The organism is Nocardia blacklockiae (assembly GCF_015477355.1).
In the GTDB taxonomy this organism is placed as follows: domain Bacteria; phylum Actinomycetota; class Actinomycetes; order Mycobacteriales; family Mycobacteriaceae; genus Nocardia; species Nocardia blacklockiae.
On sequence record NZ_JADLRJ010000002.1, the window covers coordinates 1 to 115,343 of the forward strand.

Below are 115,343 nucleotides of genomic sequence, written 5' to 3' on the forward strand. Positions count from 1 at the left end.
GCCCTGCGCCGGCTCACCGCCGACCTCACCGCCGGCCTGCTGGACCCCGCCGATGCCGCACGGATACTGCTCGTCTACGGCGACCGCGACCGCCTCGTCCCGCCCGACCACGGACCACGTCTGCACCACCTGGTCCCCACCGCCCACTACGCCACCGTCACCCACAGCTCGCATTTCCCCCACATCGACCGGCCCGCCGCCACCACGCGGCTGATCCAGGCATTCCTCACCGACACCGGCCCATAACGCGCAACGCCCCCGACACGAACAGAGAACCGGCCACGGGAAATTTCCGCGCGCGGCACAGGACGGCGAACGAAAATCCCCCCTCGCGCGGCCCGAGCGATCCCGCGATAACACCCCGGCGATCCCCGGGCCGGCGCGGAAGGGATACCGGCCCGGCCGGCACGCCACCGGCAATTATGGTGTGACACAGAACCATTCGGCAGGACTGTGCACCCTCACAAAAGGCAGTGACCGAAATGCCTGGTGTGACCGGCGGATCTAGGCTCGGCACGAGAGTAACTCGGGGGTTCCCGGCGCACGGCCGCGAGCCCGGCAGCGCGGGGCGGAGCCGACATGTTGACGAACGAAACCAACGCCGACGCAGCGGTACGCGACGAACGCTACCGAGGCTATTCCCCGGCCGACCGGGCACAGCCCTACGCCCGGTTCTTCGCCGAACGCACGCTGCCCGCACCCGGGCTCGTGGCCGCCGCCTACGCCCGCCCCGCGACCCCGGCGCGGCTGATCCCGGAGTTCGACGAACTCACCGACGACCTCAGCCCGGCCGGGGCCCTCGCGGTCGAAACCGGATACGGACACACCGCTGCGGGCGCGGTCTGGGTGGCGGTGCTCACCGTGATGCCGGGCGGGACCGCGCCCATGTGGGACTGGTGGTTCGGCTGGCACCTCAACGAGCCCGCACGCTTCAAACTCTGGCACCCCGAGGCCCACCTGTACGCCGGCGCCGCCCGCAACCTGTCCGACGAACCGATCCCCGACCGGGACAAATACCTCGGCAACACCGTCTACGTCGACGAATACTTCGGCACCAAGATCCAGCAGCTGGCCCTCACCTTCCACGACCCCCTCGCGCACGGATTCACCGTCCCCGACGAGCACACGATCATCCTCGCCCGTATCGGCAGCGCCGTGGCCCCACTGGATCTGGGGTGGCTCGCCCACCAGGTGCGTCCCATCCCCGGAGGCTGCGAGATCCGCAGCCGCATCTACCTCAAACTCTTCGGCCCCCGCCACCCCGACGTCGGACAAGCCGCCCGCGCGGTCGCCCGCGGCCTGTGCATCGATCCCGCCGACCTCGCGCTCGAACTCGACCTGGCACGCGAGCTACTCCTGCACTGCGGGCAGGAAATGAACCACCTCGCCAGCATCCTGCCCGACCTGCACCGCGAATTCGCCACACCCACGCCTGCCTGACCAATATTGCACTCCTATTTCCCCGCCGACGCCGGTGCGTATTCCCGCGTCCCGCGGCATCGGTAGAAGTGGCGGGCAGGCCGACGATGGGAGACCGCACAGTCAAGCCGGATTTGCGTGCTTTGTCATCTAGTCCGTGCGGACTGCCAGAAGTACGCTTTCCGGCATGTCGTACGACCTGACCCGGCTCGGCAACAACCGATTCGAGCACCTCGTGCAAGCGCTCTGCCTGGCCCATCTCGGACCTGGCGTCAGCATCTTCGGCACTGGGCCCGATGGCGGGCGCGAAGCGACTTTCGATGGTGAGATCAACATGGAAGGGAAAGGTCGGTGGAACGGCTACGGTGTCATCCAGGCGAAGTACAAAGAGAAGCTGACGAATACCGAGGAGGACCAGAAGTGGTTCCTCTCACAGCTGACAGACGAGCTGCGCAAGTGGGTCGACCCGAAGAATAAGCGTTCCAGGAACAAGCCCCGCTACTTCATTATCGCAACCAATGTCGCGGTGACTCCCGTCGCCGAAACAGGCGGCTTGGACCGCGTGAGGCGTATCTTCGAGTATTTTCGTGATCTCACCGAAGAAGTGGGGAGATCCGTCCGCAAGGTCGGGCTGCCCGAATTCGAGGACTACGCGGTATGGCATGCGGAGCATCTTCAACGCCTCCTGGAGGGCAGCACCGAAGTGCGCCACTGCTACGCAGATCTCATTCTGCCGGGCGATGTGATTTCGCGGCTGTATGAACAAGTCACCGAGGCGGACAGGCGTTTGGCACACGCTTGGATCCGCCATGTCGCGGGAGCACTCCAACGGGACACCAGGGTCGAACTCGGCGAGTCGGGCGACCAGACGAATTCGCCGCTTTCCCTGGCCGAAGTCGCGGTAGATCTCCCCTCCGCGTTCCGGACCGAGCCCGGACACGAGGCGCCGGCCTTGCGAACACTGGTAGAACGGGCTGATCAAGTTATGGCACCCGGCCTCACGCCTGCTGTCCGGGACCGCGTCGTCGTGCTCGGCGGGCCGGGCTCTGGCAAGTCCACTCTGTCACGGCTGCTGTGTCAGCTGTATCGGGTGACCCTCGTCCAGGAGGCGGCGCGCGGCAAAGTCACGCCACAGGTAGCCGAACTCGCCAACCAGATCCGGAAACGCCTGGACGTTGCCGACATGCCTACACCTACCTTGCATCGACTGCCCGTGCGCGTCGTTCTGAGCGCGTTCGCCGACGAGGTCAGCAAGCCCGGTAACCTCACTTTGTTACAGCATATTGTCAACATCATCAACGACCGCAGCTCTGATTCGATCACGATTCCGGAAATACAGCGCCTCTTGTCTGCCTGGCCGTTGCTCGTGGTGCTCGACGGCATGGACGAAGTAGCGTCCGCAGACAACCGTGCAGAGGTATCTGAAAGAATCTCGGATTTCCTGAACGAAATGGCTGCGCTGGGCGCCGATGTCTTCACTGTCTGCACCTCGCGGCCGATCGGCTTCGATCGAGACCCAGCCCTAAATTATCAGGAACTCTATCTGCTTCCATTGGACCGAGACCACGCGCTGGGCTACGCTGCGCGATTGCTGAAATCCCGATTCGCCGACGACCCCGATCGCCAAGACCAGACACTCCAACGGCTGCACGGCGCGTCTCGACGCGCAGACACCGCGAGGCTGATGACGTCGCCGCTGCAGGTGACGATTTTGAGCCTCCTACTCGAACAGCGCAGGCAGGCCCCGGCAAGCCGTTACGCGCTGTTCAAAAGCTACTACGACGTCATCTACGCCCGCGAGGTCGCGAAGCCCAACGACATGGGTAACGTCCTGGAACGCTATCGTCCGCAACTCGATCAGCTTCACAGGCAATGCGGACTGACGATACACGTCAACGCCGAGCACGCGGGTGCAGCCGAGTCCGTTCTTCCGGTGAACGCGCTGGAGGCAATTGCGCGCAGCATCCTGGTGTCCGATGGATACCGCGACACGGAAATCGACGCACTCGTCACGCAAATCCTTCACCTGGCACAACAGCGACTGGTACTTCTCGTACCGCGACTCGATGGCGTGGCGTTCGAGGTTCGAAGCCTTGCCGAGTTCTTCGCTGCCCAGTACCTGATGGACGGTGAGGATTCAGCAGATAAACTAGAGCTTCTCGCCCCTTCAGCTCATTGGCGGCACACGTGGCTTCTTTCAGCCGGCTTCGTCTTCTCGGAGAGGCGCAGCCTGCGCGATGCGGTCCTGCGGAGGTTGGATGTCGTCGACCGCGCGAGCGCGGTGAACCGTCTGGTCATGCCGGGCGCCGCGCTGGCCCTGGACGCTCTGCAGGATGGGTTCGCGGCCAACGCGCCGAAATTCGAGAAGTCCTTGCTCATCGCCGCCATGCGGCTGATCAGAGGGCCGATCGGCTCCCATGTCACAGCGTTGGCGGAGGCTCTCACGCCACTGATGGACTCCTCGGACGAGCTCGAGTCGACGGTCTGGAGCGAATTGGAAATGATGCTGGCGGACAATAAGCCGGCGGCCAGAACCTTCTTGGCAGGACTCGCCGCGCACGGCTCCGATTCCATCGCTCACAAAGCGACCACCATACTCGCGACCCACACTCGCGAATCGAATGTTTCCGCAACAATGGACGAATCGTCGGTGTTGGCGGCTTTCATCGAGTTCGGACTGGCCGATTCCGAGGGCGCAGCTCGTATGTTGCTCGACACAGTCTGCCACCGCAGCACGATCGGGGACGAGAGCGACACTGTGCTGATCCGAGGCAGGGAAATCCTTGTCGAGACGCACGCGAACAATGACAAGGAAAGGTCACTGCTCCGCGAGACCCTCGCCGCGATAATCGCACGAGACCGCGTCGGTCACAATCTCTTGTCCGAGGGCTGGCAATCTCGTCATCCGGCTTCGACGGCAGCGGTCCGGACGCGACCGGGCGAGGGCGAAGATCTCTCCGGGGACCGACGGTGACCCCTGCACAGATCGATGCCGGATCGAGGTGACGGTGTCGGCTCCGATCGCCGGCACCGTCGATTAGGGTCGCGAGCGGTCCGGGCGGGGGCCCTCGTCGCTCGAGCGCGCTCTCGGCCGCCGCAGCTCGGGTATCTCGCCTGCGCGGTGCGCGGGTTTCTGCGCGATGGACCGGTGTGGCCGGGTGCTCACGTGGCGCACCGTCGTGAATGAGATCCGCTGGGGGATGCGGCATTCGGTCGCGCGCCGCCTGCCCGCGGGCACCTCGGAAAGGTTTCGCCGGCGTACACAGTGCGCGATGAACGCGACGGGCGGTGCCATACGGGCCTGGGCCGGCCTCGCGGCGGATGTTTGTGGGATGACACCACGCGGTGCGCCCGGCGCTGGCACCGCGCACAGAGGACTCCCGCCTGTCCTGGATATCGACCGTATGAGGTCTTCGCGAGTCCTTGCGACCGGTGGGTACATGTGCGTACCCTCCCTCGGGTACACAGATGTACCCAACGTTTCCGGTGGCAGCGTGTTGCCTTCCCCGGGCCGGGCACGCTGCCGGTTCGACGCCGGTGCTGCGGTGCGGGTGCGCGAGTCCGAGGTCCTCGGCGGGCTGCGGAGCTGCGGTGGGTGCGGGCGCGTCGGCTGTGACCGGTCGGCGGGCCGGGGTGCGGCGGAAAGGGATTCGGTGACGGTCGACGACGACGCGACGGAACCTGCCGGGCACGACGGCGCGGGGGTGTTCACTTCGGCGGGCGAGGACGTGTGGAGTGTGTCGCGGCGGATCGTGGCGCATCTGGTCGAGCGGGTCGTGCCGTGTGGAGCGCTGCCGGGCGAGGCGTTGCGCGGTGAGGTGTCGACGGTGATCCGGTTGTGTCTGCAGCTGGCGGTGCGCTCGTTCGACGGCCGGGAGTCGCCGGGCACGCTGGTGCGGCTGGAGCAGGCGGCGGCGCGGTGGGCGCGTGAGGGTATCGCGCTGGAGGTGATTCAGCAGGCGTTGCACGAGGGGTTCCGGGTCGCCGCGGGATTCTTGCGGACTCGCGCGAGTGCGGCGACCGGTACGGGCGGGGATCTGATGCTGGGTCAGTCGGCCGTTCTCGAACGGCTCACCGTGACCTTCACCCGGGCGTATGTCCGGGAGCTGCAGTCGGTGCTGACCGGTGAGCACACTCCCGAGCGGATCGTGACCCGGGCGCTGCTCGGCGGGCAGGTGGACTCGACCATGGCGCGGCAGTGCGGGGTCGATGTCGCCGAGGTGTATCACGTGGTGGCGGTGGCGATCCCGCCGCATCCGGAGGAGCAGGTGCCCGGGGTGGACGGCGCGGTCGTGGCTCGCCGCAAATTGCGGCGGGTGGAGGCCGAGCTGACGGCGCGCTGTGGTGATGCGGCGTTGTCGCTGCTGAGTGTGTCCGGTGGCACCGTGCTGGTTCCGGTGACGGTGATGCCGGAGACCGAGCTGTGCGGGCTGGTGGAGTCGTTGTCGGTGGCCGCGCAGGTGCCGATCACCGCGACGACGCTGTGCGCGCCTGCCGGGGAGATTCCCGCGGTCGCGCACGAAACCCACGAGGTACTCGACACCATTCACAATCTGCGGCGGGCCCCGCGGATGTATCTGTTCGCCGAGGTCGCTCTCGAGCATCAGATCACGCGGCCGGGGCCCGCGCTGGATTCGTTGCGGGCGGTGCTCGAGCCGCTCGAGTCGCATCCGGAGTTGTTGCAGACCCTGGCGTGCCATCTGGCCCACAACCGCAACCGGCAGCAGACCGCGCGTGCGATGCACCTGCACACCAATACCGTCGACTACCGGCTCAGACGCGTCGCGCAGCTGACCGGGATCGACCTGTCCGATCCCACCGGCCTGTGGCGGCTGTGCTCGGCGCTGGTCGCCTGCCACTACACCGGCGAGGACACCGGGACCCGGTGTGTGTTCCCGGTGGTGCCGTTCGGCCCGGCCGGCCTCGTCTAGGCGGTGCGGAGGGTCGGCCGGGAGAGGGTGAGGTGGTCGGCCGAAGCCGGGGGCCCAGCGGCGCCCATCCCATGTGGTCGCGCACGCGGGCCAGACTCTCGGCGACGGCGTCGGCGTCGACGTAGCCGGCGTGGCGGGCGGAGTCGATCATGCGAGCCCGCCGGTGAGGCCGGACCGGCCGGTGGCGGCGAGCCGGTGGAGGCGACGTCGCCGGAGGGTCCCGGCCATCCCCGGTCATCGATCGCGAACAATCCAGCGCCGACAACAAATACGCCGTACAGACACCCGAATGCGTTCCGACGGGTCAGTTTTCGGCGCGGGCCCTCCCTGCACAACGGGTACCTCTGCGCACCCGAGCACGGTACGAGGATGCACCCGGGGCAAGAGGCAGGCGCACCCGGTACGGCAGGCCTCCTGTGCGGCATACCAGCGTCCGGCCGACGATGCTGTGTCATTCCACAAAGGTCGTCCTGGGGCGACAGTGATGCTCAACGATCGTTGTAATCATGGCGCGATGTCGAGAACAGTGAAGTTCGCGGGTGTGCCGGTGGACGGCCGGCCCGGGGCAGGCCCCGGCCGGTGCGTGCGAGCGGCCCGGTCCGCGCGGACCCCGGCGTGGCGTGTCGCCGTGGCCGTGGTGACGATCCTGGGGGCCGTGGGCTCGGCCCCGTCCGAGGCGGCGGCCGAGCCGGTGCCCACCGAGGGGGCCGGCGGCTTCTACGCCGCGCCCGAGCCGGGCGCGGACGCGCGGGCGGGAGCGGTGATCCGGACCGAGCCGATGACGGTCGGGGCCGCCGGCGCGCCGATCGCGCTGGATGCCCGGCGCATCCTGTACTGGAGTACCGATCCGCACGGCGGCACCGTCGCGGTGAGCGGCCTGTTGTTCCAGAGTCACAGCGGATGGCCCGGCGGCGGCGCCCGCCCGGTGGTGGCGATCGGGCCGGGCACGGTCGGGCAGGGTGACCAGTGCGCGCCGTCGAAGTTCCTGTCGAATCTGGCCGACCCCGCGACGCCGGGCGCGGTGATGGCCCAGTACGAGGTGCGGCTGGCGCTGGAGCTGACCGGCCGGGGAATCAACGTCGTCATGACCGACTACCAGGGGATGGGCACCGCGGGGGTGCACCCGTATGTCAACCGCGTCGCCCAGGGCGCGGCGGTTCTGGACGCGGTCCGCGCGGCGACACGGATGCCCGCCACCGGGTCGGGGCCCGACAGCCGGATCGGGGTGTGGGGGTATTCCCAGGGCGGCGGCGCCGCCGCGGCGGCGATGGAGATGGCCGCCTCCTACGCACCCGAGTTGCAGGTGGTGGCCGGTTACGGTGGCGCGGTGCCGGCGGATCTGCGCGACACCCTGGCCAGGATCGACGGCTCGGTGCTCAGCGGCGCGGTGGGCTACGCGCTCAACGGATTCCGCGCGGTCTACCCCGACATCGCGGACCTGATCGAGGAATACACCAACGACTACGGTAAGTCCATGCTGGCCACGGTCGCCGGGCAATGCCTGTTCCAGACCGCCGCGCAGTACGGGATGCATCGCTCCTCGGAGTTCACCTCCACCGGCGAGACGCTGGTCGAGATCGTCAACCGCACACCGCAGGCGCGGCGGGTCATCGACGAGAACCGGCTGGGAGCAGTGGCTCCATCGGGGACGTTCTGGCTCGACAGCGCCACCTCCGACGACATCGTGCCCTACCCGCAGGCGGAAGCGCTGGCGCGGTCGTGGTGCGGGCTGGGCGGGCACGTCCGCTTCGTCCCGCAAGCGATTCCCGATGTGCTGCCGCGCAGCGGGGTCGGGCACCTGGCGCCCCAGCACGTGCAATGGGCCGCGGCCCAGCAGTGGCTGACCGAGATGCTCGCTGGCAGGACCGACACCGGCACCTGCGGGTAGCCCGCCGCGATCGCCGCACCTGCCGGGTGCGGGCAGTGCCCGCACCCGGCACCGCGCCGGGTCCGGCCCGCTACGATGGCCGTCCATGGGGGCACCCGATCCACGACCTGGGCGTGCGGCCCGAGATCGGCGCAGGGTGCTGGCCGACGCGGCGCTGCGGGTCCTGTCGACGCATGGCCCGGGCCGGTTCACCCATCGCAGTGTCGACGAGGCGGCCGGATTGCCCCGGGGCTCGGTCAACTACTACGCGCCCACCCGTGCCCGGTTGTGGGAGCTGGCCCTGACCGAGTTGTTCGAGCAGGACTTCGACCTCGCCGTGCGGTGGTTCGGCCCGCCGGCGCCCGGGACGGTCCGCGGCAGCGACGAGATCGCGGACACGATGACGAAGTTCGTCACGGCCATGACGACCGGGCCGGCCAAGGCCCGTGCCGTCGCCCGCCACCACCTGCTCGGACAGGCGCAGCACGACGCGAGCCTGCGTGAGGCCTTCGACCTGGCGCGCGAGAGCTTCATGGACCTCGCCACGGCCTCGGTCCGGGCGGTGCACCCGCACGCCCGCCCCGCGGACGTGGAAGCCGTGGTCACACTGCTCGACGGCCTCATGACCCGGCAGGTGATCATCGGCCGGCACGCCTTGCCCGAACCGATGATCCGCCAGATCGTGGACACACTGGTCCACGCACAGCCACCGGACTGACAGCCCACCAGCATCACGCGGTCGAGCACATCCCCGGATGCGGACGCGAACGCTGTCGCGCCCCTGGCTACATCGGTGAATCCGGACGGCGCTGATCGGTAACCCGGACGGCACCCTCGACCAGCACGATGTCGCATCGATGGAACCTGGCGTCGTGATTCAGCGTGACATCCAGCGTGTGTACTCCCATTCGACGCAATCTGTCGCCGAAACCCGGCGTTTAGGGCGCCCGGGCAGGCTCTGCGGTCCGTGGGGTAGCTCCACCGCGCCTGTCGCGTCGTCAGCGGCTTCCGCCGACGGCTCCATCGTCTGCTGCTGGCTTGGCGGCCCGACCTCAGTTCAGGTGCCTGGCGAAGACCCGCACGGCGAGGTGCTCGCGGTCAACGACACCGGCTACCAGATCTTCCGCCACTGCGACGGCACCCACACCACCAGCGACATCGCCCACCACCGACACCGACACCGGCGCCCCGGCCGGTGACGTCGCCCGCGACGTCACCATCTTCGTCGAACGCCTCACCACGGCAGGACTTTTGAACCCGTGACCGAGACCGGCAGCAACCACCGCACGTCCGGCTGAAACACCTCGGGCACAGCGAGTTCCACCGCACAGCCCGACGCAGGACCGGAGCCGGCCACACGCGGGCCGACATACCCGGCATGTGTGCGACGGCATCGCGTGCGCCCGATCCGGCCGACGTGCGAAGCAGGCACTTGCTCGAGACCAGAGGCCGAAGCGTGTTCGCCCAGCTCATCGGCACTGCGTCAAGCGGGAGCCGTTTCTCGCCACCGCGCTACGGATGAATTGCCCGGAATCTGTACCGATCGCGCTGCGCAGAAGTCTACGAATCACGGAAAGCTGGAAAGCCAGAAAGCTGGATTTCCGGAACTACTGATTGCTAGCATGCGAGCACGGAGCATTTAGATCCATTGGATGTTCTGGAACCACGCACACACGCGCAAACGCGAACGCGGCCACTGCGGGAACAGTGACCGCGTCGGCAGTCAGAGCAGGCTATGCAGCAGGATCGCTACCACAACCCATCTGACCAGCAGGTGTGCGATGCGGTAGGGGATCTCGGCGGTGATCTTGAGTACCTCCGCCGAGGTTCTCCGCGCAGCACTCCTTCCTTTTTCCGGTGCATTCTCACCCCCTTTATCCGAGGTCGTGCCTGTCCGTGAGCGCAGGCGCTCAGGAACAGATTCGGCTGGGGACGTGCGCGGTCGCCATGCTCCGGCGTCCGGCAGGGTCAGACTATGCGAAAAGCAGCTGATTGCGACCAATCCGATGCTGCTTTCTCGCGCTTATGCGTGTCGTGTCGGCGTGTCGCGATATTCGCGTCACTACAACTTGTCCGGACCGGACACCAGTGCGCCGCCGAGCGTCACTGTTCTGCCCGAGTCGGGATTTCGATGTCGGGTTCACCGCGGAGGTGTCAGCAGGACCGTGCTCGATCCGGGCCGATGGACAACAGCAGGGTCGGCAGCCGCGGACCGGTGTCTCGCGAGCACAGCAGCTGGTAGAGGGCTTTGAAGAACGCGCGTTGTGCCTTCTTCAGCGCTCCGGCGTCGGCGGGCAGTCCTTCCAGCAGTTTCGGTACCGCGTACACGCTCGCGGTGAGCCCGTCGAGGGTCCGGTTCTCGGTCAGCCGTTCGGTCAGCATCCGCACTCCGTCGCGGGTCGGCTCGTCGAGTTGCGCCCATGCGGCGGTATTGAACTCGGTGCGGATGATCGTGCGGTCCTCGGCGGGTAGGGCGCGGCCGAAGTTGACCGCGTCCGCCAGGCATGACTGCAACTGCGCCAGGAGGGAGGAGTCGTCGGAAAGTGCTGCGTGCGTGTCGGATTCGAGCTGCTGGCGCACTAGCCGTTCCACTTGCTCTGGGTTGGCGTCGGTGATGTCGGCTGCCGAGGACAGCAGCCGGAACGACACCGGCCGCGCGCTTCGTTCCACTGGTCCCGCGGATGCGCGATACCCTGTCAACAACTCGCGAAGGCTGACCCCCAGGCGAATCGTGGATGCTGACCCCGGGTCAAGTTTCGGGAGGGTGGTTTCCAGCGATCATCGCAACACTGTGAACGGTTCGGAGGCTAGCAGTGAGCCGAAGATCTCGGCGGGTGTGCGGTCGTTGAGGACGGCTCGGGGCCGATGGTTGAGTTCGTTCTCGACGCGGGCCAGGACAGCCGAGGTATGGCGTGCGAGATCGGTGGCTTTGGGAAAATACTGGCGCAGAAGCCCGTTCGTGTTCTCGTTGCTGCCGCGCTGCCACGGCTTGCCGGGATCGCAGAAGTAGATGGCCGAGCCGAGCGCGGCGCTGATCTCGGCGTGGCGGGCCATTTCCCATCCCTGGTCCCAGGTGATCGACTTTCGCAGGTCCGTCGGCAGCTGGTGAAGAGTTTCGATGAGGCCGTCGTGCAGGGCCGCGGCGTCGAGGCGGGGCATGTGGATGAGCTTGACGTAGCGGCTGTGCCGTTCGACCAGGGTTCCGATCGCGGAGCGATTCGACCGTCCGGTGATCAGGTCACCTTCCCAGTGCCCGGGTTCGCTGCGATCAGCCGGCGGGAACGGCCGGTGCTTGATCGAGAGCATCGGCTCGATGTACCGGCGCCGACGGCGGTCGAGGCGCACTTGGGCACGGCGGTGGTCGCGACCTGTCCGCAGTGGCGAGGGCTGCGCTCGACGGACGAGCAGGCTGTGCGGGCGGTAGATCTCGCGGTAGATGCTCTCCGCCGCCAGGTGCCGCTCCCGATGACCAGGGAACCGAGCGCGTAGCCGTCGACTGATTTGCGCTGGGCTCCAACGCTTCTGGAGCAGATCTCGCACGAAGACCAGCAGTTCCGGATCGGCGGCCAGGCGCGTCGGCCGCGGCCGGCTGCGACGCATCACCGCGCGGCGGTGCGCCTCGAATGGCCGATACTGGCCTCCCTCGCGAGTGTTGCGACGCAGTTCGCGGGAGACGGTCGACGGTGCTCGGCCCAGCGCAGCGGCGATCGCGCGGATCGTCTCACCGGCGCGGCGGCGGTCGGCGATCTCGATCCGCTCGTCCTCGGACAAGAACCGCGCCGAGATCACTCGGCAGGCCACAGGATCCAGCGGCGGCACGAAACGGCTGACAGTGCCGTCCTTGCGGTAGAGCTTGTAGCCATTGCGCCAGTTGCGGCTCGTGGACCGGCTGATCCCGACTTCGCGACGTGCCGCGGCAGTAGTCCAGCCCCGGGCCAGCAAACCGAAGAACTGCTGCCGCTTCAATGACTGCGGCCGCGATCCCGGCCCCTTCTTCACCCGCCGCGATGACACCCATGACCTCCTCGGAATCCAAGATCATGTTGCAACGATCGGTGGAGACCAAGAATTCGCTAAGGGGTCAGTCTTCAGAAGTTGCCGACATACCCGTTGATGTGGCTCCCATGCGGGCGGGAGCCAGCTCCCTCGCCTGCCCAAACCCACCTGTTCGACGTCACGACGTCGAACGCCCTGAGACCTCAGTCTGTGGAATCGATGCCGGGCCTGCTGGTGGTGAGGTCGGGATTGCAGGTCCGGAAGGTCTCGTGGGAACCGACGAGAGGTCGGGCAGTCCTGCTGCTGTGAGTGCGGCGTATTTGAAGGCGCGCGCCGCCACGCTGAACCGGTGAACGACGGGGGCGGAGCGTCGCGACCACGCAGGGGCGGCGCCGTCGCCCCACCACAGGACATCGGCGCCCTGGTCGTGCAGGGCCGTGGTCATGTAGGCGTGAGCCCTCGGATCGCGAGCGCACAGGGCCGCCGACAGCGCGAGGGTATGCGGGCGTCGGTTGTGCGGGCGTCGGCTCGTGTCCGGGATGTCGTAGAGGCCACGGATCTCCGCCCCGAGGATGCGCAGGGCACGCGCGTCGGGGGTCGCCACCAGGACGGTGACCTGCCAGCCGGCGATCGCTCGATCGAACAGCCACCCTCCGGTAGAGGCCACGGCGTCGGCGACGTCGGCCGCCACGATATCGAGCCGGTACGCGGCGCGTACCCGGCAGCGGGATGCGCGGTCACCGCGCCCGCCGGGCGCGTCCTGCCGGGGACGAGGCGTAGACATGGCCGCTCACCGACGTCCATCTCCGTCACCATCCCGCAGCCGAGCCCGCGAGACCCGGACAGCTCACCGGGTATCGAGACAGCCGGAGGCCGGGCACCGGGCGTTCGGCGGCGCGGCGGGCCTGGGCCCGGTGCGTGAGCGCGGAAGAACTCCCGACGGAAAGGGTGCTGGTGGCGTGGGCGGAGCCGAGAGGTGGCCTGACCGTTCGGCCAAGCTCGGCGGCATGGACCCTGCGGATCGTCGGCCGAGCGACCTGCCAACAACATGGCCAAGCTCCACCACTGGGCAACGACCGCAGCAAAATATCGATTTCCCAATGGCGCACCGAGCAAGCACTCACTTCTACCCCGGTAGACAACCCAATCGGCCACCTTCGCCTGGAGCAAGGAATAGCGCGCGTGGCGAATAGCACCGCCCACCAGTAATCACCGTAACCGTGCACGCACGCAACAAGCGACATGACCTCTCGCTGAAACAGTGGGTCCCCGGCGACGCCATCCGGCTCCCCACCGCTGCGGAAGCCCAACGGCTGCAATGGTGACCGCCGCCGCGAACCGGCCCGACGGCCGAGCCTCGGCACGCCATCGCGCTCGACAGGCAGCCAGTGGCCTTGGCGCACGGCCGTATCGCGATAGTTCCGAAGCTCGACAGCTGTCCGCGCGGTGCAGGCCACATCCTCACGACCGTCGTCGGCTCGGGCAGCGCCCGACTCCGTGCAGGGAAGCAGGGCCTAACAAGCTGAGGCATAGCGGCATACGTGGCACCGAACCTTCAGCGTCCGACCCGACGCTCACACACGGGCCCGCTTGCCGCCGCACGTCACCTCGCCCTCGGCGTGCAGCCCGGGGCCGGTGCACCGCCTACTCGGTAGCCAGCGGGTTTTGGCCTCGCGCAGTGACATGCTGTTGGCTTCGCGACGTTGTCACCCGCGATACCCGCCTTCGAACATCGACAACGGGCGCACCGGGGCGTGGTGGTCACGCGGGTCACCGTGTCGCTCGGGTTCAGCGACGTTCCAGCCCCGGACGGCGAAGCCGTAGTTTCCCCATTCACTGCCGGTATCGCCCGGCCGGACGGTGTCGAGGCGGGCACAGTCGGCGAGAATCTAGAGCCATTGCCGATCTCACCGACCCGACCTGGTAACGCCGCCGGAACAGGCCCATGCCTTTGTCATCCAACCCGGCGGTGGCGGTGGGTTCTTGATCCAGGCGAGGCGCCGCAGGATCTTCTCTAAGGGCAGGTGAAGGTCTGCGGCGAGGTCGCGCATGGTGTGCAGCATGGTGGCGCTGTCGAGGTCGTGGGCGATGAGGATTTCGTCGAGCACCATCGCGCTGAACACCTGCCGGCGAGTCAGCGCGATCTCGGGCAGCCAGCTGACCAGCCACCGATCCCCGTCCAACCCCGCGGCCACTCTGGCCGCGAAGGCGGGGGAATTGACGCTGGTGATCCGCATCGGGGTCGTTTCCAGCGCGGTCAGATACTTCGATGCCGGTGCCTGGTGGGTGTCGAGCCATTCCCGCACACTGTCCGGGCGTCGTCGGCATGCGCGCGCGGGCTGTGGCCGTGCGGCGGTCGGGCCGGGTTGTGGCCGTTGGTCGTCGGCGGGTGTGGTGCGCGTGCGAAGGGTGTTTTTCAGGCGGGCCAGTCCGGCGTCGAGGTCGTAGGTGTAGGCGGTGACGCGTTCGGTGAGGAGGCTGTCGAGGTCGTGGAAGGCTTGGGTGATCGGGACCGATTTCGTGTGCTGGGCAACGGGTTCGGCGTTCATGCCCATCGTTCGTCTCCTTCTGCCGGGCCGAGGACGTGTACGTCGGCGTCGAACGTGATTTCCGACGGGCCGGTGCCGGTGTTCATCATCGCCTCGATCTTCTTTCGCGCTCTGCTCTTGTGGGAGCGGACGGTACGGACCGGGATGGTGGTGATCTCGGCGACCTCGTGGTCGGACAGCCCGAGGTGCCACACCATCAACGCGATCTGGTATTCGCTGGCGGTCAAGGTCAGGGTCAACGCGTGCAGGAACCGGCGTAGCTCACGCTCCTGCAGCACCCGCTCGACCGGGTCGGTGGTGTCGGTCGGGGCGCGGTGCACCGGCACGTCGGCGTCGGTGTAGACCCCGACCGGCATCGCCGGGCCCGCACGGCGGCGGCTGTCGGTGACCCGCCGCGCCGCGATGGTCATGATCAGCCGCCACGCGCCCGCCTCATCCGCGTTCGCGAAGTCGCGGTCGAACTGATCCCACACCGCGGTGAAGACCTGCTGCACAATGTCGTCAGCCGCCGCGGCGTTCCCGCCGAGCGCCTTGTACGCGTAGCGGTACACGCGCGGCGCGAACACCACGAACAGGTTCTGGATCGCGCTGTCACGGCCGTCCACACCATCGCCACCTCCGAAGACCTCGGTCATTACGTGTGCTTCTCCCCCACGGTCAGAGCACCGGTCTCCGCGAGATTCGGTGCGTCGCGGGCGGCGACCTCCACCACCAGCACCGACACCGACCCGCCGCGGCAACGGCGCGCGGCCAGCACTCGGCTGCCACCCGGTGCTTCCCGCAGGATCCGGCGAGTAGTGCGGTGTCCCAACCATTCCCGCACACACGCCAGCAGCTGGCGCGACCACGCCAGGACAGCAACGACGGCCGGACACCCGACCGCCGGCTCGGCCAGCACTTGCCAGCCTACGAACAATGTCATGCCAAGTATTCGCCGGAACACCCCGCGAGATTGAGAAGCGCGGTGCGTCGCACACCGACACGCCGCAAACCCATCCATCGCCGCAGGTCGGGAACTACTCCCGCACAGTCGCTTTCACCCCAAATGTCCGATCGACCACAACCGCCCGACGGACGGCAGCCCGGTCCGGACACCGCAGTTGCTCATCGCGATCTCTCGAGCCAGCCTTTTGCGATCGAGCGTCCAAAGGACGCACGTCGCTCCCGACAGTCCAGCACCCGCACGAGGGTCCCATCGCACGGCACTGTCTCCGCGCGACACTTCTACCGTCGAGCGAAATCGAGACGCCGATCGAGTTCGTCTCTGGTACGCGACCGATGAGCGCCGGACCGGACCAGGTGCTGTGCAGGTGTGAAGCACAGGGGGCTGCGCGGCGAGGCCGGATCGCACAGCGACAAGGACGATGGTGCCATCCCGGCATCATGGGGTGACGAATTGTCCACTGGGGCATCTGCTCCCGACGCCAACTACCGCAGAACACCGATTACGGGCCACGACGGAGATCTGCATGACACAACCTCATCCACGCGCCACCGACGCTCACATGACCAGTATCGGCCGACCACACAACCCCGACAGTGACACTCGCCAGAACCGCGTCGCGCGCTGGCGGCGATGGCTTCCCGTCCTCAATAACGGCCAGCCGCAATTCGATCCCGCCGCGACCGCGGTCGCCAACGGTCGTTCGCCGGATCGGCCCGACACAGTGGCCGTGCTGATCGACGCCGAGAACGTGCCCGCGCACCGCATCGGCACAGTGCTCGCCGCCGCATCCGGGTTCGGCACAGCCCGGATCCGGCGCGCCTACGGCGACTGGAGCCGCCCGAGCCTCGCCTCGTGGCGAAACCCGATGACCGCCTACGCGATCCGCCCCATCCACCAACCGAGCCACATCAGCGGCAAGAACGCCGCCGACATCGCCCTGGCCATCGACGCCATCGACCTGCTCCACAGCCACGGCATCCACACGTTCGTGCTCGTGTCCAGTGATTCCGACTTCACCGGACTCGCGCTGCGACTGCGCGAATCCGGCTGCCACGTCTATGGATTCGGAGAACCCAAGACACCCAAACCGTTCACCGCCGCCTGCACCCGCTTCGCCTACCTCGACACCCCGACAACCCGGACTGCACCCACCTCATCGCCACCCGCACCAGCCACGCCTCAACCCGACACACGAGCAGCGCGTACTCCCCCGCCGCCGAAGGCGACCAAGAAGAATCCTCTCGCCCTGGACGCGGAGCTGTGTAATCGGCTGCGGCAGATCGTGCGCGAGGCGGCCGACAGCGACGGCTGGACCAACCAAGCCACCCTCGCCTCGAAAGCCGCCGCACGCATCCCCGGATTCGACACCAAAGACTACGGATACCCGAAATTCGGCAAGTTCGTCGTCGCCTGCGGCCTGTTCGATATCTGCAAACGCAGTCCCGGCCCCGGAAAACCGAAAGTCACCTACCTGCGCAACAAGCCCCAATGAACCTCCGAGCCAGCGTGACCGGTTCCTGAGCACCACCAGCCCCGCCACGCCCAATGAGTTCGACCGATGGCGACTGCCAGTGACCACTGACCTCGGCGACGCGCTGCAGGGGCGACCAAATCGCCGCCCGTTGGGCGCCCGACAGGCCTCGCAGATGCGATTCAGTGGTGCGCGGAGTGCTCCGCGCGCAGGGTGGTGAGGAATCTGGTCGCCTGGCGGCGGCTGGTGAGTGTGATGAGCTGGTCGTAGGTGCCGTGTTCGGCGAGCAACTGGTGCACGCGGGGGCGCATATTTGTGCGGTAGCCCCAGATGTAGCGCAGAAAGCTCCAGGTGATGTGGTCGTAAACACCGTCGGCGTGCTGGCCGCCGCGGTAGCGCAGACGGCGTTGCAGGATGCCGGCCGAACAGGTGAGTGCGGGGATGTCGAGGAAAATCACGGTATCGGCGCGGGCAAGGCGGATCGGCAGGGTACTGGCGTGGTTGCCCTCGATCAGCCACCGCGGCGCGGCGACCAGCTCGCGCTGGCGCTGCGCGAAGTCATCCTTGGGCAGCGGGTTCCATTCGCTGTCGTAGTAGACACTGTCGAGATGGGTGAGGGGAAGTTGCAGCAGGCCTGCGAGCTGATTGGCGAGATAGGTCTTGCCCGAGCCACCGCAGCCGAGGATGGCGATCCTGTCCATGGCTGGCGACCTTAGCGGCGCGGTGTCAGGCAGGCCTGGAATCACTGCCGTGAACCGACCATGAGGGGCGGTGACTTACGGCTGGCCCCGAGCCCGAGTACACACCCTCGTGCCGAACGCGACGACCCAGGCAAGCTATGCCTGATCCCTGCGTTCCGAGCCCGGCAGCGTATTCAAGACTCTGATGATTTCATCGACGAACTCGGGTGAAAGTACCAGCCCGCCCTCGCCCTGCTGGACGAATCCGACCGCCCGTTTGACTCCAAACCGCGCAAGCGCCTTCTCAAGTTCATGAAGCCGAATAGCGGTGGAAGGTTCCTCCGGCGCCGCCGAAGAATCAGAGTTTCCATTGGAACCGTTCATTGACGTTCCCGTCATTGTTATGTGCTCCGAACTAAACCGAAGCATTGACGATCGGAATAGATGCCTGCATCCCATCGCACGCTAAATAACCCAAACTCTCCTCCCGAAAATCTAACTAGCGCTCGTTCGGGCGTCAATTCACATTTTGTGAAAATTCCGGATGGGTGTTCCGCAGCAAGCGCGAAGGCGCACAAAGACCTGCATGCAAACCAACCGAGGGTCGCCCATACTGGCGGTAGCGATCATCGGAAGACCTATACAGTGTGGGACGTGGGTGTCAACAACTCGCGACGAAGAGTGACCCCGCAGGGAACCACCAAATCGCTGCGGGGTCAGTCTTCAGAAGTTGACGACACACACCGAACACCGCCTCCGCCGGGCCCCGATAGAACTGTCCTGCGCCGGTGCCATGGACGCCAACTGGGTTGGCGGGCAACTGATTCACAAGCACTCCCCTTGCTCCTCACCATTGATGTGTCTGTGCACGAACGATGCATCTGGACGTCGCGGCCGCGTACTCCCGTGCGGTTGTGCGACATGCGTGTGCGGTAATACGCCCAGCTGAACCCGCCCTGCCCCGCATACACTCGGCTGACCACACGACGATCTGGGCCGGGAATCGCGGACGAGGACGGGCGGCGATGGGCAACACAGCAGGGCAGCGCCGGCGTTGCCAGGGGTGTGGCGGCCCGCTGGCGCGCGACAACACCACCAGCCGATGCGCGGCCTGCACGGGCAGCGCCCGCAACTACCTGCACCGGCCACCGCCGCTGCCGCCGGGATTCTGGGATGACGCGACGGTGCGTGCCGCGCTGGCCGACCGGCACATGGGCCGAGTCATCGCCGCGTACCGCCGTCATCGCGGTCACCGCGTTCCGGTACGCCAAGCCGACGTCGCCGCCTGGGCCGGGTTGAGCCAAGCCCGGCTCAGCCGCCTCGAAACCGGCCCCGCGACACAACGACTCGACGACCTCGTGTTCTGGGCACGGCTGCTCGATGTCCCGCCCCATCTGCTGTGGTTCCAGCTGCCCGGCATCCCGCACCCGGTTCTGGAACCGAGCCCCGAACCTGTCATCCCCGCCCGCGGTGGCCGCTACCGGTTGCTGCGCTTCGACGACCATCTGCCACCGGACGAGGCCGACCTCGCGGCGATGGAAACCTTCCGTGACGCCGACCGCACCTACGGCGGCGGCCGCCTGTATGCCGAAGTGCTCGACTACTGGAACACCCGGCTCTCACCGCGGCTGTTCAGCGGCGACGACGACCCCACCCCGAAAGTGTTCGCCGCCGCCGCCGGAATCGTCGAGATGGCCGGATGGATGGCCCACGACGCCGGCCGGGACAACCGGGCAGAACGGCAGTTCCGGCGCGCGTTGGATTTGTCGAAACTCGGCGGCGACCGCCAACTCACCGTCCACATCCATGCCAGCCGCGCGCATCTGGCCTTGCACGATCGCCGGCCCGCCGACGCGATTCGCCACGCCTACGACGCCGAGATGGCACTGTCCAAAGCGCCGTCCAACCCCGAACTCACCGCCCGGGTGCTCGCGATGCAGGCCCGCGGGCTCGCCGCGCTCGGCGAAGCACGACAGGCCCGCCGGCTCCTCGACCGCGCTGAACAGACCCTCGACACCGCGATGCCCGCCGTGCTGTCGCCCTGGATCAGTAGGTTCGATCTCGGCTCGCTCGCCAGTGAAGCCGCCCGCAGCCTCCGCCACCTCGGCGCCCTCACCGCCGCCGCGCGCGCCGCACAGCGCATCATCGACCTGCGCCCACCCGACCGTGGCCGCAGCCGCGCCCTCGGCCAGCTCACCCTCGCTGCCATCCTCACCGACCAGGACCATCCCGACCACGCCTGCGCCATCGCCCGTGATGTTCTCACCCGCACCGGTGAACTGGCCTCCTACCCGGTCGTGCACCACTTCACCGATCTGCGCACCCGGCTCGAGCGTTTCCGCAGCCCGACGGTCACCGAATTCCTCGACAGTCTCGACCAAGCCCTGCGCACCAAGACCTGGATCCCCGCCCCGACCAACCACGGCGCACGCGTACGTGATCGGTGATGTCATTGAACTCTGTGCACCAACCACTGTGGGAACGCGACCCCGACGCCTACCGCGCGCACCTCGCCGAAGGCAACGCCAGCCAGCCACGCAAACGCGTCGGCGCCGACGGCCTGATCTTCGACGAGCACGGACGCATCCTGCTCGTGGACCCCAACTACAAACCCGACTGGGACCTGCCCGGCGGCATGGCTGAGAACAACGAACCACCCGACCACGCACTGCGACGTGAACTCCGCGAAGAACTCGGACTACAACCGGTCTCCGGCCTCACCCTGCTCTGCGTCGACTGGGTCTCTCCGCACGGAGTCTGGGACGACTCGCTGATGTTCATCTTCGACGTCGGGCCGCTGACCCCCACACAGATCAACAACCTGCGGCTTGCCGACGACGAGCTCGACGCATTCGACTTCTGCACCCCCGATCAGGCAGCACACCGCCTGCGGCCATACGTGTGGGACCGCGTCACCGCCGCCCTCGACGCCCGCAACACTGGCCACGTCGCCTACCTCCACGACGGACGAACCCTCCACCGGCCCGACACCACACGCTGACAGCCCATCAGTGAAATCGCAGGGGCACACCGAAGGACCCGGCTTTCCGCGCGACACCAGCGATGAAGAGAACCCACCATTGTCGTGAAAGGCATCGTTCTCGCGGGCGGCACAGGAAGCCGCCCTACGCCGCTGACTCGCATCACGCATGATCGGTCGACGGTCTCGATGTTCATGCGGCGTAGCGGCGGGTGGCGGCCGCGCGGTCGAGCCGGTCGAGGGTGAGCAGGTCGTCAATGAGGTTCCGATCGGTGACATGCCGGTCGATGACCTCGCGCAGAAGCTCGTCACCGTATTCGGAGAGGTGCACCCCGTCGCTCCACACGCTGGGCGAACCGGCGGTCGGGGCGGTGGGCTGCCATCCGAGGCAGGTAGCCGCGTAGACGACAGGCTCCCATACGTCGATGAAGTGGGCGTTCGCGTCGTCGGCAGCGCGGCGGGCGCACCGGTTATAGGCGTGCAGGTCGGTGTTGGCGGCGGCGACGTCGATGCCGGGTTCCCAGCCCATCGGTGGTTCCCCGACCACGATGACGCGCCGGGATCGGCTGGTGAGGAGGTCGAGGGCGGCGCGGAGGTTGGTGTCGTATTCCTCGATGCCCACGGCTTCATCGAGCCGGCCTTGGTGGTGACGCCAGACGTCGTTGATGCCGACACCGAGGACGGCGAGGTCCCATCGCCCGCCTGCGTCGACCGCCGCGCGGAGGTTGGCGAGGACGTGCCGGGAGGTCGCGCCGCCTTCGCCGCGGTTGTCGGAGGTAAGGCTGAGCCACGGGTAGCGCGCTTGCCAGGTGGTGGTCAGGGCGTGGACGTAGCCGCGGTGGCGCCATTCGGTGACCTCGACCTGTTCTCCGATCGCGGGCAGGTCGGCTTGGGTCGACAGGCGGGGGTGGTGGGCTTCGTAGTGCTCCATCAGACTGGTGCCGAACCAGCCGATGCGCAGTTCACGACGGGGGTGGCCGGGGTCGAGCGGGCCGGGGTGGCGGGCGGTGACGCGGGCGGGCACGCCGACGGCGGTGACGTTGGGCGGCAGCGAGGCGGTCACGACGGCGTTGGCGCCGATGCGTGTGTTCTGGCCGATGGTGATTCCGGCGGTGATGCTGACCTTGTTCGACACGACCGCGCCGGGTTCGATGGTGATCGGCGCGGCCTCGAATCCGCTGGCCCAGGGCGTGTTCGGCTGGCCGGCGGTGAGGGTGTCGGGGGTGCGGGCGCGGTGGTTGTGGTCGTGGATGTCGACCATGTTGGAGATGCCGGTGCCGCGGCCGATGCTGATGCGGGTCATGGCGGACAGGACGACGTTTTCGCCGATCGCGACGTCGTCGCCGATGATGATGTGTCCGCCGGTGTTGGCTTGCAGGGTGGTGCCGCGGCGGATGGTGACCCGGTCGCCGAGGGTGATGGTGGCACCGGGGTCGATGACGAAGTCGACGTCGGCGGCGAGGTCGCAGTCGGTGCCGATGCGCACCGCGTCGCCGTGGTGGTCGCGGAGCCGGTCGATGAGGGTGCTCGTGGCGGTGTCGGTCACGGTGGTCATGATCCCTTGTCGTGGTGGTCGGGTGTGGCTATCGGCGGGTGCTGGCGTGGGGTGGGGTGATCAGGTAGTCGCCGATCACGAGGGCGTCCAGGCCGAGGCTGGCGCCGGTGCGCAAGGCGTCGGCCGGGGTTTCGACGATCGGTTCGCCGGGACCGATGAAGCTGGTGTTGAGGACGACACCGATGCCGGTCTCGGCTTCGAATGCCTCGAGCAGGCGCGCGTAGGCCGGTTGCACGTCGGGGTCGACGCGGTGCGGGCGGGTGGTGCCGTCGGCGTGGACGACCGCCGGAATCTGTTGGCGAGCACGGGTTGTGGTGTCGTGGGCGACGATCATGAATTCTGCCGGAGCGTTCGGCGTGGTCGTCCACGGCCCGAGGTCGAGCATGCTCGGCGCGAGCGGCCGCCACAGTCCGCGGCGCTTGATATCGCGGTTGACGCGGTCGCGCGCGGCGACCGCGCGAGGGTCGGCGAGGATGCTGCGGGCTCCGAGTGCGCGGGGCCCGGCTTCGGCGCGGCCCTGGTGCCAGCCGATGATCTTGCCGTCGGCCAGCAGCCGCGCGGCCGCGGCGGCGATCTCGGGTGGGGTGGTGTAGTCGGCGCCGGCGGAGTGCAGGGCGGTCTCGATGGCGCGGTTGGTGTAGGCCGGGCCGAGCAGGGCATGGGTTTGGCGAGGTCCGGGCACGGTGTGGTCCCCGCGCCGGTTCGGAATGCGCGGCGGCCGGGAGGAGGAGGCCGCTGGATTCCACTCAGACCCGCGCATGGTTCCTGCACGCTCAGGCCGAACTCGCGCGCTAACGCCCCGGCCGGTGCAGGTCGTGAGCTACGGTGGCTATCCGAACTCGGCGGTCCACGCGAGGCGATCAGAATCGCGACGAGTTGCGTGCGCAACACAGATCTGGCCGCGGCGGGCAGTCTGTGTCCATGGGGAAATCAACGCTGCTTGTCGATGTCCTGGGGTTCCCGCACCGCTGTGTGCGGTGTGGGCGTGAGCAAAACTGGGTATGGGCGGTCCAAGCGCGGGCGCTCGGACGAGATGGAATGGTCGAAGCGGTCGCGACCGATCAGGAGCTGCCCGTCCACATCGCGCGTAGTGTGCTGATGGCCGCCGGGCACCCCGACATGGCGGCGCTGCTGGGGCAACGGTGTGAACGTGGGCGCAGTTTCAATCCGAACATCTGCGCGAACTGCGGGCACCAGGAGCGCTGGCACGCTTTCGAAACCGTTGTGGTCTCCGGATTTCACGCTCCTCGCGTCCGGGTCGCCAGCGCGTCTCATCCCGTCCCCGAGTGGCGCCAACTGATGCAGTCGCTGCGCAACTACGAATGCTGGTACGTCGGCCGGTGATAGGCCTGCGCCAGGACATGATGGGGCTACCCCACTGGGGCACAACAATCCACGGGAAGGCGCCTGTCGGCGCGGTGGGCGGATGGTGACAACCTCCGGTGGGTGCTCGATGGCATCCTGAGGTCGTGGCTGAGGAGTCCGATCCGGCGGGTGCCGGACAGCAGGCGTCCGGGTCGGATGCTGCGGCCGCGACACGGTCGCCGTTGCTGGGCCCGGACCTGCTGTATCGGCGGGCTTGCTCGCAGCCAGACGGTGCGGCGGGTTTCTACAATCGCAATGTTCGTGTGACCGTCGGTGAGCGAGCGGTCAATGTGCGGGTCCCCGTCGATGGTGCCGACATGATGGATTACCGCCAGTGGCCCGAGGCGGAGTTTCTGGCGGTCGTCGCCTCGCACGTGACCACGGTTCCCGCCCTGCATTGGGTGTCGGTGTCCCCGGCGTACCAGATTCACGGGTCATCGACGGCGAGGTGCTCGACAAGGTTGCACCGCGCGGACACCCGCTGCCGGTTCATGTTCCCGCCGATGTCGCGCGATTGTTCGGGCAGCTGCGCGCCATCCGCCGCGAGGCGCTGCCACCGACCCCGGGCGGGCTCGATGACGATCCGCAGCGATTCGCCCGCCGGGTGTGGAGTGCGTCGCGCCGGGCGTATGGGGACCATGCCCGCGCTCACGACCGGCTGTTGCGGCGGTTGCAGATTCCGCGCGATCCCTTCGAGCCGTTGGACGGGTTGTGGGATGGGTTGCAGCAAAGGCGGTTCCGGCTCGCGCATGGTGATCTGCACCGCAAGAACATGATCATCCGTGATGGGGAGACGGTCTTTCTGGATTGGGAGCTGGCGCTCTACGGTGATCCGCTCTACGACGTCGCGGTCCATCTGCACAAGATGAGCTACCTGGCCGCGGAGCGGGAACGATTCGTCTCGGCGTGGACGGTCGCCGAACCGGGCGCCGCGCATCGCGGGTGGGAACACGATGTGGAGATCTACCTCGTCCATGAGCGGATCAAATCGGCTGTCCTCGACGCTGTCCGCTACGCCAAGATCATCGCCGAAGGTCGTTGTTCCCGGAGGATGAGCGTCTGCTGGTGCGGAAGCTGACACGGAAATTGCAGGCCGCGGCGCCGGTGTGGGGTTTGCCCGTGTCGATCGACGAAGCCGGCGTCGACGCGGCGCTGCAGGACTGAGTCCGATCGCGGTCGTGACCGGGGCGCGAGGGTGAAGGGTTGCTCGGCCGGAGGGGCTGAGTGTGGGTGCGGTGGGTGATAAGTTGCCGGTCATGCCCAGCGCGCAAGAGAAGACGGTCGGCTTGGTTCTGGTCACGTATCAGAGTGCGGAGGATCTACCCGGCTTCCTGGAAACGCTGCCTTCGGCGGTGGAACCGTATGCGCTGGAGGTGATCGGGGTCGACAACGTGTCGACCGACGGCGGCGCCGATATCGTCGAGGAATTCGGCGGCCGGGTGATCCGCAACAGCCGCAATGTCGGTTTGGCGGCGGCGATCAATCAGGGCGCGGCCGCGACCGATGCGGAGTGGATCCTCGTCGCCAATCCCGACACCCAGTTGTCGGCGGGTTCGATTGCGGCGCTGGTTGATTCGGCCGCCGCCGATGACCAGATCGGGATGATCGGCCCACGGATCGCCCGCCTGGACGGGGAACCGTATCCGAGCGGGCGGCGGTTCCCGTCGCTGGCGGTCGGTATCGCGCACGCGCTGCTGGGCGGGATCTGGCCGTCGAACCCGGCGACCCGACGCTACTTCGGCACGCCGGTGACCACGCTCGGGGACGTGGACTGGATCTCCGGGTGCTGCATGCTTTTTCGGCGCGAGGCCTTCGATGCGGTGGGCGGGTTCGACGACCGGTACTTCCTGTATTTCGAGGAAACGAAGATGGCCCTCGATATGCATCGGGGCGGGTGGCGTGTCGTGCTCGACCCCAGCGTCGAGATCCGCCACCGCGAGGGCGGCAGCATGCGGTCTGCGCCGTTCCGCAAGGTCCGCACCCATCACCGCTCCGCGCTTCGGTTCTACTGCGACTACCACCAGGGCTCGCCGTGGATCGTGTTCGCGCCGCTCGTCGCGGCCGGCCTCGTCGTGCGCGGCGCGGTGGCGATCGTGCGGACCGCCATCGCGCAACGCTTGACCCGCGGCTAGCCGAAGGGCTGATCAGCGAGCTCGATACCGGTGGTGAGGTCGGCGAGCAGTTTGTGCACGATCTTGTTGCCGGTGCGGGAGCTGGGCATGCATTGGGCGCAGTCGTCGCTGATCGCGCGCCCGGCGGAGACCGCGACCACCTCCAGTAGCCGCGACCCTTTGATGTCGCCGAGGGTGTATCCGGTGGCCGCGAAGCGTGGTTCGGCTTTCAGATCGCATGGGGTGAGATGCCCGTAGGGGCCGATGGTGGGCCGGAAGTAGCGGCCCAGGCATTCGCTGGTGCGGGATCGGTCCGGTGTGACGCCGTTGGCCAGGGCGGCCAGTTCGTCACCGATGTCGACGCGAGTGGGCGCGCCCGGGCGGGTGCGTAGCGTGCGGATCTGGCTGGCGACCGCGGCGTTCTGGTCGGCGGTGAGGGCGTCGGTGACATCGACTTCGTCTTTACGCAGGTCGAGCCAGTCCGCGCCGATGGTGTCGGCGTAGTCGGTCATGGCCAGGATCTGGTCGTAGTTGAACGGCTGGATGACGAACCCGATCCCGACCTCGGGAAGGTGATCGCGTCGCTCGCGACGCAGGGCAGTCAAGTTCGCGGTGACCCGGTCCAGGGCGCGCTGGGCGGGCCGGGTGCCCGCGATCCGGTCGTAGACCTCGGGGTCGGGGGAGTGGATGCTGAACCGGATCCGGTGACAGCGCAGCAGCGCGTCGAACAGCGCGCCGCCGGGCCGGATACTGAATCCCGTGGTGTAGGTGTGGATTTCGAAGCCGAGATCGGCGGCACGATGCAGAATGACCGGGAGGTCGGGATTGATCAGGGCCTCGCCGCCGCCGGAGACGACCAGCCGCCGCACGCCCCCGTCACGCAGCTCGCCGAGCAGCCGCAGCCAGTCCTCGACGTCCATCAACCCGCCGGTGTCGAGCTGGCGGGTCGCGTAGGTGAGGGCCTGCTGGTCCGACCACAGGCACATGCTGCACCGGTAGTTGCAGGTGCCGCGGGTGGGGTGGATCTCCATCGTGTCGCCCAGCACCGGCCGATGTTCCAGTATCGCGGCGGGCACCTCGGGGCGGCGGCGCCACTCGGCCACGGTCGTCGCGGCGAACGCCCACCGCATCCGGTGCGGATAGAACCATGAGCCCGTCAACGCCGCGACCTGACCACTGGAGCGGGCGAACCGATACGCCGCCACGACGGCCTCAAGATCGCCGCCGAGATCGGCGGCGAGGTCAGCGGCCGGGGTGTGCGGGGCGGCGAGGTGGCAAGCCAGCGCCCGGCGCACCGCCGGATCGGCGGGGGCGTGATCGGTGACCGCGGTGGACAACGCGGCCAGGCCGGGATCAGCGTGCAGATAGTGCTGGGCGGCCTCGACGACGGTTGCGATGCTCACAGCGACACCGCCTCAGCGTGGGCCGAAACATGCTGCACGGCTCGCCATTCCGCGGCGCTCAACAGGGTGACTTGAGAGCGAGTCCGGTCGAAGACCAGCACCGTTCCACTCGGGTGCCGCACCACCCGGTGGATGTCGGGTGCGGCGCGCAGGCTCGCGGCTACAGCGCCGGGATCGGCGGGATTGTCCATGAGCCAGTGCTCGTCGACGCTCGAGATCGGGACCAGCTCTACCTCCGCCGCCGTCCCTTCCGCGCGCCCGATCAGAGTGTCGGTGGTGCCGGAGTCCGCGCGAGGGCCGAGCTGGAACTTGTGCTGCGCCTCGACCGCGCGCGGCAGCTGCCGGGCCGTGCCGCCGGCCAGCAGCATCTCCGCGTGCGCCAGCAGCGGCGAAACACCCTGCGGGTGAACCGATCCCAGCACGGCGTTGCCGACCATCTCCCTGCCCCAGGTGGCGGCCTGGAGCCGGAACTCGCCGTCGGGGCGGATGTTGGCGAGAGTGTCTTTGACCTGCTCGGACAGTTGCTGCAGGGTGATCATGCGCGACGGGTTCACCGTGAGCGTGCGCTGCCCGGTCGCCGGCCAGCAGGAATTGAATGTCAGATACAGGCCTGCGGCCGCCAGCCGCGCATGATGGCGATCCACCAGATCCTGCACACCCCGGAACTCGTTGTCGGCCAACGCCAGCCGTGGGTAGTGCGCGCGGGCCTGCCCGGAAAAACTCGGCGCGCACAGGTGATGCTGGGCCGCGAGCCCGGTCTCGGCCAGATAGTCCGACAGGTCGATCACCTGCCGCCAATTGCGCTGGTGCACAACGGTGATCACGGTGACCGGCTTTCCGGTCTCGTGCAGGCGCGCCAGGCCGTCGAGCACTTTCGGCAGGTTCTTGCCCCGCGCACTGCCGTGCAGGTCGTTCGTGATGCCATCCACGCTGGTACAAATCCGCGACAGATTCGACGCCGCCAGCCACGACACCAGCTCGTCGGTGACCTTCGTGGCGTTCGTGATCAGCGTGGCCGCGCACCGCTCCAGCAGGTGCGTGGTGTCCAGCACCGCGCGCAGGGATTCGTGCAGGGTGATCTCACCGCCGGTGAGGACCACCTCCAGCACCCCCGCCTGCTCGGCGGCTTCCAACGCCGACACGATCGCGGGCACCGGGAGCTGGCGGGTCTTCCAGACCTCTCCGGGATGGCAGTACAGGCAGCGCAGGTTGCATTCGTTCACCGCGTCGACAACCAGCCGCAACAGCCGGCCGACAGGTTCGGGCTCGTTCATGGTGTCGTTCCCGCTCTCTTCATTGTTGTGTTGTGCCACTAAGTAATTCGTCCCGAATCCGGAGTGAGGTGACCGGCTTCCACGAGCACCTGGTACGCCGCCCGCTTGGCCGGGCAGTCCTCGCGGGCACACGACCGGTGCCGCTGCATGTCGCGGTGCGCGTCCTGCACCGACGGCGGCCTCTCCGATGCGTCGTGGCAGCGGTCGATGACCGGCAGAATCTGCGCCGGCGCCTCACGAAGCGACCGCTGGTTCTCGCGGTCCGCGCACAGCACCAGCGCCGCCGCGGCCACGAAGATCGCACCGCACACCCCGGCCACCAGCCCGGCCGTCGTGGGGCTCATGACCGGCGCCTGCACAGTTCGGCGTGCCCGCAGACCGTGATCGCGTAGCGCTCCCGGTCATGCGGCGACGCCACGACCAGGCCTCGCGCCGCAAGCCGGGCCGCCGCCCGCCACGTCGCCCAGGTCGTCGACGACGCCCCCGCCGCGATCTTCCGCCGCGTCAACGTGCCGCCGAGATCGAGCACCGCGAGGACCGCAGACTCCACCGCAATCCGCGACTCTGTACCCCGGGCCCGTATTGGGTTGCCGCGCATCACGTCCCTTTCATCAGGTACACCGTTGCGGCCCACAGGCAGGGAGCCGGAAGAGACAGTCCACGACGGGCCATCGGCGTGTAGTTCGTCCTGCCCAGCGGCGCTTGAGCCGCTGCTCGGTTTCGTCATACAACCTCCCGGAACCAACTGCCCGTGCGTCATGTGTCGAGCGCGTGCATCCTTTGCACCACAACGACATTCGGCGTACCAGTCGCTCGTGGTGGGCACGCGCGGGGTACGTGTGAACCGGATTCAGCTCGACGGCGAATTCCGGTCGCAGCGCCACCGCCCTGACCAGTAGAAGTTTTCGTGCTTGACTGATGGCGGGTCAGTGGTCTCGACCAGGCTGTTAAGAACTGTTAAGTCGACGGAGGGCGGCCGCACTGCCAGGCTGCGCTCAGGTCTCAGGCAGGTGGTGTCATCGTGGTAGTCGAGCGCCGAACCATTCTGGCGACATCCATGGGATTCAACAGATCCCGCGATCCGTGGGAGCCCTCTCCGATTTTCCGGTACGCCTTCGAACTGGCGGGTGACCCGGCAACGCCGCGCGTGTGTTTCCTGTCCACAGGCACCGGCGACAGGCAGGCCAGCATCGACGCTTTCTACAGGGCGTTTGCCGACCAGCAGGTCGCGGCGACCCATCTGGCGCTGTTCGACAAACCGTCGGTCCCGGACATCCGAGAGCATTTGCTCGGCCAGGATGTCGTCTGGGTCGACCGCGGCAGCGTGGTGAACCTGCTCGCGGTGTGGCGGGCCCACGGCGTGGACGAGGTCCTGCGTGAGTGCTGGGACAGCGGTGTGGTGCTGGGGGGTGAGTCGGCGGGGTCGCTGTGTTGGGGAATCGGCGGCACGACCGACTCCTTCGGCGAAGTCCGGGCGATCACCGACGGTCTGGGTTTGCTGCCATATGCGAACGCAGTGCACTACCAGGATCGCCGCGCGCTGTTCCAGCGATGCGTGGCCGAGCAGCAGCTGCCCGACGGGTACGCCACCGACGCGGGCGCGGGCCTACATTTCTCCGGCACCGAGGTCGTCGCCGCAGTGAGCGACCGCCGCAACGCGGGCGCGTACCGGGTGACGCGCCAGCCCGACGGCACCGCACGCGAGGAGGCCCTGGAGGTCACCCGGTTGAAGAGGTAGGCGTCAGCTGCTGGATGCGGTTGATGACCGCGCCGACATCGTCGCGGCCGCGCCAGCGCCACAGGATCGGCAGCGCTCGCTGGAGCTCGCTCAGCGCGGACACCGACCCGACACGCTGAATGGCATCGAGAACCCCGAGCGCGGTCTCCGCCGCTTCGGTGGGCTGACCGGCATTGGCGTAGGCGCGGGCGAGCTTCGCGCGCGTGATGGTGGCGGTGCGCAGCGACGACCCCGTCAGGGCCTCCAACCGGGGCTGGAGAATCGGCACGACCGACGCGCCGCGACCCAGGTAGATGTCGCAGGTGGTCTTGAAGATCACGGCCAGGTGATCATCAACGACACTGCGCTGTCCCAGAATGATGTCCGCGGGCCGAGCGGGCTGGGACAGCAGACGCATCGCCTGATCGAGCGCTCGGCTACTGGAGTCGCGATCACCGCACAGCGCGAATCCGAACGCCGCCTGTTTGGCGGCCAGGCCCCGGATTCGTGGTGAGGCGCCGGGCATGTCCTCCACGACAGTGGCGTTGTCGACTGCCTGACGCCCGTTATGGGCCGTGGAAATCGACAGCATGGAACGGCGAACGTAGCCGTAGGCGGCGATCTCCTGCCAACCCGCGGCGTGGCCCCACTGGGAGGCTCGATCGATCCAGTACATCGCCTGGCGCAGGTTGCCCGATTCCTCGGCCAGCCAGCTGAGCGATTCGGCGTAGCGGGCCTGCATCCGGAAGATCCTGCTACGCAGTGTGCGGTCGGCTCGGCGGCGCAGGACCTCGAGCAGGGCGACTCGTCCGGTCATCTCGTCGATGACCCGGTGTGGCGGGAGAATCCTTGCTGCGGTTTGGAATCCGGCGTAAGCGTTATCGAACGTGGTCAGGGTAGCGTCATCCGCTCCGATCGCAGGGATGGCTCGGTCCAGCTGCGCGAACAGTGCACTCGTGGTGATTCCGAGCCCGAGCGAGGTCAGCAGGTCACGACGTGACAGCAGCATCGGGATACCTCCGGGCAACTCCACCGTCAGCATATCGGCGGCCGCCGCGGGTGTGGCAGGGGCGTCGAGGGTGGGAGTGTGCCGGGTGAGTGCCGTGATGACGCCATCGGTGCAGTAGATGTCGTCGAGCTGTTGGGCCAGCCAGGGGTGGATGGTTCGCCGGCCGGTCTCGATCTGGGAGAGAAGCGCTTCGGTGCAACCGGCGCGGCGCGCCACGGCCGCGAGGGTGAGGTGGCGCGTTCTACGCAGGTCTCGCAGTACCGCTCCGATCTGAGCGTTGCCCGGCATTGCGGCCGCCCTCCGCCGACTTAACAGTTCTTAACAGCCTGGTCGAGACCACTGACCCGCCATCAGTCAAGCACGAAAACTTCTACTGGTCAGGACGGTGGCGCTACGACCCGAATTCGCCGTCGAGCTGAGTCCGGTGCGCACGTACCCGCACGTGCCCACCACGAGCCACCGGTGACGCCGAAAGGCGTTGTGGTGCAAAGGATGCACGCGCTCGACACATGACGCACGGCAGTCGGTGCGGGACTCGGTGGCCGCGAAGCTGTCCGTCCAGAAGGCTGCCGTGTTCGGCGGCGAGCTCGGGTCGTAGCGCTACCGCGACAGCTGGGAACCGGTCAACGTCGTCGACCTGTGCGGCACTCGAGGACACTGAGGGAGGAAACAATTGCAGCACAACGCTATACATGAGCAGAAGGCCGTTCACGACGCCGCTGCCGCACCCACGCCGAATGCTCGCCCTGGCGCGGGCAGGTTCATCACGCTCGAAGGCGGGGACGGCGCGGGGAAGTCGTCGCTGGCGATCGTGCTGGCCGATATGGAGTACCGGCTGGCGGTGTCCGTGCTCAAGCGCGGTGACCGTGGCCACGGTCTAGTGTTCGTTTCGCGCAGGCAGATATCGCAGACGTCGGTGTATTCACGTGAGCTGATGCAGCTGCTGGCCAGGATGCTGTGGGAAAGCGGTGACGATCCGGCGCTGCCGGACACGTTCTGGGCACGCTTGCAGGCGAGTTGGTTCACTGCGCATTCGGCCACAGTGATCGGCCCGCTGTTGGATGCGGGTTTCGATGTGATCACCGACGGCTGGCTGGGCAAGGTCTCCGCCAATCTGCTGACCCAAGGCCGACACAGCGCGGCCGACCTCGAAGTACTGTTCGCGCCGGTCCGCATGCCCGACGTCACGGTGTTGCTGGGGGTGGATCCGGCCGCTGCGTGGGCGCGCAGGTGCTCGCTCCGACCATCGGAGGTGGATATGCACGCTGGCGCCGACCTGACCGGTGCGGCCCGCGCGAGTTTTATTGACTACCAAAGCCGCATACTGACGACGCTGGACCGGCTCGCCGTCGAACAGGGATGGGCCGTGCTGCCGGTGGGTGCCGAGGAAGCCCTCGAGCAGACGGCGCACCGGCTGTCGATGCTGGTCGCTGATTTCCGGCAGCAGCCATATGATGTGCGGATCGCGACGGCCGAAGCGGGCCGGTGAGCGCCGAATATCCGCCGGTCCAGAAGGGCAGCCCGCTACCGTTGTATACCGACACCGGAACGTGGCGGGCCGCACTCAGCACGGCCTCGCAGCCCTGGTCGGCGGTGAATCCTCCCTGGGTTACCGAGCCATGCTGCGGCGGACTCGTTTTCGCGCCGACGGGCGCTGCACGAGGCGCATGGTGACGACCCCGGACAGCATGTGGTGCGCGCGATCGGTGGCCAGATACGCGGGCACACACCGCACATAGTGGCGAGTGGATAGCCGTCGGATCGCCGCGGCGACCTCACTGCCGGCGCGGACGATCGAGGCCAGTTCGTCGACGGTGCGGGCACCGTCGACGTCATCGAGTTCATCCAACACCGTTTGTTGAGGCACGGTGAGTCTCGCCTGGACGTCCTGACCGGCGAGTACGGCCCGGCCGTTGCGGCTGATTATCCACGCCGGCTGTTGCTCTGCGAACCCGTTGTCGGCGAGCCGCCTCACGGTCGTCTCGATGCCCCGGGCCGTGCGCCCGATCGTCGTCGCCAGTTCTTCGATGCTGCGTGCGCCAGGAGCAGCGCACAACGCGCGAATCAGGCGGTACTCGAGTTCGGGCAGTTCTGGAGGCCCGGCCTGGGAAACGTACGCGTTCACCGGCTGGCTCCATATGCCGCGAACTTCATCCGCACACGTGACTTTTCGATGTCGCGGTTTTCTTTCGCGGGCATCGGGTCGCGCTCACATTGCACAGTCTTCTCCTGATGGGTGGACAATTTCGATCCCCTGGCACAGGCACGAGGATCGGTAGTTCGGGCAAGTCCTTCGGGTGGCGCGGTTGTCCGGGCCGGGGCCTGGGCGGTGCAGCGCCGCGGCCCGGACATGGCCGGTTACGGTGTGGCGTATCCGATCAGTGCGCCGATTCCGGCGCCGATCGGGACGGTGACCAGCGCGCCGACGCCGCCGAGGAAGAACCCGATCACCGCGCCGATCCCGGTGCCGATGAGTGCGCCGACACCCGCGTTGTGCTGTTTGCGGGCGATCGTGTCGGAGGCCTCGTTGATCGTCTGCGCGGCCGGTGCGCTTGTCGATTGCGGTGTGAGGGTGAGGGTTCGGCCGTCCTCGGCGATCGCGGCAGCGACAGCGACGAGTCCCGAGCTGGTCGGCAGGCCGAGCGGGATCGTGTCGACGATCGTGCCCGCGGCATCGATTACCGCGACCGACGCGGCATCGGCGGCAGGGGCGAACCTGCCGCCATCGAGCGTGGTGACCGCGCCGCCGTCGGCGGAGGACGCGACGGTGTAGCCGACGCGGTGGTCGACCGCGCGGACGCTGCTCGTCGCTGCGGCTGTGGTGGCGGGTGCCGGTTGGGCATCGGCTGCCGTAGCGGCGGCGGTGAGTGCGGCCGCGGCTAACGCTGCGGCGGTGAACGTCTCGAGTTTCATTGCTTCTCCTCTGTCAGGTCGGCACGGGAGTGGCCGACATTTCCGCCGATTCCTTCGGCGGGGTTCTGGGGGCCGGGGCTGTCGTGGAGACACCTCGTCGCGGCGGCGGCGGACTCACCTCACCGTGCGGCGCCGATCATGGGTTTGCGGCCGATCGCAGCGAGCAGGACCAATCTGGTGTCCGGCAAGCCGGGGCGCAGCCACCGCTGCACCGTCGCCACGCCGGGTTCGAACAAGTCGAAGCCAGCGAGGAATTCTTCGGTCTGCGCAGCGGATCGGAAACAGACTTGGGCCGGAGTGCCGACGGTGTTGGTGAGCACCTGAAGTATCTCCGGGGAGGACTCATTCGAGCCGTGCGTGATCGCCAGGTAACTGCCCGGTGCCATCCGATCGCGGAGGGCGGCGACGATCCCGGCGGGGTCCTCGTCGTCCATCACGTAATGGAGCACACCGGTGAGCGTGATCGCCACCGGCTTGTCGAGATCGATGAAGGCATGGCCGCTGAGCCGGTCGAGGATGTCGTGGGGACGGCGAATGTCTCCCAGCATCGTCGCGACGTCGGGGGGATCGGCCAGCAGCGCCTCGCAATGGGCGACCACGAGCGGGTCGTAGTCGACGTACACCACTCGCGACGACGGCTCGATTCCGTGAGCCACCTCGTGCACGTTGGGCTCGGTCGGCAGTCCTGAACCGAGATCGATGAATTGCCGGACACCGGCGTCGGCGGCCATCTCCACCGCCTTGCGCAGGAAGCCCCGAGCGAACCAGACCAGCGTTTTGATTTCCGGTGCGCGCGCGAGCATTTCGTGCGCCATGGCGCGGTCGACCTCGTAATTGTCCTTCCCGTTCAACAGGTAGTCGTACAGCCGGGCGGAGTTCAGCTGACCGGGATCGAACGGGGCGGGTGTCCGATGGTATTCCGGCGCAGGCCCTTCCGTTCCATTGGCCACGGGTGCAGCCGTGACCGACCGGCACTCGAGTTCCGATCTGCTCAGCATGTTCACGTCGCGCCGGTCAGCCGGTCGAGGATCACGAAGCCTGTCCCGCTGGGCGGCCGTGGGATCGGAGGCGCGCCGTGTGAGCGTCGGCGCGGCTGCCGGCGGTCACCGGTCAGCATGCCGGTCACCAGCGTGTCGTAGGCATGCTCGACGTCTGCCAGCACTGGACCGAGCGGGCACATCCCGTGGCTGGGTGGCCAATTACGGAGAACCGTTGCGGTCATGGCCAGTCGGTCGATCAGCTCCCCGGCGGTCACGATCCGGGGGAAGTCGTCATCGACCAGGACCGCCGCGTCGGCGCGGTTGCCCAGCCGTCGGCTCACCTCGTCATCGATCGCTCGCGTAAGGACTCGGCTCCACCCGACTGCCGCTGACGGAGGTTTCCATCCGTGCTGGTGACCGACATGATCCGCGTCTGCCTCGGCGAGCTCGCGCGCGTCCACCGCGGCGATTTCGCGCAGGTCTCCTGCGGCCAGGTGAGCGCCCCACAGTAGGCCGAGCAGTTGCGTGGCGTACTCGAGCGCATCCGTCATCTCCGCATCTCTGCTGGCCAGCACCGCGTGCAACCGGCCAGCCTGCGGCACCAGTCCGGTGGTGTCGTGTGCGGGGCTGTGGTCCTCGGTTGTCGTCACCGATCCTGATCCTCCTGTGGTATCGAAAGTGGTTGTGTCTCTGTGGTTTCGGCCTGACTCGCTGCCGCCGGTGGTGCTGTGTGGTTCGGTGAGTTGCTTGCCCATCCACCGCCGGAAGGCGGCATGGTCGGCCCGGACCGATGTGCGTGCGCGGTGTCGGCTGCCTTCTCGAGCCCGAGCTGTCACGAGATCAGCGCCCCGGACAGGATCCGGTCGATGGCGGCGTCGGTGGCCAGTTCCGCCCGGGCTTCGCGATTGAGCCGGTAAAAGCTCAGCAAATGGAAAAGCAGGGCCGGGTCCAGGCCGTAGCCGGGGGGCTCTACGTCGATGGAGAAGGTCAGCTTGCGCAGTAGCCGGTCGAGCGGGCGGCGGCCGCCGGTGACCGTGACCGAGGTGCCGACTTTCGACAGGACCCTGATCTTGCGGCGCTCGCCCAGGTCCAGCAGCGCCTGAACGGCGGCGATGTCGTCCCAGGCCAGGAATTGCGTAACGGTTCCCGCGCGCTGGACGACGCCGTCAGGGGTCAAGGCGAGGAAGAACTCGCCTCGAACGACGAAGTGAACGACGGCGACACACCCCGCGATGACGATGATCGGCTCGACACTGGTGAGCAGCGCGAGGCCCGCGCGGAGCGGGTTATCGCTCAGGGCGGCATAGTGGGTGCGGGCGCCGACGACGATCGCGAGAATCACCGCGGCGATCAGCAGCCAGCTCCCCATCAGCGGTCGCACCCAGGGCCGCAGGTCGCTGCGCAACCCGATCGTGGCGCCCCCGGCAGCGGCGTCGGCGCGTGTCAGCGCTGGCCGTCGTGGCGTGCGGTGCCCGGCCACGGCCGCACCAATCGGTGCTCGCAGCCACTTCAGCACCCGGCGCCGGGGCCGGATCGCGGTCGTGGCGTCGACGGCGCGGATTCGGGTGGTGCGGGGCAATGTTCGGCGGCGCACCAGCATGTGCGGGACGAGGCCCGCGACGGACAACGCCGCCATCGGCATCACGGCGATCCCGAACACCACCGCTGTGGTGTCGCCGCGAGCGGTGTAATCGAGGGTGAACGGGATATAGAGCGCTCCCAAGAGCCCGGCGCCGACCATCGCCAAGACGAGCTTCCGCGGCGGGCGCGGCGGTCCCCATTCCCCGGGCCACGCCAGCAACGGAACATCTCGCCGGGCCGCGGGCCGCCGCGAGGGCGTCATAGCGCGGTGATCGCGGTGATGAGCGTGAGGTCATCACCGCGACGGGTCGTCACGAGCTGAGCGAAATTTTCCTGGTCAGTGCCGGCCGCGGGCTGATGCGGGCCGAGAGGCGGCTGCTGTTGGGTGAGCAGTACGTGCCATCGCTGCTCAGGTCCGTGGCCGGGGCCGACGGCGGGCCGGATCCGGACACAGTAGCGAGTCCCAGTGGGGAGACGGTCGATCCCGGCCTGGATGAGGTCGCCGGTGAGTGGACGCCGGGCTCCGTCGCGGCCGGTCGTCGTCGCTGCCTCGGCGACGACGGCGGTGGCCGCGCGGCCGGATCGGTCGACGTAGTAGGCGTGCTCGAAGGCGAGGATGGCGTCGGGACCGCTGCCGGAACCGCCGGGCCCGGTGCCGGACACCTCGTCGCCGACCGGCCGTTGTAGGCATCCGTCCGCGGCAAACAGTGACGGAATCGCCACCGGCCCAGGGGTTCCGGTGTCAGCGGCCCGATCGGCACCGACGCCGGACGCGGGAGCAGCGACCGGGGGTGGCTGGAGGGTGTCCGTGAGGCGGGTCGCGGCACCGGCGGCCACCGCCACCATGACGACCGCCAGCACGCCGCAGCGCCCACGGCGCGACATCCGGATACGGCGATACCTCACCCGGCCCTCCTTTTCGGGCCGAGCGCCGGGAAAATCTGCCTCTGCCGACGTGTCGTCGCCTCGGCGGGAACGGATATCGGGGAGCCAGTGCCGCCAGGACCCCACCGGTCCCGGGTCGGACGGAGCTGGGAGAAGCTGTTCACTCAGCATGAGCCCACGCCCCGACCCAGCCGACCGCCCGCTCATCGCTGGTCTCCTGACTTCCACACCGTGACGCGCACCTGCGGCGCGTGGTGACGGACGGCCTCCGCGATCCGGTCGGCATCGAGCCACGCTCCGACGATCACGGTGCCGACCGCCAGCGGCCCCTCACTCGCGGCGGGCCCCGTCGCGATCCGCTGGAAAACGATGTGTGACAGCGGAATACGCCGCCGACATTGGACCCTCACTGCCTCGATCTCGCCCCACCGCACACCAGCAGGCCGGTGCTGAAACACCGTGCTGGCGGTCAGGATGCCGGCGCTGTCCACACGCAGCGCGAGCCGTGTCGACTGCATCGGCGCGAACAGGATCACGACAACGACGATCACCACGCCAGCGAAGGGGAATCGGTCAGGAATGTCCGGAACCGCGATCGCCGCGGCGGCAGAGGCCACCAGTAGACCAGCAAGTATCACTCGCATCGGGCTGCACCGGAATCGTGCCTCGTAGTCATTCACCAGCGCGAACCCCCACCGTCATGGCCTCCCCGCCGGTCGCTCCGCACTCGTGTCGACGGCACGACATCACCAGGAAGGCAGAAGGATTCAGACTTTCGGCACGACTTGCGGGGCCTCAGAGCTCCGACGGTTTCGATTGCGACTCTCCTCGACATTGTCGATATACACTGTGCGACAACACCTTTCGTGCAGATGCGGTCTTTCATGCCTGTTCGCTCCTGAGTGTCGGGCTGGACAGGGTGTGCCGGGCGATCTGCGTGGTGATCTGTGTGGTGAACCAGTTCGAGAAGGCGGTGTAGTCGGCGCGGGTGCTGATCCAGGTCGGATGGCCGGGCGGACCGAGGGCCAGGCGGGCGTCGGCGTCGAGGAGGATCCGGGGCCGGGCCAGGTCGACGAAGCCCAGCAGGAGCGCGACGGTGAGGGTGAGGGGGTCGTGCTGTTTGCTGGTGCGGCCGTCGAAGCGTTCGGCCCACCGGTCGAGATGGACCGCGAGCACCGTCGCCCAGAGCGTGCCCGCCGCGATCAGGAGCTGGTAGACAGGGTGACCGGGGTAGATCGCGATCTCGTCGCGGAAGGTCACATCGGAGAGCACGAGCGTCAGGTCCGCGGCCGTGGCCACGACGAAACGCGCCGCGGCCGGGTCGAGGCGGAAGTTGTGCTCGGCTCGGGTGGGGTCGCGGTAGCGGACCGCACCGCCCATCTGGGTGATGACCAGCCGCTCACCGAGTTCGGGGAAGCCGAGCAGGACATGGGCGAGGTTGGTGAGCGGCCCGCACCCGACCCACCGCACCAGGCCGCCCGCCGCCGCGCACACCGCGCGTACCGCGCCCAGCAGGTCGCGGGACTGCGCTGGGATGTCGGGTGGCGTGAGGCCGTCGACGACCCAGTAGCGAGTGTTGTCCAGGTCGGCGCCCGCGACGACCTGGACGTCCGGGCGGCCGAGCAGATCGAGCAGCCATCGCGCGAATCTCGCGCGCTCTCCGCCGATTTCGTCGCTGGTGACCACCAGGACGAGCTCCGGCAGCAGCGCGGCGCACAGCAGCGTGAAGGCGTCGTCCGGATCGCCGCCGATATCGAGATCCAGGATGATCGGCGCACGGGCGAGTAGCGCCAGTTCCCCCTCGGCGGCTCGAAGCCGTGGAGCAATCGCTGCGAGTTCCGTGTAGCGGGCGGCGAATTCCAAATTGTGTGTCGGCTCGGTCGAAGTGGTTGTCGCCGAGGCTGTTCGAGTGTTCATCTCTCCGTCCGATGTGGCTCCGGGTGCGTAGCTTCGGAGCCACATCACTTGGTCAGCCGGCCCGCTTGTGGTGGTGGCCGGGCGGTGGGTCAGGTGGTGGTGGAGCTGTCGTCCCAGTGGGCAAGGAGCCGGTACGGGCGGGTGTAGTCGCTGTCGAAGACCGCGGCGCCGGGCAGCGCGGGAATGTCGAAGGCGGCGACCAGCTCCCGCGTGCCGTCGGCGAGGGTCCTGAGGCTGTCGATCAGGGCGCGCTGTGTCTCGTGCGCCTGTTCGCCGATCGACAGCGCGTTCGCGGTGTACCAGCCGCCGCGTTTCCAGATGCGGTCCAGCGCGTAGGCGTCGGCTGCCGCCCGGATCATGGCGGCGGCGGTGTCGTTGGTGACCGTGTCGGCGGCGATGAGCAGTGCGGTGGCCGCGAGCCGTTCGCCGGTCGCGGTGGCCAGTTCTATGGCGGCGTTGTCCGCGCCCCAGATCGGCCCGGCCGCGGAGAAGTTGCTGCGGTGCATTCCGGTGGCGATCAGGTGCTCGCGGGTGCGCAGCCGCTCGATGTGCGGGGTCAGCTGCGCGGGTGTGCCGGGTAGCCGGAGATCGGTCAGGTCGAATCCGGTTTTGCCGGCGGTCACTTGCATGATCTGGTTCTCGCCCTCGGCGGTGATGATGCCGTCGCAGTTGGCGATCCAGTCCGCGATGTAGTTGAGGCGCAGCGCGCCCTGCGCGCCGCACCGGCGGCGGCAGGTGACCAGCACCTGGTAGGCGGTCTCGGACAATAATGGCTTGGCGACCATCGAATACAGGCCGGACCAGCCCGGCTTCCCGCGCATCTGGCGCAGCTGGCGGCCGAGGACGCTGCAGGCGTACACCGCGGCCAGACCCGCGGCCAGTTCGTACTGCACCGGGTCGCGGTCGATCATCCGCATCGTGCTCGGCTGGCGCTGGCTGGCGTAGTTGACCAGACCGGTCAGCGCGGCGCGGGCACTGGCGACCGCCGCGCAGGCCAGGTCCAGGCGGCCGTCGCCGAGCACGCTGATCGTCCGGGAGAACCGCTGCCCCCACGGCAGATCGCAGTCGAGATGCCCGCCACTGTCGATGCGGGCCCAGTCCCCGGCCAGCAATGCCTCCGCGGGAAGCGGGCAGTCGCGGAACACCACCATCGCGTGGTCCATCGGCGCACCGGTTTTGTCGGGCAGGGCCACCGCCTCCACACCCGGCGCCAGGCGGCCCTCGGCGTCACGCAGCCGCAGCAGGAACGCGAACACGCCCTCGTCCCGCCCGCCGATGCGCAGTCGCGCCGTCACCACCGCGATCTTGCTGACGGCGGGGTCTGCCGCGTTCGGCATGAACTTCATCGCGAGGATGTCGGTGGTGTTGAGCCGGAAGCCTCCGGTCGTGGAATCCCAGGTCGCGGTCGTCTGCTGGTTCGCGCCGTTGGTGCCACCGAGCTCGGTCAGCATCAGCAGCCCGACCGCGGCGCCGGTGTCGAGGTCGGCGAGGCATCGCTGCTGATAGTCCGACCCGGTGCCGAGCGAGCGGAGCGCGCCGAGCGCCAGGTCGAAATGACCGGACAGCACCGGCAGCAAGTTCGGTGCGGCGATGGCCGCCCACTCGCACAGCAACCCGGTGTCGATGTCTCGCGCGGACCCGCCGAGCTCGGCGATCACCTGGCGCAGCATCACCGGCCCCAGCTCGGCTTCCTGGGCGTAGGTGAGCCCGCTCATCGGCAGGTCCCCCAGTGCGAGCACCGCGGCGCGCACCCGTGCATAGTGCGTGTCGTCGTGTCCGGCGAGCACCGCGCGCAGCGCGGCGACGGTCTCAGGATCCGCACCAGGTATCTCGATCGGATCGCTGGGTGTGATCTGGGTGGTCATGGCTGGGCCCCTTCCGGGTGTACCGCCGGTGACGCAGTCCTCGCGCGGGGTGTGCCGAGGTGCGTATCACCGGATTGTTCTGCGCTGTAACGTCTTTCGGATATGGGCGGGGTGACCGCAGGGGTGGTTGCGCCGGGGGGTGGCGCGCTGTCGGCTGGGGGTGTCAGCGGAGGAGGCCGACCTCCCGCAGGATGTCGTTGCTGTCGCTGACCCAGTACTTGTCGAGCGCCCAGAGAACTGCGAAAGCCAGTGCGGGATGCCATTTTTCGCAGATGTCCGCGAGGGCGTCCCAGTTCTCGCCCCACCGTTCCGCGTGATGATGAGGGTCTTCCCGGGCGAGTGCCCGGACTTCCTCTGCCAGGCGCGGGCCCGGGTCGAGGCGCCATCGGTCGTCGGCGTAGGCGGGGATTGCTTCGACGACGTCGGCGAGGGTCAGCGCCTGTGTCTCGGTCACGGTGACGGTGGTCAGCTGGCGGCGAAAGAACGCCGCGACATCGTCGGGTTCGATGACGGGGCGCGGGATCGGGCGCGGAGCGGTGATGCTGGTCATGCGTGTTCCTCGGGGTAGGTGGCGGGCAGAGGCTCCGACGGGGGGAAGGTCACCGGCAGCGCGGTGAGCGCGCGGTGGAACGGTCCGGGCCGCCAGATCAGCTCGGTCGCGGGCACCGCGAGCGACAGTTCCGGTAGTGCGTCGAACAGGTAGCGGGTTGCGATGTCCCCGATCTGGCGGGCCGCGTCGCGTGCCGCTTGCGGGCAGGCGTGCGGGCCGGTGCTGAACGGCAAAGCCCAAGCCGCGTGGAAGAAATCGCCGTTGTTGACCTCGGGGTCGTTGTTGCAGGCGGCCAGACTGATCACGACCGGCTTGTCTGCGGGCAGCCAGATCCCGGCCTTGGGGACCGGCTGGCGCGGGAAGGTCAGGCAGTAGTTGGCCATCGGCGGGTCGGTGACCAGGATCTGCTGCATGGCGTCGGCGACCGGCGGGGCGACACCGTCCGCGCGGCAGGCGAATCGGTGGTCGGTCAGGATCAGCAGCGCCGTGTTGGCGATCAGATTCGTCGTCGGCTCGATGCCGGCGCCGTAGAGGGTGACCAGCTGATGGATGATTTCCTCGGTCGTGAGCGCCGGCTCGTGGGCGATCAGGGTCGAGGTGATGTCGGTGCCGGGGTGGCGGCGCTTGAGCGCGATCAGTTCGCCCAGCGCCGTGCCGAGCATCTCGTTGACGCGGGCGGTGTCGGTGGACTCGAACATGGCCGCCATCGCGATCCGGACCTGCTCCCCGATGTCGTCGGGGCACCCGAGCAGCCGATTCAGGGTCAAGAAGACGACCGGCAGCGCGTAGTCGCTGATCAGGTCCGCCGTTCCGGCTCTGCAGAACGTGCTGATCTGCCGCTCGGTGGCCGCGATGACCATCTTGGTCAGGCCGTACTGATCGACGGCGTCGAGGGCGGAGGTGGTGGCGCCGCGGTAGAGGGCGTGGGCGAGGCCGGTGCTGCGCAGCGCATTGGGCCGCCACTCGACCATGGGTTTGATCGGGCAGTCGTCGGGCAGCGTGTGCTGCCAGCGGCGCGGGTCGGCCGGGAAACGGTCGGGATCGCCGAGGATCTCGACCGCGAGGTTGTAGCCGATCACCAGCGTCGCATCGACGCCGGGGGCGAGTTCGACCGGTGCCAGCGGGCCGAACTCGCGGCGCATGTCGGTGTAGACGGCGTGCGGGTTCTGTGCGAACTCAGGGGTGTAGAGCGGATAGCGGTACTCGAGTTCGGGCCGGACTGCGGGTGCCGGAGTGGTGTTCTGCACGGCCGGGTTTCTCCTCTGTCAGGGATGTGAGGGCATGGGCGGAAAAACGGCCGGTAACAGCGCCAGGCCGCGGTGGATGGCGCCGGGTAGCCACTGCATCTGCTCGGCGGGTTGCGCCAGGGCGATTTCCGGCAGCGTGTCCATCAGCTCGTCGAGGCACGTGCCCGCGATGACCAGCGCGATCTGCTTGGCGGGTTCCGGGCACTCGTGCAGATGCGCACCGAACGACAGGTAGGAACGATTGCCTCGCAGGGATTCGCCGCCGGCGTTCTCGATTTCCGGATCCGTGTGGCAACCCGCGAGGCTGATCAGTACCGGCTCACGTTCGGGCACCTGGGTGTCGGCGATGATCTTCATCCCGGTCGGGAAGCGCGGGCACGCGGTCGCCAGGGGTGGATTGGTGAACAGGACCTCATCGATCCCGTCCCGGATCGACAGCGCCCCGCCGAGCATGTCTCCGCCGAACTTGTCGTCGGTCATGAGCAGCAGCAAGGTGTTGGCGATGAGGTTCCACACCGGCTGGGTGGCCATCGAATACAGCATCGCCAGCTGGTGCGGTTCGGTGCCGCTGTCGAGGCTGTCGGTGGCCTCGATCAGCCACGACGTCACGTCCCGGCCCGGAGCATCGCGTTTGGCCGCCACCGTGTGCTCCATGGCCTCGACCAGCATCTGGTGACCGCGTTCGACCTCGGCCGGACCGACCGCGCCGCGCAGTGCCATGATCGCTCGATATGCCTGCGCCGCCGCCTGCTCCGGCAAGCCCAGCAGATCGTGCACCAGATCGATCACGACCGGAATCGCGAAGTGCCCGAGCAGATCGGCGCGGCCGACGTCGCTGAACGAGCTGATCCATGCCGCCGCACGAGATGCGGCCTTGTCCCGCAGCGCCTTCTGGTCGACCTGACCGAGCGCGGTGACTACGGCGCGGCGCAGGCGCGTGTGCTCGTCACCGGCGCTGTGTAGCGCATCCGGACGCCACGCCAGCTCCGGACAACTACGTTGCGCGCGGGCCTGCCAGGCGCGCGGATCGGCCGAGCACCCGGGATCGGCGAGCACCCTCAGCGCGTCCCGGTACCCGATCACCAGCGTCGCCGCGGTGCCCGGGGTGACATCGACCGGCGCGAGCGGTCCAAAACGGGCCCGGAGGTCCTGTAGAGCGGCGCGCATGTTGTTGGCAAAACCACTGTGGTACAACGCTTCTCGCGATTGCGCGGCCGCGGGTAGGCCGTCGCCGGCCCTGTAGCCGCTCGGCGGCGGGGTCGAGGTGGTCAACCGTCTCTCCAGACGTGATCGCAGTGTGAACCAGACGCGCCACCGGCTGGTGACCGCCTACGGGACGAATGTTTGCCGGAGATCTCCGGCGTGAAATGGGTTGAGCTGTCGGTTAGCTGACTGCCACCGCCGTCGGGTATGCGGTGCGCCGCGACGGTGGCAGCCGCGAATACCACCGGTCGTAGGCGTTGAACGCGGCGACGGCTTCACTGACGCTGGCGGGACCGGCGTGGACAGTCCAGAACGTCAGGACGGCCGCCCACCACCCCGCATCGCACGGGTGCCCCGGGTCGCGCAACTCCGCAGCGGCCAGGTTGTTGAACCGTTCGACCAGACGCTGTTCGGCGGAGGCCACCTGCGACCAGTCTTCCCGCACCCGGTCGAGTGCGTTCATCACCGGCGGGGCCCCGCACTGCAGTATGGCCTCGGCGTGGTCGCTGTAGATCCGGGCCAGCTCGCGCACCACGCCCAGCGCCGGATGACCGGATCGACCCGCCTCACCCCGCAGGGTGTCGCTGACCGCGGTGATCAGCTGCTTCGCGTTCGGCCACTGCGGGTGCGTCACGGTGCCGCGGGGCATCATGCCGCGCTCGCCGACTGCTCCGCCACCGGCCGCGCGGTTCCCGGCGGCCCCGCAGCGGGGTCGCCGACCATCGGCCGTGGCGACATTCCGGTGAATATCGCTGCACGCACAGAGGTTTCGACGACAGCGGCGCTGTCCGGAACCGTCGCGGAGCAGGCGTGCCGTTGCAGGCACGTCGGCGGGTGGCCGGCGTGCAAGGTCCGGATGCACCGGGCCTGCTCGGCAGTCAGGTCATCGCCGGGTGGGGTCGAGCAGTCGCGCAGTGCCAGCTGGTCTCGTTCGCCGCACGGCAGCAGGTACGCCCCTGAGTGCATGCGCAAACCTCCCTCTGCTTCGGGCATAGGGCATCACCGCGCGACACCGGTCGACGCAGCGGGGGGTCCGGGTCGACGGGCGTTGCTCGGTCTGCTCGGGGTGGGGAGCATTCCCCCAGATCCTCGGGGAGGGGAAATGCCCTATGCCATAAGCATTTTCGAACTGTCGCAGCGAGGCCGACAATAGATCGGCCGAACCAGTCAGTTGTCCAGTTCTTGGTGCGCTGGTCAGCGCCGGGAATTCGCTAGCCGCTGTACGGTGTCAGAGGGAGGTCCACAGCGCGGGCTCAGCGGTGGGGTCGCGCAGAGTGCGTAGACGATGAGCGAGTTCGCGAGCGGCAGCGACATCCCCGCCCGCCGCGCGCCGGATGTAGCCGAAGAGAGTGTGCAGGTCGCGCATCGCGAACAAGATCTTCACACTGTCCCAGGTGCGGAATTCGCTCAGGGAGACACGGCCGTAGGCGGCGAAGAACTCCTCGAGATCCTGCTCCGAGGCACCGAATCGCACGTCGTGACAGGCGACGACGAGGTCCTGCTCCCGCGGGCCGATACTGACGTCGTCCCAGTCGCCGAGCACGACCCGCGAATCGCCGTCCCAGAGCGTGTTGCCCGCGTACGGGTCGCCATGGATCAGCCCGACGCCCAAGCGCGAATCGAGCGTGCGGTAGCGGTCGAGCAGGTCGTGCGCGCGGTCAGCGAGCCAGGCGAGATCGCCCGGGTCGAGCGCCTGCCGATACTCCGGATCGTCCAGCGTTGCAAGGAATCCGGCCAACGGCGGGTACTGGGGCAGGGAGAACGGTGGTGCGGGCAGGCCGTGCAGCCGGGCGAGGATGGCGCCCAGTGCGCGCATCGGCGGCTCACCCCGGTCGCCTTGGGGATAGTAGCGCCAGACGGTGACCACGGCGCCGTCGACGTCGACCGATTCGTTTCTCAGTGGCTCGGTTACGGGCACGCCGTGGGCGGCCAGCCAGCGCGTGATCTCGAGCGAGGCGCGTGCTCGCGCACCGTTCTGCTCGACGCGGCCGACCCGGACGACGGCCGATTCGCCGGGCAGCAGGTACACGGCATTGGCATGTGCTCGGATCAGCCGGGCATCGCCGTGATCGAGCCCGAAATGCTCGCAGGCGATGAGAAGAACGGAATCGGGCGAGAGCCCCGTCATCGCACGGCGGGAGTCAGGCGCGTGGAGTACGCAGAAGTGGCCTCGATCAAGCTCTTCGCGACCGGGGCGTCGGTGTGGCGGTGGCTCCGCAGGGCAGCGGTGACGGTACGCATCCCCTCCATGATGGGGGCAATCCTGCGATCGGGGGGAAGTTCGAGCACCGGTTTCAACACGTCACCCGCTCCCTCGAGCTCATTGTCCGCGATCCGCGCGAGACCGGCATCGATTCTGGCCAGGCCCTCGTCGCCGTAGGATCGCCGATCCTCCGGGCCGGAGGCGTACCGCTGGATGGCATTGAGTGCCCACAGTTCGGCTTGCCCGTGGTCGCCGATACGCCGATACGTACCGCCGAGGTAGTAGGCCATCTTCGCCAGCGGGAACTGCATGGCGCCCCCGAACGCGTTCACCTCGTCGCCGGCGGCTGCTTCCTCGGCCGCGGCCACCACGCGCGCGGCCGAGGAGCGGGCCAAGGCAATGTCGCCGACACGGGCCGCGCACCGCGCCCGCAGCGCCCACAACCGCACTCGATGGTCGCCCGGCGGGGCCCATCCGGTGGCGTCCTCCAAGATCGACAGCGCTGCGCCCGGTGTCGGGGACCATTCGACGATCAGCGCCTTCGTGCCCTTGATCCACGCCTCGAGACCACGGTGGCCTACATCGGCGGCCAGCGACTCCGCCGCCGAGACGTGTTTCATCGCTGCTGCCGTATCGCCCGCGAGATCGTCGGTGCATTCAGCCAGCAGCTGCATTGTCACCGCTGCCAGCAGATATAGCTCACGCGCTCGCCGCGGGCGAGGTCCCATCAGCAGCGCCTGCCGGATCAGAGAGCGGGTGCTCAGCAGTTCGTTCACCAGGGGAAGTGGAGCCTTATGGACGTAGCCCTGCGCAATCGCAGACACTCGCGCGGCCAGGTTGTCCAACGTCAGCGAGCTGACCGGTTCGTAGCGTGCCAGCCGTGTCAACTCTGCGGACTCGTCCGCCGCTGTATTGAGGCTCTGCTGCAAAGCCTGCGCCGCGCACACGGCGAGCAGTGCTCCGTCGGCCTCCAAGACGTCGTCGAGACGTGCTGCCATCTTCGAGGTCGGAAGGCGCTCGCCCTGCTCTATCCGAGCCATATGCTGCCGAGCATAGTTGGTGCGGGCCGCGAGTTCTCCGACTGTCAGACCGCGCTCTTCACGCAGCCGGCGTACCTCGCGGCCAAAAGCGTTCCTATTTCCGTTCATCGAACCTCCCGACCGCCACGACCTCGGTGTCGTCATCGGCGTCGTCGACGCCGGCTGCGGCAGCGATCGCGCCGCCAGTGTCGACGACGACCTGCGCTGGCGGCAGAGCGCGTGCGGCCGTGGCACGCAGCGCCGCCGCGGTGTCGGCGACGACCCACCGGGCGAGCAGCGCGAGTTCGTGATCGCGGGTGGTCAGCACGAGGGTGACCGGGTTGCGGCGCGGCGGATGCAGGACCGGCGCGAAGAGGTCGGCAGCCAGCCGGTTCATGCCGACGATGACCAGCAGGCCGTGTCGGTCGAATCGGGCGGTGCGAGCCTGGATCAGGTCGCGGGCTTTACGCGGTGGTGTCCACACCGCGCCGCCGTCTGTGCGGCGCGGCGCGCTCGCCCCGTTTCCTGGCTGGATCGGTGCGAGAGGCACGTAGTCGAGACCGGTGAGCAGCCTCAGCGCGTCGACGTCGGCGACGTGGCGGGGATCCAGTGCCCGGCGTACGGCGTGACTGGTCATCATGGTCACCGCGGTGTCGGCCACCGTCAACCAGCGGCGGGCCTGCCGGTCGGCGTCGGAATCCGGTGTCGCGGTGTCGAGTTCGTGGAGGGTGGCGCTGAGGAGGACCGCCGACAGTCGCCTGAGCCGTGTGAAGACCGCGGCCATGTGCGGTGCGCGGGCGATTTCCGCGGCCAGGCCGGTGGTAGTCAGTGACAGCACCGGCGATTCCAGCCATACCCGCGACAGCGTGGCGAGCGCCGCATCGGGCGATTCCGCGTGCCCCCGCCGCGACCGGGTGCGCTCGGCATCGTCGGCGAGCACGGTCAGATAGAGCACACGCTTGCTGGGAAAGTGGGCGTAGACCGCGCCGCGGGTGAATCCCGCGCGGTCGGCGATAGTGTCGATCCGGGCCGCGGTGTAGCCGACCCGGCCGAACTCCTTCCGCGCCGCGGCGACGATCCGCTGCCGGGTGAGCGCTTGGGACTGTGCTCTGCTCAATCGCGCCATCCCGCGGCACCTTTCGCCTCGGAGGCGAGGAGTACGGACTCGCCGCGCGGGCCGTGTCCGGCGATCCGGATCGCTTCGACGACCGCTAGATCGAACTTCCGGATGAGGGCGGCGGGGATCGACCCGGTATCGGGTAACGCTTGCAGGAACGTGGCGTCTCGGCGGCGGCATGCCCACGCGAACCGGTCCAGTGCCTCCAGCAGCGCCTCCGCGTCAGTGGCCGAACGAGACCGCTGAAATCGGGCGCTCGCGCTGGCCCGGTCGGCGGCGGCGTGCAGGTAGCCGTCGACGGCCGCGGAGATCTCGGCATCGGGCACACCGCAGCGCGGCGGCGGATCGCCGTAGGTGCCCGGCCGCAGCACCTGCAAGGCTCGACGTTTGGGCCAGCACCGCTCGGCGTGGCACCGCTCGTGCAACGCCAGCATCGACTCGCCCAGACTGCGCACGGTCAGCACTCCGAGATCAATGCAGCAGACCTCGAACGGCATCGTCGGTCGCTGCTGCCTGGCGGTCGTGATACGGCGGTATGTCCGGCGCGCCACCCACACGTCGAACCCCTCGGTGCAGACCTCGAGGTCGGCGCGGTCACCGCCGGAATCGCCTGCCAGCACGCCATCGAACAGGTCCGCCGGCCCCGCGTTGCCCCCGAGCGTGTCGGCGGCCAGCCGCTCCTTCGCGCGCTGACGCAGCTTGCACCGGTCCGGATCACACGTCCGGGAGAGTTGCTCGCACAGTGCGGCAACGACCCACGACTCCAGGGGTCCGGGATCGTGTTGGCAGTCATGTCTTTTCGGCCACGGGCCGGTCGGCACCATCTCTCCTACCTGTCTTGCAATCCAGTCGGCCGCGTCGCGGTCGACCTCGACGTTGTCGGTCTCGCCGAGCACACGGTGTGCCCGCGGGCCGAACTCGGCCATGTTCTCTCCACACACATCGGCTCCCGTACAACCGAGACCGGCCGCGGCGGGGGCACACGTTCAGCCACGCGACGGCTCCCCTGGCGCGTCGTCGGCCGGGCGGACATGCACGGCTTTCGGGCCCTTGGGCCAGGCCGAGTCGACCTCGAAGGTCACGCGCTGCCCGCCGCGCAGGGTCCGGCGTCCCTGGCTCTCGCTGACGATGTCGGAGTGATGCACGTACACATCCGGCCCGTCGTCCGGGGCGATGAATCCGTAGCCCTTCTCGTCGTCGAACCACTTCACCACGCCGCTTCGCATCGTGACTCCTCCGTCTTCCTGTCGCTCGAATAGTCGTCGTACGCACCTGGTCAGCGGCCGGTATCGGCACCGGGCGCGGCTGATTTCGGTTGCAGCCGATACGGATTCACTCGTTCGGCGGTGTCAGCTTCGGCTGGCGGACCTGCCAGCAGCACGGCCACCGACTCGGCCGGGGCAGGGCGGTAACAGCTGCGCGGCTGCTCGATCGTTGTCGTCACCGCCGCCCACGCCTGCGCGCCCTCGGCGGTGACCGCGCGGCCCCGCTGCCGCAGCATCCGCACCGCGTCCTCGACGGCGGACTCCGGCACCGTCACCAGCTCCAGGCTCACCCGATGCCCGTCGGACACCATCCCGGGAAACTCCGTCGAATCACCGGACAGAACCCGTTGCACCGCAACGGGTATCGCGGCACCTTCCACGGCGACCAGCACCGTCTTGATCCCGAAGCGGTGCGCTGCGGTGACCGTGCCCAGCAGCAGGCCCCCGCCGTCCGCGCCGTCGAGCACCGGGACCATCACCGTCGCGAGCCGCCAGACCAGGGAGTTGATGCCCGTCACCCACGTGCCCGATCCGGCCGCCAGCAGCGGATCCCCCGGGCCCGGCACCAACGCCCCAACCTCCCGCGCATAGGCGTCGCGGCAGGCGATCGGGTCACCGTCGACCACTACTTCCACCGTCACCGGCCCGCCGCGCAGCCATCCCACCGTCGGCGCGGGCAGCGCCGGGACGAACAGCGCCACCGGAGCGTTCTCGATGCGCGCGGCCCACGCCCACGCCGCGGCCACCGACTCCGTGCGCGCCGCTATCGCGACACCCGCCGCGGGTAGCTCGCCGGCGGCCCGTGTCGCTCGCAGGAACCACAGCGCGCCGCGCGCGTGCACGGATCCGCTGTGCTGCTTGTGCTCCCGGACGAGCACCACACGGCCGGTCACCGAACGCGGCAGCGCGGCGGGGTCGACGTCCTCGAAGTGCACAGGCCGGATCGTGTCCGCGATGCCGGTCCAGGCATCGACGATGTGGGGCTGCCAGCCGATTCCGCCGGTGCTCACGCCGTGTACACCAGTTCGCGGAACCGGGTCCGCTCCGAAGTGTCCGTGGCCAGGACACGACGCGCACCTCCCGCGAGGGCACCGATCAGCCGGGTGCATTCGGGCAGCTCATACTCGGGCAAGCCGTCCAGCCATTGCCGGCGCCGGTTTCCCGGGGTCGGCAGCGCGAGCTCCGCGCCCAGCCCGACCGCCGTGACTCCCGCACGCATCGCCGCCGCGTCCACGAGCATCGAATCGTCCTGCGTCCCGGGTGCCACGGCCAGGAACACGGACAGAGGACGGACGGTGGCGGCACCGATAAGAAACACCGGCACCGGGCTCTCGAGGGTCGTCCGGATACGTTCCAGCTCCTCCTCGGACGGCGGCCGTGTCATGAACGCCCGCACACCGGTGGTGCGGATCGTCAACGCTTTCGTGTGCTGGTCCAGCCACACCGGCTCGTACCACTGCCGGTACCTCTCCCGGCACACGCGATAGGTCGCCGGGCTCCCGGCACTCTCCGCCGGCCGCAGATACCGCGTCGTCTCGGGCGGGGCGGATAGCAGTGAAATAGCAGACATAAGGCCCTCGCTCACAGTTGAGAAATAGGAAGTTTGTTCAAGGAATTTCGGTCAACAATTAGCGGCTCAGCCCGCTCCCGGGCCCGTCCAGAGCCGTTCGCACGGGAGATCCGGAAGGCCGGGCGGCAGGTTGTCGTCGATGCGGACGTGCGCGATGTCCCGGGCCTCGATCGCGCTCGCGAAGCGCCGCGCTGCTTCCCGTCCTGCCTGGTACTCCGTCACGATGGGGAGTTCGTCTGTTGGGAACTCCACGACCACATGGCATTTGTCGACATCGCGTTCGCCCATCCCGGCTCACCCGGCGATCGTCCGCGTCATCGGTACACGCACCCGAGGCCATCGTTTTAGTGGATCCAGCGTCCAGATATCGGCCTGACGCCGGGTCACGTCCACCCAGCCGTCGGACAAGTGCAGCAGTGACGGGATCAGGAGGGTCTCGATCCCCCCGTCAGGGAATGTCGCGAGCAATTGCCCGAACCGAGCCGAATTCGCCGCCACCAGCACCTCATCGAACAATTCCAGGCGCCGTGCTGCGGCCAGCTCCCCGAGCTGGCGGACGTGCGTACTGGTCAGCGTGCGCGAGATGTCCTCGCGCACAATCCCGAACGCCCGGCCGGTCGTCATCACCACGCACCTTCGGCGACGACATCGCGATGCACCTGGACCACCTGGGCCACCATCTCCGTCCAGGCCGCCGCCAGCGGCAGCGCGCACCAGCTCAAAGTGTCGTCGCCTTCACGCGGCCGCATCCGCCCGTACCGCTGGGCCACGGGAACGACAACCATCGGAAGCAGGTCGTGATCGCGCCATCTGGGTTGGGCTAGGTCGTCTCCGACGTAGACAAGCATTACCGCTGGAGCCACCGCGCCAACCTCCCCTTCTTAACGGGGCATTCCCCCGCGAATAGCGTCGTCGGCGGTGGAAGTTTGAAGGGCAGAGCGAGCAGGAAGATGACCTCCCGGACCGACAGCCCGACCGGCCGGAGCGATGCCTCCCACTCCTGCCAGATCGGGTCGTTCAACGGAGCGAGCTCTCTGCTGCAGATGGCATCGGCGAACTGAACGAGCGTGAGGGCCTGCTCGGCGGTCAACGTGCGACCACGCAATCGGTCCCGGAACACCCACAGGCCATCCCCGACCGAGACGGCCGACACCTCGGAGCAGCTGCTGGTGATGCTGAATCCCGTGCATTCGACAGCCATCACACGGTCCCCCGCTCACAATCGTCAGCGGGGCGGCCCCTGATGCTCGACCGTTCGTAACCCTGGACGTACCAGCGCTCTCCGCCTGCGTAGTCGACGAGCCAATCGAGCTCGATAGCGCTTTCGGCGGCCGCCGCTTTATCAGCACTTGCCGATCCAGCCGGTGTGGTCGGCGCACGGTCCGGACATCTCGCCGCGAGGTCACATCGTGTAGTGGGCTGCATGGCCAATCACCCCTGCTTCTGCGGTCGTCGGCTCTCTTCTGTGATGACCGACACAAGTGAGGCTAGGACGCTAGCTACTGTGCCGTCAAGATGTTCACGCCATATCTGTAGCATCAAGAATGACAGCTGTCATTCTTGGTCGGGATGCTAAGGTTCCGCTGGCCCCCGATCAGGAGGAGAGGAACGATTCGATGGCACCGAGATCGCCTGCCGTAGCGCGTTGGGAACTGTCGTATCGCACCCGCAAGCGGAAGGACGAGCTGGGAATCACCGGGCCGCAGATTGCGAGGGCCCTGAAGTTTTCGCCGACCTACTGGCCGAAAGTTGAGCGCGATCAGCGAATCCTCAAGGAGGACAAGCTGATCGAGTTGCTTCAGCTGCTTGGATTCACCGACGAAGAGCAGAACGAGCTCATAGCAGCCCGTCGGCTTGCTGGCGAGAGTGGCTGGTGGTCGGAATACGAGGGGTTGTTTTCCGAGCAGCAGTTGCGGCTGTTCGGAATGGAGTACGGCGCCGAGGAGATCAGCACTGTCGAAAGCTTGCTTATCCCAGGCCTACTCCAGACCGAGGAATACGCACGCACGCTCATCACCGGTGACACCTTCTTCATCCGCCAGATCGAGGTGCAGCAGCGGATCGAGGCCCGATTGCAGCGACAGAAGCGGCTCTCGGGCGAGGATCCGTTGCGGCTCAACGTCGTCGTGAGCGAGGCGACGTTGCGGCAGCAAACCGGCGGCCCCGATGTGCTGCGCAATCAACTGCAGCACCTGATTGTCGTACTCGGGGAACATCGCGACACCATCGACTTCCGCGTGCTGCCCTTCACCTCCCACACCGGCGCTATCCGGGGAATCTCGACTTTTCACATCCTCGACTTCGCCCGGCCTCGTCTGCCCACCCTCGCGTGGAGCGAGGTGCCGACACACGACGAGCTCATAGAAGACCAGCAGCGAGTGCGGAACATGACCACCGTGTTCGGCCACCTGCAGCAGGAATCGCTCAGCCGCGAGGACTCCTTGGGACTCCTCAAGGACCTCGCTTCTAGTATGGATAGGGATAAAACAGCAGGTGAGTAGGATCATCGACATGAACGTCAGCGCCACCGCAAAGCTTCACTGGTTCAAGGCGACCTTGTCCAGTTCGTCGTCCAGCTGCGTTGAAGTAGCCGACGCTGGTGAGGTGTGGCTGATTCGCGACAGCAAGTATCTCCGCGATCCTCGCAACCGTCAGAGTGAATCTGGTCAGCCGACGATCAGTGTTTCCGACCGTCTGTGGAGCCGGTTTCTCGACATCGTTCTGGATGGCGGGACCGCAGGTTTCGATGGGCTTCCGTCGATCGAATACGCCGCGGACGGAAGCGTCTCCCTCCACGCTGACGCCATCACGCTTACCTACTGGTCGCATGAGTGGCACGCCTTCCGCGATGGTATTCAGAAGCAGGAGTTCGACCGAACCACTTCGGCAGCCTGATCGGCGGTAGCCGACCTGGTGACTGCCCGACAGGCCGACAGCTGGTCGGCCGCTGCCGGCGGGGCCATTCGCGCTCGCAGCATCCGCACACACGAGCCTGCGGCCGCTTGATCCCCTAGTAGCGGCCTAGCGGGTAGGACTACATCCCCGTCAGTCACCTCGACCGGCGGGGATGTCGCTTCTCGTGGCGGCGTGACTGAGGTATTGACGCAGTCCGGTACGCAGCTGATCCAGCGGTTCACCGAGATGACCCAGGTCAGCGCACAGGCCACCGCCGGTGAGATGGACCAGCGCAAGGCCGCGTTCGACGCGATGGTCGTGCCGCTGCGCGAAGAACTCGACAAACTCCACACCCAGGTGCGGACGTTCCAGGAAACCGGGGCCGGCGCGTTCTCGGCGGTGACCGAGCAGATGAAGGCGACGAACTACACCAACGAGCAGCTCCGCAAGCAGACCGAGCAACTGGTCACCGCGCTACGGAAACCGAACACCCGCGGCCAATGGGGCGAGCTGCAATTGCGCACCGTCGTGGAAGCAGCGGGCATGATCGAGCACGTCGATTTCCAGCAACAGGTCCACGTCGTCGACGCCGACGGCGCGTTGCGCCCGGACATGGTCGTCAACCTCGGCGGCGGCAGGACGATCGTCGTCGACGCGAAGGCCCCGTTCGGTGCCTTCCTCGAGGCGCAGGAAGCCGACACCGACGCCGCGCGTGCCGAGCGCGCGGCCGCGCATGCACGCAATGTCCGCCGGCACGTCGAACAGCTTGCGGCCAAGCAGTATTGGGCGCAGTTCTCCTGCACTCCGGAGTTCGTGGTGATGTTCCTGCCCGCGGAGGCCTTCCTGCAGGCCGCGCTCGACCACGACCCCGGGTTGTGGGACGACGCGATCCGCAAAAAAGTCATCCTCACCACTCCGACCAACCTGCTCATGGCACTGCGCACGGTGGCCTACATGTGGCAGCAGCAGGCCCTCGCCGAGAACGCCGACCGCATCGACAAGCTCGGCAGCGACCTGTATCAGCGCATCACCAATTTCATCGTGCACCTCAACACCGTGGGCGCCACACTCGGCAAGACCGTCGAGGCCTACGACAAGACGATCCGCTCGTTCAACAGCCGCCTGCTCCCCGGGGCCCGAAAGATGGCCGAACTGCGCAGGGCCGAAGAGACATTGGAAGACCTGCCCACGCTCGAGCGCACTGTGCCGACCTCGGCGTTCCCCTCTGCAGTCGGGGCCGGGACCGACGGCGGCTCCGAGACCGACGGCGGCGCTCGCACCGCCTGACCCTGCCCGCTGAGAAGGCGGCCGCCGCCTTCTCAGCGCACCAGGGAGAGAACTTCACACGATAGCCCTAGGCCGCCGAACCTTGCGGGCTATCGTTGTCCGGCATGGTCACCGCAACGATTTCGATGGACGACCAGTTGTTCGCGCACGTCCAGCAAGCGGCCGGGGGCGACATCTCCGCCTGGATCGCCACAGCCTGCCGTCACCGTCTGCTCAGCGACGGTGTCCGCACCGCGGTGGTCTGGGACTACCAACCCTCCGCGGCCGAATACCACCGTCTGCGCGGCCGGGTCACCGAGGCCGAGCGCGAAACCCGCACCTTTGCCGAAGATGCCTGGCACCAGCGCGGCAGCCACGATGACGAACCTGCCGACTCGCGGATCGCCGACGCCGAGCAGCGCGTCCACGCTCTGTTCGAACGGGCCGACCGACGACTGCGTGATCAGCATGAGGACCGCGGACAATGAATCGACCACGTCACCCCGAATCCACACCCGAACAGGCAGCCGACATCCTGAACCGCACGAATCTCGCCTGGGAAGAGGTCCCGGACCAGGACGTGCCGCCCCTGCTCACCGACGCCAACGCCGCGGAACTTCTACGCCGGATCGCCGCCGAGCGCTGATCGCAGCGTCCGGCCACACTCTGCTCCTGACACCCGCTGTGCCGCAACGCCTTTCGGCCCTCGCAAGGCGCGCGGTGACGCTACGCCGCCCCGGTGTGCCAGTCGCGGTCGAACAGCGGCAACTGCGACGCACCTGTTGCGGGTGCGGTACCGCCGAGGATCCGCAGGCAACGGCCACAGCTGACCTCCGCGCGAGTCGGTTGCAGCGCATCCGGCGACCACCCGGCCACACCGGTATGGCAGATCAACTCCGGCGCTTCCTCGGATCCGATCCACCGCCCCATGCGCACCGCGTGCACGACGCGGCCGTGGTGGACGACCGCGTGCACTCCCGGGTCGCCGAATGTCGCCCGCACCGACGCGGCCAGCGGGCTGATGTCGGTCATGAACCGCACAATACGGCCACCCACCGACACGAAATCCCCACTGCGCCCGCTGAATTCGTGTCAGCATGCGTGCCCACCGCTCGCCGTCGCCTCACGGCCCTCGCCAGGGGGCTGCAGGCGAGGAGTTAACCGTGAGTTTTCATCACTTTTGGTTCCGGGCTTCTGCCATGCCCTTATCCTGTTGCCTGAGAGTTGCTGATGTGGTGGTTGGTCTGTCGACGCGCCGAAGGGACGGTGGACATGCCCGAACTCGATCCAGCAGCCAGCCCGGTGCGCATGGTCGCCGCTCGCGCGGGCCGCAAAGGCTACCGGCTCGAGCAAGCCAGCGGCACTGAGGCCGTGCCCGGCCTGTGGCATCTGCTCGATATCACCGACGGTGCACCCCTGGTCACCGGGAGCCTCGACCAGATCAATGCCTGGCTCAACAGCTGAGCGCACCGCGACATCGCCGTCCTGCATGAACGGTGCCCACCCCGGCCCGAGGGAAGTCGCGGCGGGCACCTCACAGGAACCGCAATCCGCGGGGAGCGGTCCAGCATGCCGCGGCGGACACCGAAACCCGAGATCTGCGCCCGCCGGAACCAGAATACGTCCATGCCAGTCCAGCCGCGGCGCTCCGGCACACAGGTCCCGCGCAAGCACCCCCAGCACGCCCGTCGACAGAGTTGTCCGTTGTCGTGCCGCGCTCAATCCGCTGGGCGTGCCAGGCCGTCCCACCACGTACTCGGCGGCGCCGACAGAGCGCTGTCCCGCAGCGCCTTCCCGGTCGGAGTGGTGATCATCGGAATCATCGAGTCGATGTAGCGCTGCATCAGGCGAGGAGCGCGGCCTGCTTCCTGGTATTCGCGGGCCTGCATCAGCAGCTCGAGCTTGTCCGCGTCGCGGGAGCAGCGGGCCTCGAGGGTGGCCTGCTCGGTCTTGGCGCTCTCATGTTCGTCGACGGCAGCACGGATCCGCCGAGCCAGCTGGTCCGGCAGTCCTTCCGTCTGATCGGCCACGATCTCAGCGGGCGGCGTGGTGTCGTTGTAGAGCCTGGTCACCGCGTCGGGATCACCCGAACGGGCCTCATGCATGTCGTGGAACAACGCCAGCACCGCGGCGTGTTCCGGGTCGGCGCCCTCGCCGACCGCGATCGCATACGACAAGATCGCGGCTCGCCACGAATGTCCGGCGACATCCTCACCGTCGCGGATACCGCACCGGCGCCACCCGCTGCGGCTGAGCAACTTGAGGTAGCCGAGTTCGTAGGCGAACACGGTGGTCCGAGCGACAGGGTCGCTGCGGTCGGCACTCGCGCCGCAGATGACGGCGGCGCCCTGGTTGTTCATGTTCGAACCGGCCACCGGGTTGTCGGATTCTTCCACCGCCACAGTATCGACTACCTCGGCCATCGCGGGACTCGTAGCCTGTAAACGCTTGCCGCGCAAGTCATTCGGCGCTGTGGCCGGATAGCCCACCTCCTCGTGCCCGAATCGGCGGTGGAGTTCTGCCATGTTGCCGATCGCGGCGGCGAACGCCGGCAGTGACCCGTCGGGTAGCGCGTAGGCGACAACCTTCGATTTCGCCGAGTTCGGGCCGCGGAACGCCTGGATCAGCCGACGCTCGGGCAACCGGTACCGGATACCCTCATGGCGGGCAGCGGAATTGAGCGACAGCACAGCCGGCCGCGGCGCGATGCCGCCGGTGAGCTCATCGAGCCGGTCGAGGCTCGCCGACCCGCCCTCGGTGACCAAAGCTCGAACCAGCCGGATACTGTCGGCGGTCGCCGCCCGCAGAATCCGCTCCGCGAGTTCGGCGGTCCATTCGACGCCCTCGTCAGTTCCCTCCGAATGCGCCGGAGCGACCGGCCCGGAGTCGGCCGCGGCTGAACCCTCGTCTCGCGGGGCGAGAGCGGGAAGCCGTTCGGCGACGACGATCTGGACAGCCAGCAGCCCAAGCGAACTCAAGTTCGTCGAAATCGGCACAGCCCATGTCGAGGACCATATCCATTCGACCTCGCATCGACAGTTCGTTGCGACGCCGACGTGGCCCGTGCAGAGCGCGCAGAGCGCGCGGACCGGCGGGGGCCGGCTGGGGATCAGGCTGCCGCGTCGGTCAGCTCGGGGTCTATCTGTTGAAGCATGACGTTCAGCCAGTCGGTACCTCGGTGCTCGGGTGGCATCGCTGCGAGGCCCTGAGTCGCTTCCTCGATGCCGTCGGCGACCCGGCCTATGCAGGACAGCACCAGGCCTCTCTGCACGGCCAGGAACCCCGGGTGTACCAATACCCGCCCGGCGGGAGTTCGTCGGTCTCCGGGGAATCCGGCGCTATTGCTTTGGCCGCCGCACGCGTATCTCCGCGCCGCGCCAGCAGCTCGGCGCGCCAGTATTGATCGAATGTTCGCAGCGCCGGGTGCACTCCGTCCTCCGCGAGTGCTCCGTCGGCGAGGTCGAGTGCCTTCGCCAGGTCGCCCTCATGCCTGGCGGTGAGTGACCGGAACGATAGCGCGTGCGCTCGCTGCGGCCCGTCCTGTGCCATGGCGGCCGCGTCGGTGAGAATCTTGTCCGCGATAGCGCGCTGACCCGTAGCGTGTTCCAGCCAGCCACGGTATCGGCTCACCTCGCTCGCCAATCGGTAGTCCAAACCCCGTGCCAGACTGTCGATCCCGCGCACAACCGGAAGAACCGGGGCGGCCCCTATCCGGTGCTCCAGGTGCCGGGTGCGTTCCAGAATCACCGTCACGTCCGACATTCCGGTCCCGTCCGGGTCCGTTCTCATGGCGGACACTCGCGCCGTCACGGGATCCTCGTTCAGCACACGGCGATACGCGGCCACCACCTCCGGAGACACCGGCCGTTTACCGCTCTCGATCTGAGACAGATACGCGGCCGAGAAATGGATACGCGTAGCCATCTGACGCAGGCCGATTCCTGCCACTGTGCGTAGCTCGCGAAGCAGTTGCCCGGTCACATCCGCATCTGCAAACACCTGCTAACGCTAACCCGCGCCCGTCTCGAGCAGATCACGTGAAACCTGGAAGGCGCGCCACAGAGGGCCGTAGCCGACAACCACCCCCGTCCGGCTCCCCCCGGTGGCCGCCTCCAACACGCTGACCAGACGGGTGGGAGTACCGATGCGATATCGACCGACCGCGCTGGATGGGGCGGCAGCGCCGGAGATCACCGACGCTGCCAGGTGCGATCGCGCCCACCTCCCCTGCCTCGCAGGACATCTCGGGGCTATGATCCCGGCCCGCTCGGCAGGGAGCCCCGCTCGCGCCGAACGGGATCTTGTACGTCGCCCACATCGAAACACTCTGTCCGCGACGCAGTTTCGCTCGCTGAACGATGAATCGAGAAGGACGCTCCGGGTGAGGTGGCGCAACCGCAACCACGGCAACACCGTGGAAGAGATCCGAGAGCGGATACACCGCGAGCAGACCGCGGTCGGATGGACCCACGGATGCGCCGGCCGAGCCGTTCACGCCCGACCAGGCGCACGAGGCGATGCAGCAGCATCGCCAGTGTCGGGTAGCGGACTGCGGCCGGAAACGGGCAGCGTTCCAGGCGCTGATCGACGCTGGACGAGTCACGCCCGGTTCCGGCCGGACCCGATAGGCTCCGCGTACCGGTACAGCCGACGCGAGGGGAAAGCAGTGAGCGACGAACAAATCGGATTCGATATCGACTTCGATGACAAGACACAAGCATTCCTGGAATGGGCTGAACCCGAGAATATGGAGGCACAGGTACGCGCCTTCCTCGCTGACACTGTGCCAGGGATCGCGGACTACGCAGACGAGTGGTGGAAGCATCCGCTTCTGCTCGACATCCTTGAAGCGTCAAAACAGCTGTTCGGTGATTGGGAGGGTTTCATCGCGCGGGAGAACAGTGAGAGCGCCGACAGGTTCGTCCGGTTCATAGGGGAGTGCTGTATTCGTCGGCATCCCAGGATGACATGGACGAAAGACACTGACTACGGATTGATACCACCTTTGTTCGGCGACTTCGGCCCGGCAGTGCACGACGCCGCAACTGGCGATGGCGCATCACTGAAATCTATCGCGGAATGGCTGTTCGACGATGACGGTCCGAGCATGGTCGAGTTCAGTATCCAAAAGGCTGGAAAAGCCATCTGATGTAGCCCAGCCAGGGGGGAGCTGTGCCCGACGATTACGACGCAACTCGCCGCGGACTGTCAAATTACGAACGCGGGTTGTTCTTTGAGATTGGCCGCGCGCGGATTTGCGGCGAGACGCCCGAAAGGGGCTGGGTAAGGCAGTTTGCAATCAAGGTAGGCCGGAATACACGCGTATTGGATTCTGCCCGCACCGAAGGTCGGGGCACGAGAAACGTCGAACGAAAATCTGGGCGGATAAATGAACGGGAAACCCGGCAGCAGTTAAAGGTCGAGCGTGAGGCCCTTAATTCCGGGCAGATCACACACAGTCGGTGGGAGACTGTCGCAGGGGAAAAGATACCCGCGACTGTACTTGCCGACATACGCGCCTTGCAGCGGGACTTTCCGGGCAGGTTCCACCACGAGATAATTTCTCGCGCCGATGCGCTTCGAGCGATCGAACTCGGCCGGTCACTGGTGTCCAAGCAACTCGAACTCGTCCGCGCGTACGAGCTGGACCGCGCCGACCGTGCCCGGAAGCGGCTGGCGAATATTCGCGAGATCATCCGCCAGCGAGAAGCCAAGGCGAAAGAAGAACGGGAGCGTGGCGAGCGCGAGCGCAAGGCTCGCGAGGAACGCGTCCGAGTGCAAGCCAGAGCCGCGCGGGAAGCGGCGCGGGAGTTCCCCACTCTCGGAGAACTCCTAGCCCGGAAGGATAACCACACCGACGAGGACACCGGGCGTCATCGAGACGTCGACGCCGCCGGGAACGCGCGTGAGCGGGAGACGGCCGACCTGGAGGCCGAGAACGCCAGGAAGCGCGCAGCGGCCGAGGCCGCAAGGAAACTCCAGCGCGAAGCCGCTGACCGTCTCGCACTGCAAGCCCAGCGACAACGCGAACTGGCCGCCAAGGGCCAGCCGGGGGACATGGCCCGGGAAGTCAGCGACCTGATGCGGGTGACACGGCCGACACCCGGAGTCGAGTCACCACACCGGGAGCCGCCCGAGGCCGGATCAACCCGCGGCGGAAGAGAAGAACGCGGGCGAGAACGCAAAGGACAGGCTCGCACCCGCACCTGAGCGGCATTTCGCGTCATACCTCTGCGACATCATCGAGGCCGGCTAGCAACTACGTTCGCCGCGAAGGGATTCCCCCATGATCGTGTCCGCACTTGCGCCGCCGCGCGCCTACGCCGACGGCGGACCCTTGATCCCCTGCCGAGCCAGCATCGACGTCGCTGCGGACGGGCACCACGCAGGCGGGTCGGGCGGCTCGCGGCCGCGATGAGCGCGGCCCAGCCCGTGAACGAAAGTAGGACTAGGCGCGCAAGCGGGGTGCACCGATCAGTCCGTCGATCTGGCCAGCGGTGCACGCCGACCACCACGCCGCTGTTCGGACTGGACTAAATCTTCACCCGCCTTGCATTAATCTGTCTAATCTGTCTAATCTGTATGCACGACCGGTGCAGACGAGGCTCGACACCGAGCGCACGTCGGCCCTCCTCAGCCACGATTGGAGCAGTCATGCATTTGACTCATTTCTCGCGCGACGAATCGTCCCGGATTGCCGAAGCGTTGAATGCACTATATTTGCCACAGCTGGCGCAGATGGCTCGATGCCGATGCCCGCCGGAGAAGTCTCCGGGAGAAGCTTTTCTGTTCGATGTGCGCCGCCGCGCGATCGACCTCGTCGACATGTTCATCGCTCGTGGCGCATCACCGCTGGGTGCCTTTTACTCGCGCGAAGGCAAGCTGTTCGGCATCCCCACCTCCGGAACAGGCCATCGCGCAGATGTTTCCGAATCCGACGCATGGGCACGGCACTGCGACCTGCACGTTGGTCCGGTTGCGATCGACCAGGGTGATGTAGGCGCTGAATGCATCACCCGAATTGCCGAGTCGGCGCGCCTGATCGCTCGGAACCTGTTGTACGCCATCGCCCTCGAGTTCGATTCCGCATTCAATGAAGCAATCGCCACCGACTTCGAGGCCCGCTATCAGCAACAGCTCACTCGGCTTCGACGTGCCGGGTATACAGCCCGGATCAGGCATCTCGACGAGGGGATTGTCGTGATCAGCGTGCCACTCGGGAGGATCGGCGCCAGAGCCGTCAGCGCCGAGTTGTCGAATGCGGAGCCGGGACTCAAGCGCGATCCGGACGCCGACACGGAGCCCTGGACCGCCGACGCCCGAGACGACGCCACCGACGAGGGGCTCGACGTGACGGTGACCCGCGTCGACCTCCTCACGGCGCTCGACAGCCTCGCCGCAGCCCTCACCGGACCGGGCCTCACAAACCGCACCCGATACTGGCGGCCCGTCGACCAACGGGCCGCAGTGGAATTGCACCCGCGCGACGCCGCCGAGCCCACGTCATATCAACCCTCGGTTCCCGGCCATTCTGCAGAACAGGAGTAATCAATGCCGATTCGGCCCGACTTCAGCGAGCTTCGAATGTCACTTTCGGCCGTGCACGACGTGCATGGCTTCGAGCGAGGGCATGTGACGGCAAGGGCATCAATCACTGTCGATACCCTGGAACGAGCTCGGACATTGGCAGGCATGTTCCCTGAGGACGACCGGGTGATCGTCTATCCGGTACGCACCAGCGCCGGCATTGGAGGACGGGTTGGGACCCGATTCGTCTTCTCGCGCAACGCCGAGTCCGGCGAGTCCCGAGAACAGGCACGGCACCGGTACCTCCAGTTTACGACCCGGGCCCGTGAACTCGGTGTCACTGTCGAGTTCGAACCGGGCCGCTACAGCCGCGACATTGCAAGCCTGGCCGATTTCGAGGCGCTGTCCCAGTCCGACGACTTGTTCGACTTCTTCCGTCACCGGTATGCCCGCGAGATCGCCGCCGTCGCCGCCGCGTGCGTCTCCGGGGCCACGGTCGCCAGCCAGGGCAGCACGACCTACGCCGTCTATGGTCAATTGCCTTCCACAGCAATCATTTCGGTGTCCAACGACCGGATGCAGGGCAGTGTCCGCACCGGTCGTGACGACACGTTTGGACTTGAGATTTCCATTGATGGATACACCGTCGCGAGCATCTATACCGGTACGCTGCGCCAGCAGCTCGACACCGCCGCTTCGCTCACGGAGCGTCAGCTCCGGGCGTTGGCCCAGGATCATCGCCCGCCGTTGCCCGGCAGCGTCGAGCCCACGGGCCTCCTCACCGTCTCCAGCTTCCACATCGAACCAGTAAGCCGCACAGGGCATCTGCGAACATCCACACCGTAGGGCTGACCAGACGACGCCGGGCAACCCAGCCTTACCGTCACCATCAGGCGGTCGCGCCGTCGCCTCGAGCGAGGCCAGATGTTGAACACCAATACGCCGTCGCGCTCCCCGGCACCTCTTGTGTCTAATCTGTCTAATCCGTATATTACGGTCTGCCGGATCGAATTTCGGAACACGGCGATCAACCGCCCATCGCGCTGTCGAATGCGCAATTACGTATTCACATGCCTCTCGTTCGAAGGAGAACTATGCGTCACCATGCTCATTTGCAATTGCTGCGGCAGCCACCGTTGCGACTACATTTCCACGTATTCGCCGGTGTCGAGACCGAGAAGCCGTCGTGGACCGAGGAAGCCGATGCGGCGCTGAGCGAATTCGCCGATCGACTCACCGAGTGGGCCCGCACCGGCGCTGTGGACGCCGACGGCGAAGATCTCGACCGCCTGGCCGCCGAGTACCACAACACCAGCAGCCCCGCCTACGTCCGCGCGTTGCGCGAGCTGGAGTCCGGCAGGTCGGTCCTCGTCGGCGTCGACCCGGGGGAGCACGAACCCGGTATCGACGCCGAGATCCAGGCGTGCCGGGATCTGGACTGCATGCGGTACTGCCCCGACCGAGGCTGCGCGACGGCGGTGTCGATTACCGACCCCGATACCCGCTGTTGGGTGTGCGGCCGACACCTCGTGTCCTGGGACCGCTGCAAGTGGATCGACTACACCGCCGCCGACGCACGGAAGGCGATATACGACTGCCTGTGCTCGCTGGCATCCGACCACTCGGATTTCCTACCGAGCATGCAACACGCGCAGATCATCTTCGCTGCATGGACCGACCCGGAGGAATGTCCCGTCCTCGACCGGTGGGCGCACGGCAGGCGCGGCGTCGAGTGCGACGATATCGAGGTTGCCGTGTCGGAGGCGGAGAAGATGTTCGGCCGGTTGATGCTGGACCGCTACAGCTGGCGGCACGGCGGCGAGCCCGAACCGCAGATCGCGGCCGTCGCGGCGGCTCTCCGGTGCCTGCGTTCCCGCCTCGGTGACGCCCTGGTCGATACCCTGACCGCCAGTGCCCGGCGCGATCGCCGCAGCAACAGCTGGCGCATGTACGTGGGGTTGGCCAGCGCAGCAGCCGCGGCCGTCCCCGCGGGGTTGCTGTTCTCCGGTCTCGCCGAGTTCCCGCCCGGGGTCCCCGCCTTGCCCTTGGCGATGAGTTGCGCGGTGTATGCGGGCGTGACCGCCGCGGATACGGCCGTTGCATTCCGGCGTCGCCGCGACACCGCGCGCACCCTGCGCGATCTCGCACGCCCGCGCCGCCGTCTGGGCGTGCGACCAGCCGGTTCCGCGATCTGACCTACCCACGGCGCGAACCCGTGACGATCCCCCCGGGCGCTGCTTCGGCAGACTCCGGGGGCGTTGTCGTGGACTGCCGTTGCCACCGGGCCGGGCACCGGCCTCACGGCTCTACGGCTGGGCGGCAGCCGTCTCCTCGGCGCGGCGCAGCCATTGCGGCGTCACCATGACCGCGCGCTCGTTCGCGCGCCGCTTGATCACCACATGCATCCCGTCCTCGATCACCGACACGCGTAGCGCACCCAGCGCGGGGCGCGCTTGGGTGATGCTCACGTAGTTGACCTTTGACTCGGCGACCTCACAACCGTCCAGCTTGCGGAGCGCGGCCCACTGCGCCGACGGGATCAGCATCACCGAATCCCCCGGACGGTCCAGGTACGTCACCTCGATCTGACGGTCGTCGCGGCTGACCTCGTCGAGATAGTCGGCGAACTTCCATTGCAGGTCCGTCACGGTCACCTTGCTCACCGGCCGAATTATACAGTTCAGACAGGTCGAACAGCAGACAAGCCACCAGCATTCACACCAATTCCAATCTCCCAGTTGTGTCTAATCTGTCTAATCTGTATATTGATTGTCGGCGAGGAACTATCACCAACAGGTCAGTCGATGAGGAGCGACCGCGTGAGTTGCGGTTCATCACCTCAGCCATTCCAGGTCATCAGAAGGGAATACACATGCCTCCGACTCCCCCTCAGCGCGAGATTTTTGGCACGTTCGTCGACATCGACGACAACCTCTTCGAAATCGGTAAGAAGGCGGGCCTCTACACTTTTGTGGCCTGGGATTGCGACAACGATTTCACCTATGTGGACTTCACGCCCGAAACCTTGGACCAGTTGCTGCTGACCCTGCTCAGGGAACGCGGGCTTCCCCGCGGATTCGACGGATCCGAGCAGCCGTGAACAGGCAAACAGTAACCGGGATGCCGACCGGGGCCGGGGACCGCCCGACCGTCGATATCGAGTTTCCGAAGCCCGGTCGGTTCGCGGACACGTTCGTCTACGACGTGACCTACGCCGCAGGAGGTTTCGCGTGGCCGCGCGGTTCGGCGGTCGCCATGAGCGTGCCCGCCTGGTACCGGGCAGTCTCCGCACCGACACAATCCGATCCCCGGCAGCGCGCCGACCTCGAGCGCAAACGTTTGGGAACCGTACTGGCCTGGGCATCGCTGATGCTGGCGCGGCACCGCGGCCACGGTCCCATCCCGATCACGGTGCACTGCCTGCCACGGCTTCCCGGCATTCCGATTCTGTGTCCGCTCATGGTCCGTGCCGACGACGACCGCGACGGCGCACCGACGATCGCGATCGTCACCCCCGACGCCGGCTGAGACCGGCCACCATCCGCCGTGGGGTGCCGGGCAGCCGATATCTGCCCGGCACCGCCGCAGAACGATACGCCCGTCCGGCAGCCACCGTCCCCAAGGCTGCCTGCACGCCACCCTTTCTGACGGATTCCGCTCCACTGCATCGCCTTCCGATCGGTGCAGTCGCTGAGGCATCCGTCCGCCTCATTCCCTACACCAACAGTTCCGAGGTGAACCACTATGAGCCACATCGAAGACCGGGGCCGGATCGTCGCCGTCCTGCGCGGGCATACCGACGCCGCCAACGCCCGCGTCGTCGACGACTATCCCTACGGATACCGGCTGCGTTGCAAGCGCCGGTACTGGGTCGAGACCGCGCTCAAAGGCGCGAAGCGCGGCCAGTTCCGCATGGTCACCCAGACCACGAATCCCCGTCGGCAGACCGAGGTGTGGAACTCGCCGCAGCAGGGCCAGTACACGATGCGGATGTTCCTGGTGGAGCTGGAGAACGGCCAGATCGGCTCCTTCTCGATCTACGACCACTGGATCGATCCCGAGGAGTGGATGAACATCGTCAACCGCGGATTGTGGGACCAGCTCAACCTGCTCGAACGCCACGACCTCGCCAGATTCGTCGCCTTCAACCAGAAGCGGTCGGCCGAGGACTGGACGAAGTGGGCCACCGAGATAGACGACATCGGCGCGGCCGACGCTCCCGATTTCGACCAGTGGTCCGCCACGCATCCCGGCCGGATCCCGCACGAGGCGGCCTACGCCGCCCGCCGCACCTACGTCGAGTTGCGCGGACCCGATCCCCGCGAGCCGAACTGGTGGGAGGCGTGCTGGAACGGCCTGTGCGTCGCCGCCTGCGACGGCACCCACCACGTGGACGCGACCGGATACCCCTGGACTCAGCCCCGACCCGGCCTCACCGACAGCGCACCGTCCTGAGCCGCAGACCGCACCGACTCCGCACCGCGCTACGCGCAGCGGCCCGACGGATACCGCGTCTCGGACGACGCGAGACCCAGGACCGGTCGCTGCGATTCGCCGTCCTGCGGCCAGCCGCTGCCGGAGTGTTCGACGGCGCATCGTCCGGCACGCCCCTGATCGTGCTCACCGTCTACCGCAGCCCCGTCGAACCCGGCACGGTCGTCATCGAACTCGATTCCCACCTCGAGCACCGCGACATCCGCATCTACGTCGACGACGCGATCGTGCTGGACACCAACCCGCCCTCGGACGAGACGGTCACCAAGCCCCTGCGCAGGTACGCCCGCACCGTCCTCGCCCGCACCGACAACCCGGCGACGCCGCAGTGAGCGCCAGACCGGCACGGGCCCGCGCACCGCCCGCGGAGGCCTCCTAACACCGACCACGACCCCTCACAGCTCGCGGTGCCGGACAGCCGATATCTGCCCGCACCGCACCAAGCACCGCACAGCGATGCGGAAGGAGCCAAATCCCATGAGCGACATCGAACCCGCCGACGCCACCGACAGCTCCAGCGCCACCGACGCGAGCCCGCATTCCGAGGAGGAGGCCGAGCTGGCCGTCGCCATGCTCGACTACCACCTGTCCAGGCTCGCGGCCGTGCACGGCAACGGCAACGGAGAGACGCAGGGCCGACCCGAATGGGCGGACCGTGTCCGCCGCACACTGGCCGCGCTGTTGCGTACCGAGATCACCTCCGGTGCGCTTGCCCCTAGCGAGGCCGTGCGGCAGGTGCGGGAACTGCTGGACTCGCCCGTTCTCCTCATCGGCGACCCCGACCCGACACATCTGCGTCTGATCCGGTACGCCGCCACCGACCCGAATCACGCCCCGCTGCGCTGGCTGGTCCAGGAACTGACCTGGCGCCGCGCCGCGCGAGCCAACGCGTCCGGACTGTTCGGCCAGATCGAATTCATCCTCTCGCACGTCGATATTGAGGAAGCCGAGCGACTGCTGGACACCGAGAGCGGATCCCCCGTTCTAACACCCAGGCAGACAGCGCCCTGGCGCGCCCGACACCACCGATCGGGTTCTCGCGGCCGAGCATCACGCACTCGCGCCGCCGCAGCGGGAACCCACCCGAACCAATGAAAGGACCTCAGTCATGCCCGAACAACCCCAAAACCGCCCGCTCTTCCTCGCCGAGTGGATAACCGGGCTGGAAGTGGAAGTGTTCGCATTCGATGAGCATCCGCGCACCCAACCTGTCGATGTGCTACCCGACGCGGCCACGACGCAGGAAGCGACACAGCGTCTGACCACCGCCGGCTACGAACTCGTCGAGGACTGGAGCCCCGACCCCGAACACGCCGGCTGGTACGCGGCGAAGGTTCGCGTCACCGACTGACCCATCTCCGCTGGGGTGGGGCCGCGCCGCGGCCCCACCCCAGCTACGTTCCGCGCAGCCAGGCCGGAGGCCGCACACGGGATCTCGCTGGTTCGTCGTCGAATTCAGGTCCGGTCCGTGGATGTATCCACGGTACTGCCAGGCCCACGATCGTCCGCGGCGGCGAGGAGCTCGCCCTTGGTGGGACTGTCCCCGGGCGCCGGCGGCCCGAGCGGATCCGCCGGTCCAGCGTCGTTGTGGGTTGCGCCAGCCGGATCGCTTGCCAGGCTCTCACCGCAATCGGAGACCTTCGCGGCGTCATCGGCGATCCTGATGAGCTTCGCTACGTCCGCGGGGGTGAGTTCGACCAGTTCGGCCAGTTCGCCCGTCTTCAGACCGCCACGCTCGCGGACACGTTTGAGCGCGCTGCCCTGGTCGATAAGTCCCTGCACCACCGCGGATTCGGCATTGCCGACCGCGTCGCCGATCGCCGTGACGAAAGAGAGGTGGGCTGCGTCGAGAGCAGCGACGAGGTCCGCCAGCGCCGCGGAGCGCCGTCGCACGGAACCTGATTCGTTCCCTCGCATCGGCCGATCGGACACTATTGTGTGGACCGTGCGAGCCGCTGCTGCCCGGTAGGAACTCAGCGCCTTGCCGACCGCTCGGTCATGCGCCTGCACAGCTCCGGTGATCGCGCCGTCGCGAGCATCCGCAGCACCGGCGATAGCTTCACCGTGGCGGATGAACACCGCGAGATCCTCTTCGTTGGCGGCCAACGCGGCCAACGCTTTTGCCCGGCGCTCGGACAACATCCGATGAGCGGCGTGACGCGCCTTCTCGGCCGGTTTCCTCTCCCTGGGCACCTGATTTGCTCCCCGTCGATCAGTACCCCCTGCGGCCCACGATACGCCGCGCCAGCCCGGCACCGTCCGCGCCGGCATCGACGCGCACGGCATCGACGCGACGACGCCGACACCGCATCGGAGGCAAAGCCCGTGTACCGAGCCGGGACACCGGCGGCCGATTTCGCGATCACGAATCGTGTACCTCCCGTCCACTTCCCATCCATCATCGCTACAACCTTCTTCCCACACCCCACGTCTCGCACGGCCGCATGCTGTCCCGCGAGTGCCGATTGTTTCCCCTCAGCCCCCTGACATTTCAACTTCTCGTCTACATCAAATCTCTTGCATACCGGTCGTTCACATCCGCGCGTACCGTCGAAAGGGTGGCTGGCAACCTCCACAAACTCTCCGCCGGTGATGGGTACACGTACCTCACCAAGCAAGTTGCTGCCATGGATTCCAGCGAGCGCGGAGCGGCCACCCTCGCCGACTACTACTCGATGAAGGGCGAAGCCCCCGGCCGGTGGACCGGCGCGGGACTGACTGGCCTGGAAGGCATTTCGGCAGGCGACACGGTCACCGAAGACCAGATGAAGGCGCTGTTCGGTCTCGGCCGCCACCCCAACGCCCGCCAGATCGAAGACGCCAAAATCGCCGAGCTGGTCGACACCTACTTCCGCCACTACATCGCGCGGGGCTTCACAACCCGCACCGCGCAGAAGAAGGCCGCCGACCGCGCCGCGACCGAAGCACTCAAGTACAGCCGCCTGGGCAGCCCCTTCCGTGTATTTGCACAGGCGTCGGACTTCCGGCAAGCCGTTGCGCAGGCGTTCAGCGACTACAACGTCGCACGCGGCCTCAAATGGAACACCGTCATCCCCGCCGCGGACCGCGCACGGATCCGCACCGAGATCGGCCGGCAGCGGTTCCGCGCTGACTACGACCGCGCACCTCTGGACGAACGCGAACTGTCGGGCTATATCGCCCGCCACTCTCGTCAACGCACCCAGGCCTGCGCCGGATACGACTTCACCTGCACCCCAGTGAAATCCATCTCCGCACTGTGGGCGCTGGCGCCGCGCCCGATCGCCGACATCGTCCGGCAATGCCACGACGACGCCGTCGCCGACGCCATCCGCTTCATCGAACAGCACGCCGCCTACACCCGCACCGGCCCCAACGGAGTCGCCCAGATCGACGTTACCGGCGTCATCGCCGCCGTATTCGTGCACCGGGATTCCCGCGCCGGTGACCCTCAACTCCACACCCACATCGCTTTGTCCAACAAGGTGCAAGCCCTCGACGGCCGGTGGTTCGCACTCGACGGCCGACCCTTGTACAAGTTCGCCGTGTGGGCGTCCGAGCACTACAACACCAGAGTCGAAACCTATCTGCGGCAACGACTCGGTGTGCGGTTCGCCGAACGCCCGCACAAGGATCCGAACAAGCGCGGCACCCGCGAGATCGTCGGCATCGACCAGGGGCTGTGCGATCGGTGGTCGACCCGCAACAACAACATCGAAGCCCGCCGCGGACAGCTCGCACGCGCGTTCCAGCTCAAATACGGCCGCGAGCCCTCCCCCCGTGAGGCCTACGAGATAGCCGAACGAGCCGCACTCGACGAGCGACCCGGCAAGCACGACCCACGCACGGAATCCGAGCAGCGCCACACCTGGCACGACGAAGCGACCGCCCACTTCGGCACCCGCCACGGCGTTTCCGCCATGGTCGAGCACGCTCTCCACCCCGATACCAGCGACACCGACGCCCCCGCACCGCACCGGCTGGACGCGTGGATCGAAGCCGCCGCCGACGACGTGATCGCACGGATCTCCGAGCAGCGTTCGAGCTGGCAGGTCAACCACGTCGGCGCGGAAACAGAACGCCTCGTCCGCGCCGCCGATCTCGACCCAGCCGACATCGACTCCGTGATCGAGCGGGTCGTCGACGCCGCGCTCGCACCGTCGCGATGCTTCGCGCTGCCACTGGCCGACCGGTTCGTCGATCCGGCGGAGCTGACCCGCCGCGACGGCAGCAGCGTGTTCGTCCCGGCCGCCACCCAGAGCTACACCAGTGCCCCGGTCATGGCCGCCGAACAGCGGATCCTCGACGCCGCGCAGCGCCGCGACGGCCATCGCGTCAGCGACCTGTCCATCGATCTGGCGCTACTCGAATACACCGCGAACCAGCCCGGCCGGCCCCTCAACGCCGGGCAGGTCGCGTTGGTGCGCGCATTCGCCACCTCCGGTGCCCGGGTCGAAGTCGCTCTCGCCCCGGCCGGCACCGGTAAAACCACCGCCATGGCGGTGTTCGCCCGCGCGTGGCACAACGACGGCGGCACGGTCGTCGGCCTGGCCCCCACCGCGAACGCCGCCGCAGTGCTGCGGGACGAGATCGGCACCACCTGCGACACCATCGACAAGCTGATCGACAGTCTGCGTCTGGCCGAATTCGCTACTGCCACCGGAATTCCCGTGCGAATCCCGCACTGGGTGGACGATATCGATGCGTCGACCGTGGTAGTCATCGACGAAGCCGCGCTCGCCTCCACCTACCAGCTCGACCAGGTGATCGGGTTCGTTCTCGACCGCGGAGGCAGCGTCAAGCTGGTCGGCGACGACAAACAGTTGGCGGCGATCTCGGCCGGAGGCATCGTGCGGGCCATCGCCGACGCTCACGGCGCGCACACCCTCGGGCACGTCATTCGCTTCCGCGACCGCGACGGCAACGTCCGCGCCGACGAAGCCGCGGCCTCCCTCGCCCTGCGCGACGGGGACCCGGCCGCGATCGGCTTCTATCTCGACCACGGGCGCGTGCACGGCGGCGACGCCGTCGCCGCCACCGACCACGCCTACGCCGCGTGGGCCGACGATCGGCGCGCGGGCCTGGACTCGGTGATGATGGCCCCCACCCACGACATCACCCGCGAGCTGAACTGCCGCGCCCGCGACGACCGCCTCGCGGTCTGGGGCTCCACCGGCCGCGAGATCACCCTCCGCGACGACACCCAGGTCTCCGCCGGAGACGTCATCCGCACCACCGAGAACAACCGGCGTCTGGCCACATCAGGCACCGACTGGGTCCGCAACGGCTACCGATGGAGCGTGGACACAGTCCACGACGACGGCAGCCTGTCGGTCACCCACCTGCGCACCGGATTGTCGATCGTCCTGCCCGCCTGGTACGTCGACGAGCACGTGATGCTCGGTTACGCCTCCACAATCATGACCTCCCAAGGCATCACCGCCGACACCAGCCACACCGTCGTGTCCGGCAACGAAACCCGCAACGACATTTACATGGCCCTCACCCGCGGCGCCCGCGAGAACCATCTTTACGTACCGACCGCGCTGGGCGGCGACGAATACTCCGTCGTCACCGACAAGGCCCTCAACCCCGACACCGCCATCGACTTCTTCACCCGCATGCTCGCCCGCGACGGCTCTCAAAAGGCCGTCACCACACTGCTCACCGAACTCGCCGACCCCCACACCCGTCTCGCCCACGCCGTCGACGCCTACCTCCACGCCGTCGGTGCCGCCGCGGAAACCCTTCTCGGCGAACAGGAAATGGCCCGCATCGACGACGGAGCCGACACCATCCACAACGGCCTGACCGACGAAGCCGCTTGGCCGACGCTACGCAGGCACCTCGCCGTCATCGCCCTCTCCGGTACCGACCCCCTCACCGCGCTCCAGCACGCACGCGACCGCCGCGAACTGGATTCCGCCTACGACCCCGCCGCAGTGCTCGACTGGCGGCTCGACACCACCGGCAACCACAGCGCAGGAACCGGGCCGCTGCCATGGCTGACCGGCATCCCGCACCAGCTCGCCACCGATCCGACATTCGGCGAATACCTGACAGCACGCTTCACCCACGTCACCGCCTTGGCCGACCACGTCGCCGCCGACGCCCGCTCATGGACCACACCGCAGGCACCACCATGGGCCCGCCCGCTGGTCGGCGACAACACCACCCGGCTGCTCGCCGACCTCGCCGTGTGGCGAGCCGCCGGCGGCATCCCCGCCGAAGAACGGCGACCCACCGGTCCTAACCGCCTGTTCATCCGAGAACGCCGACACCAGCGACTGCTCGACCACCGCGTCGCCGCGGTCCTCGGCGACCCCGCCCACGCCGCCGCACGCTGGAAGCCCCTCGCCAACCGCATCGACGCCCGGCTCACCCACGACCCGTACTGGCCCGTGCTCGCCGACCGGCTCACCACCGCCGCCCGCGCCGGAATCGACGTCCCCGCACTCGTCGAATCGATCGCCACCGACCATCCACTGCCCGACGAACTTCCCGCCGCCGCCCTGTGGTGGCGACTGACACCCCATCTCCCACCCACCGACGACAACACCACCGCCAACACCCCGCTAGCCGACGAACTCGTCCCGCCGGATCCGCTCGCCGACGGCGCTGCGCCTCGGCACACGGCCCCGGACATTCAGCCCGCCACCACCGAACCGGACGAGGACTACCTCACCGCCGTGCTGGCAGATCCGCCCGAAGACGCGGATGCAGCCGAGCCTGCGCAGGCACACCAACGGGAGAGAGCTGGCGGACACCGGGGCGTCATCGATTTCGACAGCGCCGCCACCGCGCCCGCCGTTCCCTACCCGGAACTCACCGATACCGAACGCGTCGACCAGCTACGCGCCGACCTGGCCGCCGCGCGCCGCCGCGCCACCGACCTGTGGACCACCTACCTGGCAGGCACCGGTCAACACCGCCGCGACGCCCAGCCACAGATGCTGGCCCTACGACGCCGTGCCGACGCCCAAACGCCGTACCGAATCGCGGCCCTGCACGCCCACGACCTCTGGCAAGCCGCAGACCGCGCCGCGAACGCCGCGGAACACGCCCACGCAGCGCGAGCAGCAACTCTCACCGACGCACAACGCTCCGGCACCGAGACCTCGTCGCTCGAACTCGAGGTCGCGATGCTCGCGATGGAGGCCCGCGCCGCCCGCGCACGCGCCGACGACACCAGAACCGAAGCCACCCACGCCAAGCAAGCATGGGACGACGCCGCCGGAGACGACGAGCGCACCACCCCCGACCACGTCGACGCGCTGCGCACCGCGGCCGACAGCCTCGATCTCGCCACCGTCACCGACGCACGCAACGAAGTCGAACTCCTCGAAGCCCAGCTCCTCCGCGCTCAGAACGCCGCCGCACGCCAAACCGCACACGAGACCAGCCAGCCCGATAAGCCGGCAGAACATCCGGGCACTAGGACTACCACCGCGGTCGCGACCAAGACCCGTCACCACAGGACCGCTGCCACACCAACCAACGACCAGGCACGCGAACGCTGGCGCAGCCTCACCGACACCAAGCTAGCCGCCGAGATCGACGCCCTGACCCAGCGCCTACACCGCCTACACCGCACCGGTGCCCGTGTCTCCGGGCTGGCTGGCACCGCAGTCGCCGACCGCGTCCGCGCCGACCACGCCCAGCTCCGCACACAAGCACAGCTAGCCGCCACCGCCATCGACGCCCGCAACCAAGCACGCGACATCGAAACCCGCTGGAACCAAGCCCGAACCGTCCTCGCCGAACTGACACGACTGCGCGACACCGGGGCCGTGCACGGCAAAACCGACAAGCGAAAACTCCATGAGGACATCACAACCACCACAGACGCCGTCGCAGCGCTCAGAACCGAGCACAGCCGAACCGACGCGGCCCGGCGCGCCGCCGCCGACGCTGCGGTCGCCTCGGGCGCATACCCAGACCAATGGGAGCGGATCACCGCCCGCGCAAACGATCCGGCCGCACTCACTGCCGAACTGAACGCCGCCATCAACGAAGACACCGAACGCGCCGAACGCCAAACCCGGCACCGCACCGAATTCGACCTCCAGGTGACTCAGTTGCGGGCGGCGTTGGACACCGCCCGCGCTGAGCAGCAACAACGCCCAGGAGTGGACAACGACACGATGTCAGATGTGGACTGCGCCGCCGTAGACACGGACACCAACCTAGACGACACCGAGTTCGACATCCTCGAAACCACAACTGTTTCAGCACGAACCACAACGAGGGCGACGAAACGCTCGACTCGCCGCACCGGCGACGCCGATTACCCAAAACGACAACGCGGGCACGCAATGTGAATTCCGTTCCCTTCAAACAACATCCGGCGGCAGGCATCCTGCCCGGTCAGCACATGGTGTGGCTACTCCAATCGATCTCGCCGACGTACTCGTGGACAGGTGTTACGCAACATCTGTCACCCAAAACTTGCTTCTAGCAAACCCCGCGAGAGACGAGAGCATCCACAATCTGCGCTGCGGATTCATCGACGCTCAGCCCGGCAGTGTCGACAAATACAAGGTCCGCCTCCGCATCCTTGTACAGGCGTATGCTTTCCTCATACATGCCGAAGTATCGCCGATTAGCGTCGACCCCCTGACGCTCTTTCCATGACTTGCTAGATTTATCACCAATACGCGACCAGCAAGTATCAAAGTCCGCATTGCAGACGATCGTGACCGAATTTCGGTGATAATCCACAAGCTTCTGCAACAATGGCTCGAATTGCTCTCTTTCCACTTGGAGATATCCGAACCATGAGAGCAGGCTAATTACCGCCCGGTCACAGATGACCATGTCATGGTCCAGCAATGCTTGCTCAATAACATATTTTCTCTCAGCTTCCAATGAAATCCTCAACAGCAACTCCACCTCGGGATGGGGCCGCAAATCTTCACGTTCCACAACACGTGATATACCAAGAAGTTCCGGCTCAGCCTTTCGACCGACAACACGAATATCTTTCTCGCTGAGCCGCGTACGGACAGTTTCGATCAACGTAGACTTTCCGGAGCCGTCATACCCTTCGAAGGTAACGAATTTTCTGTACACTTATCATCCTTTGCTGTTTGACATTCACGTCTGACCGGAAAAATAATCTGGTGTACCGCGCCCAGGTTTCGATTGCAGTCCGATCGCAACCGCAGCCGGGTCTATCGCCATGCGGATGAAGGCACCTTCCGCGAGGTCGTAGACTCCATCCGCATAAGTGTCCTCATCCCAGTTCAGTGAGCCTACATGAGCGATTATGTTGATCGTGCTGTAATGGGCAACAATGACCGATACCGGGGCTCCCTTCTGCAGCACCTTGCGAATGCCGCCTCGTACCCTGCTCGCCTGCGACGCGACACTTTCCTCACCGAACTTTGGACGAAGGAAACGCTCGCGGTACGAAAGTTCCATATAACCTGGGCTGTGTTCGTGAACAAAGCTCTCCGGCTTATCCTCGAAGACGCCCGAGTGATACGCCCGGAACTCATCCACGACTTCTATCTCCGCGAGAGGGCAAACGAAATCTGCGGTCTCTCGGCATCTCAAGAGTGGCGATGAGAAGACTGCCGCCTCGCTAAGTGACGCCAGTGCCGACCTCGCCTCACTGAGTTGGTGCTCGAACCCTTCATCAAGCGGAGCGTCAAACAACCTTCCCCAAATGCCCGTTTTCGCGCGTACGCTCCGAGCGTGACGGACCAGAACTAAGTCCATTAACATTTACATTCCCCTCGACTCCCCGACAATTCAGCGCCAGTAACGGCAATTGTGCTGGTGAACCTATGCGTGGCTAATGGTTACATCAGCATGCACTCGTGCCCCGTCGCGAGCTGATAGCTGAACATCGACGGAATCTGACGGCGAGTAGTACTTCGCAACGGCCTGGAGGCAGAACAGCGTGAACAGCCCGGCAGGAACAAGCGGCGACGAAGCCCCACTCGCCGCACCTGCCGTTGCACCAATTGCGAGAAATCCTTGGACAACGCCAGGGACCTTCTCAAGAGCACGGCTGACGTCAGTGATCTTCGAGATGAACTGTGGCCGAAATCCCAGCATTCCAATTTCTTGGCCAACTTGTTTCATGATGATTTCAGCGTACCTGCGTAGAGATTCCACGAGTTCGTCCCGCAACACCACGTCATGTGGTGCCGCCCTCCAGTGCGATAGCGATTCGAAGTACCTATCGCAGGCCTGTGAACGACGGATTGCGAGCAGCACGTCTCCGCTTACCGACCGGAGATAGTGAGGCTGGGGAAGTCGAATCGAAATGTCGATATCTGAATCCACTGCGCCAGGTTCTGAGAACTCGCCTTTCTCATCTTTCAGGATGTCATCTCGCCACAAATCCATCGCAGCGGTGAAATGCTCCCATCGTGGACTATTGGGAGCTGTCAGAATGGTGTCCGCCAAGCTTCGATTGTATAATTCACACACGAGCGAGTAGTATGCTCGCAGATCTCGTTCCGCTGTTACACCTACTTCTCTTCTCGCCCGAGACAACAACTCATCAACACTGACGATTCGACCACAATCAGGCCCAAGAAGCCTTTCTCCAGAGACCTGAATGAGCTGACTTAGTAGAATCCCGTCCGAGTCGAGCAGATCAGACGACCGGTCGGAGACAATCGCAAGCTCCTCGTGTATCCATTCGCGGCTGCGACTCCAGAATCCAACGAAATCATCTGGGTCGACACGCATCTCCATCACGGGCAGTTCGCTCGCAGTAAGGTAGTGCGTTAGAGTGCGCCCAAATGACGCAGAGTTGGCCGCCGAAGACCAATAGCTTGACTGGAACGGTGTTCGATCGATCCGCTCCGCAATCTCTCTGGCGCGACGATTGAAGCCACGGCGATCGGACTGCTCCATAAAGCTGAGTAGATCGGGTAACTTGCTTGATTCTCGCCGAAAGTATGGCAAGACAAATCCGTTTCGCAGGCCGGCCTCGATCCAAGAATCTCGCGAGGGATAGTCGGCAAGGTGGCATCCAAGCCACTCACCCTGTAGGAAGTAATGGTCTGGAATCGCTAAGGTGGGTTGTAGCAATAGGTTATAATACAGACTTCGATCGAACGCAGCTCGCGGAATGGCGAACTGATAGAAGCCGTGACCAGCGGCGAATAGGGCCGAGTCGAGCTGCGCCATTTGGCCTCACTGAGAATACAAGATCAACCGTCCCCTGAACCCGCTGTGGCGCACCAGGTGTCCACAGAGAGCGACTCCTTCCAGGATAGTTGACAGTGCCAATATGGTCTATCTGTCGATGGGCCAACGACTTTCGTTACGGCGGATCGGTTCCCACTCTGTGTGTTTGGCCTTGGCAGCCCGTATCCAAAACCGTGACCAATGTGCGGGCGCTGCCTTCGATAACGAACGGTTGCCGAGTTCGATCGTCGTCCCGACGCACCCCCGCGCCGTGCAGACGTGGGCCACAGGTCGACCTCGTGGCGTGGGTCCACGCGTGCTGCTACCGTCGAAGTACTCCCTGCTACCTGCGATTGCGGTAGCGGATGAGGCGCCGGACCGCCCGTTTCGGGACCGCGCCGCCCTTCTCCTCTCGACATACCTCGGATGTTCTACGCCGATAGCCGGGCGCGACGTGCTGGCTCCCTACCTCGGGATATCGCTGTTCGAGCGGAGGACGGGTGATGTCCCATCCGTGAGCAAGCTTGACTTGCCCCATGTGTAGGGGAGTTACCGTTGGACGACGACCCGATCCTGTTCGACGACAGTGATGATGAAAGCGACACAGCTGATGACGAGCGAGATCCGCGCCGACGTCGAGCGCCGCTACCGCGACCAGATGCCCCCGGAGTGGGATTCGCAGCAGCGCGCGGCGTTCGTCGAGTCGAGGACCAGCGAACTCGAGCAGCAGATCCAGCAGGCGACCGAGCCGCTGTTCGAGCACAACCTGGCACACAACCGCGAGACCTCTGGCCGGGAACCGGATTACGCGACGGTGGTGAATCTGCGGAGCCAGGCCCGCGAGCAGGCGATGGAGATCGCACGGGGGCAGCTGTTCGAGGGCTACGACGAGCCGGATCCGGAACCGGGCCCGTGGGAGCAGGAACGGGTGATCGGGGAGCAGCTCGACACGGTGTGGATGACGAAGCCGCCGATGCAGCGGTGGGCGACGCCGTGGGCCGACCCGGTCGAGGACGACGACCTGTTCGATCTGGCAGCGATCCTTCTTCCCGGCGCGGAGATGACCCTGTTGGAGCCGGCGATGCATCTGTTGCAGGCGATGCGCGCCGAAGGGATGGAATTGCCGACGGCAGCAGGCGATCCAGCGCACCAGCAGATGGTCCAGGTACTTCGCCGCGGGCTGGAGCAGGAGAACGAGCGCCGAGCGGGCGTAGGCATGCCGACCTTGCCGGTCAGCCTCTAGAACCCGCGGCCCCGGGGGTCGCGTTCGGTGACCTGGCCGAGCGCCCCCCGCTGACCGATGTCGGTCCTGGTGAGCTGTTGCTGCTCACCGATACTGCGCGGCGCTATCCGGTCCTCGTGCGCGTGCTCGAGGCTCCGACCGATACCACCGCCCCGCAGGCGCCGCTAGTCGTCGAGGAACTGGCCACCGGTTCACGACGTGAATATTCCTGGGGCGCAATGCCGTCGACGTGGCGTCGGCTGACAGCTGTCGAGGAGCAGGCCTTGGCCGCCGCCGATTCGCCGGTCATCGCAGCGGATCAGCTGGCGGTCGGTGACATCCTGATCCGCCGCCCCGAGGTCCACCAAGAGCCGGAAATCGTCCAGGTCGCCGAAACCTCGACGATCCATGCTTACCGAGACGCGGCGATTCCCCGGATCGTGTTCGAACGCATCGACACCGGAGCCCGCCTCACCCACACCGGCCCGACACTCGGGCCACATTGGTTCCGCACAACCCTGGCCACCGGTGCGCCCTCGTCGGGCACGGACTCCACAACCACCGACCGAGTCTCCGGCGAACCGACTCCGGCCGCCGTGGCTCCCAGCCTTGGCGGCACCGATAAGGGCATCGCAGCACCGTCGCCGGTGACACCACGCAGCTACCGGCAGGTTCGGTCCGGCAGCGCGGCGTTCGAGGCGGTGGTGGCCGAGGCGCGGGTGGCACGGGCCGAGGCGGAGAAGGCCGGTGGTCACGACCGGAATGCCTGGCTGAGGTTTACGGACCTGTTGGCGACCGATCCCCGCACCGGCCGCACGCACTCTGCCACGAGCCGGTCGCGGCGTTCCCTGAACGAGTGGTGGATTCAGCAAGCCGTGGTCGCTTACCAGGACCTCGGCTACCGCGTCGAGCATCGGCTGCCGGCGCAGCGCCAATCGCGGCTCGCCGCGCAGATCGACATCGACCACGACGCGATGCTCGTCGTCGTGGACGCGAAACTGCCCGCCTTCACCAACGCGTTCAACCTCATCCACAACCTTCCCCAAGCCCGCGACCACCTCGACATCGACCTAGTGGACAGCGGCAACGAACCCAACGCCCCACCGACCGGACACGAGCCCCCGGTGCCCCGGCCGATTGCCGACGGCACCCTCAACGAATGGGTCGCGGCCGGACGCGCCATGTTCGATCCCACCCACCGGCACAGGACGCCCAACCCCCGCGACCACCGCGACACCGCCCTCGCCCTGCACCGTCGTCGCCGACACCACCGCACCGTCGAGTGGATCGAAAACTCCTACCGTGACGGCTGGTACGCCGCCAGTTACGAGGTCACCGCCCCGGCCTGGTACGCGGTCCGCGACACCGTCGCGCGCGACCCAGCCATCGTCGAGGCCGTCCGCAGGCTCGGCCGCACGCCCGAACTCCTCGCTCTCACACCGGAATTCACCGACATCGTCAGTGCCGCGCTCGACCGCGCCGCCGACACGAATCCGACGGCCGCGCTTGCCATCCGCGACGCCCGATACGTTTACTGCTACACCGTTTCCCACGACCGGTGGCTCGAACGGCTGGCCGCCGACATCGCCGACCACGCGAGCACCCACGCCCGCCGCGACTGGCCACATCCGTTCGCGACCGACCGCGACCTGCACCAGTTCCGCCGTTGGGCCGCAGAGCAATTCCGCGGTGACCCGCTGACCTCGACGGCCCTCGGGTGGGGATACGACGAGCACCGCGCCGGCGAACTCGGCGCGGTCGTCGCGACGATCCTGACCGAACTACCCCAGCAACGCCCGGACATCCCGGTCAACCTCGACGATCCCGCGGTGCTGGCGCGGGTGAGAGCCGAACTCTACTGGGAGGTGCTCCCCGCACTGGGTGCCGCGGACCGCGACCCGCTGTGGACCGAGAACGAACACCGCTGGCACCCGGGAACCACAACGGTCGCCGTAGAGCAGATCCGCGGCCGCTGGTACGTACGCACCGAGAACGGCCACCGGGACTGTTGGGGGGTCGACCACCGCGCCGCGCTCGCCCAGGCCTTGACTCTCGCAGGGCACCGGTCATTGATCAGGCCCGACCACCTCGCCGTGCACGCGCGCATCCACGTCCTGCGTACGGCCCTGACCGACAGGGCACGCCGCGATCTGGCCGGTCATGAGCTACTCCATGCCGCCGTCCGGTCTCCGGCCCTCAACGCCCTGTCCACTCCCGACATCGTGGATCTGTCGGCAGTTCATTCAGCACTCACCACCGAAGCCATCCGCGCGGTACTCCACGCCATCGGCACGGCTGAACCCGTACTCCTCGCCGAAGTCGACACCCGAGGGCTCGACCCCGTCGAAGTCGTGCGCACAGATCTCGCCGCCGACCTTCTTCTCGAACTGCGCCGCAGCGACCGCGACCACACCACCGACACGGACGGATCCTTATTCGAGCCGCAAACCCTGGGCGGCGATATCCACGTCGCCAGTGCCGGCGACTCCACGATCATCGTCGGCGATCCCGACGGTCACCACCTCGCCGTCACCGCCGCCGACGATCTCTGGGCGATCGCGCACGATCCAGACGTCGACGCCATCGCAGACGCATCGACGTTGTCCGACGCGATCACCCAGGCACGGAATCTCCTCTCGGAATCGAAACCTGCCGCAGCGCAGTCGATTACGCGCGACACAACAGCAAAACACGGCGACGTCGATCCTGTGGCCGACACCCCGCCACGGACGTCCCCCGAACGACCAGCCCCGCCCACCGCGATCGACGAACCGGCCACCCAGCCCCCCACAACCGCCATCACCGATCCGGCCCCTGCCGCCCCGCACGACGGCGCGCCGACACAATCCGACATCAAGGGAACTGTCGCCGAACAGATTCCGATCGGCGATAACCACACCACCAGTGACAACGACGCCTCCGCAGAGCCCGCCCCCACCGGCGACTCCGACATCGAGCGTGCCGCGCCCAGCCCTGAAACCAGGGCGGCGCACGGCACGGTCACCGCTCTACCGACGTGGACCGACAACACCGCGTCAAGTTCCACCTACGACCAACGTGACGGCGACCAGAGGCTGGTGCCCCAGTTAGGCGTGCCCGACGTCGACCGGGCCTTGATTCACTGCACCCTGCAGGACTGGTCCCACAACTGCTACGGCGGTGTCTTCGATCCCTCCGACATCGCCGCGTCCGTCGTGTCCACCTACCTCGATCCCCTCGCCCACACCTATGGGTTTCGGCAGGTCCACGCCATCGCCACCGAACTGCTCGCCGCGAATCCGAGCTACCCGACGACCCGGTGGCCGCGGCTGACCAAGCGCGCCGAGGCGCGGCGCGCGCGAGCCGATCAGCTGATCGCCCATGCCGAAGCCCTCAGCGACGCCGGAGCCTACGACGACGCCCTCGCCGCGCTGCATCAAGCGCAGCTCGCGAACTGCGAAATCATCGGGAACCAACCCGACTACGAACCGTCCGCCTACCGCGCCCGGCGCGACCGGATCAGAGCCGCCCGCGACACCACCGCAAGCGGCACCGCGGCCGTGCCGGACGCCTACACCCCGCCGTGGCCGCCCCACCCGTTCCGCACCGACGATGATCTGCGCGCCTGGCGCGACGCGACCGTCGCCGACCTCCTCGCGGACCCTCTGGTAGCGCTGCGCACCGAGCACAACCTGCCACGTGCCCATCCCCGGCTGCTCGACGAGGCGATCGACCTCGCCCTCGACCAGGCCGCCCAGCGCCCACCACCGCTACGCGACGATGTCACCGATGACTATGTGCGCGACTGGATCACCGCCGCCGTCACCCGGCTCTACCCCCGCCACAGCACCCCCGAACACCACCCGCTCTGGGAACCGACCCACGACCGGTGGCGAATCCTCAACGGCAGCAACATCTCGGTCATGCCAACCGGCAGCACGTGGCGGGTCGTCGAAACCGACCAGCACATCGACTACTCCGACAACTGGGGCTCCGACCACCGGGCCGCCGTCGCCGAGGCCTACCGGCGCGCCGGACGCCCCGATCTCGTCCCACCGGCCGCCGGCACCGTTCACGCTCGCGTGGCCGCCGCGCGTCGCGCGCTGGCCGACCTTGCCGGGCCGGCACTGCGCGACCACGAGATGGTGCACGCGATCGCCCGGTCGGCCGATCTGCTCGGCAACACCTTCCGCCGCGGAGCCGCGGCGACCTCGACCCGCAGCCCACTGCATTTCGCCGCGATCGCCGACGTCCTCGACCAGCTGACAGCACACCATCCTGCAGCCGTCGACGATCTCACCGCCACCGGCATCGACCCGACCGCCTTCCTCGGCGCGGACCTACTCGAATCGGTCCTGCACGACCTGTTCGACCACTACCTCACCACGACCCCCGCCGACATGCCTGCCGGGGACCTGCATCCCACCTGGGACGGCACGGTGATCGTCGGCGACCCGCACGGCGACCACGCCGAGATCGCATCGGAGCTCCAAGACCGCGAGATCAGTGAACGCCGCGGCGGCTTCGTATGGGTCGACCGCACCGGGCGGTACCCCATCCGCGAAACCAGTTTCACCGCCGCACTGGCCGAAGCCCGTGCCCGCCATGCAGCTCGAACCTCACCGCACGAGCGCGAAGCGGCTGACGAACCCGACCAGGAAATCGAACCATCCTCCCGCACAACCGGACCCGCCCCCGCGTCGCGCCGCGACATCGAGGCTGGCTCAGGCGATGACCCCAGCGAAGAGGTGCCGAAGAAGTCCAAAGTCGAACTCACTCTCGGTCTGACCGGGCCGGACGATCGCTACCTCGGTTACATCGGCCGTTTCGACGGCGACTACGACATCGAGGTGAACGGAGTCCGGTTCATCTTCCGGCTCCCCAGCCCGATCTACAACCGCAAGAACATCGGCGTGTGGATCGCGCAGCACGACGGTTCGCATCCCCCCGAATCATGGAACTGGACCCGGTGGAGCGCGGGCAAGAAGATCGCCACCGTCGAACGCCACGAACAGATCGTGCCCGCGATCCGGAAACACCTGGCCCGCAACACGTCGCCGTCAGCCCGCAGCCGTGACTCCGGCACGCCCGCCTCCGGCACGCAACTCCAACTCGGAACCGACGCCGCCGACCCCGACATCCACGACGAACAGCGCCCGGAACCCCACGGCGACAACGATTCCGGCTCCGGCCCAGCCGTCGACGCCGCCGGGGAATCCGGTCCGCTGCTATTCACCGAACAGCCCACCGACACCCGGCCCGAACCGGAAGTGGATTCCGGGACCGCACCACCGGCCCCGGCCGCACCGGGCCCAACGCCTGCGGCCTCCTCGGCGGCGATGCTGGAAGGCGAGAGTTATCCGCCGTCGCCGCAGCAGCAGGCGGTGTACGACGCGGTGCTGGCCGGGTCGAGCGTGAAGATCCAGGCCGGTGCCGGAGCGGGCAAGACCAGCACCCTCAAGGGATGCGCGCGGCGGATCGGCCGCGCCGACCCGAACGCCAAGATCGTGTACATCGCGTTCAACAAGACAGTGCAACTGGAAGCCGCGGCCGCGATGCCGGCCAACGTCGAAGCGCGTACCGGTCACAGTATCGCGGTGGTGTGGGGCGGAAAGAAGCGGCAGAACCGCCTCGACAGCAACACCGCGCTGCGGAAACCCGACGCCATGGCCCGGCATCTGGGCCTGCGCCAGGCCCTGACGGCCGGCCCGGAGCCGCCCCTCAGCCCGGCGGAGCAGGCCGTCGCCGCCATGCGCACCGTTGCCGCCTACGCGAACAGCGCCGACGACGACATCGGTGCCCAGCACCTGCCCGAGCGCCTGCGGCAGCTCCCGGCCTCCAGTAAGCAACGCCTGCTCACCGTCGCCCGCGCCGCCTGGACCGATCTGGTCGCCGAAACCGGCCAGTTGAAGCTCACCCACGACCACATCCGCAAAATGTGGGCGTTGTCGCGCCCGGACTTCACCCGTCCCGGATCCGGGCTCAAGCGACCCGCCACCATCGTGTTTCTCGACGAAGCCCAGGACACACCGCCGGTGTTGCGGAAGGTCGTCGGCGACCAGACCGGTGTGCAGACGGTCATCGTGGGCGATGAGAACCAGGCGATCTACGGATTCACCGGCGCGGTCAACGCACTCGCGGAACTCGACGCCGAACACCGGCTGCCGCTGACGGTCTCGTGGCGGTTCGGGTCCGGCATCGCCGAGATCGGGAACCGGTTCCTGCAACTGCTGGACACCGACATGCGTATCCAGGGCGGTGGCCCGGCTTCGGAGATCGTGTCGCCCGGGTCGATGGCGTCTCCGGAGGCGATTCTGGTGCGGTCCAACAGCGGAGCGATTACCGAGATCGCGCGCCAGCTCGACGCGGACCGGGTCGTCGGTGTGCCCAAAGGCACCAAGGGCGACCTGACGTCCCTGGTCGACACCACTCGCTACCTGCAAGGCCACGGCCCCCACCCCAGCCGTGTCCTCGACGAACTCGCCCCTTACCGCACCTGGGACGAGGTCGTAGCCGACGCCGAGCGCGGCGACGACCCGAAACTGTCGATGCTGGTGCGCATCGTGGACCAGAACGGCCTCGACACCCTCGGCGAACTGGTCCAGCAGATCCACGAACTCGGCGCGGGATCGATGCCCGGCCTGACCTTCCGCGACGCCGACTACGGGCTCGTCGCAGGCCGGAAAGCCTACGACTACCGTCACATCCTCGCCCGCGCCGGATTCGAACTCGAACCGCTGCCAGATGGGCAGACGATCACGAAGGGGAAATACGCAGGCCGCCCAGCACGGGCATGGATCGCCTTCGGCACCCCCGCCGAACGCCAAGCCAAACTCGCCCGCGCACACGAACTCGCCGGCGGACCCACCCCCGACGTGATCATCTCCACCGCGCACAAGGCCAAAGGCCTCGAATGGGACTCAGTCCGTGTGGGCGACGACTTCAAAGGCCCGGTCACCGACCCGCAATCCGGCGAGTTGATCATGCCCTCCCACGAGGAACTGTGCCTGGCCTACGTCGCCGTCACCCGCGCCCGACGCACACTCGACCCCGGCGGCTTGGCGTACGTCTTCGACCACACCACCGCCGAAAAACCCGCTCCCACTAGGGAAGTCCCCGCCCACACCACCCTCGGAGCCACGCCCGACCACCACGCCCCCGTGCCTTCGCCGCCGCCTCTCGCCAGCACCTCCGACGACACGTCCGACACCCGCACCGAACTCGGGTCACCGCAGCCGGATTCGATGGCTCCGTCGTCCGCTGGTGATGAGCACACCGACCACCCGCCACTGCCGCACGATCCGCCAGAGGTGCAGCGCGACACCGAGCAGCCAGCGGCCAGCCAACCCGGGATCCCCGCGCGCCACCAAGAGCACTCGTCACCGAACACGGAGGGAAACTACCGGTACGAGGCGGTGTGGCAGCGGCTGATCGACCCGGAAATCCCACTTGCACCCGCAGACCTGCCGGACGCGTGGGCACTCATCGAACTGGCAACCCGGAACCGGTGGGAAATCCGCGGCAGCTTCCTCACCCTGTCCGGCCACGTCGCCTATCGGCTCCGGGCCCGTGGGTTCGTCGAGGGCCGCACCGACGAACGACAGTGGTGCTGGCGCCGCGACGGCGACCGCTGGGAACTCGATGACGACAACTCAGCCACCGGCCCCAGCGGCAGCGGCACACTCGGTGACGTGCTGCAACGCCGCTCGGCCAGCGTGCCCGCGGACTCCGGCCCGGTCCTCGACGAGATCGTCGCCACCGTCCTACCCAGCATCGCCACACCCAGAAGCGACAGCACCGGCGAATATCGCCACTACCGCGACACCCAGAGCCCGCGGATCGCCGCGCAGATCACCCAAACACTGGCGCGCATCATCGACCGCAGCGACAGCCAATCCTCCCAATCCAGCGACGCGCACCGGGTGGCGAACGCGCTGCGCGCGAACACCGTTGCCCGCGACCAGCTGTGCGCGGCGATCCTCGACAGGGCGTGGCTGAGGACCAGCCTCACCGACGACGAGCAAGCCCGAATCCGATGCGCGGTAGACGATTTCGCGTACACGTTCCCGTTCGATCACGTCCGCTACACCACCGAGACCTACCTGCGCGACGTCGCTGCCGGTGACCGCTCCGGGCCGATATGGGCGGCCGTGGCAGCCGACATCGCCACCCGCCCCGACGAGGTACTCCACTGCACGAAGCCACAGGCCGACGCCCGCAAGTCCGCCCGCGAGGCGCTCGTGCCCGCCACCGAAGCCGCCATCGCCGCAGCCGACACCGACCGCGCACGAATCCTGCTGCGCGCCCTAGCAACCCACGATCCACGCAACGACCACACCCCGCAGCTGCACACGATTCTCGACGACCACTTCCCCGCCGCCCCGCCACCCCGACCGACCTCGAACGAGAACGAGTCACCCGAGGATCCGGATCTGATCGCGGCGGCGGTGCGCAACGGCTGGCACGTCGAACCGCCGCACACCTCCCCGCAGGCGCGGTCACGGGTGCTGCGCCACGTCCAATCCGACGGCACCCGCTACCACCTGCGCCTGGTCTGGAACCTCACCGACAACGGGCCGGTGTACGACGCGGCGCAATCGCGCGGCAGCAAACTCAGCAGCGACGGCATCTCCACCCCGCGCACCAGCGGCCTGCGCCTCGACATCGCCCGCAACATCGTCGCCGCCACCGCAACCGCTCCTGCCGATGCGGCGCACGCATCCGATGGCACAGAGACCAGCGACAGCGCAACGGAACTCGCGCAGGCGCACGCACTGCTCGATACGGACCAGCGGCTGCTGCTGTATGCGGTCGCGGATCGCAGGCTCGCCGCCCTGCTCACCGAGCCCGGCCCGGGAATTCAAGCACTGTTCCACAGCACTCTCGGACCCGACGATCCCACCCGCGACGTCCCCAGCAAGGTGCAGATCCATCGCCCCGCATGGGTCGGACAGCTGCGGGTGGCTGCGGGAGATATCTTCCACCGCCACTCTCAGGGCGGTACCGACTATCCGCAGATCAGTCGCGACGACGTCGAACGCTTCGCCCACGCGATACCTCCGGCGTGGCGCCGCAGGATCTCCACCGCCACACCCGGTGAGCGTCCCGGTCTGCTTCGCACGGTGCTGGGCATCGACTCCGCACAGATCGCCGACCCGACGGCATTGTTCGGCCTGACCGCCGACGAGCGTTACGCCGGGGCGGCCGACCGCCGATCCGACAGACGCCCCGCGCTGGCCGTGACAGCCGGTGGACGCACCTTCACCGTCTGCCCGCCCCTGCCCACCGACGGCGACTACGGCTGGGATGTCGCCGACACGAGCGACCCGGCACGCGAAAACCCCGCCAGCGCACAAGCCTTCGGCGTCCTGCTCGCAGGCGACGTGGTGCCGGCCCTCCGTCGCTACCTCACCCTCACCGGCAGCGTCGGCGGCACCCGACGCCGCACCCGCGACGTCGAGGTGTTGTCGGCGGATCAGCGGCTGCTGCTGTTCGGCGCGTTCGGCCCATGGCATCTGGCGCGAGCGCTGGGAACCGACTCCGACTGGTACATCAGCAAGATCACCTTCGCCCTCCACCACAGCCACACCCTGCGCGAGGAGGTCTTCACCCACCGGCCCGCGTGGCGCGCCTGCCCGACCTACTGCGTGGACCGACAGGGAGTCCGGCTCGAGCCGTCGAGCGACACGGCACCGGCCTCGGCCGCAGCGGCAACCGTCACCCCCGCAGCGCTCAAGAAATTCCGGCGCACGCTCGACCCCCGTCTGCGAGCCCGCCTCGCGAACCACGAAACGCTGAGCGACAGCGAACTCGATCGCCTCACCACCGCAGTACTCGGCATCAACGAAATCGCCGCCGCGACGGGCTCACCACCCGCCGGGCCCGAGCGGCTCGACATGCGATCCGACTCATCGCAGCCCAGCACGGCACCACCGACTGGGGCCACCGCCGAGCCGACAGGTACCGCGACCACTCGCCCGGACCGCGCCACGCCACCCCAGCCTCCAGGCCGCGAACCTCCGATCCGGTTCGCGCACATCGGATCCGACGGCACCGCGACACTACGCCCCGACCTCGCCGGCCAGACCCTCAATGCCCTGGCCGAACCTCACACCGAGCACACCCCGGCCCCCGCGACGGGCAGGCCCGCCGAGCGCACCGACCCGGCCGCCCCGGACAGTGCGCACCCCGGCACACAGGCCACTGCGCCCCAGCCACGCTCCGACACGACACCACCGCGCACCGACCGGCCGCCCACGGAACTGTCCGCCGGCCTCGCGCGACGCCCGACGAAACCGTCTGGAGGTCAAGGCGCGCGGACGGCCCGGAAACCACGAAGTTCACGCCGCAAGGAAAGCCCCGGGCAGCTGGGGATGTTCGATATCACCGCCGACGGCGGCATCGACCCGGCACTGATCGATCCCGGTGGCACGCCGCTGCCGCCCGTCGCCACCGATCGCCGCGCCCACCTTCCCCATGTCCCCGACTCCATGCCCGATGTACCGCTGTCGGAGTGGTCCACCACCACCCTCACTCCCGTCCGTCGCAGCAGCGGCCACGTCACCTACATGCGGGCCGCGGCCGCGATCGCCGCACCCTTCACTCCCGACGACGTGATCGACCAGATCCAACAACTGTCCACCATCTGGTTCGCCCGGCTGGTGGACGCGCTCACCAGCAGCGACCCCGCCACCCTCGACGACCTCACCGCTTCCCGGCCCCGACTCGCGCAGCACGGTGTCGCCGTCGAAGTGACGAAGAAGGGTCTCACGCTGCAAGTCCGCGACGTCACTCACGACGAGCGCCCAGTGCGGCGGGAAACCACGATCGCCTGGCGGGACCTAGCCGATCACTGGATTCGCCCCGGCCTCACCGATCAGCGCCGCGACATCCTGCGACGCAGCGTGGACCAGCGCCTCCACTACGGCACGGGCCTCGAGGCATTCGAACTACTCGACCGACGCGCCACCTGGGACCAAGCGACCAGCGAGCTGGACGAGATGGCCGACCGTGTCCGCAGCGACATCCTCACCTCCGCACAGCACCCGGACGCCGACCCCACCGCACCGTCCGACTTGGCTCAGATGATCACCCGGTTGGACCAGCTCGCCTCGCTCGTCCCGGACCAGTGGGAATCAGTGAAATCCGTCCACGCCGTACAGCCCGGCGACGCCCTCGGCAGCCTGACCGACGACCGAATCTTCGTCGTCCAGCAGCCCCCGCGCTACACCGACACCACCGCCGAACTGCACGGGCTGGAACTACACCGCGACATGGGCACCGTCGCCGCCGAGCCGCACGCCCGGACCATCGACACACGCCTGACCAGCTCGGTAGCCATCCTCGCGCTGCCGGACCTTCCGCTGCCCGCCCCCACCGGCCGCGACGCCACACCGACAGAACGCCGTCGCACCGCCGGCGTGACGGACCGCATCGCGGCACCGTTCACCGGCGACGACGTGGCCGAGATGATCGAACGCCTTCCCACCCGCGTGTTCTCGCAGCTGGTGCAGGCACTGACCAGCACCGACCCCGACGATCTCAAACAGTTCGCGGCGCAGACCCACGGCATCGACAGTGCCGGACGCGGCATCAAAATCGCCCGCCACGGACTCGAGATCGACGACCGCGATCTGGCATCCCCGAAAGAACACCGCACCCCGCGCAACGTCGTCATCCGGTGGGCGGAACTGAGCCGACACTGGATCACCCCGGGTCTCTCCCCCGATCGCGTCGCCGTGCTCAACCGGTCCACCGAGATCGCCTCCCGGTACGAGGCAGGGCGATCGATCTTCGCTGTGCTGCAACAGCAAACCTTCCGAGAAACCGCGCAACGCGAACTGAGAGACCTGGCCCGCCGAACCCGCCACGACGTGCTGCACACCGCGCTCCACGGCACCGACGACACCGTGGCCGGCACCCCGGAACTAGGACAGGCGCTCGCCCGTCTCGACCAACTCGCCGCGGTCGTCCCCGACCACTGGGAAACCCAGCGAGCCGTCGCAGACCTCCGGCCCGGCGACGCCGTCCCGCGCCTTCCCGGCGGCGCGGGCGCGATCCTCGTGCTGAGTGAAACCCCCACCCGCGCAGGCGATCTGTACCAACTGCGCGGCCGATGGCTGGCGAGCGACGCCGCTGAGCTTCCGCCCCGGTTCGCGACCGCCACCGTCGATCCGGCCACGAAACCGGCCCTCGATACGATCTCGCTGCCCGCGGTGCCGATGACATGGCGCGCGGCGCCGCTCAGCTCCATCGAACAGCGCGACTACGAACGATTCGACACCCTCGTCTCGACGTGGCGCACCTGGCATGCCCCGCTGGATCCTGCGACGAAACCGGCGACGGTGCGGGCCGTCGCCACCGCTTGGAACACCCTGGTCTCTGCGCTCGTGCCCGGCCTCGAGCAGATCGGCGACATCCGCCGCCCCGACGTCCGCTCCGACGTCGAAGTCGACGTCACCGCCGCACACCGCCGCTACACCATCCGTGCCGGTACCGACCTGCGCATCGACACCCCGTCACCAGCGGGCACTGGCACCGACACCATCGCACGGCTGAAATTCCGCGATGCCCACACAATCCTGTCCCACATCCGCCACGACCTCGCCCACCGCACCGCCGAATACGCCTGGGAAACAGTCCATCCCGGCCTGCACCGCACCGCCGACCTGCGCACCACCATGGCCTTGTCCGACGGCGAGCACCTGCACTTGGATGACATCGGCGACACGGGTGCCCTTCTGCTGTCCCTACGGATCGGTGGCCGCACATTCCACCTGCACGAACCCGACGCCACCACCACTTCGTGGACGATCCGCGACGCCGACGCCACCGGATTCGGGCTTGTCCAGGCGGACTCGCCCGCCGACATCCTCCGGACTCTGCGCGCCCACCTTCACGCCCCCACCACACCCGCTCGCACCCCGCCGCCGGGTCGTCCGCTCGCTGAGCGGCGGACGGACGGCGGGGCAGCCCAGAACGTTGCGGTGGTGTCGCGGGAGACTCCGGAGGCACTGGTACCCAATCCGGACGCGGACGCATCACCAGGCGCTCGCACGCCGCCGCGCCGGTTCGCGACTGTCGCGGCGGCACGCGCGCACCTGGAGGCCGGAGTCCTGGATCCGCGGTGGAAGAATCCGCCGCGCGTGCACAACGAGGTAGCGGTGCACGGAGCCGGACCGAGGGAACGGGCGCAAGTCCGGATCGACACCTACTCGGCGCGCCCGGGCATGGAATTCGCCCGCTTGTCGGAACTTTCGCCCGGCGGGCACTTTCTGGTCACCCGCGAAGGCCACCGCAAATGGCACGTGTACCACATCGGTTCCGGCACGATCATGACCCATCAGGCCGGGCACGACGCCAAACCCGACGCGCTGCGGTTCGCCACCGAACTCGACGCCGCCCGCGACGAGCACGATCACCCCATCGACTGGGCCGCACCTTTCGTCGGGGACCGCCTCGACATGGCCGGCGGGCGCACCGAGATCGAACTCGCAGTGGACCGCGGCCGCACCGAGGCCGCACACGATCACGACCACCCGGCCGAGACCGGTCCGGCCGAGCCGCTGTTGATCTTCGACGCCTCCGGCGCACACGACCCCGCGCTCACCGGCAGGCTGCCGAAAGTCGCACAGGACGAGCACGGTGTCCCCCTCACGCAGTGGCCCCGCCGAGACGACCTGGTGTGGGCAGAGAAGCCGGACGGCGGCCGGGTCCGCGTCCCCGAGGGCCAAGTCGTGACCGGCCCTGGCGTCTCCCCGACTCCGGCGACATCACGAACGGGCATTGACCAGGGCCACGACCGTGGCCATCCGGGGGTTTCGCCGCAGCGCGGCGAAACAGTCGCCGCTACTACCGACTTCACCGCGGCACAAATCGCACTGCTGCGGTGCGTGATCGAAGACCAGGCCAGCGAACTCTACCGGCAGCTGGAGCCGTCCGGGTTCGGCGAGGAAAAGACGATCGCTCAGCTCGCCGACTCCCGCGACCTGGAACCACTCGTCTCCGCTCGCGGACGCACAACGGTCACCGACATGATCGCCAGCCACATTGCCGCCCATCGTGGCGAGGTTCTGCTTTGCGGTGACGACGCGGTCGAGGCGCGACGCAAAGCCCGGCGAGACGAAGCCGGTCAGCTGCGCTTGGAAGCCCGGCAACTGCTGGGCTCCGGCAGATTCGGCGAAGCCCTCCGCAAGATCGACCACGCCGACCTCGCCGAACCGCTCTACCGCAACGGCAAAGGCGTCACCCACGACGACATCAGGGCGGCCATCCGACGCCGCGCGGCGAATGCTGGAATCGCCCTGGACGATCCTGCCGTGCCCGGCTCCGCGGCGAAACCCCGCCCAGCGGATGAACAGGCCGCCGAACCCTCTGACCCGATTCCCTCTGCCCCGGACAGTTCCAAGATCACACCGGCGGACGATGACCGCGCCGACATGCCGCTGCCCGCCGTCACCGCCAGCGAGCGGCACCCAGGCCCGATCACGGTTCCCAGCGGCAAACGTGCACGCGCGCAGGCGAATCTCGCCGCTCTCGAACTCGTCGACCGGCTCGAGGCCGAGCAGCGGACACCGACACCCGAGGAGCGGCAAATCCTGCTGGCCTGGTCGGGATGGGGTGCGGTCCAAGAGATCTTCGACAAACGACTCCCGAAATGGAAACCCGACCGTGAACGGCTGCGCAACCTGCTGACCCCGGACGAGTACGACACCGCTCAGGGGTCGGTGCTCAACGCCCACTACACCGACCCGGCCATCGCCAGCGCGATCTTCACCGCGCTGGAACGGGCCGGATTCCGTGGCGGCCCCGTGCTCGAACCAGGATGCGGGGTGGGCACCTTCATCGGGCTGGCGCCGCCCACCGCGCAGATGGTGGGCGTGGAGGTGGACTCGGGCAGCGCGCACATCGCCCACCATCTCTACCCCGACGCCTTGATCCGGCTGGAGGGATTCGAGACCACACGGCTACCGGACAATTCGTTCGTCGCGACGGTCGGCAACGTGCCCTTCGGCAAATACGTCCTGCACGATCCGGCCTACAACCAGGCCGGCCACAGCATCCACAACCACTTCATCCTGAAAAGCCTCGCGCTCACCGCGCCCGGCGGCTATGTCGCGGTCATCACCTCGGCGTGGACGATGGACTCGACCAACGCCGCCGCCCGCGACGAAATCCTGCGGAGCGCCGACTTCCTCGGTGCCGTGCGCCTGCCCGGCAAGGCGTTCAACCGCGTCGCCGGAACCCAGGTCGTCACCGACATTCTCCTGCTCCGCAAACACGAACCCGGCATCGACCCCGTCGAGAACCGGCCCCAGCCGACCGCGCTCCGCAACCTCCAGTTCCGCGGCACCTCCATCGGAACCTTCACCTACACGCCGGACGTCGCGAACGACGACGAAGAAGCCACGGAGGTCAAGGAGAAACTGCGGCTGAGCACCTGGTACGCCAAACGTCGCGACTGCGTCCTCGGCGAGCTGGGCGTCGGACACGGCCTCTACGCCGATGGCAGCCTCACCGTGACCTCCCCGGACCTCGACACCCTCCCTGCCCAGGTCACCGCCGCACTGTCGGAACTGGTCGACACCGCGCGCCGGGAGCGGCTGGGCTTCACCGCCCGCGCGCGCGACGTCACCGAATCCCCGCTATCGACAACAGGTCTGCTGGTGTACCGGCCCGAGGCGCGGTTCGAGAACCCGATCGCGATGATGCGCTACCACAGCGGGCAATTCGAAGCGGTCACCGAGTTCGGCACCTGGGAACCGGTCAAGGTCTTCGCCACCCGCGCGAAGGAAACCCGCGCGCTGCTGGATCTGCGTGATCGCGCCTTCGACGTCATCGCGACCCAGCGCGGTGACGCGCACGGCCCGGCCGAGCGTGAGCAGGCCCGCACCAACCTCAACGCCGCCTACGACGCCTACGTACGCCAGTACGGGCCGGTCTCGCGGTTCACCTGGCACGGCGGCAAAGAACGCACACAGGCCCAGCACGATCGCCGCTACCGTGAACTCGAGACGAAATGGCGCAAAGAGTACAGCGGCGATGAGGGCGAGCGGTTCACCGGTGAGTTGCCGCCCGAGGTCGCCGAACAACTCGACACCGAGGCATGGCAGACCACGGCGCGGGTCAAGAAACGCCAGCACCTCGAAGGCGCGATCGGGCGCGACCCGACGATGGCCGCGGTGCTGGCCCTTGAGCACTACTCCGACGCCACCGGCGCCGTCCGCAAGGCGGCGATCTTCACCCGCGACATCGCCGCCCCAGCCTTGCCCACCTATGTCGACGAGCCGGGCGACGCACTGTCGATCAGCCTGGCACGCGGCCGGGGAGTCGACCTGCCCTACATCGCGCAGCTGCTGGCCGTCGACGTCGACACCGCCCGCACACAGCTTGTCGGCCGACACGTCTTCGCCGACCCCGCCGACCCCGACCGTCTCATCCCGGCCAACAAGTACCTGTCGGGCAACGTCCGCGAGAAGCTGGAGATCGCGCGCGCCGCCGCCACCGAGAACTCCGCCCTCGACGCCAACGTGACCGCCTTGCAGCAAGCGCTGCCGCCATGGCAAGAAGCAGCACAGATCCGGGTGCGTGCCGGCGCGGTCTGGATCGATTCGCGCGACTACGCGCAGTTCGCGCAGGAGACATTCGGCCTCAACGTCGCCGCCACCCGCAAAGGTCCCCGCTGGCGATTCACCGCGAACGGCAGAAACGCCCCCAGCGCGAAAGCGAAGTCCTGGGGTGTCGGCGACGAGATGGGCCCGCTCGAGATTTTCGAGCGGGTGTGCAACAGCGCCGACATCGCCGTGGAGACCAAAGGAGACAACGGCTCTCGCTACGTCGACTGGACCGCCACCGCCCAAGCCCAGGCCCAGGCCGACCGCATGCGCACGGAGTTCCAGCGCTGGATCTGGTCGGACGACGCCCGCCGCGAACGCTTGGTGGCCGAGTTCAATACGCGGTTCAACTCCTTCGTGCGGCCCCGCCACGACGGCCGCTACTTCCAGGTCGCTGGGCTGTCTCGAACGCCTTACGACTACCAGCGCGACGCGGCGATGGGCATGGTCGCCGAACCGACTCGCCTGCTCGACATGGTCGTCGGTGCGGGCAAGACCGGCACGTTTTCGATGGGGGCGATGAAGTTGCGCGAGAGCGGCCTGGTCTCGCAACCCTGGCTGGTCGTTCCGAACCACCTGCCCGAATCAATCGGGCTCGAGATCAAGAAGTGGTTTCCCGCCGCGAACCTGCTGATCATCCCGTCGAAGCTGACGGCCGAGCAGCGCCGCCGGGCCGTGGCCCAAACCGCCACCAGCGACTGGGATCTCGTCGTCGTCGCGCAGTCAACGTTCGAGAAGATCCCTGTCCATCCCCTGCGGCGGCAGGCTTACGTCAAAGAGCAACTCGCCGAGTTGGAGGACCACCTGCTGCAGGCTCAGGACGACGACGACCGCGCCTCGATGAAAGACCTGATGCGGTCGAAGAAGGGCCTCGAGAAGCGGCTGGCGAAGATGCTCGCCGCCGAAGACAAAGACACCGGTCTGACCTTCGAGCAGTCCGGCTGCGACTACCTGATCATCGATGAGGCGCATCACTACAAGAACAAGTCCCGCATCGCGGCCATGCGTGAACTCAACATGCCGGAGGGCGCCGGTAAGGCCGAGGACCTGTACATGAAGATTCAGGTGCTGTTCGAACGCGCTGCCGCCCAAGCGATCACCCGCGGCGCGCCGCCCGACATCGACAACATGCGCATCGCCACTTTCGCCACCGGCACCCGCGTCGCCAACGCGATGGCGGAGGAATGGGTGATGCAGAACTATCTGCGGCCCGACCTACTCGAACATGCCGGTGTCGAGGACATCGGCGCGTGGGGGTCGGTGTTCACGACGACCAAATCGGTCATCACCACCAACCCGACCGGCACCAGACTGGTCTCGGCGGAGAAGATCGCGAAATACACCAACCTGCGGCGGCTGCTGGACATCACGAGGATGTTCACCGACGTCGTCACCCGCGACCAGGTGCCGGTCGACGTCACCATCGAGGGCGGGCAGCGCACGATCATCGCCACCCCCGCATCGCAGGAGGTGCGCGACTTCATCGCCGATCTCGACTGGCGGATGGAGAACTACAAGCCCACGGAAGCCTGGAAAGACAACCCGCTCAAGGTGCTCAACGACGGCCGCAACGCCGCCCTCGACCCGCAACTGGTCGGGCTGGCTCCCGATCCGGTCAACAGCCGTGCCCGCATCGTCGCCGACCACATGCTCACCGACTACGCCGCGACCCGCCACAATCGCTACCGCGACGAAGACGGCAGCGAACACCCTGCGCCCGGCGGCCTGCTCATCGGATTCTGCGACCGCGGCACCCCCGACGGCGTCGCCGGAGACGCATCGTTCTACCACACACTGCGCAGGTACCTGATCGCCGGCAACGACTCAGTGCCAGAAGGCATTCCGCCGGAGAAGATCCGATTCGCGCACGACGCGAAGAAGCCCTCCGAACGACTCCAGCTCGAACAGGACTGCAACAACGGCGGTATCACCGTCCTGCTAGGCAGTACCGAGAAGATGGGCACCGGACTCAACATCCAGTCCCGCGCGGTCGGTCTCTACCACATCGACATCCCTTGGCGGCCAGCTGATCTCAAGCAGCGCGAGGGCCGGATCATCCGGCAGGGCAACCAAAACCCGACGGTGTTCATCAAAGGTTTTGTCACCGAGGGCACCACCGATGCCATCATGTGGAGCACCGTCGAGGAGAAGGCCATCTTCATCGACCAACTCCACACCGGCGACATCGAATTCGACGAAATGGAAGACCCCAACGGCGACGACATCGCCGACGCCGCCGCCATCGCGAAAGCCGCGGCCAGCGGCGATCCACGGTTCCTGCGTCTGGCCGAACTCGACCGAGACATCATCAGACTGACAGGGCTCGAGGACGCCGCCGCCGATACCCACCACCGGGCCCACCGCGACCTGCAATACAAGCCCACCGACCTCGCGCGGAAACAAGCCGCCCTGCAGCTCGTGTCACAACACGTCCGCGCCGCCGCGGCGTGGGCCGACAATCCCGGGATCCTGGCCGTCCACGGTCGGCGGCTCAGCGACCGCGGCGGCGCCAACCGTGCGCTACTCGCCGCAGCTCGCGCGGCATTCCTCGACATGCAAAAGGAAGCCAACGCCCGCAACGCCCAACCCGAACCCCGGCAGATCGCCGAAATCGACGGACACCCCGTGAACGCTGGCTACTCCTTGGGCTCCTTGGAACTGGTGATCGGCGACCTCCAAGTCGGAACGTACATGACCCGCGACGAGCTGTTCCCCTCCGCGAAAAAGGACCCCGCCAGTCTCGAAGCCCCCGTGAGCGCCGACGACCGTCGGGCGGCCGACGCGGCGACCGCCCGCGGACTCACCCAGCGCATCAACAACGCCTACGCGAAACTGCCCACCCGCGTCCACGAACTCCAGGCCGCCATCCAGGCACTCGAAGCCGATATCGACTACGCCCGCAGCGTCGTCGACAAGCCCTTCGAACACGCCGAAGAACTCACCGCCGCCAAAGCCGAACGGAGCCAGCTGCGCCTGGACATCGAGGCAACCCTGAACTCTCCCGAGGCCATCGCCGCACGCGCCGAGCACGACGAACGACAACGGCGACACGGCCGCGCGCCGGGATGGAGTCTGGCGCTGAACCCGACCAAAGCGACCGTCGCCGACTCCGGCCTGGGAAGCAGGGAAAACTACATCGCGGCCACCCGCGCGGAACAACATGCCAAGGCAACCGAATACGTCGCCACACTCTCGCACGCCCACCACCACCGCACGGTCGGGCCGACCGGAAGCAACAGTGCGACTGGCGAAGCCGAGCACGACAGAGGTACCGAACCCTCGGCGGCAGCGAACACGCCAGCGGAACCGATCAGACCCACGACTTCTGCCCCGCCCGCCCCACTCGACCCGGCCGCGCGGCGACGCCAAATGCAGCACCGCCCAACCACCGCGCCGTCGCGCCACCCCCGGCCGTAACAACCAGCCGGGGCGGCCCGGTTGTCGGCGGGAACCTCGTGCGGCACGATAGCTGCTGACGAAGCCGCCGAGGGGGAGGAAAGATTCGTGCCGGTAAGCGCGCCGAAACCAGAGGACGACGATCCCGACCATTTCGATGGTTCCTACGACCGGCTGGCCGGTCCCGTCAGCGACGAGTACAGAGAAAATGTCCGAGCCGCCACTGTTATCACCGTAGTCACCGTCGTGGTTTATATTTCCCTCGTACTCATCATGGCCTACATGAAGTTCGTGTGGCGCGCCATACCGCCAGTTCCCAATCTCACGCCGACCATTTCGGTTGCCAACGGCGCCGCGATTCTGGCTGTCATCTCTGCACTGGTCATCGCTCTCAACGTATCGGCACGTTCGATCCGCCTCCCGGACACGACCCCGGCCCCTGGCGAGTGTCCGCCGGGCGGTGAGCCGGTATCGGACAGGATCGTCAGCGGATATGCCCGCTACATGATCCTTTCCCAGGCTGCACTCGCGTCCGGTGTGCTGTCCATTCTGGTGGGGTTGGGCACTGCCTTTTCCACGCTCCGCGGTGGCGAATTGATTTCGGCGTTGGCTGTGCTCCTCGCCGCGCTCATCAGCGCGGTCATCAGCATCGACGCTAGCGCCGCCATGAAGGAAGGAACCGATCTGAGGTCCGGCATCCGGCGCCATCGCGACACCGAGGACTACCGCAGACTCTGTGCCCTACTCGGACGGCCCACCGAAGACGGTACCGGCGACGAACGCGCGCCCTGGTCGGCTGCCCGGTCCGCCGGCTGGTGGAACAGTCGACGCGGACCACGAATCGTGTGGTATGCCGCCGATCTGGCCTTGCTCGGCCTTCTCGCCGCCACGCCCGCCCTCGCCCTGCACGCTGCGGACGACATCGCCGACGGACACTTCTCGTGGGGGTATCTGCCGATCATCGCGATATCCATCGTGCTCTCAGCCAGTGTGGGCGCGTTCGTCGCCCGGATCGTCGCGGACGTGGTGAATCGCTCGATGTTCGCGATTCCGCTGCTCGCTCTCCTCAGTGCGTTGGTGATCATGTGGATCGCGGCAACGCTCGGTGCACTCGCTATCGACACCGGCTCGACGGTGCATCGCGTCTTCCGGGGGTTCAGCACAGCCAGCGTTGTCGCTGTGCCGCTCGTCCTGTCGGTTCGGGTCTTTCGCAGCACCTACTCGGGTAGTGAGCGCCTGCCGGGGACGAGCGTGCGATGGATGGCATGGCGGGAAATCGACCGCCACGCGACCACGTTGCACCACAGGCTCGCAGACGCGGAGGAATCTGAGACGACAGCCGAATCTCGGGTGTTGAAAGCCAAAGCTCTCACTTGCCTCGTGCGAACAACATTCGACTCGCTTCGCGAGGAGTACCGAACCCTCATCGGCGATTCGACAGAAACAGCGCGTTCTGTCCAATCACCGGTAACCACAGCAAAGAGCGAGAACGGACAGGCGGGCAATCCGTAGCTGCGCCATATCTCGGTTGCGGACAGATTCCGCACACGATAGAATCTGTCTATTCTGTATAATCTGACCGCTTTGCAGGCTTGGCGTCGCAAGAAGCGAAGTGGACGTACAAGTCGACTACCGAACTGGGGGTGCTGTCGATGACAGCTATCACGACCCTGGCTGGCATCGCGCTCGCCGTCATCCTGCTGGGCGTTCTGTTTCCCTGGCTGGCCCGCTGGGGTGGCGTCTTCCTGATCGCCGACTCGCTGGGAGCACTGTGGCTGCACCTGGGGCATGGCCCAGTGATCGCACTGATGTGGCTGGCAACCGGTTCCGTCGCGTGGATGGTCGGACACTTGGTTTACGCGTATCGAGACGGGGCGTGGCGGTCGTGGTTAGCGTTCCAGATCTTCAAACTACCGGGTCTGCGGATCGTCCGGCCGGACACCTCATGGTGACGGTCCCCGCCCGCCGGGCACGGCACCTCGATATCGCGGGTCAACCAGGACACTAGGACCGCCTGCTGCGGTCACACCGCCCACACTGCGACGGGCGGGTTTATCGTGCCGTGGTATAGGTACACCTTCTGGACGTCGTCGGTGGTATCGAACAGTATTGCGCCCGAGCGCTTTTCGCCACTGACCATGGCTCCGCCGTAGTCGAACCGGTCCGGATAGGCGTCGGGCGCGTAGTGGATGTCTTGTTCCACCTTCTTTCCCGACTTGGTGAGCACCTGAAAGGTGCCCATCACGTAGTCGTCGCCAGCCGTGCAGTTGATGGCCAGGTCGATGGCAAGGTACTCGCCATCGCGATGGATGTTCGACAGCGTGTACTCAGCTACACCTGCGACTCCGGACAGGGACTTGGCCGGTACGGTGACCTTGTCCCCGATGTTGTGGGGTAGCGCGGGGTTGCCCGAGGCGGGGGTGCCCTGCAAGTACCTGGGGACCGCGGACGTCGGTATGGGTGCTGCCGGTTCTTGGTTGCATCCCGTTACGACCATGGTCGCTGCTGTCAATACCATGGCTGCTGCCAGCCTGTGGCGCATCATCGACATCGCAGAATCATTTCGGCTGGAACTGTCTCAGCATAGGGGCGAAGGTCCCTGGCAGAGGCGCGGGACCGGGGTGTGGATTAGGTTGTGTCTCCCCAATGGTGTTGATCGATCAGTCCCGCGAAGCGGGGTCTGGTCGTGCATCATGTTCGCCGTGGCGACACTGACGGGTGATCGGTATCGTTCATCGACGACTGGCTCGCCGGCGCCGCCCCGGCCATCACACAATCGTTCACCGCGTTCGTCGGCTCGCACGGCTACACACTCACAGACTTACGAGCCAACTTGGACCGGTTCGTCGGCATGCTCGGCGGCGCCACCATCGCCGACCGCTAGAATCGGATTCCGTGCCCCGTAACGTCATCCCCCGATCGGACGTTCTTCTATTTTGCCGTCGAAGCAGAACCAATACCAGTCACCGCTGAGGTGATGGAGTTTGCCATTTGCGGGAGCGCCGGTGAGCTGGGCGAATCCGGCTCCGCGCGAGCAGTAGTTCAGGGCCCAGTAGCCCGCTGCGCGGCTGGTCGCGAAGTAGATACCCGAGGCGTCGCGGATGCTCGAGGTCGAGAGCGAATCGTCAACGCGGTAGAGGCCGAGCCGGTGACCTTCGAACGTCCACGGATCGACACCATCGCGCACCTGCCGTGCGGCATCTTCGAAGCTGTGCTCGGAGAACTGCCAACGCACAACGATCGGTAGGTCTGCGCTCCACGCAGCCACCGTGCATGCCACCACCAGCGCAGGCGCAAACAGGGGACCGAGTTCGGGTCCCCAAAGCCTCCGGGATACGACCACCCCGGCCAGGTAACCGACCATCCCGAAGAAAAACGCGACCGCTGCGACGGTCAAGAACAATTTCCACAGCGCCGATTCGGCGCCGGCCGGGTCGCTGGCATAGACGAGTAGGCCCAGGCAAGACACAACGGTGCAGGCGAGCAACAGATGCCAGGCGAGCCGTGACCGAAGTCGTCGATTGTCTCGCCGACCGGGAAGATTGTCGGACTGCGCCGTGCTCATCCCGGAAGCCTAGCCTCGATGGGACGTGACACACCCAAGTCCGGACACGCCGACCGCGTGACGTCAAAATTCACCGATACACCAGGCCCTGATCGAGCCCAAGTGACGCCAGGATTCACCGATAACTGACGTCGGAATTCACCCTTACGGCCATCTCGGCAGGTTACATAGACAATGACACATCATCTGCGGTCGAATTGAGGACCGGTGACATGACCCTGGGCGCGGGGTCGGCGGCGCATCGGTTGAGACTTCTGGCTGCTTACACAGCTCCGATCAGTGGTGCAGCACCCTATTCGACTCTGGCGCAGTACTTTTCAAGGCGTCGAGGGTGCACGGTTCGTGTCAAGATCGGCTGAACCAGCTCCGCCATCGTTGCCGCCACGGTTCGCCTGAGCGGGAGGGCGCGTGCTGGGCCTGCGTGCCGGCCGGGCCTTGGCCGATGACACCAGTGTTGTTCTCGACGTTCACATGGTATTCGTTGCGTGAGCCGTTCACGTGCACGTGAACGGCCGCGTCGGCTTGTCGCCGAGTCGGTAGCTGGTCGAGCGGAACGTCCTTGGCCATGTCCATCACCATCTCAACGAGCGTGGTTCGGATAACGCTGAGTACACCTCCCAGGGATACCGACGAAACCTGGTAGTAGAGATCGGCGATCCAGGGGTCGCCGTCCTTCCGCGCACCGTTCCACCGCGACGCCGCAAACTTGAGGCTCTCCAACCGAATCTGGTGGGTTTTCCCACTGTCTGCCATGCCGGCGAGATCCTCGATCGGGGCCCTGAACGACACCAATTCGGGGATGAGATCCTGGGCGTCCGCTGGGGCCATGTATCGGGAGACGGACTGCCCCGGCACGTAGACCTGGGAGATGGAAATGGAATCCAGGTAGAGCGGTAACCGGAGTTTCCGGTAGTCCGGGACCGCTGCACGGCCCCCATAGCCCTTCAGCTCGCTCGCCGCCCACGAACGTAGCACCTCGGACCTGGTGACCGCCCCCAGCGCCAGGCACGTACGCAGAAGTCCTGGCAGGGATTCGCTCTCGTCGAGAACTCGTTCACGAAGATCGCGGAGCAGTTCGGCATCGGCCACCATCCCAGGTCAACCCGCTCTCTTCGGCGACAGCATCACATCGCCGAGGTGATAGCGCCGACGACTGCGGAGGCCGTTTCGGAAGCTACGGCACCACCGAGGGCACCACCGAAGGCTGCGCCCATACGCTGGAGGGCTCGCCAGCGGCCACGGACTGCTTCGGGTTCCGGATTCTCCTGGCGCACTGCTTCTTCGAAGTCGTCGACGGTCCGTGCCGCGTCGGCACGATCGTCGTCATCATCAATCTCGGCGACCGCGTTTCGCAGTTGCTCAAGCAAATCGGCCAGCTCTTGGCCTGTGTTCGTGACGTGCTGTGTCTGCGAAGAACCCGGGCCCTGGCCGATGACGCCGGAGTTTGTACCGACCTCGATGTGATAATGGTCCTGGGTGCCGTGCAGGTTTACTTGAACCGCGGAATCGACCTGGTTGCGTGGGGGCAGCCCGTCGAAGGGAACGTCTCTAGTCATGTCAGCCACCATCTCCACCAGTGTCGTCCGGATCTTTCCGACAATCCCCGCCATTGCTGCAGGTGAGGTCAGACAATACGCTTGCTCGACGCGCGTGAAGGGAAGGCCTTCCGCCCTTCTGGCTGCGACCAGCAGGCCATCCTGGCGATGCTGGAGGCGGTGGGTCGAGGCCGCCAAGCTTTCCAGTTCCTCTACCGACTGTAGGACCTTCATCGACTGGAGTCTGTCGCGGTCTTCTGGGTGAAGGTGCCACACGGCGACGGAATATCCCTGCATCGGCATGGCCCCAATCCAGCCGTCGACCGTCAGCGACATCTGGAGCCGCCGATATTTCGGAACCTCATCCTGCGCGTCGTAACCGTGCAGTTCGGCACTTGCCCAGGCGCGCAGGGCATCCGAGCCGGTTTCGGCGCCGAGTAGCAGGCACGTGCGCAAGAGCCCGGCCAAGGGTTCGGACTCGTCAATCACACGCCGGCGGAGGTTCTCCATCACGTAACTGCCGGACATCGCTAGGTGAACGCTCCTGCCGCCGCTTGAACACCTTCGCTGACGGTTGCCGTGAGCGCCACATTCCCGATACCGGCGGCCAGCCTGCTCAGCATCCCGCCCCGGCGGCGCATCGTCTCCGGATCACCGTGTGCAACAGCTTCTTCGAAGTCGTCGACCGATTGAGCGAGGGCGGCGCGATCGTCGGGATCGTCGATTTCTGCCAGCGCCGCCCGGATCATCGCGAGGGCCGCGTCCGGATTCGAGTCGGTGCCGCTGTGCTGGGTTTGGGTCGATCCCGCGCCTTGCCCGATCACACCCTGGTTGGTGCCGACCTCGATGTTGTACTGCTCATGGGTTCCCCCATAGACGTGGACCTGCACGGCCGCGTCGACCTGGTTGCGTGTCGGCAGCTGATCGAAAGGGAGATCTTGGGTCATGTCGAGCACCATCTCCAGCAGGGTCGTGCGGATTGTGCCGAGCAGGCCGGGCACGGTCGAGTCGGAGGTCATAAAGTAGAGCTGGACGATCTCCTGTGCGAACGGCAGCTTCTTGTTCCAGACGGAGGCCGCGAAGCTCAGTCCGGCAAACCCGATTCGATGGCTACCGTTCATCGCAGCGAGGTCTTCAACCGGTTGCCGGAACGCGATCGTCTCCGGGATGAACTCCTGCGCATCCGGCGGCGCGGCCAATCTCGCGATGTTCTGCCCCTGTAGGAAGCTATAGCCGCTGGTCGAATCTACGAACAGCGGTAGGGACAATTCGCGGTAGTCCGGAACCTTCTCATCGGGGCCGTAACCCTTCAATTCCTGAGTCGCCCAGTGTCTTAGCTCTGCGGACTTCGTGATCGCGCCCAGCGCCAGGCATGTGCGCAGCAACCCCGCGAGGGGCTCATTTTCATCGAGGACTCGCGCACGGAGGTCTCGAAGCAGATCAGCATCCGCCATGGCGACAAGCCTGCCAGACACCTCCGACACAACCCGCATCGATCGAAGCGTTTGCCGCTCGCCACTATCGAACAGTCCGTCGCGGTCGACCAGATGCCGGACGGTCAAGGTGAATCTGACAACCTAAGCGCCGCAGAACCATGATTTACACGCAGGTAGCCCCGAGCGGCGTGACCAGATCGCCAACCGCAAACGCAAGGGACGCGCCGGCGGACGCGCACCGAACTTCGACCCGCACACTACAAGCGGCGCAACGTCATCGAACGCGCCTTCAACAAGGTCAAACACTGGCGCGCGGTCGCCACCCGATACAACAAGCTCTCGATCACCTACCGCGCCGGACTCGTCCTAGCCCTCGTCGCGGATGGCTCAAATCATTGGGAGACACAACCTAGGGCCGTGGTCCGCGACTGCGTGTCGTGGCTTTGACATGCGACAGGGTTCGGCGCTCTCGGGTTTGTTCTGTGCCCGTTACGGTGCCGACCGGCGAGGCAGTTGCTGTCGGTGCCGCAGAAGCGGGGTTCGCGTGCAGTTCGGCGCGGCGTTGTCGGAGCGCGGTGATGAGCGCCGGGTTCTGGCCCTGGGCGATGCGATCGGCGAGGTAGGAATCATGCAGGCCGACGACGGCGGTGGCGATGTAGACACCGGCGTCGGCCTTGGATACCGGGAATGGGGTGACGACCAGTTCATGGGCCAGTTGTGAATCTGCTTCGAGATTCGCGATCAATCGACTGACCCATCCAGCCGGGTCCGAGGCGGCGGCGGTGCCGCCGCTGTCGGCGATTGCTTGGCGGAGGCGTGCGCAGTCGGGCTGGTCGAACGCTTCGACGGGCAGGTCGTCGAATCCGTTGGCTGCGGCGTGGGAGGCGTGGTGGAGCGCGCCGTGCAGGACGGTTCGCTGGAGGTGCGTCCGGTCGCGCTCGGGTGGTGGTGCAGGGGGTTCGGGTTGGTTCGGTGTGGCGTGGGTGCCGAGGATGGCGGTGGCGTCGACACCACACCAGCCGGCGGCTTGCCGTGCGTATTCGGTGCGGGTGAGGGGGTCGTGGATGCGGCCGATCAGGGTCCGGGCTTGTCCGGCGGCGGCGATGCGCCCGGAGACGTCGGTGAGGTCGAATTCGCTGATGGCGCTGCGGAGTACGAAGTCGATGAGGGGCCCGCGTGCGTCGAGCAGGTGGTGTAGTGCGGTGTCGCCGTCCTGCTGGCGCAGTTCGCAGGGGTCGCGGCCGTCTGGCACGATCACGACCGAGGAGCGGCCCGGCATTGCTGCGGCGTGGCCGAATGCTTTGGTGGCGGCGGTCGTTCCGGCGGTGTCGCCGTCGAACATGTAGATGATTTCGGCGCGCCAGTCCGAGTCGTCGAGGGTCATGCGGCGCAGGGTGGTGAGGTGGTGTTCGCCGAACGCGGTCCCGCAGGCGGCGACGGTGTTGGTGATTCCGGCGGCGTGCATGGCCATGACGTCGGTGTAGCCCTCGACGACGACGGCTTGGTGAGTCGAGGCGATGCGGCGTTTGGCATGGTCGATGCCGAAGAGGACGTGAGACTTCTTGTACAGCGGTGTTTCTGGGGAGTTGAGGTATTTGGCGTCGATGGGGTCGTCGGAGTAGATCCGGCGGGCGCCGAATCCGGTGACTTCGCCGGTGCGGCTGCGGATCGGCCAGACCAGTCGGCCGCGGAAGCGGTCGATCATTCCGTTCCGTCCCGGTCGGGACAGGCCCGCGGTTTCGAGTTCTCGGGCCGTGAATCCTTTCTGCAGTAGGTGTTTGGTGAGTCGGTCCCAGTTCGTGGGGGCATAGCCGCAGCCGAAGTGTTCGATGATCGTGGAGTCGAAGTCTCGTTGTTGGAGGAATTGGCGGGCGGTCGCGGCGTCCGGTGTGGATAGCTGGTCGGAATAGAACTCGGCGGCGGCTGCGGTGGCGGCGACCAGGCGGGCGCGGGTGTTGCGGTCGGCGGCCGCGGAGGGTCCGCCGCCTTCGTAGCGGAGCCGGTGGCCGACGCGGTCGGCGGCGAGCTCGACGGCTTCGCGGAATCCGATCTGTTCGTGTTTCTGGAGGAAGGTGAACACGTCGCCGCCTTCACCGCAGCCGAAACAGTGGAATCGCCCATGGCTGGGACGCACGTGGAACGAGGGGGTCTTCTCGTCGTGGAACGGGCACAGCCCTTTCAGCGAATCGGCACCGGCCGGTCGCAGCGCGACGTAGGCGCCGATGATCTGCTCGACGTGCGCCAGGTCGCGGACCGCCTCGATCTCGCGCTCCGGAATTCGTCCGGACTGCTTCACTATTCGCTCCTTCCGGCACGGATCGGCTTGAGTTACTCAGTGCCCCAGAGTTTTTCGTCTGAGGCCGGCGCTCGGCGGCCGGAGGGGTGTGCGGCGCTGCCGTGATGCCGCAGGCCTAGGTTTCGGTGGTGGCGCACTGGTCAGGTTCGCCGTGGGCGCGGAGTGTGTACTGAGGTTCTGCCGGGATCGGAGTTCGCCGATCTTGGCGGTCACGTCGGCCGGGATCTGTATCGGCGGCACTACCACGTCGACGCCACCGCCGGGCCGCGGATACTCGGTGCCGTGCGCGAGGTCGCGCAGCATGTGGTCGGCGGAGGTGTATCCGGCCGCCATCTCCGGTTTGACCCACTGGGGATGACCTGCGTATCGGGTGTAGGTGCGGGCGATCCAGTGGCCGCCTTCGATGCCGAGCGCAAGTTCACGGCGGGGATCGCCGGGATCGGTGAAGCGGATCGCGAGGTCGGTTCCCGGCGCGAGGTCCACCAGGGGGAAGGAGGGATCGACTGCTCCGGTCTCAGGAGACAGTGCTTCGAATCGATAGTTGGGCAGCGGAATTCGCCAGTCGGTGTCCACGACAGTCAGCGCGTCGAGCGCCGCCTGCCGTTCGCGCACGTTCAGCTGCGGGTGGCCGGTGACGCGGCGCTCCAGGTGACGGCGTTGGTCGGCCAGCGTGCGGCGCGCGTGCGCTTGGTGCGCTGTGGATGCCTGTGGACTGTCGGCAATCCGCGCGGTGAGCTGGTAAAGCCGCAGGGCGTCGTCGACGTCGCGGCCGTGTCGGTCGCGGGTTGCCGGAACAGGCATTTCGGTGAATGCCTGGGCGTGTTGTTCGATGGCCGCGGGGCTGGGCGGGGTGAACAGCGGTGCGCGCGGGGTGGCCGGGTCGGAGTCGATGGCGTCGAGCCGCTGGTGGACCAGGGTGCCGTGAGTGGTGAGTGCCGGGTGGGTCAGCAGGGTCTCGATGCGCTGTTCGACTTCGTTGATCCGGTCGTTGAGGGTGGTGAGGAGCGCGGGGTCTGTCTCCCGGAGGTCCTGCGACAGGGTCTGGTACTGGTCGATGGCCAGTTGCAGGTCGGCTTCGAGGAATCCCGACGTCGGCGTCGGGGTGTCGGCATGGATCGCAAGTTCCGCCGGGAAGCCTCCGGGCGAGTGCGGCGCTGGCCCTGTCATGTTGTAGTGCCTATTCCGGCCGGACCGCCGTGGGCGGTCGCGGTCTCGTGAGTGCGGGTCGTCATGTGGACTGTGCTCCTTGCGTGGGGCGGCGGAGGGTCACCGGTGTGCTCGGGCTGCTGTGGGTTTCGGTCGTTGCCGGGCGCGCCAGAATTGCCGGCGTCGTTGCTGGGAGGTGTACGGGCGTGGGGTGGGGGTGCTGGGGTTGTGGTGTTGGTGGTTGCTGACGGTCGCCGCAGGACCGGCGTCGCGGGCCGAGGCGGTGCTGGGCAGGGTGACCGCGCGTTCGGCCCATTTGGTGGCGCGGTCGCTGTGCTGGCGTGCGAGGGCACCGGCCAGTCCGGCATGGTGGCGGATCGTGGCGTGCACACGGTCGCGGGTGTCGGCGGCGACACCGGCGTCGGCGAGTTGGCTGGTGAAGGTGCCCAGCAATGATCCGTAGCGGCGGCGATGTCGCTCGACGTTCCCGTTGCCGGTGGCGACTGCTTCTATGGTGTCTCCGAGCGAGGTCAGCATGGTCCTCAGCCGTGCGGGGTCGACGTGAGCTCGGGCATGGCTGGTGAGCACGTCGGTTCCTGCGAGCAGTTCGGTCATGCGGGCGAAAGCGTTCGACGGCTGGGCATGTCGTTCGGTGGGCAGCTCGTGGCGGGCGAAATGGCTGATCTGCCCGCGGATCGCGTCGGGGACTCCGGCGTCGGCGAGGTGGCGGGCGAGTTCGGCTTCGGCGGCGGCGAACTGCTCGCGCTGGTCGTCGTCGCTGACGGGTTCGCCATGGGCGACCTCGATGAGCGCTTGCACGGCAGTGCGAACCGGCTCCCGGATCGCGTCGGGTCCGGAGGCAGGGTCGGAGCCGAGAACCCCGGCTGCAGTGAGGGTTTCGGTGACCGAGTCGAGGGTGGCAGCGCGCAGGTCGCGGGCGCGGGCGCGCTGTATCTCGCGGTCGGCTTGTTTTTTGGCGGTGTCGTCGACCCACAGCAGCGGTGGCGGGGTGGTGTTACCGACGTCGATGTCGTAGAGGATGGCGCGGATCTGGGTGCGCTCGATATCGGCCAGATCCGGTGACCGCGAGGCCATGTCGAGCAGTCGGTGTCGATGTTCGCGCATTCGGTCGACGAGCGTCAGCATGTCGTCGGTGATCGGTGAGTTGACGTCGGCAGCGAGGTCGGCGGCGTGCGCGTGGGCTGTGGTGACGTCGTCGAGATAGCGGTCGAGCAGGTCGCTGATCTTCTGCTGTGTCGATGTGTCCGTGTCTGCGTCGGCAGGTTGCGGTTGCGCCGTCGGTGCCTGCGGTGGGCTGCTGGCGGGGTGTGGTCGTTGCACCGGCTCGCCAAGCGTCGGGGCAGGACCCGGTGCTGGTGCTGGTGTCTCGGTGCCCGCGGGCCTGTGCGGCGGTTGCGGCGCGCCAGGTTCATGGGTGCCGTCCAGCGGTGACGGCGGCGCGTTGTCGTAGCCGTCGGCACTGGAGCCGATCCCGGCACCGCGGGCGGTGGGGGCGGCGGGTCGCGGTGCCGGAGGAGGGGGCGGCGCGGGCTGGGGTGCCGGGGCGGGGATCGGTGCGGCGGTCGCGTACGGGCTGGGGCCTGGTGGGAACTGTTGCGGCGGCGGGCCCGCGGCGTAGGGCGGGCTCGGTGCCGTGGTGGGGCGCGGCCAGGGCGGGGTGCCGAGTAGGTCAATGCCGCTGGGGGTTCCGGCGCGTCCGGTGAGATAGTCGACGTAGAACAGCAGCTGGGACTTGTCGCCGGGTGACAAGGCGGTGGCGTCGATGCGGGTTTCCAGGCGGCTGCGCCGGGCGGCGATGGCCTCCGGTGTGAGGGTTGCCGAATCTAACAACGCGCCTTTCGCGTAGTCTCCGCCGGACCAGTCTGTGATCAGGTCGGTGATCTGGGCTCGCTCCGCTGACGGCAGGGGGGTGGCGGTGATGAGCGACTGTGCATGCTCTCTCGCGGCTTGCTGCCGGAACCAGGTGGCGGTTTCGTCCAAGGCGGTTTGCACGTGGTCGGCGGGGTAATCAGGGTCGATGTCCAAGGTCATCCCGGTCTGCCCGATGACCAAGCCGTATTCGACGATGTAGTGGTCGGTGAGCCGATCGAGGGCGGCGCGGGCGATCGGGGATTCCTCGCACCAGGCCGCCGCATCGACGAGTGCGGCGGCGATGTCTTCGCGGGGCATCCCGAAATGCAGGCCTTGGAGCCGGGTTTCGGCGGCTTGGCGGGCGCTGGCAACGTCGGCGGCGTGCCGGGTGAGCTTTTCGACGTCGCCGTCGGGGATGCGGGCACGGGCGTCGCGGCGCGCCTGGATCTGTTTCGCAGCGCGGCGTAACGAGACGACCGCCAGCAAGTACGCCAGCATCTGGAACGGTCCTCGCGGCTTGAGGCGGGAACTGGCGGGCGCGGTAGTACTAGAGGGAGGGGGCGCGGGGTCTGCGGGCATGGGGCGCCTTCTACGAGGTGGTCCGGGTTCGCTGGCGTGCGTTGACGTCGGCGGTGATGGCGGCGTTCATGGCGTCGTCGACTTTTGGAGGCCGTGGCCGGTGCGCGCAGTTCTGTTCGGTGCAGTCGCCGAGCAGTTTGGTGATCGCGTCGAGCGAGGACCGCATCCACTGGTTGTGCCAGGCGGTGACGTTTTCGGTGAGCAGGCCCTCGGAGCCGGGCTCGACCATCATGACGGCCTGGTGCGCGACCATGAGCCCGGTCAGTTCCTCGACGACCGCGCCGTGTCGATACCAGCAGGGCGTGATCTTGCTGGCGGTCTGGTAGCGGTCGCGAAACCACGCCACCCATTGGGTGAGTTCTTCCCACAGCTGCCGCGCTTCGTCGCGGTCGAGGTGTTTCCAGGAGAACCGGGACGGCACCGGCTCTTGCGATTGATTCTGGGGGGCAGTGGGTTTCGTCGGTTCAGGCGTGCCCGGTATGGGCGGAGTGGTCATGGTGTCGGTCCCTTCGCTGGGATGGACTGGCTGTGGTGGCGGTAGCGCTGCGGGAGGCGGCCGGTAGAGACGATCCGGTCGAATTCGGCCAGCGACGCCTGGACGCGTTTGCGGTGTCGGGGGACCTGCCAGACGGTGGGGAGGTCGACGGTCACCGGTGGCGCGTTGCGGTAGAGCAGCAGTCCTTGGTCGGTGTCCATCTCGCGCAGCTGGGCGGCGGTCATGACCGGCTCGTCGTGCAATTGGTAGGACGGGGCACCGCGGCCGATGGTGGCGCGCCATTCCTTGCGGTTGCCGATCAGCCGGGACAGTTCGGCGAGTTCGTCACCGCGCATGCCGGGCAGGATGAGCATCGCGGGCGCGGAGTAGGCGAGCATGAGCCCGCCGTGGTCTCCCCAGCGTTGCTGGTTCTGCCGTTGGTTGTGGGCGAAGGCCCACACCGTGATGCCACGTCCGCCGCTGTCGGAGAAGATCGTCGGGAGATCCGGGATCGGTGCGACGTTGTTGACCTCGTCGAGGACCAGCCGCACCGGCGGATCCAGCCGCCCGGAGTTGTGCTTCTGCGAGGCGCGGTCGGCGACGTAGTGCACCTCGGCCGCCAGCGCGGCGACGAAGGGTGCCATGGACCCGCTGGTGCCCTTCGACACCAGATACAACGTGTTGCGGCGCATCGGGTCCAGGACGAAGGAGGCGACGTCGAACGACTCGTCCTGGGCGACGTCGACGGCGGCCAGCAACCGCGGTGACGCCAGCGGTTCGAGCAGCCGGGACGCGGCGGCGACGACGTCATCGGAGGATTCCGAGCCGGAGGTGAGGATTTGCGACAGCTCGGCGGCCCAATCCGGCAGCTCCTTGGCGAGGATGTCGTGAGCAACGGTGGTGGTGCGGGAGGAAACCCATTGCCGCACTTCGCGGATGCTGATCCGTTCCAATGCCGCCGCGTGCAGGTAGCAGCGCAGCAGTGTCGCCGCCTTCGCTTCGAAGTAGCCACTGTTCTTGGCGCCTTCCATCGGCATCGCGCGCGCCAGCGCCGCGGCACGGCGGATCGCGGTGTCGGGGTCCTCGCAGCCGGCGAGGATCGACCACCGCACGGGGTGAGGCCATCCGGTGAGGTCTTCGGGGTCGAAGACCGCGACCGCGCCGACGTCGGCGCGGTCGGCGATCGTGGCGCCGAGGACGTCGCGGGATTTGGTGGTGGTCGCCGCCGCGAACCCGGGTGCGCCGTGGACCAGGTGGTAGGCCAGCCGCCAGGTCTTACCGGAGCCGGTGGAGCCTTCGACCAGCACCGCGTCGCGGTGCTGGAGGTAGACCCGCCGGCGGGGATGGCCGGACACCGCGCCGAGGTCGACGGCCATCCGGGCGGGATCGATGCCGCGAGTGCGCCAGGGCGTCTTCATCGCCGTCCTCTCCGTCCCAGGCGTCGGTGTAGCGGCAGCACGCTGGTGCGGGCCAGGTGCGGGAACTCCTTCCCGGCCTTGTCGATTGCGCTGCGGGCGTCGAGGCCGGCCCGGCGCAGGTCGGTACCGGTGGCCATGCCGGACCGGCTGTGGCGGTTACGGCGGCGCAGGGCGATCTCGGTGCGGGCGATCTCGACGGCGGCGACGAATCCGGTGCCGGCCCCGGCGATGCACAGCCAGGTGAGCCAGGCCGGACCTGGCCGCGGATCGCCCGGCCAGGCGGCCGCGGGGTCGCCGGGATGCCGCCACAGTCCGGTCAGGGTGGGCACGATGCCGTCCCACCCGGGGACGGGCAGCCCGTGCATCGCCAGCAGCCCCGACAACGCACCGCCGCCGAACACCCCGGCCAGCACGGCGGCGCCGATATACAGGGCCAGTTCCAGTTCAGCGGGCAGCAGTGCCCGGTGCCGCACCGGCGCCAGGGGAATATCGTTGTCGCTCAAGGTATTTCCTCGTGGGTTCTCGTCGCGCTTTTCAGCGCAGGATCTCGCGACCCTGCGTATTCGCGAGACTTTCTCGCTGTTCTGTCATCGGTTTCTCTCATCGAGATACCGTCTTTTCGGATGCCCCGGCGGCTTTGAAGCGACCCCGCAGCGCACCGGCGAGCGCACGATGCGACGCTTCGGCAATCGTCATGGGCGCACCACCTGCATTCCGATCGAGCCGAAATCCAATGTGGGTTGTTCGATTTCGCGGTTCGACCACACGACCTCCGTACGCCTGCCGGATACTGCGTTGCCGTTGAACGAAGGGATCTCCACTCGTGCCCAGCCCGCCAATGCCGTGTCGTATAACTCCGATGCATATCCCGACAGCACGACCGATGCCCGGCACCGCAGCAAACTGTCCAA

97 protein-coding genes and 1 pseudogene (1 of these 98 running past the window's edge) are annotated in these 115,343 nt (G+C 67.2%); 38 read left to right on the top strand and 60 right to left on the bottom strand.

The window, feature by feature from the left end; genetic code table 11:
- The 7 genes from IU476_RS06045 to IU476_RS06075 all read left to right on the top strand — a co-directional run.
- A partial coding sequence (locus IU476_RS06045) for an alpha/beta fold hydrolase (protein ID WP_369123133.1) occupies positions 1 to 246 on the top strand: 246 nt, incomplete at its 5' end.
- Between the two features lie 333 nt (positions 247 to 579).
- On the top strand, positions 580 to 1,440 hold the full coding sequence (locus tag IU476_RS06050; RefSeq protein WP_195097578.1) for a DAPG hydrolase family protein: 861 nt from the start codon (positions 580 to 582) through the stop codon (positions 1,438 to 1,440).
- Between the two features lie 166 nt (positions 1,441 to 1,606).
- Positions 1,607 to 4,393, top strand: a complete 2,787-nt coding sequence (locus tag IU476_RS06055; protein ID WP_195097581.1) for an NACHT domain-containing protein — start codon at positions 1,607 to 1,609, stop codon at positions 4,391 to 4,393.
- 520 nt (positions 4,394 to 4,913) lie between these two features.
- Positions 4,914 to 6,350: a PucR family transcriptional regulator gene (locus IU476_RS36730; RefSeq protein WP_324193899.1), complete on the top strand. Its 1,437-nt coding sequence runs from the start codon at positions 4,914 to 4,916 to the stop codon at positions 6,348 to 6,350.
- 514 nt (positions 6,351 to 6,864) lie between these two features.
- Complete coding sequence (locus IU476_RS06065) at positions 6,865 to 8,238, top strand: lipase family protein (RefSeq protein ID WP_195097585.1); 1,374 nt, start codon at positions 6,865 to 6,867, stop codon at positions 8,236 to 8,238.
- Between the two features lie 85 nt (positions 8,239 to 8,323).
- Positions 8,324 to 8,935, top strand: coding sequence for a TetR/AcrR family transcriptional regulator (locus IU476_RS06070; RefSeq protein WP_195097588.1), 612 nt, complete (start codon positions 8,324 to 8,326; stop codon positions 8,933 to 8,935).
- A gap of 343 nt (positions 8,936 to 9,278) precedes the next feature.
- A complete protein-coding gene (locus tag IU476_RS06075; protein WP_195097590.1) occupies positions 9,279 to 9,416 on the top strand; it encodes a PqqD family peptide modification chaperone in 138 nt (45 codons plus the stop codon).
- A gap of 955 nt (positions 9,417 to 10,371) precedes the next feature.
- Here IU476_RS06075 and IU476_RS06080 read toward each other — a convergent pair.
- From IU476_RS06080 to IU476_RS06105, 6 genes are all read right to left on the bottom strand, one after another.
- Positions 10,372 to 10,887: a hypothetical protein gene (locus tag IU476_RS06080; RefSeq protein ID WP_195097593.1), complete on the bottom strand. Its 516-nt coding sequence runs from the start codon at positions 10,885 to 10,887 to the stop codon at positions 10,372 to 10,374.
- 108 nt (positions 10,888 to 10,995) lie between these two features.
- A complete protein-coding gene (locus IU476_RS06085; RefSeq protein ID WP_228823345.1) occupies positions 10,996 to 12,183 on the bottom strand; it encodes an IS30 family transposase in 1,188 nt (395 codons plus the stop codon).
- Positions 12,184 to 12,391: 208 nt separating this feature from the next.
- Positions 12,392 to 12,904 carry a hypothetical protein gene (locus IU476_RS06090; protein WP_195097595.1) on the bottom strand — a complete coding sequence of 171 codons (513 nt, stop codon included), beginning with the start codon at positions 12,902 to 12,904 and terminating at the stop codon, positions 12,392 to 12,394.
- A gap of 1,216 nt (positions 12,905 to 14,120) precedes the next feature.
- Positions 14,121 to 14,768 carry a hypothetical protein gene (locus tag IU476_RS06095; protein WP_195097597.1) on the bottom strand — a complete coding sequence of 216 codons (648 nt, stop codon included), beginning with the start codon at positions 14,766 to 14,768 and terminating at the stop codon, positions 14,121 to 14,123.
- Positions 14,759 to 15,397 carry an RNA polymerase sigma factor gene (locus IU476_RS06100; RefSeq protein WP_195097599.1) on the bottom strand — a complete coding sequence of 213 codons (639 nt, stop codon included), beginning with the start codon at positions 15,395 to 15,397 and terminating at the stop codon, positions 14,759 to 14,761. Before IU476_RS06100 ends, IU476_RS06095 begins: the two co-directional genes overlap by 10 nt.
- Complete coding sequence (locus IU476_RS06105) at positions 15,397 to 15,684, bottom strand: hypothetical protein (protein WP_195097601.1); 288 nt, start codon at positions 15,682 to 15,684, stop codon at positions 15,397 to 15,399. Before IU476_RS06105 ends, IU476_RS06100 begins: the two co-directional genes overlap by 1 nt.
- Before the next feature lie 547 nt (positions 15,685 to 16,231).
- Between IU476_RS06105 and IU476_RS06110 the strand changes: the two genes are divergently transcribed.
- The gene (locus IU476_RS06110) at positions 16,232 to 17,200 is read left to right on the top strand and encodes an NYN domain-containing protein (protein WP_195097603.1); all 969 of its coding nucleotides are present in this window, start codon (positions 16,232 to 16,234) and stop codon (positions 17,198 to 17,200) included.
- A 161-nt stretch (positions 17,201 to 17,361) separates the two neighbouring features.
- Here IU476_RS06110 and IU476_RS06115 read toward each other — a convergent pair whose 3' ends face one another.
- Positions 17,362 to 17,880, bottom strand: a complete 519-nt coding sequence (locus IU476_RS06115; RefSeq protein WP_195097605.1) for a P-loop NTPase family protein — start codon at positions 17,878 to 17,880, stop codon at positions 17,362 to 17,364.
- Positions 17,881 to 18,015: 135 nt separating this feature from the next.
- The gene (locus tag IU476_RS06120; protein WP_195097607.1) at positions 18,016 to 18,243 is read right to left on the bottom strand and encodes a hypothetical protein; all 228 of its coding nucleotides are present in this window, start codon (positions 18,241 to 18,243) and stop codon (positions 18,016 to 18,018) included.
- A gap of 641 nt (positions 18,244 to 18,884) precedes the next feature.
- Here IU476_RS06120 and IU476_RS06125 point away from each other — a divergent pair.
- Positions 18,885 to 20,306: a helix-turn-helix domain-containing protein gene (locus IU476_RS06125; RefSeq protein WP_195097609.1), complete on the top strand. Its 1,422-nt coding sequence runs from the start codon at positions 18,885 to 18,887 to the stop codon at positions 20,304 to 20,306.
- Positions 20,306 to 20,860, top strand: a complete 555-nt coding sequence (locus tag IU476_RS06130; RefSeq protein WP_195097611.1) for an NUDIX domain-containing protein — start codon at positions 20,306 to 20,308, stop codon at positions 20,858 to 20,860. The genes IU476_RS06125 and IU476_RS06130 overlap by 1 nt, the downstream gene beginning before the upstream one ends.
- A 172-nt stretch (positions 20,861 to 21,032) precedes the next feature.
- Here IU476_RS06130 and IU476_RS06135 read toward each other — a convergent pair whose 3' ends face one another.
- Together IU476_RS06135 and IU476_RS06140 are read right to left on the bottom strand one after the other, a co-directional pair.
- Positions 21,033 to 22,394 carry a DUF459 domain-containing protein gene (locus IU476_RS06135; protein WP_195097614.1) on the bottom strand — a complete coding sequence of 454 codons (1,362 nt, stop codon included), beginning with the start codon at positions 22,392 to 22,394 and terminating at the stop codon, positions 21,033 to 21,035.
- A gap of 28 nt (positions 22,395 to 22,422) precedes the next feature.
- Positions 22,423 to 23,076 (bottom strand): carbamoyltransferase C-terminal domain-containing protein, encoded by a 654-nt coding sequence (locus IU476_RS06140; RefSeq protein ID WP_195097616.1) that lies wholly within the window; start codon positions 23,074 to 23,076, stop codon positions 22,423 to 22,425.
- 356 nt (positions 23,077 to 23,432) lie between these two features.
- Here IU476_RS06140 and IU476_RS06145 point away from each other — a divergent pair, with 356 nt between their 5' ends.
- The 3 genes from IU476_RS06145 (at position 23,433) to IU476_RS06155 (ending at position 25,891) form a co-directional block, all read left to right on the top strand.
- Entirely contained in the window at positions 23,433 to 23,738 is a 306-nt protein-coding gene (locus IU476_RS06145) for a hypothetical protein (RefSeq protein ID WP_195097619.1), read from the top strand.
- 469 nt (positions 23,739 to 24,207) lie between these two features.
- On the top strand, positions 24,208 to 24,837 hold the full coding sequence (locus IU476_RS06150) for a phosphotransferase family protein (RefSeq protein ID WP_195097630.1): 630 nt from the start codon (positions 24,208 to 24,210) through the stop codon (positions 24,835 to 24,837).
- Positions 24,838 to 25,015: 178 nt separating this feature from the next.
- On the top strand, positions 25,016 to 25,891 hold the full coding sequence (locus IU476_RS06155; protein ID WP_195097632.1) for a glycosyltransferase family 2 protein: 876 nt from the start codon (positions 25,016 to 25,018) through the stop codon (positions 25,889 to 25,891).
- Here the strand turns inward: IU476_RS06155 and IU476_RS06160 are convergent.
- Genes IU476_RS06160 through IU476_RS06175 form a run of 4 tightly spaced genes read right to left on the bottom strand, consistent with a single transcriptional unit; the run spans position 25,888 to position 29,097 of the window.
- Positions 25,888 to 27,273, bottom strand: coding sequence for a radical SAM protein (locus IU476_RS06160; RefSeq protein ID WP_195097634.1), 1,386 nt, complete (start codon positions 27,271 to 27,273; stop codon positions 25,888 to 25,890). The two genes, IU476_RS06155 and IU476_RS06160, sit on opposite strands and share 4 nt — an antisense overlap.
- On the bottom strand, positions 27,270 to 28,547 hold the full coding sequence (locus tag IU476_RS06165) for a radical SAM protein (protein ID WP_195097637.1): 1,278 nt from the start codon (positions 28,545 to 28,547) through the stop codon (positions 27,270 to 27,272). Before IU476_RS06165 ends, IU476_RS06160 begins: the two co-directional genes overlap by 4 nt.
- A 38-nt stretch (positions 28,548 to 28,585) precedes the next feature.
- Entirely contained in the window at positions 28,586 to 28,891 is a 306-nt protein-coding gene (locus IU476_RS06170; RefSeq protein ID WP_195097639.1) for a hypothetical protein, read from the bottom strand.
- Positions 28,888 to 29,097 carry a hypothetical protein gene (locus IU476_RS06175; RefSeq protein ID WP_195097640.1) on the bottom strand — a complete coding sequence of 70 codons (210 nt, stop codon included), beginning with the start codon at positions 29,095 to 29,097 and terminating at the stop codon, positions 28,888 to 28,890. Before IU476_RS06175 ends, IU476_RS06170 begins: the two co-directional genes overlap by 4 nt.
- A 507-nt stretch (positions 29,098 to 29,604) precedes the next feature.
- On the opposite strand from IU476_RS06175, the gene IU476_RS06180 reads away from it, so the two are divergent.
- Positions 29,605 to 30,285: a Type 1 glutamine amidotransferase-like domain-containing protein gene (locus IU476_RS06180; RefSeq protein ID WP_195097641.1), complete on the top strand. Its 681-nt coding sequence runs from the start codon at positions 29,605 to 29,607 to the stop codon at positions 30,283 to 30,285.
- On the opposite strand, the gene IU476_RS06185 is transcribed toward IU476_RS06180, so the two are convergent.
- Positions 30,266 to 31,561: a helix-turn-helix domain-containing protein gene (locus IU476_RS06185; RefSeq protein ID WP_195097642.1), complete on the bottom strand. Its 1,296-nt coding sequence runs from the start codon at positions 31,559 to 31,561 to the stop codon at positions 30,266 to 30,268. The two genes, IU476_RS06180 and IU476_RS06185, sit on opposite strands and share 20 nt — an antisense overlap.
- A gap of 385 nt (positions 31,562 to 31,946) precedes the next feature.
- Here IU476_RS06185 and IU476_RS06190 point away from each other — a divergent pair, with 385 nt between their 5' ends.
- Positions 31,947 to 32,762 (top strand): dTMP kinase, encoded by an 816-nt coding sequence (locus IU476_RS06190; protein ID WP_195097643.1) that lies wholly within the window; start codon positions 31,947 to 31,949, stop codon positions 32,760 to 32,762.
- A gap of 120 nt (positions 32,763 to 32,882) precedes the next feature.
- On the opposite strand, the gene IU476_RS06195 is transcribed toward IU476_RS06190, so the two are convergent.
- From IU476_RS06195 to IU476_RS06255, 13 genes are all read right to left on the bottom strand, one after another.
- Positions 32,883 to 33,398, bottom strand: a complete 516-nt coding sequence (locus IU476_RS06195; protein ID WP_195097644.1) for a hypothetical protein — start codon at positions 33,396 to 33,398, stop codon at positions 32,883 to 32,885.
- Between the two features lie 233 nt (positions 33,399 to 33,631).
- Complete coding sequence (locus IU476_RS06200; RefSeq protein WP_195097645.1) at positions 33,632 to 34,186, bottom strand: DUF8020 domain-containing protein; 555 nt, start codon at positions 34,184 to 34,186, stop codon at positions 33,632 to 33,634.
- Between the two features lie 119 nt (positions 34,187 to 34,305).
- On the bottom strand, positions 34,306 to 35,136 hold the full coding sequence (locus IU476_RS06205) for an SAM-dependent methyltransferase (protein ID WP_324193900.1): 831 nt from the start codon (positions 35,134 to 35,136) through the stop codon (positions 34,306 to 34,308).
- 50 nt (positions 35,137 to 35,186) lie between these two features.
- On the bottom strand, positions 35,187 to 35,816 hold the full coding sequence (locus IU476_RS06210) for a hypothetical protein (protein ID WP_195097648.1): 630 nt from the start codon (positions 35,814 to 35,816) through the stop codon (positions 35,187 to 35,189).
- Positions 35,817 to 35,998: 182 nt separating this feature from the next.
- Positions 35,999 to 36,913, bottom strand: a complete 915-nt coding sequence (locus IU476_RS06215; RefSeq protein ID WP_195097650.1) for a hypothetical protein — start codon at positions 36,911 to 36,913, stop codon at positions 35,999 to 36,001.
- A 92-nt stretch (positions 36,914 to 37,005) separates the two neighbouring features.
- The gene (locus IU476_RS06220) at positions 37,006 to 37,653 is read right to left on the bottom strand and encodes a DUF8176 domain-containing protein (protein WP_195097652.1); all 648 of its coding nucleotides are present in this window, start codon (positions 37,651 to 37,653) and stop codon (positions 37,006 to 37,008) included.
- A gap of 182 nt (positions 37,654 to 37,835) precedes the next feature.
- Positions 37,836 to 38,249, bottom strand: a complete 414-nt coding sequence (locus IU476_RS06225; protein WP_195097655.1) for a hypothetical protein — start codon at positions 38,247 to 38,249, stop codon at positions 37,836 to 37,838.
- A 265-nt stretch (positions 38,250 to 38,514) separates the two neighbouring features.
- On the bottom strand, positions 38,515 to 39,549 hold the full coding sequence (locus IU476_RS06230) for a nucleoside hydrolase (protein ID WP_228823296.1): 1,035 nt from the start codon (positions 39,547 to 39,549) through the stop codon (positions 38,515 to 38,517).
- 89 nt (positions 39,550 to 39,638) lie between these two features.
- Positions 39,639 to 41,414, bottom strand: coding sequence for an acyl-CoA dehydrogenase family protein (locus tag IU476_RS06235; protein ID WP_195097657.1), 1,776 nt, complete (start codon positions 41,412 to 41,414; stop codon positions 39,639 to 39,641).
- A 163-nt stretch (positions 41,415 to 41,577) separates the two neighbouring features.
- Positions 41,578 to 41,964 (bottom strand): hypothetical protein, encoded by a 387-nt coding sequence (locus IU476_RS06240; RefSeq protein WP_195097659.1) that lies wholly within the window; start codon positions 41,962 to 41,964, stop codon positions 41,578 to 41,580.
- A complete protein-coding gene (locus IU476_RS06245; RefSeq protein WP_195097662.1) occupies positions 41,961 to 43,211 on the bottom strand; it encodes a cytochrome P450 family protein in 1,251 nt (416 codons plus the stop codon). The genes IU476_RS06240 and IU476_RS06245 overlap by 4 nt, the downstream gene beginning before the upstream one ends.
- 18 nt (positions 43,212 to 43,229) lie before the next feature.
- A complete protein-coding gene (locus IU476_RS06250) occupies positions 43,230 to 44,483 on the bottom strand; it encodes a cytochrome P450 family protein (protein ID WP_195097664.1) in 1,254 nt (417 codons plus the stop codon).
- Between the two features lie 112 nt (positions 44,484 to 44,595).
- Positions 44,596 to 45,066 carry a hypothetical protein gene (locus IU476_RS06255; RefSeq protein WP_195097666.1) on the bottom strand — a complete coding sequence of 157 codons (471 nt, stop codon included), beginning with the start codon at positions 45,064 to 45,066 and terminating at the stop codon, positions 44,596 to 44,598.
- A gap of 158 nt (positions 45,067 to 45,224) precedes the next feature.
- Between IU476_RS06255 and IU476_RS06260 the strand changes: the two genes are divergently transcribed.
- Positions 45,225 to 45,374, top strand: coding sequence for a hypothetical protein (locus IU476_RS06260; RefSeq protein ID WP_195097668.1), 150 nt, complete (start codon positions 45,225 to 45,227; stop codon positions 45,372 to 45,374).
- Between the two features lie 268 nt (positions 45,375 to 45,642).
- Here IU476_RS06260 and IU476_RS06265 read toward each other — a convergent pair whose 3' ends face one another.
- The 11 genes from IU476_RS06265 to IU476_RS06315 all read right to left on the bottom strand — a co-directional run bounded on the left by IU476_RS06265 (position 45,643) and on the right by IU476_RS06315 (position 52,789).
- Positions 45,643 to 46,542: a phosphotransferase enzyme family protein gene (locus IU476_RS06265; RefSeq protein WP_195097670.1), complete on the bottom strand. Its 900-nt coding sequence runs from the start codon at positions 46,540 to 46,542 to the stop codon at positions 45,643 to 45,645.
- Positions 46,539 to 47,765: a helix-turn-helix domain-containing protein gene (locus IU476_RS06270; RefSeq protein WP_195097672.1), complete on the bottom strand. Its 1,227-nt coding sequence runs from the start codon at positions 47,763 to 47,765 to the stop codon at positions 46,539 to 46,541. Before IU476_RS06270 ends, IU476_RS06265 begins: the two co-directional genes overlap by 4 nt.
- A complete protein-coding gene (locus IU476_RS06275) occupies positions 47,752 to 48,762 on the bottom strand; it encodes a TetR/AcrR family transcriptional regulator (protein WP_195097674.1) in 1,011 nt (336 codons plus the stop codon). Before IU476_RS06275 ends, IU476_RS06270 begins: the two co-directional genes overlap by 14 nt.
- A complete protein-coding gene (locus IU476_RS06280; protein ID WP_195097676.1) occupies positions 48,750 to 49,679 on the bottom strand; it encodes a hypothetical protein in 930 nt (309 codons plus the stop codon). Before IU476_RS06280 ends, IU476_RS06275 begins: the two co-directional genes overlap by 13 nt.
- Positions 49,680 to 49,739: 60 nt before the next feature.
- A complete protein-coding gene (locus tag IU476_RS06285) occupies positions 49,740 to 49,979 on the bottom strand; it encodes a cold-shock protein (protein WP_195097678.1) in 240 nt (79 codons plus the stop codon).
- A gap of 50 nt (positions 49,980 to 50,029) precedes the next feature.
- Positions 50,030 to 51,028 carry a PALP domain-containing protein gene (locus IU476_RS06290; RefSeq protein ID WP_195097680.1) on the bottom strand — a complete coding sequence of 333 codons (999 nt, stop codon included), beginning with the start codon at positions 51,026 to 51,028 and terminating at the stop codon, positions 50,030 to 50,032.
- A complete protein-coding gene (locus tag IU476_RS06295) occupies positions 51,025 to 51,462 on the bottom strand; it encodes a hypothetical protein (RefSeq protein ID WP_195097682.1) in 438 nt (145 codons plus the stop codon). Before IU476_RS06295 ends, IU476_RS06290 begins: the two co-directional genes overlap by 4 nt.
- A gap of 192 nt (positions 51,463 to 51,654) precedes the next feature.
- A complete protein-coding gene (locus IU476_RS06300; protein WP_195097684.1) occupies positions 51,655 to 51,876 on the bottom strand; it encodes a hypothetical protein in 222 nt (73 codons plus the stop codon).
- Positions 51,877 to 51,882: 6 nt separating this feature from the next.
- Positions 51,883 to 52,212, bottom strand: coding sequence for a hypothetical protein (locus IU476_RS06305; protein ID WP_195097687.1), 330 nt, complete (start codon positions 52,210 to 52,212; stop codon positions 51,883 to 51,885).
- Complete coding sequence (locus tag IU476_RS06310; protein ID WP_195097689.1) at positions 52,212 to 52,373, bottom strand: hypothetical protein; 162 nt, start codon at positions 52,371 to 52,373, stop codon at positions 52,212 to 52,214. The genes IU476_RS06305 and IU476_RS06310 overlap by 1 nt, the downstream gene beginning before the upstream one ends.
- 62 nt (positions 52,374 to 52,435) lie before the next feature.
- Positions 52,436 to 52,789, bottom strand: coding sequence for a hypothetical protein (locus IU476_RS06315; RefSeq protein WP_195097691.1), 354 nt, complete (start codon positions 52,787 to 52,789; stop codon positions 52,436 to 52,438).
- A 343-nt stretch (positions 52,790 to 53,132) separates the two neighbouring features.
- On the opposite strand from IU476_RS06315, the gene IU476_RS06320 reads away from it, so the two are divergent.
- The 5 genes from IU476_RS06320 (at position 53,133) to IU476_RS06340 (ending at position 56,395) form a co-directional block, all read left to right on the top strand.
- Positions 53,133 to 54,089: a Scr1 family TA system antitoxin-like transcriptional regulator gene (locus IU476_RS06320; RefSeq protein ID WP_228823298.1), complete on the top strand. Its 957-nt coding sequence runs from the start codon at positions 53,133 to 53,135 to the stop codon at positions 54,087 to 54,089.
- A gap of 10 nt (positions 54,090 to 54,099) precedes the next feature.
- A complete protein-coding gene (locus tag IU476_RS06325) occupies positions 54,100 to 54,483 on the top strand; it encodes a DUF397 domain-containing protein (protein WP_195097693.1) in 384 nt (127 codons plus the stop codon).
- A 192-nt stretch (positions 54,484 to 54,675) separates the two neighbouring features.
- The gene (locus IU476_RS06330) at positions 54,676 to 55,770 is read left to right on the top strand and encodes a DNA recombination protein RmuC (protein WP_195097695.1); all 1,095 of its coding nucleotides are present in this window, start codon (positions 54,676 to 54,678) and stop codon (positions 55,768 to 55,770) included.
- 104 nt (positions 55,771 to 55,874) lie between these two features.
- Positions 55,875 to 56,237, top strand: a complete 363-nt coding sequence (locus IU476_RS06335; RefSeq protein ID WP_195097697.1) for a hypothetical protein — start codon at positions 55,875 to 55,877, stop codon at positions 56,235 to 56,237.
- Positions 56,234 to 56,395: a hypothetical protein gene (locus IU476_RS06340; RefSeq protein ID WP_195097700.1), complete on the top strand. Its 162-nt coding sequence runs from the start codon at positions 56,234 to 56,236 to the stop codon at positions 56,393 to 56,395. The genes IU476_RS06335 and IU476_RS06340 overlap by 4 nt, the downstream gene beginning before the upstream one ends.
- Positions 56,396 to 56,475: 80 nt before the next feature.
- Here IU476_RS06340 and IU476_RS06345 read toward each other — a convergent pair whose 3' ends face one another.
- Positions 56,476 to 56,781: a hypothetical protein gene (locus tag IU476_RS06345; protein ID WP_195097702.1), complete on the bottom strand. Its 306-nt coding sequence runs from the start codon at positions 56,779 to 56,781 to the stop codon at positions 56,476 to 56,478.
- Positions 56,782 to 57,021: 240 nt separating this feature from the next.
- Here IU476_RS06345 and IU476_RS06350 point away from each other — a divergent pair, with 240 nt between their 5' ends.
- On the top strand, positions 57,022 to 57,213 hold the full coding sequence (locus IU476_RS06350) for a hypothetical protein (protein ID WP_195097704.1): 192 nt from the start codon (positions 57,022 to 57,024) through the stop codon (positions 57,211 to 57,213).
- Positions 57,214 to 57,467: 254 nt separating this feature from the next.
- Here the strand turns inward: IU476_RS06350 and IU476_RS06355 are convergent, their stop codons facing one another.
- The 3 genes and pseudogenes from IU476_RS06355 to IU476_RS35935 all read right to left on the bottom strand — a co-directional run.
- Entirely contained in the window at positions 57,468 to 58,727 is a 1,260-nt protein-coding gene (locus tag IU476_RS06355; RefSeq protein ID WP_195097706.1) for an HD domain-containing protein, read from the bottom strand.
- Positions 58,728 to 58,989: 262 nt separating this feature from the next.
- Positions 58,990 to 59,538 (bottom strand): hypothetical protein, encoded by a 549-nt coding sequence (locus IU476_RS35930; RefSeq protein ID WP_228823456.1) that lies wholly within the window; start codon positions 59,536 to 59,538, stop codon positions 58,990 to 58,992.
- A gap of 78 nt (positions 59,539 to 59,616) precedes the next feature.
- Positions 59,617 to 59,673: pseudogene (locus IU476_RS35935) on the bottom strand (hypothetical protein); the annotation flags it as partial.
- A 742-nt stretch (positions 59,674 to 60,415) separates the two neighbouring features.
- On the opposite strand from IU476_RS35935, the gene IU476_RS06365 reads away from it, so the two are divergent.
- The 5 genes from IU476_RS06365 (at position 60,416) to IU476_RS06385 (ending at position 65,471) form a co-directional block, all read left to right on the top strand.
- Positions 60,416 to 60,898, top strand: coding sequence for a hypothetical protein (locus IU476_RS06365; protein WP_195097708.1), 483 nt, complete (start codon positions 60,416 to 60,418; stop codon positions 60,896 to 60,898).
- 23 nt (positions 60,899 to 60,921) lie between these two features.
- Complete coding sequence (locus IU476_RS06370) at positions 60,922 to 61,959, top strand: hypothetical protein (RefSeq protein ID WP_195097711.1); 1,038 nt, start codon at positions 60,922 to 60,924, stop codon at positions 61,957 to 61,959.
- 444 nt (positions 61,960 to 62,403) lie between these two features.
- Complete coding sequence (locus IU476_RS06375) at positions 62,404 to 63,297, top strand: hypothetical protein (RefSeq protein ID WP_195097713.1); 894 nt, start codon at positions 62,404 to 62,406, stop codon at positions 63,295 to 63,297.
- Between the two features lie 3 nt (positions 63,298 to 63,300).
- Positions 63,301 to 64,122 (top strand): hypothetical protein, encoded by an 822-nt coding sequence (locus IU476_RS06380; RefSeq protein ID WP_195097714.1) that lies wholly within the window; start codon positions 63,301 to 63,303, stop codon positions 64,120 to 64,122.
- A 248-nt stretch (positions 64,123 to 64,370) separates the two neighbouring features.
- Positions 64,371 to 65,471 (top strand): hypothetical protein, encoded by a 1,101-nt coding sequence (locus IU476_RS06385; protein WP_195097716.1) that lies wholly within the window; start codon positions 64,371 to 64,373, stop codon positions 65,469 to 65,471.
- 111 nt (positions 65,472 to 65,582) lie between these two features.
- Here IU476_RS06385 and IU476_RS06390 read toward each other — a convergent pair whose 3' ends face one another.
- Entirely contained in the window at positions 65,583 to 65,939 is a 357-nt protein-coding gene (locus IU476_RS06390; RefSeq protein WP_195097719.1) for a type II toxin-antitoxin system prevent-host-death family antitoxin, read from the bottom strand.
- A gap of 209 nt (positions 65,940 to 66,148) precedes the next feature.
- On the opposite strand from IU476_RS06390, the gene IU476_RS06395 reads away from it, so the two are divergent.
- The 6 genes from IU476_RS06395 to IU476_RS06420 all read left to right on the top strand — a co-directional run bounded on the left by IU476_RS06395 (position 66,149) and on the right by IU476_RS06420 (position 69,121).
- On the top strand, positions 66,149 to 66,376 hold the full coding sequence (locus tag IU476_RS06395; RefSeq protein ID WP_195097721.1) for a hypothetical protein: 228 nt from the start codon (positions 66,149 to 66,151) through the stop codon (positions 66,374 to 66,376).
- A gap of 20 nt (positions 66,377 to 66,396) precedes the next feature.
- Positions 66,397 to 66,804 carry a hypothetical protein gene (locus IU476_RS06400; protein WP_195097724.1) on the top strand — a complete coding sequence of 136 codons (408 nt, stop codon included), beginning with the start codon at positions 66,397 to 66,399 and terminating at the stop codon, positions 66,802 to 66,804.
- 216 nt (positions 66,805 to 67,020) lie between these two features.
- Positions 67,021 to 67,731 carry a hypothetical protein gene (locus IU476_RS06405; protein ID WP_195097726.1) on the top strand — a complete coding sequence of 237 codons (711 nt, stop codon included), beginning with the start codon at positions 67,021 to 67,023 and terminating at the stop codon, positions 67,729 to 67,731.
- Between the two features lie 125 nt (positions 67,732 to 67,856).
- Entirely contained in the window at positions 67,857 to 68,102 is a 246-nt protein-coding gene (locus IU476_RS06410; protein WP_195097728.1) for a hypothetical protein, read from the top strand.
- A 145-nt stretch (positions 68,103 to 68,247) separates the two neighbouring features.
- The gene (locus tag IU476_RS06415; RefSeq protein ID WP_195097730.1) at positions 68,248 to 68,865 is read left to right on the top strand and encodes a hypothetical protein; all 618 of its coding nucleotides are present in this window, start codon (positions 68,248 to 68,250) and stop codon (positions 68,863 to 68,865) included.
- 13 nt (positions 68,866 to 68,878) lie between these two features.
- Positions 68,879 to 69,121, top strand: a complete 243-nt coding sequence (locus IU476_RS06420; RefSeq protein WP_195097732.1) for a hypothetical protein — start codon at positions 68,879 to 68,881, stop codon at positions 69,119 to 69,121.
- A gap of 104 nt (positions 69,122 to 69,225) precedes the next feature.
- Here IU476_RS06420 and IU476_RS06425 read toward each other — a convergent pair whose 3' ends face one another.
- A complete protein-coding gene (locus IU476_RS06425; RefSeq protein ID WP_195097734.1) occupies positions 69,226 to 69,963 on the bottom strand; it encodes a hypothetical protein in 738 nt (245 codons plus the stop codon).
- A 365-nt stretch (positions 69,964 to 70,328) separates the two neighbouring features.
- Between IU476_RS06425 and mobF the strand changes: the two genes are divergently transcribed.
- The gene (mobF, locus tag IU476_RS06430; protein ID WP_195097744.1) at positions 70,329 to 76,070 is read left to right on the top strand and encodes a MobF family relaxase; all 5,742 of its coding nucleotides are present in this window, start codon (positions 70,329 to 70,331) and stop codon (positions 76,068 to 76,070) included.
- Positions 76,071 to 76,203: 133 nt separating this feature from the next.
- Here the strand turns inward: mobF and IU476_RS06435 are convergent, their stop codons facing one another.
- From IU476_RS06435 to IU476_RS06445, 3 genes are read right to left on the bottom strand one after another with little or no spacing between them, the layout of a single operon-like run.
- Complete coding sequence (locus IU476_RS06435; RefSeq protein WP_195097745.1) at positions 76,204 to 76,821, bottom strand: dTMP kinase; 618 nt, start codon at positions 76,819 to 76,821, stop codon at positions 76,204 to 76,206.
- 24 nt (positions 76,822 to 76,845) lie between these two features.
- Positions 76,846 to 77,478 (bottom strand): histidine phosphatase family protein, encoded by a 633-nt coding sequence (locus tag IU476_RS06440; protein WP_324193901.1) that lies wholly within the window; start codon positions 77,476 to 77,478, stop codon positions 76,846 to 76,848.
- A 60-nt stretch (positions 77,479 to 77,538) separates the two neighbouring features.
- The gene (locus IU476_RS06445; RefSeq protein WP_195097749.1) at positions 77,539 to 78,900 is read right to left on the bottom strand and encodes a hypothetical protein; all 1,362 of its coding nucleotides are present in this window, start codon (positions 78,898 to 78,900) and stop codon (positions 77,539 to 77,541) included.
- 592 nt (positions 78,901 to 79,492) lie between these two features.
- Between IU476_RS06445 and IU476_RS06450 the strand changes: the two genes are divergently transcribed.
- From IU476_RS06450 to IU476_RS06465, 4 genes are all read left to right on the top strand, one after another.
- Positions 79,493 to 80,143: a hypothetical protein gene (locus IU476_RS06450; RefSeq protein WP_195097752.1), complete on the top strand. Its 651-nt coding sequence runs from the start codon at positions 79,493 to 79,495 to the stop codon at positions 80,141 to 80,143.
- 77 nt (positions 80,144 to 80,220) lie between these two features.
- A complete protein-coding gene (locus IU476_RS06455) occupies positions 80,221 to 100,131 on the top strand; it encodes a helicase-like domain-containing protein (RefSeq protein WP_195097753.1) in 19,911 nt (6,636 codons plus the stop codon).
- Between the two features lie 87 nt (positions 100,132 to 100,218).
- Complete coding sequence (locus IU476_RS06460) at positions 100,219 to 101,622, top strand: hypothetical protein (protein WP_195097756.1); 1,404 nt, start codon at positions 100,219 to 100,221, stop codon at positions 101,620 to 101,622.
- A gap of 140 nt (positions 101,623 to 101,762) precedes the next feature.
- A complete protein-coding gene (locus tag IU476_RS06465; RefSeq protein WP_195097757.1) occupies positions 101,763 to 102,062 on the top strand; it encodes a hypothetical protein in 300 nt (99 codons plus the stop codon).
- A 71-nt stretch (positions 102,063 to 102,133) separates the two neighbouring features.
- Here the strand turns inward: IU476_RS06465 and IU476_RS06470 are convergent, their stop codons facing one another.
- The 12 genes from IU476_RS06470 to IU476_RS06530 all read right to left on the bottom strand — a co-directional run.
- Positions 102,134 to 102,661 carry a hypothetical protein gene (locus tag IU476_RS06470; protein WP_195097758.1) on the bottom strand — a complete coding sequence of 176 codons (528 nt, stop codon included), beginning with the start codon at positions 102,659 to 102,661 and terminating at the stop codon, positions 102,134 to 102,136.
- A gap of 357 nt (positions 102,662 to 103,018) precedes the next feature.
- Positions 103,019 to 103,675, bottom strand: coding sequence for a hypothetical protein (locus IU476_RS06475; RefSeq protein WP_195097759.1), 657 nt, complete (start codon positions 103,673 to 103,675; stop codon positions 103,019 to 103,021).
- Between the two features lie 345 nt (positions 103,676 to 104,020).
- On the bottom strand, positions 104,021 to 104,764 hold the full coding sequence (locus IU476_RS06480; protein ID WP_195097760.1) for an AbiTii domain-containing protein: 744 nt from the start codon (positions 104,762 to 104,764) through the stop codon (positions 104,021 to 104,023).
- Positions 104,765 to 104,799: 35 nt separating this feature from the next.
- The gene (locus tag IU476_RS06485) at positions 104,800 to 105,738 is read right to left on the bottom strand and encodes an AbiTii domain-containing protein (RefSeq protein ID WP_195097761.1); all 939 of its coding nucleotides are present in this window, start codon (positions 105,736 to 105,738) and stop codon (positions 104,800 to 104,802) included.
- Positions 105,739 to 105,740: 2 nt separating this feature from the next.
- Positions 105,741 to 106,772, bottom strand: a complete 1,032-nt coding sequence (locus IU476_RS06490) for an AbiTii domain-containing protein (protein WP_195097762.1) — start codon at positions 106,770 to 106,772, stop codon at positions 105,741 to 105,743.
- 283 nt (positions 106,773 to 107,055) lie between these two features.
- Positions 107,056 to 108,942, bottom strand: coding sequence for a DNA primase (dnaG, locus tag IU476_RS06500; RefSeq protein ID WP_195097763.1), 1,887 nt, complete (start codon positions 108,940 to 108,942; stop codon positions 107,056 to 107,058).
- 36 nt (positions 108,943 to 108,978) lie between these two features.
- Positions 108,979 to 110,109, bottom strand: a complete 1,131-nt coding sequence (locus IU476_RS06505; RefSeq protein WP_195097766.1) for a hypothetical protein — start codon at positions 110,107 to 110,109, stop codon at positions 108,979 to 108,981.
- A gap of 99 nt (positions 110,110 to 110,208) precedes the next feature.
- Positions 110,209 to 112,458 (bottom strand): hypothetical protein, encoded by a 2,250-nt coding sequence (locus IU476_RS06510; protein WP_195097768.1) that lies wholly within the window; start codon positions 112,456 to 112,458, stop codon positions 110,209 to 110,211.
- A gap of 91 nt (positions 112,459 to 112,549) precedes the next feature.
- A complete protein-coding gene (locus IU476_RS06515; protein ID WP_195097770.1) occupies positions 112,550 to 112,960 on the bottom strand; it encodes a hypothetical protein in 411 nt (136 codons plus the stop codon).
- A gap of 71 nt (positions 112,961 to 113,031) precedes the next feature.
- Positions 113,032 to 114,432 (bottom strand): type IV secretory system conjugative DNA transfer family protein, encoded by a 1,401-nt coding sequence (locus IU476_RS06520; protein WP_195097773.1) that lies wholly within the window; start codon positions 114,430 to 114,432, stop codon positions 113,032 to 113,034.
- On the bottom strand, positions 114,429 to 114,935 hold the full coding sequence (locus IU476_RS06525) for a hypothetical protein (RefSeq protein WP_195097775.1): 507 nt from the start codon (positions 114,933 to 114,935) through the stop codon (positions 114,429 to 114,431). The genes IU476_RS06520 and IU476_RS06525 overlap by 4 nt, the downstream gene beginning before the upstream one ends.
- Before the next feature lie 189 nt (positions 114,936 to 115,124).
- A protein-coding gene (locus IU476_RS06530; protein WP_195097777.1) for a DNA adenine methylase crosses the window boundary here: on the bottom strand, positions 115,125 to 115,343 show its final stretch. The gene runs 615 nt beyond the window's last position; 219 of the gene's 834 nt are visible here — the last part of the coding sequence; its start codon lies off the right edge, out of view; its stop codon occupies positions 115,125 to 115,127.

What these genes read in the sequence shown, in the direction of transcription:
- IU476_RS06505 (WP_195097766.1), bottom strand. Translation starts at nt 110,109, where the DNA reads ATGACAGGGCCAGCGCCGCACTCGCCCGGAGGCTTCCCGGCGGAACTT.
- IU476_RS06420 (WP_195097732.1), top strand. Translation starts at nt 68,879, where the DNA reads ATGCCCGAACAACCCCAAAACCGCCCGCTCTTCCTCGCCGAGTGGATA.
- IU476_RS06415 (WP_195097730.1), top strand. Translation starts at nt 68,248, where the DNA reads ATGAGCGACATCGAACCCGCCGACGCCACCGACAGCTCCAGCGCCACC.
- IU476_RS06315 (WP_195097691.1), bottom strand. Translation starts at nt 52,789, where the DNA reads ATGGCTGTCGAATGCACGGGATTCAGCATCACCAGCAGCTGCTCCGAG.
- IU476_RS06385 (WP_195097716.1), top strand. Translation starts at nt 64,371, where the DNA reads ATGCGTCACCATGCTCATTTGCAATTGCTGCGGCAGCCACCGTTGCGA.
- IU476_RS06130 (WP_195097611.1), top strand. Translation starts at nt 20,306, where the DNA reads ATGTCATTGAACTCTGTGCACCAACCACTGTGGGAACGCGACCCCGAC.
- IU476_RS06520 (WP_195097773.1), bottom strand. Translation starts at nt 114,432, where the DNA reads ATGAAGACGCCCTGGCGCACTCGCGGCATCGATCCCGCCCGGATGGCC.
- IU476_RS06135 (WP_195097614.1), bottom strand. Translation starts at nt 22,394, where the DNA reads ATGACCACCGTGACCGACACCGCCACGAGCACCCTCATCGACCGGCTC.
- IU476_RS06345 (WP_195097702.1), bottom strand. Translation starts at nt 56,781, where the DNA reads ATGACCGACATCAGCCCGCTGGCCGCGTCGGTGCGGGCGACATTCGGC.
- IU476_RS06200 (WP_195097645.1), bottom strand. Translation starts at nt 34,186, where the DNA reads ATGAAACTCGAGACGTTCACCGCCGCAGCGTTAGCCGCGGCCGCACTC.
- IU476_RS06285 (WP_195097678.1), bottom strand. Translation starts at nt 49,979, where the DNA reads ATGCGAAGCGGCGTGGTGAAGTGGTTCGACGACGAGAAGGGCTACGGA.
- IU476_RS06440 (WP_324193901.1), bottom strand. Translation starts at nt 77,478, where the DNA reads ATGTTAATGGACTTAGTTCTGGTCCGTCACGCTCGGAGCGTACGCGCG.
- IU476_RS06325 (WP_195097693.1), top strand. Translation starts at nt 54,100, where the DNA reads ATGAACGTCAGCGCCACCGCAAAGCTTCACTGGTTCAAGGCGACCTTG.
- IU476_RS06185 (WP_195097642.1), bottom strand. Translation starts at nt 31,561, where the DNA reads ATGCCGGGCAACGCTCAGATCGGAGCGGTACTGCGAGACCTGCGTAGA.
- IU476_RS06335 (WP_195097697.1), top strand. Translation starts at nt 55,875, where the DNA reads ATGGTCACCGCAACGATTTCGATGGACGACCAGTTGTTCGCGCACGTC.
- IU476_RS06305 (WP_195097687.1), bottom strand. Translation starts at nt 52,212, where the DNA reads ATGACGACCGGCCGGGCGTTCGGGATTGTGCGCGAGGACATCTCGCGC.
- IU476_RS06100 (WP_195097599.1), bottom strand. Translation starts at nt 15,397, where the DNA reads ATGACCGAGGTCTTCGGAGGTGGCGATGGTGTGGACGGCCGTGACAGC.
- IU476_RS35930 (WP_228823456.1), bottom strand. Translation starts at nt 59,538, where the DNA reads ATGAGAACGGACCCGGACGGGACCGGAATGTCGGACGTGACGGTGATT.
- IU476_RS06395 (WP_195097721.1), top strand. Translation starts at nt 66,149, where the DNA reads ATGCCTCCGACTCCCCCTCAGCGCGAGATTTTTGGCACGTTCGTCGAC.
- IU476_RS06280 (WP_195097676.1), bottom strand. Translation starts at nt 49,679, where the DNA reads ATGGCCGAGTTCGGCCCGCGGGCACACCGTGTGCTCGGCGAGACCGAC.
- IU476_RS06105 (WP_195097601.1), bottom strand. Translation starts at nt 15,684, where the DNA reads ATGACATTGTTCGTAGGCTGGCAAGTGCTGGCCGAGCCGGCGGTCGGG.
- IU476_RS06510 (WP_195097768.1), bottom strand. Translation starts at nt 112,458, where the DNA reads ATGCTGGCGTACTTGCTGGCGGTCGTCTCGTTACGCCGCGCTGCGAAA.
- IU476_RS06235 (WP_195097657.1), bottom strand. Translation starts at nt 41,414, where the DNA reads ATGACCACCCAGATCACACCCAGCGATCCGATCGAGATACCTGGTGCG.
- IU476_RS06310 (WP_195097689.1), bottom strand. Translation starts at nt 52,373, where the DNA reads ATGGTTGTCGTTCCCGTGGCCCAGCGGTACGGGCGGATGCGGCCGCGT.
- IU476_RS06120 (WP_195097607.1), bottom strand. Translation starts at nt 18,243, where the DNA reads ATGAACGGTTCCAATGGAAACTCTGATTCTTCGGCGGCGCCGGAGGAA.
- IU476_RS06340 (WP_195097700.1), top strand. Translation starts at nt 56,234, where the DNA reads ATGAATCGACCACGTCACCCCGAATCCACACCCGAACAGGCAGCCGAC.
- IU476_RS06400 (WP_195097724.1), top strand. Translation starts at nt 66,397, where the DNA reads ATGCCGACCGGGGCCGGGGACCGCCCGACCGTCGATATCGAGTTTCCG.
- IU476_RS06070 (WP_195097588.1), top strand. Translation starts at nt 8,324, where the DNA reads ATGGGGGCACCCGATCCACGACCTGGGCGTGCGGCCCGAGATCGGCGC.
- IU476_RS06230 (WP_228823296.1), bottom strand. Translation starts at nt 39,549, where the DNA reads ATGAACACTCGAACAGCCTCGGCGACAACCACTTCGACCGAGCCGACA.
- IU476_RS06270 (WP_195097672.1), bottom strand. Translation starts at nt 47,765, where the DNA reads ATGAACGGAAATAGGAACGCTTTTGGCCGCGAGGTACGCCGGCTGCGT.
- IU476_RS06180 (WP_195097641.1), top strand. Translation starts at nt 29,605, where the DNA reads ATGGGATTCAACAGATCCCGCGATCCGTGGGAGCCCTCTCCGATTTTC.
- IU476_RS06485 (WP_195097761.1), bottom strand. Translation starts at nt 105,738, where the DNA reads ATGTCCGGCAGTTACGTGATGGAGAACCTCCGCCGGCGTGTGATTGAC.
- IU476_RS06255 (WP_195097666.1), bottom strand. Translation starts at nt 45,066, where the DNA reads ATGATGCCCCGCGGCACCGTGACGCACCCGCAGTGGCCGAACGCGAAG.
- IU476_RS06110 (WP_195097603.1), top strand. Translation starts at nt 16,232, where the DNA reads ATGACACAACCTCATCCACGCGCCACCGACGCTCACATGACCAGTATC.
- IU476_RS06050 (WP_195097578.1), top strand. Translation starts at nt 580, where the DNA reads ATGTTGACGAACGAAACCAACGCCGACGCAGCGGTACGCGACGAACGC.
- IU476_RS06405 (WP_195097726.1), top strand. Translation starts at nt 67,021, where the DNA reads ATGAGCCACATCGAAGACCGGGGCCGGATCGTCGCCGTCCTGCGCGGG.
- IU476_RS06320 (WP_228823298.1), top strand. Translation starts at nt 53,133, where the DNA reads ATGACAGCTGTCATTCTTGGTCGGGATGCTAAGGTTCCGCTGGCCCCC.
- IU476_RS06475 (WP_195097759.1), bottom strand. Translation starts at nt 103,675, where the DNA reads ATGAGCACGGCGCAGTCCGACAATCTTCCCGGTCGGCGAGACAATCGA.
- IU476_RS06055 (WP_195097581.1), top strand. Translation starts at nt 1,607, where the DNA reads ATGTCGTACGACCTGACCCGGCTCGGCAACAACCGATTCGAGCACCTC.
- IU476_RS06170 (WP_195097639.1), bottom strand. Translation starts at nt 28,891, where the DNA reads ATGAGCCCCACGACGGCCGGGCTGGTGGCCGGGGTGTGCGGTGCGATC.
- IU476_RS06465 (WP_195097757.1), top strand. Translation starts at nt 101,763, where the DNA reads ATGACAGCTATCACGACCCTGGCTGGCATCGCGCTCGCCGTCATCCTG.
- IU476_RS06265 (WP_195097670.1), bottom strand. Translation starts at nt 46,542, where the DNA reads ATGACGGGGCTCTCGCCCGATTCCGTTCTTCTCATCGCCTGCGAGCAT.
- IU476_RS06445 (WP_195097749.1), bottom strand. Translation starts at nt 78,900, where the DNA reads ATGGCGCAGCTCGACTCGGCCCTATTCGCCGCTGGTCACGGCTTCTAT.
- IU476_RS06115 (WP_195097605.1), bottom strand. Translation starts at nt 17,880, where the DNA reads ATGGACAGGATCGCCATCCTCGGCTGCGGTGGCTCGGGCAAGACCTAT.
- IU476_RS06470 (WP_195097758.1), bottom strand. Translation starts at nt 102,661, where the DNA reads ATGTCGATGATGCGCCACAGGCTGGCAGCAGCCATGGTATTGACAGCA.
- IU476_RS06065 (WP_195097585.1), top strand. Translation starts at nt 6,865, where the DNA reads ATGTCGAGAACAGTGAAGTTCGCGGGTGTGCCGGTGGACGGCCGGCCC.
- IU476_RS06350 (WP_195097704.1), top strand. Translation starts at nt 57,022, where the DNA reads ATGCCCGAACTCGATCCAGCAGCCAGCCCGGTGCGCATGGTCGCCGCT.
- IU476_RS06165 (WP_195097637.1), bottom strand. Translation starts at nt 28,547, where the DNA reads ATGAACGAGCCCGAACCTGTCGGCCGGCTGTTGCGGCTGGTTGTCGAC.
- IU476_RS06240 (WP_195097659.1), bottom strand. Translation starts at nt 41,964, where the DNA reads ATGACCAGCATCACCGCTCCGCGCCCGATCCCGCGCCCCGTCATCGAA.
- IU476_RS06380 (WP_195097714.1), top strand. Translation starts at nt 63,301, where the DNA reads ATGCCGATTCGGCCCGACTTCAGCGAGCTTCGAATGTCACTTTCGGCC.
- IU476_RS06145 (WP_195097619.1), top strand. Translation starts at nt 23,433, where the DNA reads ATGGTCGAAGCGGTCGCGACCGATCAGGAGCTGCCCGTCCACATCGCG.
- IU476_RS06300 (WP_195097684.1), bottom strand. Translation starts at nt 51,876, where the DNA reads ATGGGCGAACGCGATGTCGACAAATGCCATGTGGTCGTGGAGTTCCCA.
- IU476_RS06450 (WP_195097752.1), top strand. Translation starts at nt 79,493, where the DNA reads ATGAAAGCGACACAGCTGATGACGAGCGAGATCCGCGCCGACGTCGAG.
- IU476_RS06375 (WP_195097713.1), top strand. Translation starts at nt 62,404, where the DNA reads ATGCATTTGACTCATTTCTCGCGCGACGAATCGTCCCGGATTGCCGAA.
- IU476_RS06155 (WP_195097632.1), top strand. Translation starts at nt 25,016, where the DNA reads ATGCCCAGCGCGCAAGAGAAGACGGTCGGCTTGGTTCTGGTCACGTAT.
- IU476_RS06125 (WP_195097609.1), top strand. Translation starts at nt 18,885, where the DNA reads ATGGGCAACACAGCAGGGCAGCGCCGGCGTTGCCAGGGGTGTGGCGGC.
- IU476_RS06275 (WP_195097674.1), bottom strand. Translation starts at nt 48,762, where the DNA reads ATGGCGCGATTGAGCAGAGCACAGTCCCAAGCGCTCACCCGGCAGCGG.
- IU476_RS06095 (WP_195097597.1), bottom strand. Translation starts at nt 14,768, where the DNA reads ATGGGCATGAACGCCGAACCCGTTGCCCAGCACACGAAATCGGTCCCG.